The sequence below is a fragment of the Enterococcus sp. HMSC078F03 genome (genome assembly GCF_001811595.1).
Classification (GTDB): Bacteria; Bacillota; Bacilli; order Lactobacillales; family Enterococcaceae; genus Enterococcus; species Enterococcus faecalis.
The window spans coordinates 1-115,343 of record NZ_KV805554.1; the positions used below are offsets into that span (position 1 = coordinate 1).

100 protein-coding genes, 3 tRNA genes and 1 riboswitch (1 of these 104 running past the window's edge) are annotated in these 115,343 nt (G+C 37.5%); of the genes, 20 read left to right on the forward strand and 83 right to left on the reverse strand.

The window, feature by feature from the left end; genetic code table 11:
* Positions 1-71: 71 nt before the first annotated feature.
* The 30 genes from uvrC to HMPREF2810_RS05030 all read right to left on the reverse strand — a co-directional run bounded on the left by uvrC (position 72) and on the right by HMPREF2810_RS05030 (position 34,108).
* On the reverse strand, positions 72-1,868 hold the full coding sequence (uvrC, locus tag HMPREF2810_RS04880; RefSeq protein ID WP_002371199.1) for an excinuclease ABC subunit UvrC: 1,797 nt from the start codon (positions 1,866-1,868) through the stop codon (positions 72-74).
* A gap of 164 nt (positions 1,869-2,032) precedes the next feature.
* Positions 2,033-2,347 (reverse strand): thioredoxin, encoded by a 315-nt coding sequence (gene trxA / locus HMPREF2810_RS04885; protein WP_002419758.1) that lies wholly within the window; start codon positions 2,345-2,347, stop codon positions 2,033-2,035.
* Between the two features lie 97 nt (positions 2,348-2,444).
* Entirely contained in the window at positions 2,445-4,811 is a 2,367-nt protein-coding gene (locus tag HMPREF2810_RS04890) for an endonuclease MutS2 (protein ID WP_010715166.1), read from the reverse strand.
* A gap of 110 nt (positions 4,812-4,921) precedes the next feature.
* Positions 4,922-5,470, reverse strand: coding sequence for a CvpA family protein (locus HMPREF2810_RS04895; protein ID WP_002357705.1), 549 nt, complete (start codon positions 5,468-5,470; stop codon positions 4,922-4,924).
* A gap of 19 nt (positions 5,471-5,489) precedes the next feature.
* Positions 5,490-5,933, reverse strand: a complete 444-nt coding sequence (gene zapA / locus HMPREF2810_RS04900) for a cell division protein ZapA (protein WP_002357706.1) — start codon at positions 5,931-5,933, stop codon at positions 5,490-5,492.
* Positions 5,934-6,201: 268 nt separating this feature from the next.
* Positions 6,202-8,304: a heavy metal translocating P-type ATPase gene (locus tag HMPREF2810_RS04910; protein ID WP_010715165.1), complete on the reverse strand. Its 2,103-nt coding sequence runs from the start codon at positions 8,302-8,304 to the stop codon at positions 6,202-6,204.
* 121 nt (positions 8,305-8,425) lie between these two features.
* Positions 8,426-9,430, reverse strand: a complete 1,005-nt coding sequence (locus HMPREF2810_RS04915; RefSeq protein ID WP_002419761.1) for an ATP-binding cassette domain-containing protein — start codon at positions 9,428-9,430, stop codon at positions 8,426-8,428.
* On the reverse strand, positions 9,427-10,098 hold the full coding sequence (gene modB / locus HMPREF2810_RS04920) for a molybdate ABC transporter permease subunit (RefSeq protein WP_002357709.1): 672 nt from the start codon (positions 10,096-10,098) through the stop codon (positions 9,427-9,429). The genes HMPREF2810_RS04915 and modB overlap by 4 nt, the downstream gene beginning before the upstream one ends.
* An 8-nt stretch (positions 10,099-10,106) precedes the next feature.
* Entirely contained in the window at positions 10,107-10,907 is an 801-nt protein-coding gene (gene modA, locus HMPREF2810_RS04925) for a molybdate ABC transporter substrate-binding protein (protein ID WP_002360416.1), read from the reverse strand.
* An 18-nt stretch (positions 10,908-10,925) separates the two neighbouring features.
* A complete protein-coding gene (locus tag HMPREF2810_RS04930; protein WP_002419762.1) occupies positions 10,926-11,897 on the reverse strand; it encodes a molybdopterin-binding protein in 972 nt (323 codons plus the stop codon).
* Between the two features lie 3 nt (positions 11,898-11,900).
* Positions 11,901-12,383 (reverse strand): MogA/MoaB family molybdenum cofactor biosynthesis protein, encoded by a 483-nt coding sequence (locus HMPREF2810_RS04935; protein WP_002410705.1) that lies wholly within the window; start codon positions 12,381-12,383, stop codon positions 11,901-11,903.
* On the reverse strand, positions 12,376-12,810 hold the full coding sequence (locus tag HMPREF2810_RS04940) for an MOSC domain-containing protein (RefSeq protein ID WP_002357714.1): 435 nt from the start codon (positions 12,808-12,810) through the stop codon (positions 12,376-12,378). The genes HMPREF2810_RS04935 and HMPREF2810_RS04940 overlap by 8 nt, the downstream gene beginning before the upstream one ends.
* A gap of 2 nt (positions 12,811-12,812) precedes the next feature.
* A complete protein-coding gene (gene moaA / locus HMPREF2810_RS04945) occupies positions 12,813-13,787 on the reverse strand; it encodes a GTP 3',8-cyclase MoaA (protein ID WP_080114283.1) in 975 nt (324 codons plus the stop codon).
* Complete coding sequence (moaC, locus tag HMPREF2810_RS04950) at positions 13,784-14,293, reverse strand: cyclic pyranopterin monophosphate synthase MoaC (protein ID WP_010715163.1); 510 nt, start codon at positions 14,291-14,293, stop codon at positions 13,784-13,786. The genes moaA and moaC overlap by 4 nt, the downstream gene beginning before the upstream one ends.
* Before the next feature lie 407 nt (positions 14,294-14,700).
* Positions 14,701-15,903, reverse strand: coding sequence for a molybdopterin molybdotransferase MoeA (locus HMPREF2810_RS04955; RefSeq protein WP_010715162.1), 1,203 nt, complete (start codon positions 15,901-15,903; stop codon positions 14,701-14,703).
* A gap of 17 nt (positions 15,904-15,920) precedes the next feature.
* Positions 15,921-18,641 carry a formate dehydrogenase subunit alpha gene (fdhF, locus tag HMPREF2810_RS04960; protein ID WP_070635589.1) on the reverse strand — a complete coding sequence of 907 codons (2,721 nt, stop codon included), beginning with the start codon at positions 18,639-18,641 and terminating at the stop codon, positions 15,921-15,923.
* 2 nt (positions 18,642-18,643) lie between these two features.
* Complete coding sequence (locus tag HMPREF2810_RS04965) at positions 18,644-19,942, reverse strand: complex I 51 kDa subunit family protein (RefSeq protein WP_010715160.1); 1,299 nt, start codon at positions 19,940-19,942, stop codon at positions 18,644-18,646.
* Positions 19,943-19,953: 11 nt separating this feature from the next.
* Positions 19,954-20,442, reverse strand: a complete 489-nt coding sequence (locus HMPREF2810_RS04970; RefSeq protein WP_002357722.1) for an NADH-quinone oxidoreductase subunit NuoE family protein — start codon at positions 20,440-20,442, stop codon at positions 19,954-19,956.
* Complete coding sequence (locus HMPREF2810_RS04975) at positions 20,430-21,011, reverse strand: hypothetical protein (RefSeq protein ID WP_002363879.1); 582 nt, start codon at positions 21,009-21,011, stop codon at positions 20,430-20,432. The genes HMPREF2810_RS04970 and HMPREF2810_RS04975 overlap by 13 nt, the downstream gene beginning before the upstream one ends.
* Entirely contained in the window at positions 21,001-21,825 is an 825-nt protein-coding gene (locus tag HMPREF2810_RS04980) for a formate/nitrite transporter family protein (RefSeq protein WP_010715159.1), read from the reverse strand. The genes HMPREF2810_RS04975 and HMPREF2810_RS04980 overlap by 11 nt, the downstream gene beginning before the upstream one ends.
* Before the next feature lie 15 nt (positions 21,826-21,840).
* Positions 21,841-22,416, reverse strand: a complete 576-nt coding sequence (locus HMPREF2810_RS04985; protein WP_070635590.1) for a molybdenum cofactor guanylyltransferase — start codon at positions 22,414-22,416, stop codon at positions 21,841-21,843.
* 140 nt (positions 22,417-22,556) lie between these two features.
* A complete protein-coding gene (locus tag HMPREF2810_RS04990) occupies positions 22,557-23,585 on the reverse strand; it encodes a lysylphosphatidylglycerol synthase transmembrane domain-containing protein (protein WP_002360426.1) in 1,029 nt (342 codons plus the stop codon).
* A 19-nt stretch (positions 23,586-23,604) separates the two neighbouring features.
* Positions 23,605-23,871: a DUF1294 domain-containing protein gene (locus HMPREF2810_RS04995; protein ID WP_002384578.1), complete on the reverse strand. Its 267-nt coding sequence runs from the start codon at positions 23,869-23,871 to the stop codon at positions 23,605-23,607.
* A gap of 145 nt (positions 23,872-24,016) precedes the next feature.
* Positions 24,017-25,246 (reverse strand): peptidase T, encoded by a 1,230-nt coding sequence (gene pepT / locus HMPREF2810_RS05000; RefSeq protein WP_002419768.1) that lies wholly within the window; start codon positions 25,244-25,246, stop codon positions 24,017-24,019.
* 28 nt (positions 25,247-25,274) lie between these two features.
* Positions 25,275-26,393 (reverse strand): Nif3-like dinuclear metal center hexameric protein, encoded by a 1,119-nt coding sequence (locus tag HMPREF2810_RS05005; RefSeq protein WP_010715158.1) that lies wholly within the window; start codon positions 26,391-26,393, stop codon positions 25,275-25,277.
* Positions 26,377-27,093 (reverse strand): tRNA (adenine(22)-N(1))-methyltransferase, encoded by a 717-nt coding sequence (locus tag HMPREF2810_RS05010; RefSeq protein WP_010715157.1) that lies wholly within the window; start codon positions 27,091-27,093, stop codon positions 26,377-26,379. The genes HMPREF2810_RS05005 and HMPREF2810_RS05010 overlap by 17 nt, the downstream gene beginning before the upstream one ends.
* 202 nt (positions 27,094-27,295) lie before the next feature.
* Positions 27,296-29,938, reverse strand: a complete 2,643-nt coding sequence (alaS, locus tag HMPREF2810_RS05015) for an alanine--tRNA ligase (protein WP_002366615.1) — start codon at positions 29,936-29,938, stop codon at positions 27,296-27,298.
* A 347-nt stretch (positions 29,939-30,285) separates the two neighbouring features.
* On the reverse strand, positions 30,286-30,966 hold the full coding sequence (locus tag HMPREF2810_RS05020; protein ID WP_002389199.1) for a helix-turn-helix domain-containing protein: 681 nt from the start codon (positions 30,964-30,966) through the stop codon (positions 30,286-30,288).
* Positions 30,967-31,514: 548 nt separating this feature from the next.
* Positions 31,515-32,873: a DEAD/DEAH box helicase gene (locus HMPREF2810_RS05025; RefSeq protein WP_002419772.1), complete on the reverse strand. Its 1,359-nt coding sequence runs from the start codon at positions 32,871-32,873 to the stop codon at positions 31,515-31,517.
* Between the two features lie 53 nt (positions 32,874-32,926).
* Entirely contained in the window at positions 32,927-34,108 is a 1,182-nt protein-coding gene (locus HMPREF2810_RS05030) for a VanZ family protein (protein WP_010715155.1), read from the reverse strand.
* A gap of 55 nt (positions 34,109-34,163) precedes the next feature.
* On the opposite strand from HMPREF2810_RS05030, the gene HMPREF2810_RS05035 reads away from it, so the two are divergent.
* The gene (locus HMPREF2810_RS05035) at positions 34,164-34,562 is read left to right on the forward strand and encodes a hypothetical protein (RefSeq protein WP_025192216.1); all 399 of its coding nucleotides are present in this window, start codon (positions 34,164-34,166) and stop codon (positions 34,560-34,562) included.
* A 60-nt stretch (positions 34,563-34,622) separates the two neighbouring features.
* On the opposite strand, the gene HMPREF2810_RS05040 is transcribed toward HMPREF2810_RS05035, so the two are convergent.
* From HMPREF2810_RS05040 to HMPREF2810_RS05060, 5 genes are all read right to left on the reverse strand, one after another.
* A complete protein-coding gene (locus tag HMPREF2810_RS05040; RefSeq protein ID WP_002357741.1) occupies positions 34,623-34,961 on the reverse strand; it encodes a zinc ribbon domain-containing protein YjdM in 339 nt (112 codons plus the stop codon).
* A gap of 113 nt (positions 34,962-35,074) precedes the next feature.
* Positions 35,075-36,028: a DHH family phosphoesterase gene (locus tag HMPREF2810_RS05045; protein ID WP_002357742.1), complete on the reverse strand. Its 954-nt coding sequence runs from the start codon at positions 36,026-36,028 to the stop codon at positions 35,075-35,077.
* A 13-nt stretch (positions 36,029-36,041) separates the two neighbouring features.
* Positions 36,042-37,361, reverse strand: coding sequence for a DRTGG domain-containing protein (locus HMPREF2810_RS05050; protein WP_002357743.1), 1,320 nt, complete (start codon positions 37,359-37,361; stop codon positions 36,042-36,044).
* 9 nt (positions 37,362-37,370) lie between these two features.
* The gene (locus HMPREF2810_RS05055; protein WP_010715154.1) at positions 37,371-38,045 is read right to left on the reverse strand and encodes a metal-dependent hydrolase; all 675 of its coding nucleotides are present in this window, start codon (positions 38,043-38,045) and stop codon (positions 37,371-37,373) included.
* A 204-nt stretch (positions 38,046-38,249) separates the two neighbouring features.
* Positions 38,250-39,683, reverse strand: coding sequence for an MFS transporter (locus HMPREF2810_RS05060; RefSeq protein ID WP_010715153.1), 1,434 nt, complete (start codon positions 39,681-39,683; stop codon positions 38,250-38,252).
* Positions 39,684-39,874: 191 nt separating this feature from the next.
* On the opposite strand from HMPREF2810_RS05060, the gene HMPREF2810_RS05065 reads away from it, so the two are divergent.
* From HMPREF2810_RS05065 to HMPREF2810_RS05085, 5 genes are all read left to right on the forward strand, one after another.
* On the forward strand, positions 39,875-40,225 hold the full coding sequence (locus HMPREF2810_RS05065) for a helix-turn-helix domain-containing protein (protein WP_010715152.1): 351 nt from the start codon (positions 39,875-39,877) through the stop codon (positions 40,223-40,225).
* Positions 40,226-40,560: 335 nt separating this feature from the next.
* A complete protein-coding gene (locus HMPREF2810_RS05070) occupies positions 40,561-41,682 on the forward strand; it encodes a baeRF6 domain-containing protein (RefSeq protein ID WP_002357749.1) in 1,122 nt (373 codons plus the stop codon).
* Positions 41,683-41,979: 297 nt separating this feature from the next.
* The gene (locus tag HMPREF2810_RS05075) at positions 41,980-42,180 is read left to right on the forward strand and encodes a cold-shock protein (protein WP_002357750.1); all 201 of its coding nucleotides are present in this window, start codon (positions 41,980-41,982) and stop codon (positions 42,178-42,180) included.
* Between the two features lie 155 nt (positions 42,181-42,335).
* Positions 42,336-43,541: a YdcF family protein gene (locus HMPREF2810_RS05080; protein ID WP_002382277.1), complete on the forward strand. Its 1,206-nt coding sequence runs from the start codon at positions 42,336-42,338 to the stop codon at positions 43,539-43,541.
* A gap of 16 nt (positions 43,542-43,557) precedes the next feature.
* Positions 43,558-44,610 carry an AI-2E family transporter gene (locus HMPREF2810_RS05085; RefSeq protein WP_002357754.1) on the forward strand — a complete coding sequence of 351 codons (1,053 nt, stop codon included), beginning with the start codon at positions 43,558-43,560 and terminating at the stop codon, positions 44,608-44,610.
* A 19-nt stretch (positions 44,611-44,629) separates the two neighbouring features.
* Here the strand turns inward: HMPREF2810_RS05085 and HMPREF2810_RS15280 are convergent, their stop codons facing one another.
* A complete protein-coding gene (locus tag HMPREF2810_RS15280) occupies positions 44,630-47,041 on the reverse strand; it encodes a hydroxymethylglutaryl-CoA reductase, degradative (RefSeq protein WP_010715151.1) in 2,412 nt (803 codons plus the stop codon).
* 185 nt (positions 47,042-47,226) lie between these two features.
* On the opposite strand from HMPREF2810_RS15280, the gene HMPREF2810_RS05100 reads away from it, so the two are divergent.
* Positions 47,227-48,378 carry a hydroxymethylglutaryl-CoA synthase gene (locus tag HMPREF2810_RS05100; RefSeq protein WP_002357756.1) on the forward strand — a complete coding sequence of 384 codons (1,152 nt, stop codon included), beginning with the start codon at positions 47,227-47,229 and terminating at the stop codon, positions 48,376-48,378.
* Positions 48,379-48,450: 72 nt separating this feature from the next.
* Here the strand turns inward: HMPREF2810_RS05100 and HMPREF2810_RS05105 are convergent, their stop codons facing one another.
* The 5 genes from HMPREF2810_RS05105 to HMPREF2810_RS05125 all read right to left on the reverse strand — a co-directional run bounded on the left by HMPREF2810_RS05105 (position 48,451) and on the right by HMPREF2810_RS05125 (position 52,506).
* Positions 48,451-49,233 (reverse strand): peptidylprolyl isomerase PrsA family protein, encoded by a 783-nt coding sequence (locus tag HMPREF2810_RS05105; RefSeq protein ID WP_025192215.1) that lies wholly within the window; start codon positions 49,231-49,233, stop codon positions 48,451-48,453.
* Positions 49,234-49,356: 123 nt separating this feature from the next.
* Positions 49,357-49,959, reverse strand: a complete 603-nt coding sequence (gene dhaL, locus HMPREF2810_RS05110; protein ID WP_010715149.1) for a dihydroxyacetone kinase subunit DhaL — start codon at positions 49,957-49,959, stop codon at positions 49,357-49,359.
* A gap of 12 nt (positions 49,960-49,971) precedes the next feature.
* Entirely contained in the window at positions 49,972-50,955 is a 984-nt protein-coding gene (gene dhaK / locus HMPREF2810_RS05115; RefSeq protein ID WP_002366604.1) for a dihydroxyacetone kinase subunit DhaK, read from the reverse strand.
* Positions 50,956-51,354, reverse strand: coding sequence for a dihydroxyacetone kinase phosphoryl donor subunit DhaM (gene dhaM, locus HMPREF2810_RS05120; protein WP_002357762.1), 399 nt, complete (start codon positions 51,352-51,354; stop codon positions 50,956-50,958).
* 12 nt (positions 51,355-51,366) lie between these two features.
* On the reverse strand, positions 51,367-52,506 hold the full coding sequence (locus tag HMPREF2810_RS05125; RefSeq protein WP_070635591.1) for a glycerol dehydrogenase: 1,140 nt from the start codon (positions 52,504-52,506) through the stop codon (positions 51,367-51,369).
* Positions 52,507-52,666: 160 nt separating this feature from the next.
* Between HMPREF2810_RS05125 and HMPREF2810_RS05130 the strand changes: the two genes are divergently transcribed.
* A complete protein-coding gene (locus HMPREF2810_RS05130) occupies positions 52,667-53,653 on the forward strand; it encodes a PocR ligand-binding domain-containing protein (RefSeq protein WP_010715147.1) in 987 nt (328 codons plus the stop codon).
* Positions 53,654-53,765: 112 nt separating this feature from the next.
* Here the strand turns inward: HMPREF2810_RS05130 and lpdA are convergent, their stop codons facing one another.
* From lpdA to HMPREF2810_RS05175, 9 genes are all read right to left on the reverse strand, one after another.
* A complete protein-coding gene (lpdA, locus tag HMPREF2810_RS05135) occupies positions 53,766-55,172 on the reverse strand; it encodes a dihydrolipoyl dehydrogenase (protein WP_010715146.1) in 1,407 nt (468 codons plus the stop codon).
* 7 nt (positions 55,173-55,179) lie between these two features.
* The gene (locus HMPREF2810_RS05140) at positions 55,180-56,799 is read right to left on the reverse strand and encodes a dihydrolipoyllysine-residue acetyltransferase (RefSeq protein WP_002357766.1); all 1,620 of its coding nucleotides are present in this window, start codon (positions 56,797-56,799) and stop codon (positions 55,180-55,182) included.
* A 142-nt stretch (positions 56,800-56,941) separates the two neighbouring features.
* The gene (locus HMPREF2810_RS05145) at positions 56,942-57,919 is read right to left on the reverse strand and encodes an alpha-ketoacid dehydrogenase subunit beta (protein ID WP_002357767.1); all 978 of its coding nucleotides are present in this window, start codon (positions 57,917-57,919) and stop codon (positions 56,942-56,944) included.
* A 2-nt stretch (positions 57,920-57,921) separates the two neighbouring features.
* Positions 57,922-59,037, reverse strand: a complete 1,116-nt coding sequence (pdhA, locus tag HMPREF2810_RS05150) for a pyruvate dehydrogenase (acetyl-transferring) E1 component subunit alpha (protein WP_002357768.1) — start codon at positions 59,035-59,037, stop codon at positions 57,922-57,924.
* A gap of 598 nt (positions 59,038-59,635) precedes the next feature.
* Complete coding sequence (gene mgtA, locus HMPREF2810_RS05155) at positions 59,636-62,248, reverse strand: magnesium-translocating P-type ATPase (protein ID WP_002388982.1); 2,613 nt, start codon at positions 62,246-62,248, stop codon at positions 59,636-59,638.
* 223 nt (positions 62,249-62,471) lie between these two features.
* Positions 62,472-62,639: riboswitch (M-box (ykoK) riboswitch) on the reverse strand.
* Positions 62,640-62,720: 81 nt separating this feature from the next.
* Entirely contained in the window at positions 62,721-63,302 is a 582-nt protein-coding gene (locus HMPREF2810_RS05160) for a TMEM175 family protein (RefSeq protein ID WP_010715145.1), read from the reverse strand.
* Positions 63,303-63,470: 168 nt separating this feature from the next.
* On the reverse strand, positions 63,471-65,084 hold the full coding sequence (locus HMPREF2810_RS05165; RefSeq protein ID WP_010715144.1) for a glycoside hydrolase family 13 protein: 1,614 nt from the start codon (positions 65,082-65,084) through the stop codon (positions 63,471-63,473).
* Position 65,085: 1 nt separating this feature from the next.
* The gene (locus HMPREF2810_RS05170; protein ID WP_010715143.1) at positions 65,086-66,711 is read right to left on the reverse strand and encodes a glycoside hydrolase family 13 protein; all 1,626 of its coding nucleotides are present in this window, start codon (positions 66,709-66,711) and stop codon (positions 65,086-65,088) included.
* A 27-nt stretch (positions 66,712-66,738) separates the two neighbouring features.
* Positions 66,739-68,505, reverse strand: coding sequence for a glycoside hydrolase family 13 protein (locus tag HMPREF2810_RS05175; RefSeq protein WP_010715142.1), 1,767 nt, complete (start codon positions 68,503-68,505; stop codon positions 66,739-66,741).
* Positions 68,506-68,765: 260 nt separating this feature from the next.
* On the opposite strand from HMPREF2810_RS05175, the gene HMPREF2810_RS05180 reads away from it, so the two are divergent.
* From HMPREF2810_RS05180 to HMPREF2810_RS05190, 3 genes are all read left to right on the forward strand, one after another.
* Positions 68,766-70,016 (forward strand): extracellular solute-binding protein, encoded by a 1,251-nt coding sequence (locus tag HMPREF2810_RS05180; RefSeq protein ID WP_048942462.1) that lies wholly within the window; start codon positions 68,766-68,768, stop codon positions 70,014-70,016.
* Between the two features lie 85 nt (positions 70,017-70,101).
* Positions 70,102-71,445 (forward strand): carbohydrate ABC transporter permease, encoded by a 1,344-nt coding sequence (locus HMPREF2810_RS05185; protein ID WP_010715141.1) that lies wholly within the window; start codon positions 70,102-70,104, stop codon positions 71,443-71,445.
* Between the two features lie 3 nt (positions 71,446-71,448).
* The gene (locus HMPREF2810_RS05190; protein ID WP_002360454.1) at positions 71,449-72,312 is read left to right on the forward strand and encodes a sugar ABC transporter permease; all 864 of its coding nucleotides are present in this window, start codon (positions 71,449-71,451) and stop codon (positions 72,310-72,312) included.
* 37 nt (positions 72,313-72,349) lie between these two features.
* Here the strand turns inward: HMPREF2810_RS05190 and HMPREF2810_RS05195 are convergent, their stop codons facing one another.
* Positions 72,350-72,859 carry a MarR family winged helix-turn-helix transcriptional regulator gene (locus tag HMPREF2810_RS05195; protein WP_002365578.1) on the reverse strand — a complete coding sequence of 170 codons (510 nt, stop codon included), beginning with the start codon at positions 72,857-72,859 and terminating at the stop codon, positions 72,350-72,352.
* Between the two features lie 124 nt (positions 72,860-72,983).
* On the opposite strand from HMPREF2810_RS05195, the gene HMPREF2810_RS05200 reads away from it, so the two are divergent.
* From HMPREF2810_RS05200 to HMPREF2810_RS05210, 3 genes are all read left to right on the forward strand, one after another.
* Positions 72,984-75,323, forward strand: coding sequence for an ABC transporter ATP-binding protein/permease (locus HMPREF2810_RS05200; RefSeq protein WP_010715140.1), 2,340 nt, complete (start codon positions 72,984-72,986; stop codon positions 75,321-75,323).
* 163 nt (positions 75,324-75,486) lie between these two features.
* Positions 75,487-75,942, forward strand: a complete 456-nt coding sequence (camE, locus tag HMPREF2810_RS05205) for a plasmid sex pheromone cAM373 precursor (protein ID WP_080114282.1) — start codon at positions 75,487-75,489, stop codon at positions 75,940-75,942.
* A 196-nt stretch (positions 75,943-76,138) separates the two neighbouring features.
* Positions 76,139-76,600: a hypothetical protein gene (locus tag HMPREF2810_RS05210; RefSeq protein WP_010715138.1), complete on the forward strand. Its 462-nt coding sequence runs from the start codon at positions 76,139-76,141 to the stop codon at positions 76,598-76,600.
* Positions 76,601-76,641: 41 nt separating this feature from the next.
* Here the strand turns inward: HMPREF2810_RS05210 and trxB are convergent, their stop codons facing one another.
* Entirely contained in the window at positions 76,642-77,556 is a 915-nt protein-coding gene (gene trxB / locus HMPREF2810_RS05215; protein WP_002357780.1) for a thioredoxin-disulfide reductase, read from the reverse strand.
* A gap of 168 nt (positions 77,557-77,724) precedes the next feature.
* A complete protein-coding gene (locus HMPREF2810_RS05220; RefSeq protein WP_010715137.1) occupies positions 77,725-78,156 on the reverse strand; it encodes a cupin domain-containing protein in 432 nt (143 codons plus the stop codon).
* 484 nt (positions 78,157-78,640) lie between these two features.
* On the opposite strand from HMPREF2810_RS05220, the gene HMPREF2810_RS05225 reads away from it, so the two are divergent.
* Complete coding sequence (locus HMPREF2810_RS05225; protein WP_002399975.1) at positions 78,641-79,345, forward strand: LytR/AlgR family response regulator transcription factor; 705 nt, start codon at positions 78,641-78,643, stop codon at positions 79,343-79,345.
* Between the two features lie 278 nt (positions 79,346-79,623).
* Entirely contained in the window at positions 79,624-80,655 is a 1,032-nt protein-coding gene (locus HMPREF2810_RS05230) for a sensor histidine kinase (RefSeq protein WP_224785632.1), read from the forward strand.
* A gap of 21 nt (positions 80,656-80,676) precedes the next feature.
* Here HMPREF2810_RS05230 and HMPREF2810_RS16210 read toward each other — a convergent pair whose 3' ends face one another.
* From HMPREF2810_RS16210 to HMPREF2810_RS05270, 8 genes are all read right to left on the reverse strand, one after another.
* The gene (locus tag HMPREF2810_RS16210; protein WP_002419795.1) at positions 80,677-81,411 is read right to left on the reverse strand and encodes a hypothetical protein; all 735 of its coding nucleotides are present in this window, start codon (positions 81,409-81,411) and stop codon (positions 80,677-80,679) included.
* On the reverse strand, positions 81,383-82,096 hold the full coding sequence (locus HMPREF2810_RS05240; protein ID WP_002378341.1) for an ATP-binding cassette domain-containing protein: 714 nt from the start codon (positions 82,094-82,096) through the stop codon (positions 81,383-81,385). The genes HMPREF2810_RS16210 and HMPREF2810_RS05240 overlap by 29 nt, the downstream gene beginning before the upstream one ends.
* Before the next feature lie 8 nt (positions 82,097-82,104).
* Positions 82,105-82,863 (reverse strand): ABC transporter permease, encoded by a 759-nt coding sequence (locus HMPREF2810_RS05245; RefSeq protein WP_002419796.1) that lies wholly within the window; start codon positions 82,861-82,863, stop codon positions 82,105-82,107.
* Positions 82,841-83,785 carry an ABC transporter ATP-binding protein gene (locus HMPREF2810_RS05250; protein WP_002419797.1) on the reverse strand — a complete coding sequence of 315 codons (945 nt, stop codon included), beginning with the start codon at positions 83,783-83,785 and terminating at the stop codon, positions 82,841-82,843. Before HMPREF2810_RS05250 ends, HMPREF2810_RS05245 begins: the two co-directional genes overlap by 23 nt.
* A gap of 22 nt (positions 83,786-83,807) precedes the next feature.
* Positions 83,808-84,680, reverse strand: coding sequence for a hypothetical protein (locus HMPREF2810_RS05255; RefSeq protein ID WP_002363835.1), 873 nt, complete (start codon positions 84,678-84,680; stop codon positions 83,808-83,810).
* Positions 84,644-85,777 (reverse strand): ThiF family adenylyltransferase, encoded by a 1,134-nt coding sequence (locus HMPREF2810_RS05260; protein WP_010715135.1) that lies wholly within the window; start codon positions 85,775-85,777, stop codon positions 84,644-84,646. Before HMPREF2810_RS05260 ends, HMPREF2810_RS05255 begins: the two co-directional genes overlap by 37 nt.
* Positions 85,778-86,438: 661 nt before the next feature.
* On the reverse strand, positions 86,439-87,146 hold the full coding sequence (locus tag HMPREF2810_RS05265; protein ID WP_002357800.1) for a GntR family transcriptional regulator: 708 nt from the start codon (positions 87,144-87,146) through the stop codon (positions 86,439-86,441).
* 206 nt (positions 87,147-87,352) lie between these two features.
* A complete protein-coding gene (locus HMPREF2810_RS05270) occupies positions 87,353-91,600 on the reverse strand; it encodes a 2-hydroxyacyl-CoA dehydratase (RefSeq protein ID WP_010715134.1) in 4,248 nt (1,415 codons plus the stop codon).
* 175 nt (positions 91,601-91,775) lie between these two features.
* On the opposite strand from HMPREF2810_RS05270, the gene HMPREF2810_RS05275 reads away from it, so the two are divergent.
* Positions 91,776-92,387, forward strand: coding sequence for a TetR/AcrR family transcriptional regulator (locus HMPREF2810_RS05275; RefSeq protein ID WP_002357803.1), 612 nt, complete (start codon positions 91,776-91,778; stop codon positions 92,385-92,387).
* Between the two features lie 55 nt (positions 92,388-92,442).
* Here HMPREF2810_RS05275 and HMPREF2810_RS05280 read toward each other — a convergent pair whose 3' ends face one another.
* From HMPREF2810_RS05280 to HMPREF2810_RS05315, 8 genes are all read right to left on the reverse strand, one after another.
* Positions 92,443-92,622, reverse strand: a complete 180-nt coding sequence (locus tag HMPREF2810_RS05280; RefSeq protein ID WP_002357804.1) for a hypothetical protein — start codon at positions 92,620-92,622, stop codon at positions 92,443-92,445.
* 154 nt (positions 92,623-92,776) lie between these two features.
* Positions 92,777-92,848, reverse strand: a tRNA-Gln gene (locus tag HMPREF2810_RS05285).
* A gap of 9 nt (positions 92,849-92,857) precedes the next feature.
* Positions 92,858-92,938 (reverse strand) — tRNA-Tyr (locus HMPREF2810_RS05290).
* Between the two features lie 96 nt (positions 92,939-93,034).
* On the reverse strand, positions 93,035-93,268 hold the full coding sequence (locus HMPREF2810_RS05295; RefSeq protein ID WP_002357806.1) for a DUF2969 domain-containing protein: 234 nt from the start codon (positions 93,266-93,268) through the stop codon (positions 93,035-93,037).
* Positions 93,269-93,414: 146 nt separating this feature from the next.
* The gene (locus HMPREF2810_RS05300) at positions 93,415-94,884 is read right to left on the reverse strand and encodes a flotillin family protein (RefSeq protein ID WP_002365565.1); all 1,470 of its coding nucleotides are present in this window, start codon (positions 94,882-94,884) and stop codon (positions 93,415-93,417) included.
* A 16-nt stretch (positions 94,885-94,900) separates the two neighbouring features.
* Positions 94,901-95,434, reverse strand: coding sequence for an NfeD family membrane protein (locus HMPREF2810_RS05305; RefSeq protein WP_002369505.1), 534 nt, complete (start codon positions 95,432-95,434; stop codon positions 94,901-94,903).
* 182 nt (positions 95,435-95,616) lie between these two features.
* Entirely contained in the window at positions 95,617-98,253 is a 2,637-nt protein-coding gene (locus HMPREF2810_RS05310; RefSeq protein WP_010715133.1) for an FtsX-like permease family protein, read from the reverse strand.
* Positions 98,254-98,262: 9 nt separating this feature from the next.
* On the reverse strand, positions 98,263-98,964 hold the full coding sequence (locus HMPREF2810_RS05315) for an ABC transporter ATP-binding protein (RefSeq protein WP_002363831.1): 702 nt from the start codon (positions 98,962-98,964) through the stop codon (positions 98,263-98,265).
* 160 nt (positions 98,965-99,124) lie between these two features.
* Here HMPREF2810_RS05315 and HMPREF2810_RS05320 point away from each other — a divergent pair, with 160 nt between their 5' ends.
* Both HMPREF2810_RS05320 and HMPREF2810_RS05325 read left to right on the forward strand, forming a co-directional pair.
* Entirely contained in the window at positions 99,125-99,784 is a 660-nt protein-coding gene (locus HMPREF2810_RS05320) for a DNA/RNA non-specific endonuclease (protein ID WP_002363828.1), read from the forward strand.
* A 13-nt stretch (positions 99,785-99,797) separates the two neighbouring features.
* Positions 99,798-100,184 (forward strand): hypothetical protein, encoded by a 387-nt coding sequence (locus HMPREF2810_RS05325; protein WP_002419803.1) that lies wholly within the window; start codon positions 99,798-99,800, stop codon positions 100,182-100,184.
* A 42-nt stretch (positions 100,185-100,226) separates the two neighbouring features.
* Here HMPREF2810_RS05325 and nagA read toward each other — a convergent pair whose 3' ends face one another.
* On the reverse strand, positions 100,227-101,375 hold the full coding sequence (gene nagA / locus HMPREF2810_RS05330) for an N-acetylglucosamine-6-phosphate deacetylase (RefSeq protein ID WP_002357814.1): 1,149 nt from the start codon (positions 101,373-101,375) through the stop codon (positions 100,227-100,229).
* Positions 101,376-101,475: 100 nt separating this feature from the next.
* A complete protein-coding gene (locus HMPREF2810_RS05335) occupies positions 101,476-102,303 on the reverse strand; it encodes a helix-turn-helix domain-containing protein (protein WP_002381942.1) in 828 nt (275 codons plus the stop codon).
* 177 nt (positions 102,304-102,480) lie between these two features.
* Here HMPREF2810_RS05335 and HMPREF2810_RS05340 point away from each other — a divergent pair, with 177 nt between their 5' ends.
* The gene (locus HMPREF2810_RS05340; RefSeq protein WP_048942124.1) at positions 102,481-102,657 is read left to right on the forward strand and encodes a hypothetical protein; all 177 of its coding nucleotides are present in this window, start codon (positions 102,481-102,483) and stop codon (positions 102,655-102,657) included.
* Positions 102,658-102,722: 65 nt separating this feature from the next.
* Here the strand turns inward: HMPREF2810_RS05340 and HMPREF2810_RS05345 are convergent, their stop codons facing one another.
* The 12 genes from HMPREF2810_RS05345 to mgtA (HMPREF2810_RS05400) form a co-directional block, all read right to left on the reverse strand.
* Positions 102,723-103,940, reverse strand: a complete 1,218-nt coding sequence (locus HMPREF2810_RS05345) for a pyridoxal phosphate-dependent aminotransferase (protein WP_002357817.1) — start codon at positions 103,938-103,940, stop codon at positions 102,723-102,725.
* 246 nt (positions 103,941-104,186) lie between these two features.
* A tRNA-Leu gene (locus tag HMPREF2810_RS05350) sits at positions 104,187-104,270 on the reverse strand.
* A gap of 68 nt (positions 104,271-104,338) precedes the next feature.
* The gene (locus HMPREF2810_RS05355) at positions 104,339-104,800 is read right to left on the reverse strand and encodes a SprT family protein (protein ID WP_033600782.1); all 462 of its coding nucleotides are present in this window, start codon (positions 104,798-104,800) and stop codon (positions 104,339-104,341) included.
* A 26-nt stretch (positions 104,801-104,826) separates the two neighbouring features.
* Positions 104,827-107,019 carry a Tex family protein gene (locus tag HMPREF2810_RS05360; RefSeq protein WP_002381943.1) on the reverse strand — a complete coding sequence of 731 codons (2,193 nt, stop codon included), beginning with the start codon at positions 107,017-107,019 and terminating at the stop codon, positions 104,827-104,829.
* A gap of 97 nt (positions 107,020-107,116) precedes the next feature.
* Positions 107,117-107,851 carry a metallophosphoesterase family protein gene (locus HMPREF2810_RS05365; RefSeq protein WP_002377683.1) on the reverse strand — a complete coding sequence of 245 codons (735 nt, stop codon included), beginning with the start codon at positions 107,849-107,851 and terminating at the stop codon, positions 107,117-107,119.
* Between the two features lie 238 nt (positions 107,852-108,089).
* Positions 108,090-109,259: a molecular chaperone DnaJ gene (gene dnaJ / locus HMPREF2810_RS05370; protein ID WP_002357822.1), complete on the reverse strand. Its 1,170-nt coding sequence runs from the start codon at positions 109,257-109,259 to the stop codon at positions 108,090-108,092.
* Positions 109,260-109,313: 54 nt separating this feature from the next.
* Positions 109,314-109,436 (reverse strand): hypothetical protein, encoded by a 123-nt coding sequence (locus tag HMPREF2810_RS16010; protein ID WP_002357824.1) that lies wholly within the window; start codon positions 109,434-109,436, stop codon positions 109,314-109,316.
* Positions 109,437-109,550: 114 nt separating this feature from the next.
* Positions 109,551-111,380: a molecular chaperone DnaK gene (gene dnaK / locus HMPREF2810_RS05380; protein WP_002357825.1), complete on the reverse strand. Its 1,830-nt coding sequence runs from the start codon at positions 111,378-111,380 to the stop codon at positions 109,551-109,553.
* A 59-nt stretch (positions 111,381-111,439) separates the two neighbouring features.
* Complete coding sequence (grpE, locus tag HMPREF2810_RS05385; protein ID WP_002357827.1) at positions 111,440-111,979, reverse strand: nucleotide exchange factor GrpE; 540 nt, start codon at positions 111,977-111,979, stop codon at positions 111,440-111,442.
* Between the two features lie 54 nt (positions 111,980-112,033).
* Complete coding sequence (gene hrcA / locus HMPREF2810_RS05390) at positions 112,034-113,077, reverse strand: heat-inducible transcriptional repressor HrcA (RefSeq protein WP_070635592.1); 1,044 nt, start codon at positions 113,075-113,077, stop codon at positions 112,034-112,036.
* A 225-nt stretch (positions 113,078-113,302) separates the two neighbouring features.
* Positions 113,303-114,451: a radical SAM family heme chaperone HemW gene (hemW, locus tag HMPREF2810_RS05395; protein ID WP_002360468.1), complete on the reverse strand. Its 1,149-nt coding sequence runs from the start codon at positions 114,449-114,451 to the stop codon at positions 113,303-113,305.
* Positions 114,452-114,694: 243 nt separating this feature from the next.
* Positions 114,695-115,343, reverse strand: partial view of a magnesium-translocating P-type ATPase gene (mgtA, locus tag HMPREF2810_RS05400; protein WP_010715132.1) — the final stretch only. The gene runs 2,012 nt beyond the window's last position; only the last 649 of its 2,661 coding nucleotides appear in the window; the start codon falls outside the window, past its right edge; it ends in the stop codon at positions 114,695-114,697.

Below are 115,343 nucleotides of genomic sequence, written 5' to 3' on the forward strand. Positions count from 1 at the left end.
TAGATGTTGAACAGTACCTACTTGGTTCTCGGAGCTAAACGTTTCTGTCCCGACCTCTGGCTTGTTTTCATTTATTTTTCTATCTCAGAGGTTGTTTCTTGGTGCAAATGACGATACACATTCTTTGCGACAGTTTCAGGTAACCCAGCTTTTCTTAATTCTTCAACACTGGCTGCCGTAATATTTTTAAGCGATTTAAATTCTTTTAAAAGATTTTTTTTGCGTTTCGGTCCCAAGCCTTCAATGTTATCTAATTTGGAAGCAAAACTATTTTTACTACGTAATTGACGATGAAATGTGATTGCAAAACGATGGACTTCATCTTGGATTCGTTGCAACAAGAAAAATTCTTGTGAGTTTCTTTCCAATGGTACAACTTCTAAGTCTGGACCAAATAAAAGTTCACTCGTTTTGTGCTTGTCGTTCTTGGCTAATCCAGCTACAGGAATATCGACTCCTAGTTGATTGGCTAACACATCTTTGGCAACATCGACTTGACCTTTACCACCATCGATTAAAATTAAATCAGGAAAAGGCAAGCCTTCTTTTAAAACTCGTGAATATCTGCGATAAATGACTTCTCTCATAGAAGCGTAATCATCAGGACCTTGGACGGTTTTTATTTTATATTTTCGATACTCATTTTTAGCTGGCCGTCCGTCAATAAACACAACCATCGCAGAAACAGGGTTTGTTCCCATAATATTTGAATTATCAAATGCTTCAATTCGAATGGGCGCAGGTATGTTCATCGCATTGCCTAATTTTTCAACTGCGCCAATTGTTCGTTCTTGTTTCCGTACAATCAAATCGAATTTTTCATTTAAAGCAACTGCAGCATTTTTACTGGCTAATTTAACCAGTTTTTTCTTTTCTCCCCGTTGCGGCTGCAAGACTTTCGTAGCTAATAACGCTTCAACGCTTTCTTTATCAATGTCATCAGGAATCAAGACTTCTTTTGGCACAAAATGCTCATTCTCTTGATAAAATTGTCCAATAAAAGTTAAAAATGCTTCACTGGCATCATCATAAAATGGAAAAATCGATACATCACGTTCGATTAATTTTCCTTGTCTGACAAAGAATACTTGGACACACATCCAGCCTTTATCAACAGCATAACCAAACACATCACGATCAATTAAATCCACATTCGTCATTTTTTGGCGGGTCATAACTGTTTCAATCGCTTTAATTTGATCGCGAAATTCTGCAGCTTTTTCAAATTCCATATGTGCAGCTGCATAAGCCATTTTTTCTTGTAAGCGGTCCTGAATTTCTGTATGTCCACCAGAGAGAAACCCTTTAATCTCTTCCACCATATCTTTGTAGACTTGCGGATCCACATCAAAAGCATAGGGACACAGACATTGTCCTAAATGATAATACAAACAAGGTGTTTTTTGCGACGGATTACATTTTCGCAAAGGAAAAAGCCGATCTAACAGTTTCTTTGTTTCATTCGCTGCATTTACATCTGGATATGGGCCAAAATATAACGCTTTGTCTTTTAAAACCTTTCGAGTAATCATTAAACGAGGATATTTTTCGTTTGTGATTTTGATAAAAGGATAGGTTTTATCGTCTTTTAACATGATGTTATATTTGGGATTATTTTTATGGATTAAATTAATTTCTAATAAAAGTGCTTCAATATTCGATTCTGTCACAATATATTCAAAATCATCGATTTCACTGACTAATCGTTCTGTCTTAGTATCATGGCTACCACGAAAATAAGACCGGACACGGTTTTTCAAAATTTTGGCTTTCCCAACATAGATAATCGTGCCGTTTTTATCTTTCATTAAATAACAACCAGGTTGATCAGGAAGCAGTGCTAATTTATTTTTTATTCGTTCGTTCATACGATACTTCCTTTCTAACAAAATACTTCATCTATTATACACCTCTTTTTGTAATTAAACAAAAAAAGCCGCTACTTTATGTACGAAAGAAACAGCCTGAAAAGACAATCGCTAATGATTTCTCTTCAGACTGAATCAGACTATTCGTAATGACTAATCAACGTTTATAAGTGTTTGGCAATCATTGCTTGCAATTGGTCTTTTGTATGAACACCGACTGCTTTTTCAACAACTTCGCCATCTTTTTTCAATAGCAATGTTGGGATGCTCATGATTCCAAAACTTGCTGGTGTTGTAGGATTTTCATCCACATCCATTTTGACGATTTTTACTTCGTCTTCATCATATTCTTCAGATAATTGTTCTAAGATGGGTGCTTGCATACGACAAGGGCCACACCAAGTTGCCCAAAAGTCGATTAAGACTAATCCTTCATCTGTTTCTGTTGCAAAATCTTTATCGGTAATTGCTTGTGTCATTTCACAAACCTCCTACTCTTTACTCTTACTACATGCTTAGTATAACACGTCATCTCTAAGATAGCGAGTGTTCTGCTTACTTATTGTAAGTCCTTGTTTATTGGAATTTCACGACAGTCGCACCATTACCACCTTGGTTTTGTGGCGCAAATTCATAGCTTTTCACACTGCGGTGATTTTTTAAAAATTCCGTTATTCCGGTTCTTAATGCACCTGTTCCTTTACCGTGAACAATGGTTACTTGTGGATAGCCTGCTAGAATCGCAGCATCAATATATTGGTCAACTTCTGCCAATGCTTCTTCGTAGCGTTTGCCACGTAAGTCTAGTTGTGTGCCAACATGACTGCTTTCTGCAGAACGAACCGTTGTAACTCTTGGTTTTGCTTCCTTTTGTGGAGCGACAGGCGTCATATCCTCTTCAGAGACGTTCATTTTTAAAATGCCTAATTGGACTTGCCATTGTCCTTTGCCGTTGTCTTTTAATAAGGTCCCTCGTTGGCCGTAAGTATTGACAATTACTTCATCGCCAGCTTTTAATTTTTTCTGTTCTTTCGCCTTCTTTAGCACTTTGTTTTTAGCAAGCTTGGTTTCTTCATGGTGTAATTGAGAAAGTTGTGTTTTCGCATCAATTAACTGATGTTCTTTGACACCACCTTGTTGGCCACTTTCCAATTGCATTTTGCGAATATCAGAAATAATGGTTTCTGCGTTTTCTTCCGCTTCTGCAATAATTTTATTTGCTTCTTTCCGTGCTTTTTGTAATTCTTTTTCTCGTTCTTCAAAAAATACTTGATAGGCTTCTTTCAGTTCCTTATGCAAAGCGGCCGATTCATCGACATAGTGGCGAGCTTCTAAATATTCAGTTTCGGCCATTTTGCGACGGTTTTCCAAGTCTTCAATCATTTCGTTTAAATCTTGACTTTCACCGTCCATTATTTGTTTTGCAGCCTCAATAATACTGTTGTCTAATCCAAGACGTTTCGAAATTTCAAAAGCGTTACTTCGGCCAGGCACGCCAATTAATAAACGATAGGTTGGACTCAAAGTGTCTACATCAAATTCCATACTGGCATTGATTGTTCCAGCTCGATTATAGCCATACACTTTTAATTCAGGATAATGGGTTGTTGCCATCACATAGGCTCCTTTAGCACCCAATGAATCTAAAATGGCAATCGCTAAAGCGGCCCCTTCTTGCGGATCTGTCCCAGCACCTAATTCATCAAATAGTACTAAACTTTGATGATCGACTTTCTTTAAGACAGACACGATATTCGTCATATGTGAAGAGAAAGTACTTAAACTTTGTTCAATCGATTGTTCATCCCCGATATCCGCAAATACTTCTGTAAAAATCCCCATTTTACTCTCTTCTTCAACTGGAATAGGTAGTCCAGCTTGGCCCATTAATTGTAAAAGACCTAACGTTTTCAGAGTAATGGTTTTCCCGCCGGTATTAGGCCCTGTAATCACAATTGCTTGATATTCTTCTCCAATCAAAATGTCATTGGCTACAGCTTTTTCTGGATCCAATAGCGGGTGCCGGGCTTGTTTAAAAACTACATGATTTGCTTGACTAATTTCTGGAACAACTGCTTTTAGTTCTTTTCCTAGTCGCGCCTTAGCATTAATAAAATCAAGTTTACCGATTACATAAGCATTATGCGTAATTTCACGGCGATAAGGGACCAACTCGGCCGACAGTTCTGCCAAGATGCGAGTAATCTCATTTCTTTCGGCAATTTGTTGTTGTCGCAAGCGATTATTCATTTCTAAAATTTGTTTAGGTTCAATAAATAAGGTTTGACCTGAAGCACTTTGATCGTGAACCACGCCACCAAAAATATTTTTATATTCTTGTTTGACTGGAATCACGTAGCGTTCATTTCGCATAGTAACAAGGGCATCACTCAGATAACGTGCGTTTTTCCCACGAATAATACTATCTAGTTCTTCTCGAATGGTCTGCTCACTACGACGAATATTTTGCCGAATTGCCTTTAAGGCTGGCGAAGCTTCATCTGTGACGTAGCCATCATCATCAATGGCTTGTTTGAGTTGGCGATTTAATTCAGGTAAAACTTCTAGTTGCTCTCGCCACATATATAAACGTTCAAAATCCACTTCATTTTCACTTAGCTCATCAAAAAAACGAGTCAGTTCTGAAGTAGTCGACAAGACACGGCCTACTTGTGCTAATTCTACACCATTTAAATCCGCACCAATTTCAATCCGTTTCATGTGTGGTTGGATATTTTCTAATTTAGGAATAGGGATTCCACCACGTAATCGTTGAACTTTTAAACCATCCTGTGTTTCATTTAGCCATGCTTGAATTTTATTTTCATCAGCAATCGGTAATAATTCCGAAACTTCGTTTGTCCCCTGAGCTGTCACAATAAATTGCAACAACTGTTGTTTTACTTTATCAAACCCTAATGTTGATAGAATGCGCTGATTCATTTTTCCACCTACTTTTCTAACTTTTTCATTTGTTGAAAAGACTGAGACATAACATAAGAAGTTTCGCTTTGCTCACTTACTTCTTATCTCTATCTCAGTCCCATTCAGCTTTATTTCGTAATTGGTTCAACCCATAATTCATATGCTTGTTTTGTTAGAATTGGGGTGTTTTTTACAATGCCTCGTGCCAAGCCACTTGATCGAAACTGATTTTGGACAATATCTGACGGAATCATTGACGCCGTAGCTAACACTAGAAAAAGACCCACGTATAATACAAGAACACTTAATACGCCACCTAATAGTCCATTTACCTGTTTCAAAACTGGAATAAATGTTAATCCATGTAAAAAGATAGCTAAAAAACGAACGACTAACCAGCCTGCAAACAGCAATAATAGAAACGCAACCGCTGAATAAAAGGCTTTGTCTAAGTCTAAAGAAATCTCTTGATTAAAAAAGACAAGCTTTGACGTTGGCGTAACCGATGGATATGGAATATACAATTCTAAATGAGAGGCGACCTCTTTGTAATAGGTTCGAGCAACAAAATATGAAATTAAGTAACCTACCGAATAGAGCACTTGTAAAATCAAGCCTCGTTTAGCTCCTGTATAAAATCCAAAGGCTAAAAGTAATAAAATAAGTATTGTTAACATCTTGTCATCCTTTCAGGAACTACTCCGAAACACCTTTATTTTGAATCTGCTGTTTTCGATTTTCATTCAAAATTTGTTGGGCTTCCACATGATTATGAATTTCTACATCTTCTTGTCCATTCTTTTTCAAAACATCCCGTGCTTCTTCTTCGATAATTTCCATTCGGCGCACACGATTCTCTAATTCAGCCAAACGAATGGTTTTCTGTTTTAAATCTGCTACTTGTTTTTCCAATTTTAAAGCATATTCTTGTTTTTTTAGTTGATCTGAAATTGCATTAATTGCTAATAAAACAGAAGCTTGTTCCGTATCAGTTTGCGGAGAAAGATGTTTAATTTCCGCCAGTTGTTCGTTGACAATTTTTGTGACTAAATCCATATGTTGTTTTGACTCTTGGCCAATAATTGTATACGTATGGTCTGCAATGATTGCTTTATATCGTGTTTTTTCATTTGATGCCATGTTGAGGTTCCCTCCTGTAAATCAATCCATTCTTGCTTATTGTACCATGAAAAAAAAGCGAAGCGCAATTTTCGTACAAATTCTCTCTTATTATATGCCACAAAGCGAAAAATTTAAAGATTTCTTTACAAGAACTCTGGCAATTTAAGAACGAATAGAAATTGTGTAGGAGAAAAAGCGTGGAACAAAAAGTCAAAGTGATTTTTGTCCCACGCTCAAAGCCTGATAATCAGCTAAAAATGTTTGTTTCAGCTGTACTTTTTAAGGCTTAGTTATTATCTTTCATCTTTTCTACACGTAAACAACGCATAGCATTTAAAACAGCGATAATAGTTACACCAACATCAGCAAAGACTGCTGCTTGCATTGAAGCCAAGCCTAATGCACCTAGTACCAAAACAATGATTTTAACAGCAATCGCAAAGATAATGTTTTGTTTAACAATTCTCAATGTTTTTCTTGATAATTTAATCGCAGAGGCGATACGACTTGGTTCATCATTCATAATCACCACATCAGCAGCTTCAATTGCCGCGTCACTTCCTAAACCACCCATGGCAATCCCAACATCAGCCCGGGCTAAAACAGGTGCATCATTCATACCATCACCAACAAAGGCAACTTTGTTTTTAGGTGAAGATGCTTTTAACAACTCTTCTAAACGATCCACTTTGCCATCTGGTAAAAGTTCTGCATAAACTTTGTCAACACCAACTTCTTTTGCAATAGCTTCTGCAACTTGTTGATTGTCTCCAGTCAGCATAACAGTTTGTTTGACCCCTTCAGCTTTTAATTCTTTTATTGCTGAAATGGCATCTGGTTTCAATTGATCCGCAATCACTAAGTAGCCTGCAAATTGATTATCAATAGCGACAAAAATTAAAGTTCCCGCTTCCTTCACTTCTGGTGCTTCGATACCAAATTGTTTCATTAACTTCGCATTACCGACTAAAACTGTTTTGCCTTCAATTGTGGCTTTGATACCGTGTCCGGCAACCTCTTCAATTGCTGTTGCTGGAACAGTTTCTTTGCCATAGCTTTCTTTAATAGAAATAGCAATAGGATGAGTGGATAATTGTTCTGCTGTTGCTGTTAAACGTAACAACTCTTCTTCAGGTAAAACAACACTAGTTATGTTTTGAACCACAAAATTTCCTTTTGTTAGCGTACCAGTTTTATCAAAAACAATCGTTTCCGTATTCGCTAAAATTTCTAAATAGTTGCTTCCTTTAATTAAAACACCTAGTTTGCTGGCTCCGCCAATTCCACCGAAGAAACTTAAAGGAACAGAAATGACTAAGGCACATGGACAAGAAATAACCAAGAACGTTAATGCCCGATAAACCCATTCATTAATAGAAGTATCAGGGAAAATAAATGGTGGAATCACTGCCAATAAGACAGCTAAAACAACGACAACTGGTGTATAGTAACGAGCAAATTTAGAAATAAAGTTTTCTGCAGGGGCTTTTTTACTGCTAGCATTTTCAACTAAATCTAAAATTTTGCTAACTGTTGAATCCCCAAATTTTTTCGTAACATTAATGGTCAAGGCCCCATTTTTATTGATAAAACCACCTAAGATTTCATCGCCGACTTTGACCGTTCTCGGAACGGATTCACCAGTCAACGCAGAGGTATCTACCATACTTGATCCATCAATAATTTGACCATCTAATGGAACTTTTTCACCTGGTTTCACTAATATTTGTTGCCCAATTTCAATTGTATCTGGAGCGACCGCTTTTATTTGTCCATTTACTAAAAGATTTGCTGAATCCGGACGAATATCCATTAATTTGGCAATTGATTTTCTGGATTGATCAACCGCAGCACTTTGGAACCATTCGCCGACTTGGTAGAACAACATTACTGCCACAGCTTCGGGATATTCCCCAATAAAGAATGCCCCGATCGTTGCCACAGACATTAAAAAATTTTCATCAAACACTTCCCCACGAAAAATATTCGTTACCGCTCGTTTGACAATGTCGCCACCAATTAAGACATAAACGACTAAATAAGATGCCAAAGCAACCCAATTATTACTTGGTTTAATGATAATAAGTGCTAAAAATAAAACAAATGCAATAATGATACGAATTAAGCGATTATTATTTGGATTACGTCCTTCTTCTTCTTTGACATCTTTTAAAGAAATAACTTTGACATCTGGTTCTAACTTACCAATCACTGCACGCGCTTCATTTTCGACTTCTAAATCATGTCCTGATTCAACTTCCAGTGTCATTTTTTCAGCCATGAAGTCCACACGCGCTTTTTCTACTCCGTGAATTTTTTGGACAGATTTTTCAATTTTGTCAGCACAACTTGCACAATCAAGTCCTTCTAGTTTATAACTCTTTTGCATTTAAACACCTTCACTCCCTATATAATAGCGATTATTCCGTTTACATGAATAACCTTTCATGAATATATTATAAATGAAGGTGCAATCATATGTCAACCGCTTCACGTAATCTTTTTCTATTTTATAGACATAATGGCATAATTGCTGTAGGTGGAATGGATAACTGAGTAATAACTTTCGGATTGAGTCTATTGCTGCCTTTCCACCAAATTTTGGTTTGTTGGTGTTGAAACCAAGCACTTTGTTCAAAAGGTGCTGACAATGTTTGTAAGTGATGCACTTCGATTTGATTGGTTGCCTGCGGTTCTGTTGTGAAATCATGGGCCCGAATACCAATAGAATGACAAGAAATAGGAACTTCTTGTGTAACCATTAGTGTTTGTTGCCAACCAATCACTTGGACTCTGTGCGCATCTATGCGTTTAACAGGCCAAATATTTTTACAACCAGTGAGTTTAGCTGCTTCAATCGTTTGAGGTTGGTTAAATAATTGATTTGTTGCACCAAAAAGTGTTTTGCTTTTTGTGATTATCACTAAACTCTGACATAACTTATACAGTTCATCTAAACTATGACTCACAATTAAGGCATGTTGATTTAAATTACTTAATCGCTGTTGAAGTTCAATTTGCAGCTCTTCCTTTAAGGGTGCATCTAATGCGGAAAATGGCTCATCTAATAACAGGTAAGCCGGCTGAGCCGCTAGCATTCGCGCAAAAGCCACTCGTTGTCTTTGTCCTCCAGAAAGTTGACTAGGATATTGTTGTTGGACTTTAGTTAAGTGAAAAGACGCAAGCAATTGAGTGACCAATTGTAAATCTTTTGTCACGCACGTGAGATTTTCTACTACCGACAAATGAGGGAACAACGCATACTGCTGAAACAAAAGACCAATTTTTCGTTGTTGCGGCGACAAATTGATCTTTTTTTCAGCATCGAATAAGACTTGATCATTTAAAACAATCTGACCTTTATCCGCAGTCTCAACACCCGCAATACATTTTAATAACATACTCTTGCCACAACCAGAAGCACCTAAAATTCCTGTTGTTTGAGTCTTTGTTTCAAACTGAATTTGCAAAGTATGACTTTTCAATTCTTTTTGAATATCAACAATTAATCTCATTCCGATCTTCTCCAAGCGCGCTGACTAAAAAATTCCGTAAAAAATAAAATAATCAGGCAAAGTAATAACATAATCACAACATATTGATTGGCTAAACGCCAATCCCCACTTGCTACAGCAGAGTAGATAGCTAAAGGAAGCGTTCTTGTTTTGCCAGCAATATTCCCTGCTAACATTGTCGTCGCTCCAAATTCGCCTAACCCACGGGCAAAGGCTAACACGCCACCGGCCAAGAGACCGTTCATCGACAAAGGTAGCGCAATTTTTCTAAAATATCGACTTTCCGAAAACCCAAGTGTCTGGGCTACCGCCAACAATTCACTATCCATTTGTTCAAACGCCGTTAAGGCTGAACGATACATTAAAGGAAATGAAACAGCAACGGCAGCAATAACCGTAGCTGGCCACGAAAAAACAACTTGAATGGCAAAAAAATCAAGTAAAAACTGGCCCACTGGTTGCTGAACACCAAAAATAGTTAAGAGAAAAAAACCAAAAACAGTCGGCGGTAAAACTAATGGCAACGTAAATAAACTATTCAAAAGAATTTTTAATTTACGATTTTTCAAACGAAAAACAATATACGCAACGCCTGTTCCTAAAACAAAAGTAAATAAAATGGCGATTATTGCTGTCTGAAAAGATAAAAGAATTGGTCGAACATCCATTTTCCCACCTACTTTGTTAACTTAAAGCCAATATTTTCAAAATATTTTCTGCATTGTTGACTCTGTAAAAAATTTAAAAAAGCATCCGCTGATTTTTGTTTCTTAGAGGCGGCAACTTTACCAACTGGATAGATGATTGGCTTTTTCAAAGCAGCTTCAGGCATGGCCGCAACAATCGCTACTTTTGAATTGGTTGCTGCATCTGTCGCATAAACTAAGCCAGCTTCTGCACTTGCATTAGCTACCCATTCAAGGACTTCTGTTACATTCGTGCCAAAGCTTGCGTGTTTTTCTACATAGGACCAAGCACCTAAAGCTTTTAAGCCTTCTTCGGCATATTGACCAGCTGGAACACTCGCAGGATCACCAATTGCTATCATTTGGGCCTTTTTTAAATCAGAAAAATCATGCCACTTTGCTTGATCTTGATTAGGTACGATTAGAACGAGCTGGTTTTCCAATAAAGGAACGACACTTTTCTTATTAATTAGTTTTTCTGCAACCAATGCATTCATTTGTTTTGTCGAAGCCGAGAAAAATACATCGGCTTTTAGGCCTTTTTCAATTTGCATCTGTAATTTTCCAGAACTATCATAGGTTCCAGTTACCTGAATATCTGGATGCTCTTTTTCAAAGGCAGGAATAATTTTCTTCTCCATGACTGATTCTAAGCTAGCAGCTGCCGCAAGGGTTATTTCTTCTTTTTTTGTTGAAACTGTTTCTTTTTGCGGCTGATTTGTACATGCAGCAATTAGGGCAACTAAACTGAATAAACTAAGCAGGAACACAGCCTTTTTTTGTTTAGACATTTGAACGCCTCTTTTCTTTTATAAATACCCGCCATAACTCAAGTCAATAATTTCAGATTTTTTTATCACTTCTTTGGCCATTAATCTTGGTAACAACAAATCAAAAACCGTTTTTTCTGAAAATAAAACACCGCCTGGTAAGCCAATGATCGTTTGCTCTCCTTTATAAGCTAGCAAAAACATTGAACCTGGTAAGACTGGTGTCCCATGGGTTACGATTTCAGCACCTGTCTGCTTAATTGCTAACGGTGTCAAATCATCAGGATCTACACTCATACCACCTGTACAAACAATCAGATCAAACCCTTGTGCTAACATCTTTTTGATCGCAACAGTAATTTTTTGCGGCTGATCATCGACAATTTCTTGCTTGACAATCGTAACTAAAGGATACGCGGAGAACTTGGCTTTTAACACAGGGTAAAAAGCATCCTCAACCAATCCTGTGTAAACTTCACTGCCAGTAGTTACAATCCCGACCCGTATTTTTTTGAAAGGTTTCACAGAGATTAGTGGCTCAGACGTGCTGAGCTGGCGTGCCTTTTCTAATTGGCTTTTAGAAATTGTTAGTGGAATCACTCGAAAGGCTGCAACTTTTTCATCTTTCTGAACTTCTATATTGGTAACTTTAGTTGACAAGGCGAGACCTTCAATTTCATTTAAAGCAATTAATTTTTCTCGATTGACTTTTAAAAGACCTCTCGTGCTAGCTTTAGCAACAATTTTTCCTTCATGGACTTCACTCGGCTGACATGAGTCATCTGTTAACAGGTTATACAAAAATGTCGCTGCCTCTTCTTCATGTATTTCTGCTGGATCCAAGGAAACAAACAGATGTTTTTTCCCTAATGATAAAAGAATTGGAATATCTTCTTGAACAACTATATGTCCTTTTTTAAAACACACTTCCTTGGTCTTTCCATAGTCAATTCGCGTAATATCATGACTCAACGGAAGGCCAACTGCCTGTTCTGTTCGAATTGTTTTCATGGTTTATTCCTCATCATGTATGATTTTTTTATTTGTGATTAAATCCAAAGCGTGGGGCAAAACAGGCAACAAAAAATGCAAATGTTCTGTTACACTTTTCGGGCTACCAGGCAAATTAACAATGAGCGTGCGTCCTCTTTGAACAGAAACGCCTCGACTTAACATAGCAAATGGTGTTTTTTCCAAGCTAAGTTGACGCAAGCCCTCACTGATCCCAGGAATGATTCGCTCTGCTACACGTAAGGTAGCTTCTGGGGTCCGATCCCGTTCACTCAACCCTGTGCCGCCTGTCGTTAAAATCAAATCACAGGTCTTAGACCACTCTAGCAATAGCTCTACTAATTGATTTTCTTCATCTGGTAAAATGGTTTGTTTGGTTACCTGGTAGAGCACAGGTAACTGTTCACGAATCAAGGGACCCGATTGGTCGACAGCAAGTCCTTGAAAGCAACGATCACTTAATGTTACAATGCCCACTTTAAACAACGTCTAACTGGTCTCCTTTTTTAATATGACCTTCTGTCACAACAACTGCAAAGATTCCTTCTCTAGGCATGATGCAATCGCCCACTCGCGCATAAATCTGACAGTGTTTATGGCACTCTTTCCCAATTTGAGTAACCACCAATTCGGAATCGCCTATTTTCATTTTCGTTCCAACAGGTAATTGACGTAAATCAATCCCTGAGACGATTATGTTTTCCCCGAAAGCACCATTGCCAACCCGAGCTCCTTTTTCATTGAAAGCCGTTATTTCTTCAAAAGATAACAAACTGACTTGTCGATGCCAATTACCGCCGTGCGCATCATTTTCTAATCCAAAGCCTTTAATTAAGTTGACTTCAGGAATTTCCTTTTTCTGTGTGCCTCTTCGCGGGCTAATATTTATTGCAATAATTTCTCCTGTTTTCATACTTATCCTCCTATTTGTGACATAAATCGTTGTTCTCCTTGTTGTTCCAAGAAAAGATGTTTTTCAGGCTTACAGGCAATGCCACTCTTAATAATCCCTAACAATTCTGCTGTTTGTTCCTTAGCTAAAGCTTCCTTTAACGAGTAGCCGTCTGCAGAATGCAGGCACGTTTTTAAATGGCCGTCTGCAGTAATTCGGATTCGATTGCACGTCTCGCAAAAACAATGCCCTAATGCACTAATAAAACCTATTTTCCCTTTAAAATCTTTTAAGGCGTAATAACTAGCAGGGCCATTGCCCAATGGTTTTTGGTATGGTTGCAACATTCCATAATGTTTGGTTAAAATGGCTTCTACTTCTTCTTGCTGCTTACCCGGATGCTCCTTTCCTAATCCAATTGGCATCATTTCAATGAAACGAAGATGGACAGTCTCTTTCTTAGCGATTTCAGCCAGTTCTACAATTGTTGCTTCACTTAGCTCTTTCCTAGCTACAGTATTAATTTTGATATTAGGTAGTCCCGCATCAATCACTTGTTCTAAGCCCGCCAGAACATTCCTTAACTGACCAACTCTTGTTATTTCTCGAAATTCTTCTGGATCCAAAGTGTCTAAGCTAATATTAATGCCGTCCAAGCCCGCCTCTTTTAACCCTTGAGCCTCACGAGCTAACTTCATACCATTAGTTGTTAGGGTTACTTTTTCGATGCCTGAGATTTGCTTTATCCTTTTAATTAAAGAGAGTAAATTCGGTCTAACAAGCGGTTCACCACCTGTTAATTTAACTTTTTTGATGCCTTCTTTCGCTAATATCCTCAGTAAAAAAATAATCTCATCATCTGTTAGAAGCTGCTCTTTTTTTAAAAAGCAAAGACCTGTTGCTGGCATGCAATACGTGCAACGTAAGTCACAACGATCTGTTAAAGACAAACGAACATAATCAATTTCACGGTTAAATGCATCTTTCATGCTGTTCACTCATCACTTTCCTTTGATTTAATTGAAGAACGAATGAAATGACCACTGCGTCCACCATTTTTCTCTAATAAACCAATGTTTGTCATTGTCATTCCTCGATCAATTGCTTTACACATGTCATAAATTGTTAAGAGTGATGCCTGCACACCTGTTAGCGCTTCCATTTCAACGCCAGTTGAACCCACTGTTTTTGTAAAGCAACGTACTTCTAAACAAGTTTGATTGCGCCAATCAAACTGAATTTCACACTTTGTCAAAGCAACCAAATGACACAAAGGAATCCATTCAAACGTTCGTTTTGCGGCGGTAATCCCAGCTACTCTTGCTACCTGTAATACTTCACCTTTTTTAATCATTTGGGTCTGGATCGCTTCTGCTGTCGCTTCTAACATGTGAATTTCTCCATAAGCGAGGGCTGTTCTTTCAGTGTCATTTTTTTCCGAAATATCAACCATATGCACTTCTCCTTGTGTATTCAAGTGCGTAAATTCCTTACTTTGAACCATTTCTCCACCTCACATTTGACATTTGTTAACGTTTACACAATACTTCTTTTTCAAGTGTATCACTCTTGCATCAAAAAAACAATCTGGCATCCATAATTTTTTTTAGCGAGAAATCGAAGTTAAAAAAGTTAAGCGACAAAAATTACGTGCTTTGCTTAGCCTGACCAGACTTTTGTCTAAGTCTTAAAACTTGATAAGCAATAAGAGGTCGGGACAGAAGTGCTTAACTCCGAGAAATAAGAAGGAATTTCCGAAAATTGTTCTATAATTTTTGGAGAATTTCGGCTTATTTCCGAAGGAGTTGCTTCTGTTCCCGCCGTTTATCAATTTTTAAGCCTGGAACAAAAATCCAAAATGATTTTTGTTCCAGGCTCTTACTTTCATACTAATCTTAGGTCAGGTTGTCATCAAGTTTGCCAATAATAGACTTTTACAAGCGCGCCTTTTTTGAGTAGTACACCAGCTGGTTGTTCTAGCAAGCAATTTGTTTCTAAAGTATTTGATAAATTGGATGAAAGATGACTTTTTGTCACTAAATTTACTTTGCCATCTATTTCTTTCGCTCGGTAAAATCGACGTAGTCTACTGGGGGCTAATTCATGCGCTAAAATTACTGTTCGTTCCTTGAGATTTAACTCGACACAATTAAAAAAAGTAGCTAATAATTTCCAGTAAAAAAGATGTAAATTAACCATTGCCGCAAACGGATTGCCTGAAACGCTTAAAATGAGTGTCTCTTGAAATTTACTTCCCATAACTGGGGTTCCAGGTTTCATATTTACAAAATGAAACAACTCTGTTCCTCCGATACGTTTAATCGCTAAAGGTAAATTGTCCTTTTCACCTACCGAAACACCACCACAAGTAATTAATAAATCAAGTTTTGGTGAAATCTCAATCAGCCTATTCGCTAATTCTTCAGGGTCATCTGAACAATGGTCTAGGTGGATTACTTCATTACCACTCGCTTTGACAAAAGCTGCTAACATGTAGAGATTACTATTATAAATTTTCCCAACTGACAGCGGTTCTTCCAAAGAAACTAACTCACTACCGGTCGCTAAAATCCCCACTTTCATGCGCTTCAAAACAACAACTTTATCAATCCCTTGCATTGCCAACAGACCAATCATGCGACTATTAATCTGTTGATGTTTTGTTAAAATTTTTTGCTGAAAAGCAATATCTTCTCCAATTTCCGCATAGTTTTGGCCCGCAGTGACAGAGCGAAAAATTTTAACATGGTCCTGCCCAAAATCCGTCCATTCTTGTGGCACTACAGCATCAAAATCGGTTGGAATAAAAGCACCTGTCGTTATTTTAATCGCACAGTTATTCGTCTGATTACAATAAAACATGGAATCCCCTGCCACTAAAGAACCAACGACTTTTAAACAACTTGGGCTTTCAGCAGTCGCACCTCGTGTTTCTACTGCACGAACGGCATACCCATCCATCCCGGCACGAGGAAAATGAGGAATCGCTGTCTCTGCAAAAATGGTTTCTCCGCTAATCCGCCCCAAGGAATCAAGCAGCGCCACTTCTTCTGTTTCACATTGACTCTTCATATGTTGGGTCATTTTCTCTCGTGCTTCTTCCAACTCGATCATGTTTTAACCATCCTTTTTTATTTATTCACTGGTTTAATCGCAACGGCACAAACTTTATATTCAGGAATTGTGGCGATATCATCAAATACAGCATTGGTAATTTCGTTAACATTCCCATCTGGAAAGTGGAATGTCATAAAGACTTCTTGCGGAAATACTCGATTTCCGACAGCCGCATAAGTTTCAATTTTGCCACGGCGAGAATGTACTTCCACTTTGTCACCTTCTTGGATTCCCAGAGCTTGTGCATCGACGGCATTTATCTCAATATAAGAGTGATTCGCTATTTGGTTAATCCCTTCCGTTCGTCCTGTCATTGCTCGGGTATTGTAATGGTAAAGCATTCGGCCTGTCGACATTAAATACGGGTACTCTTCATCTGGTAATTCTTGTGCTTGCTTATACGGAATTGCTTTAAATAAACCTTTCCCACGAGCAAAACTGCCCACATGCATAATCGGCGTGCCTGGATCTGTCAAGCTACGACAAGGCCATTGTAAGCTCTCCTTCTCTAAACGTTCATAATTAATTCCACCAAACGAAGGCGTCACAGCTGAAATTTCTTCCATAATTTCTTTTGCAGATTCATACGCACAAGGATAGCCCATCCGTGTCATGACTTCACAAAAAATTTCATAGTCTTCTCGCGCTTGTCCCCTTGGTTCAACAGCTTTGCGGACTCTTTGCACGCGCCGTTCTGTATTTGTAAATGTCCCATCTTTTTCTGCATAACTGATGCCAGGTAAAACAACATCTGCATAAGCAGCCGTTTCGGTCATAAATAATTCTTGAACGACTAAAAAGTCTAAACTTTCTAAAGCTTGACGAACATGTCCTGTGTCTGGATCCGTAACAATTGGATCTTCTCCAAAAATATAAAGGCCTTTGACGTTTCCTGCCGTTGCTGCTGGCAAGACTTTAGTAGAAGTTAAACCGGTGTTTCGATTTAGCGGCACATGCCAAGCTTTTTCAAATTTGTCGATTACTTCTGGATTATTGACTTTTTGATAGCCTGGGAAATCATAAGGCATACAGCCCATATCACAGGCACCTTGAACATTATTTTGACCTCGCAAAGGATTGACACCACAGCCAGGTTTTCCAACTTTACCAACCAACATTGCCAAATTAGACATACTCATAACACCCTCAGTTCCTGTCGAATGTTCCGTTACGCCTAAACAATAAATGATTGGTGCTTTTTCTGCTTTTGCATACATGCGTGCCGCTTGAATTAGATCTTCTGGATGAATATGACAAATTTCTGCAACTTTTTCCGGCGTATAATCAGCCACCATTTTTTCTAAATCTGAAAATCCTTCTGTCCGTTCTTCAATAAAGTAGCGATCTGCTAAACCTTCTTTCAAAATCACATGCATCATGCCATTAGCAAATGCGACATTCGTTCCCGCCTGAACTTGTAAATGCAGTGCACTATCCTTCACTAAGTTAATTTTCCGCGGATCAACAACAACAACTTGTGTTCCTCTTTGGATGGCTTGGCGAATTTGCGCACCAATAACTGGATGAGCTTCTTCTGGATTGGACCCTACTAATAAAATCATATCGACATCTTCAGTGATATCAGCAATAGGATTGGTCATCGCACCAGAGCCTAAGGTTTGGGCTAAACCATGGACCGAAGCCGAATGACAAACACGGGCACAGTTATCAACATTATTGGTACCAAAAGCAGCACGCACCATTTTTTGAAAGACATAATTATCTTCATTTGTTGCTCTAGAGCACGAAAAACCAGCAAGAGCATCCGCGCCGTTTTCTGCTTTAATTTCGTTAAATTTTGACGAAACAAGCGCTAAGGCTTCTTCCCAAGAAGCAGGTTCAAAAATCCCATTCCGTTTAATTAATGGCTCCGTTAAGCGATCTCCTGACCCAACAAATTTATATGAAGCAAATTTTCCTTTCACACAAAGTAAATTTTTATTAGCTGGTCCATCCAGGGGTTCAACACCCACCAAACGATTATTTTTAACGAGTAAATTCATCTGACAGCCTGTCCCACAATGCGGACAAGTTGTAGGGATTTTCTGGGTTTCCCATTTGCGGTACTCTTTCGTATCTTTTGCTGTTAACGCACCTGTAGGACAGGAAGAGACACAATTGCCACATGATTCACAGATAGATTGATCAAACGGCTGCCCATAACTTGGCATCATTTTTGTTTCAAAGCCACGATTAGCAATACTAAGTACATCTCTTCCCTGCCGCAATTGACAGACACGGGCACAACGACGACACATGATACACTTTTCTGGATCATAAGAGAAAAATGGATTACTGGTATCTTCTTGGTGGCAAGGCATTCTTTTCCCCTCGGTAAAGCTAGTGGCATCAATCCCATAATCTAGCGCATACTGTTGTAATTGACAATCCCCGTTTTTTCCACAAGAAAAACATTCTAATTTATGATTACTCAATAATAAATCAAGAATAAAACGTCTGGAATCAGCAACTTTTTCAGAATGCGTTGACACAACCATGTCCTCTTGACAATGTGCCGTACAAGCAGTTGTTAAGCCACCACGTCGGCCGCCTTCCACCTCAACCACGCACATCCGACAAGAACCATCAGGCGCTAATTCTTTTAAATGACAGAGCGTTGGGATTTCAACACCTAGCCCTTTCGCTGCTTCGAGAATGGTAGTCCCTTTAGGCACAGTTACTTCTTGGTTATCAATAGACAACGTAACTGTTTGCGTATGCAACTTTGTTTTCATTTTTACCAACCTCCTTTGCTGGTGGCATAGATTTCTGTTTCAGCAGTCGTTTCAAATTCTTCTGGAAACAAAGCCAATGCACTCTTCATTGGATTTGCGACGGATTGGCCCAAACCACAAGCTGATAATCGCGTGACATGCGTGAGCATCTTTTCCAATCGTGGCAAATCACTAGCTGTTGCCTCTTTCCGATTGAATTTACTCAATAATTCCAAAATCCTAGTTGTTCCCAATCGACAAGGGGTGCATTTACCACAGGACTCATGAGCAAAAAAGGCCGCCACGTGTACTAAATAGTCCACAACATTGACTGAATCATCCATTACTACAATTGCACCAGAGCCGACAGATAAGTCATGGGCCCATAAATCTTCGTAGGAATACAAACAATCCCTTAACGTTGCGACAGCACCAATTGGACCGGATTGTCCACCGAAGTGAATAAATTTCAATGCTCGACCAGTTGCAGAGCCTCCGCCGTATTGCTCGCCATAAATTATTTCTTCTAATGGTGTTCCAAGGTTGACCTCGTATAAGCCCCGATTTTTAATATGTCCAGACAAACAAATTAGCTTTGTTCCGCCGCCATCGGCAGTACCCATCTCTAAAAAGGCTTGTCCACCTTCTCGTAAAATTACAGGAACACTTGCAAATGATTCAACATTATTCACTAATGTTGGTTGCAAATATAAGCCAACATCTGCTAAGTGTGGTGGTTTGACACGCGGCCGCCCCGTTTTTCCTTCAATCGAATTTAAAAGTGCTGAATTTTCCCCACAAATATAGGCGCCAGCACCAGAAATAATCGTAATATCATAATTAAATCCTTCAATTCCTAAAATGTTTTCCCCTAAAAAGCCAGCTTGTCGTGCATTATCGAGTGCTTCTTGAAATGTTTTTTGGATTCTGCGATATTCTCCTCGCATATAAATATAACCTGCTTTTGCTGAAAATAAATAGCCAGCAATGATCATTCCTTCAATCACACTCAATGGATCTTCAGATAAAAGTACTTTATCCTTAAAGGTCCCTGGTTCGCCTTCATCAGCATTACAAACAATGTACTTTGTGGTTCCTTTTGCATGATAAAGATGGCGCCATTTTTTTCCTAAAGGATAGGCTGCTCCACCGCGACCTCTTAAGTGAGCAACATCCAGTTCGTTTAAAATTTCTTCATCTGATAGTGAAATTGCTCTTTTTAAACCATCAAATCCATCGTATTTACAATATTCAGCAACATCGGTCGCAGATTGCATTTTCCCCATTCTCTCTAATAACATTGGTTGGTTTCTCTTAAGCATTGACTCACCTCCTACAATCCTTCATAGCAATCATTTTGCAAATGTTGAATTAATTGATAAATTTTCTCTTCTGTTAGTTGACTAAAAACGGTGTCCTTAATTTTAATTACTGGACCTAAATCACAAGCCCCGATACAAGGAATACTGTGATACATAAATAAGCCATCTGGGGTCGGCTGATTCTCTGGCACTTCTAAAATGGTTTCTAAAACCTCTGCAACCATCGCTCCACCAGTATAATGACACGGCGTACTGTTACAAATCTTCAAGACATACTTCGCTTGCGGTTCCGTCTTTAAAATGGCATAGAAACTGACGATTTCATAGACTCGCGCTTCCGTTAAATGTAGATGCTCTGCAACTAATTGAGCTGTTTCCTGATCGATATACCCTTCCTCTGAAGCAAATTGTAATTCAATTAAAATATTTAAAATTCGTTGTGGATCAGCATCGTTTTCTAGAATAATCGCTTCTTTTTCAATTAAGCTTAATGCACACATTCCTTTTTATTCCCCCTTTTTAGTGAAACTTGAAGTTGTTCTCCTTGATAATAGATACGCAATTCTTTTGGTATTTCAGCAGATAGTAAACAAAAATCGGCTTTATCTATGACTTTTTTTGCTGATTCTTTTTGGCGATTCTGGTTATTCATCATAAGAAATAGTCCTGGCTGCACAACATTACGTAATGAATTTGATTCACAAATGATTAATGCTTGGGCCGGCACAGCTTTCAGAAATTGCTGAATGGCTTCCGCCAAATTTTCTTGAAAAACTTTCAATAGAAAAACTTTTTGACAACCTGCAGCTAATAATTTCATGGTATCTTTATTGCCAATCGTCTCTTGCTCTTCTACTAATTCATAACCAGCTGTAATACTGGTACAAATTCCGCATCCTTTTGTGCCTCGTTGACACACCCCTCGTTGACCACTAATCGTAATAATCTTCAAGCCATAAATTGGATAGACTTCTTGGTACTGTTTAATAAGGGCTTCGGCTAATGTCGTTTTGCCACTATTCCGACCGGTAGATCCAATTTGAATCATGTTTGGTACCTCAATTGCCATAGAGCTCCTCCGTCTGAATCGTTTTCTCAACTCTTGGTTTGACAGTTGCTGGTTTTGTCATAAAGATCAATGGTACGGCCATAAAAAGACTGCCCCCTACCGCATTGCCTAAAAATACCCATAGTGTATTTTGCAAATAATCCCACCAACTGATTGCGGTGCTTTGTGAAAAAATTGCCGCTGGAATAATAAATGCATTGGCGACCACGTGTTGAAACCCACAAACAACGAAAACCATGACAGGAAACCATAAGCCAAACATTTTACCTAAATATGATTTTGCCAACGCTCCGAGATAAACCGCTAAACAAACAAAAATATTACAGCCAATCCCTGAAACAAAAGCAACTAGCGGTGGATCAGCAATTTTCGCCTGAGCAACTGCGACTGTTTTATCCAGAAACGCACCTTCAGTTAACCCAACAATATGGCCAAATAAATACGCCACAAGAAATCCGCCTAGACAATTGGTCAATAAAACAACTATCCAGTTATAACAAAGAGCGCCCACTCGAACCTTTTTTTGTAATACGCCTAATGTCATTACCATCATATTGCCTGTTGCTAACTCACCACCAACAAAAGTAAGCGCTATCAATCCGACTGGAAATAAAGCTCCACCCAGAAAATTGTTAAAACTTCCCCATTCTGTGGGGGCGGTTCCAGTGATACGAATAAACGCCAAGTAACCCAGTGCAATACAAAAACCAGCCATGATGCCTAAAATACAGAGTCGAACAAACGATAATTTCCCTTTCATTTCTGCCTTATCACCTAAGCTTGCAACTATTTCTTCACTACTGAAAAAATCCATTACGATTCCTCCTTTTTATCGATACCACTGAGACAATTCTTCTTTTCGATTGACATTTTTAAGTTGATTCTCTTTTGATAGTTGCACCGTTTTTACAGATAGATGCTCAAATTCTTGCCGAATCTGATAGTTATTTTGCGCAAGCTGTTTTTGAAATGTTGGTAAACAAGAACATCGATGAAAGCCAAATAATGGTTCTTGACGACCTTCAAAATCAAAGATTGTTACTTGATTTTGTCCACGCTTAGAGGCTAACTGATACACAAGTTTAGGAGAAAAAGTTGGTATATCACAGGCAATTACAAACACTTCAGCTTTCTGAGTATAGTTCATTGCTGTCACAATCCCACCTAATGGCCCCTTTCCAAGATACATATCTTGAATGATTGTGCATTTTCTAAACGCCTTAGGAAATTTTTGACTATCATTCGTTACTAAAATAACCTCTTCGAACAGTTCCATTAACTTTTCAGCTGTTTGCAAGATCACGTATTGGCCTTGAATTTTCAATAATGCTTTATCAAATCCCATCCGTGAACTTTTCCCGCCGCATAACAGCACTGCTGTACAATCAGCAATAATTTTCGCCACCCCTTTACCATAATTTTTATTAGTTCAAAAAAATATTTTTTAGTCATGTATTAAGTCTATTATAAGACATCCCTCGTACAAGTCAATTCCTTTTAAAAAAAAAGAACGAGAAAAAGAGTCGCTCTTTTTCTCGTTCTACCTTATTCATCGGTTTGACGTTTTATTTCTTCAATCTCAATGCGTAATGATTTTCGTTTCTCAATGGCGACATAAACCAAGCCAATCAAAAAGGGTAACACAAAGCTACCAAATCGATACAGTAAAACAGATGCTACAGCATCAACATTGCCGACCAATGGTTTAAACAACAATAAGTAAACAAATTCAAATGGACCAATGCCAGCAGGTGTCGGAATAACTCCTGAAAGAATAACAGCAAAACTGGTAAAGGACATCACTAATAATAAATCAATATTCGGGTGATTTTCTACTAAAACAATGTAAGGAATAATGTACCAAAATAATAATTTAAATACATTCCATGAAAAGATTCGAAGCAACGCTGAGCGATCTTGTGTAATTGTTTGGACAGCCGCCCGCAAGGAATAGATTTGTAAATTACAATTATCCACCCAATCTCTTAGTTTTGGTCGTTTAAACCAACGATTGGCAAACTTAACCAATAAAACTTGCAACTTTAAGCTACTAGATAAAATAAGTAATGCTGCAATTATTACTAATGTTAAAATAACACCTGCTAAAATGAATGGAATCATCTTAGGCGCATTTTCATAAAACAGGGAAAATTGAATAATCAAACCAATAATTGCTAAAAAAATCACGGCTGCTTTGTACATAATCATATGTAATGCCGTTATCCCCACACTTTTAGAAACAGGAATTCCCTTTTTCTTATAAAAATAAATTTCTGAAAGCAAGGTTCCCGTGCCAAATGAAATAATCCGATAAAATGCTACATAACAAGAAGTAAAAAAACCATCCACTGTCGTAAAGTCTTTGTTAAAATAACGAGCTATTTCCTTGATTGAGCGCCCTTCTGCAAATTGATAAACTACACCAAAAAAAATAACAGCAATCAGCACCAGCCAACTTGTTTCCATCAGTTGAGCAAAAATATCACTTAATGAATTATCCATGACATAAAAGATTACGCCTAAAACGATAATCATTAACAACATATTTAAGCCAATTTTTACTTTTCCTTTCATCGCTTCTCCTTTTTTGTTCTTACTTAAACGTTAGATAGATGCAACTAATCATCGCGATTACGCCAATTGAATAACACAATGCAAAAACTGGTTTTTGGGTTTTATGATGAAATTTCTTTTGTCCCATTAGCCCACCTAGACCGCCACCGACAAGTCCTATCGTCAATAAGCGGCGTTCTGGAATACGCCAGTTCCCACGTTTTGCTTGTTTTTTATCATAACCCATCATACTAAACAATACTAAATTAATGACGAGGAGATAAATGATTACTATCCACTGAAGCATTCTTTCTGGCCTCCTAACTAGTTACTGTACTAGGATACCTTGTTCTGATTCTAATTGCAAAAAAATTTTCAATGACTCATGAAACTACAACAGGAAAGTAAGCTCTCGGTTGCCCGTTTTCTTACTTTCCTATTGAGTGCCTCATTTATTTTGCATTTAATTCAGCAATTTTAATAATCACATTGGTCGCTTTTTCCATGGCTTGTAATGAAACAAATTCAAAACGGCCATGCATATTTTCGCCACCAGCAAAGATATTTGGTGTTGGAATCCCTAAATAAGAAATTTTTGAGCCATCCGTTCCACCGCGAACAGGTTCAATAATTGGTTGAATTGACAATTCTTCCATTGCTTGTTTAGCAATTTCGATAATGGACATATCTTTTTCAATCACTTCTCGCATATTATAGTATTGATCAAATAAATCAACTTTAATTCGTTCTTCATCAAATGGTGCATTCAATGTTTGCTGAATTTCTTTAATTTTAGCTTTACGTGCTTCAAAAATCTCGCGATTGTGATCGCGAATAATATATGTCATTGTAGCTTCTTCTGGCGTTCCAGCAAACGCTGCTAAATGATAAAAGCCTTCTTCACCTTCTGTTTTTTCTGGAACTTCGTCAGCAGGTAAGGCATTATGGAAATCAATTCCTAATTGTAACGCATTAATCATTGTATTTTTTGCTGTTCCTGGATGAACGTTTTTCCCTTGAATTGTAATTTCTGCTTGCGCCGCATTAAACGTTTCAAATTGTAATTCACCTACTGGTCCGCCATCCATTGTATAAGCAAAATCCACGTTAAATTGAGCGACATCAAATTTGTCGGCACCTACACCAATTTCTTCGTCAGGACCGAAAGCCACACGAATGGTGCCATGTTTAATTTCTGGGTGATTAATTAAATATTCCATGGCTGTCATTATTTCCGCAATACCTGATTTATCATCAGCCCCTAATAAAGTGGTACCATCGGTTGTGATAAGTGTTTCACCACGATAATTTTTTAAGTTAGGAAAGTCTTTCGTATTTAAAGTGAATTTGCCTTCTTTATCTAAAGGAATCGTTGATTCTCCGTCATAGTTCTCAACAATTTGCGGAGAAACATTCACTGCATTAAAATCAGCGGTATCCATATGGGCAATAAAGCCGATTGAACGAACGTCTTTCTCCACGTTACTAGGTAACGTAGCAATTACAAAACCATTTGTTTCGTTATAAATAACATCGCTCATTCCTAATTCTTCTAATTCTTTTTTTAAGGTTTGTGCAAAGGCTACTTGTGTTTGTGTTGATGGTGTCGTTGTGCTTGTTGCATCTGAGCGTGTTTCTGTTTTCACATAGCGTAAAAAACGAGGTAATAAATTTTCATACATAAAAGAACACTCCTTTAATCTTCATTTTTTATTTAAAACGAAATGGGTTGGTATTCGCTTCTGATTCAAAAATGGATACAGCCCACTCATTTTCTTGTTTCCATTGATTCATTAATTCCACAAGTTTTGGCTTACAAAGCGCTTCAATGTAATGACCAGGATCGATGACTGGTAAATCTTCAGCAATCATGTCATGTGCCGTATGATAATACACATCACCAGTAATATAGACATCGGCTTGTTTACGTAATGCATCATGATAGAATTTTTCACCACTTCCACCACAAATGGCTACCCGTTGAATCATTTTAGTATCATCTTTTGCAATGACCCGCAAGCCGTCCAATTGGAAAGCTTCCTTGACTTGCTGTACAAAATCAGAGAATCTCACAGGCTTGTCTAATACTCCAACCCGACCTAAACCAAATTCTTTTGATTGATTTTCAATGGTATAAACATCATACGCCGGTTCTTCATAAGGATGCGCTTGTAACATAGCTGCAAGAACTTGTTCCTGCTTAGTTTCAGGGAAAATCACTTCGATTTTTGCTTCTTGGACGACACTTTCTTGACCAATTTCGCCAATCGTGGGATTTGCTCCTTGTGTTGGTGTAAAACGTCCTGTTCCAATTAAAGAGTAACTTGTTTTAGAATAATCACCTTGAGCTCCAGCGCCAGCTAGACCTAAAGCTTCTCTCATTTGCGGAGCTTCATCAATTGGCACAAAAACGGCTAATTTTTTATAAGGAACAGTATGTGTTTTAGTTAAAAAGGTGGTCTGTTTAATTCCCAATAATTCACAAAACCAATCGTTTAAGCCATTGTCAATAATATCCATATTAGTATGCGCTGCGTAAACAGCAATATCGTGTTTTAATAAATCAGCGTACATTTTTTCTTGAAAATTATCTGTGGTTAATCGCTTAACTGGGCGGAAAATAGGTGGGTGTTTCGCAATAATTAAATCAACCTGCTTCTCAATTGCTTCTTCAACGACCTCAGGACGAACATCTAAGGTAACCATCACATTTTCAATTGGTTTATCTAACGTACCAATGTGCAAGCCCACAGGATCTCCCGTTTCAGCTAACCACTCGGGACAATAGTCATTGAAGCGTCGAATCAATGTCTTACCGTTCACAGCCATTGGTCAGTACCTCCTCAATTAATTGTTGGTCTTGCTGTAGTTTCGCTTGTTTTTCAATATGTTCTCCACTTGCTTTTGCTAGTTGTGCAAGAACAGTTTTGCGCTGTTTTAATTCTCGTTGCCATTTTTTAGTAAAAACCGGTCCTTGTTTTTTAATTAAAACTGGCCCAAATAGTAATTCTTGGTCCGTATAAGAAACGGATTGCTCTGTTTTTTCGGCTACGATAATTTCATACAATTTACGGTTTTCTTCCACGATTGTTTCATCAATAATACTGTAGTCGTTTACCATTAACCAGCGGCGTAAAGTTGGTTCACCAATATTCGGTTGTAAAACAAGGCGTTTCTTCCCTGTTAAACGATTTTTTTTGCGTCCAGCTTCTAAAATATCTCGGATTAATGTGCCGCCCATTCCACAAATACTAATGACGTCTATTTGATCTTCAGGTTCAATTGCATCTAGCCCGTTCGCTAAACGTACGATAATTTTATCCGTCAAATTGGATTTACTGACTTGGGTTTTGGCAGATTGATAAGGGCCTTCTACCACTTCCCCAGCCACAGCAAAAGACAGTTTATTTTCTAACATTAAAGCAACTGGTAAATAAGCATGGTCTGAACCAATGTCTGCTAAGCGACTTCCTCTAGGGATTAAATCACCAACCGTTGCGAGACGTTTTGATAATTGATTTTCATTCATATTTTTGATTCCTCCGTTGCTTATTATACCATTGTCAATTGAAGATGAAAACTTACACATTCGTGCAATCTGCTGTTTTCTCTCCGTAATCACTTATAAAAAAGAACCCCCTTCAAAATCAATTTCATAACTTTGAAGAGGGCTGTCATTATTGCTATAAAGAGCATTCTCCTTATATTAATAATAGGGAAAACATTTTAAATTAGGCATTTGCCAACCAGTTTTCAACTTCTGCTAAGGCATCCGCAATCCCTGCTGGATTTTTCCCACCAGCTTGAGCCATATCAGGACGACCACCGCCGCCACCGCCAACTTTTGGCGCAATTGCTTTGATTAAGTCACCGGCTTTTAGGCCTTTTCCGTTCATGTCTTTTGTCATAGCCGCTAACAAGCTTACTTTTTCATCTTGTGCAGTTGCTAGAACTAGTACATCAGACAATTCTTTTTGTTTCCATTGGTCGGCCAATTGGCGTAATTGATTCATGTCTTTAACATTGACTTGAGCGGCAATATAACGAACACCGTTGACGTCTTTGACATCTTTAAAAATGTCACCAGCTTGTTGGTTCGCTAATTTACCAGCCAATTGTTCGTTTTCTTTTTGTAGATCACGTAATTGTTGTTGCAATTGCTCTGTTTTCGTAACCACTTCTTTTAATTGAGGTGATTTAACTAATGTAGCAATCTCTTTCAATTGACGTTCTTCTTCTTGTAAAAGTTGATACGCTTCTTTACTCGTCACTGCTTCAATACGGCGTACTCCTGCACCAATCCCAGATTCAGAAACAATTTTGAAAATCCCGATATCTTCTGTATTAGCAACGTGTGTTCCACCACATAATTCGATAGAGTAATCCCCAATATTAACTACACGGACTTCTTTGCCATATTTTTCGCCAAATAACGCCATTGCGCCCATGTTTTTCGCTGTATCAATATCTGTTTCAATTGTGACAACAGGAATAGCTTCCCAGATTTTTTCGTTAACGATGGCTTCCATCCGCGCTAGTTCTTCTGATGTAACTTGCCCAAAATGAGTAAAGTCAAAACGTAGATGTCCTGGTGCAACTAATGAGCCTGCTTGGTTGGCATGCTCCCCTAACACATCTTTTAACGCACGATGCAATAAATGGGTTGCCGTATGATTTTTCAAAATACGTGTCCGCATCCGTTCGTCCACTTGCAATTGATAAATTTGACCTTCTGCTAATGGCGCCAAAACTTCTACTTTGTGTAAAAATTGACCGTTTGGTGCTTTTTTCACATCTACCACGTTGGCAACGACTTCCCCTGCGGTATTTTTTACATAGCCGCGGTCAGCAATTTGTCCACCCATTTCAGCATAAAATGGTGTTTCAGCAAAAATTAATTCGGCTGTTCCTGCAGATGCTTCATTTACTAGTGCGTCACCTTGAATAATAACAAATAATTCACTATCATGTGTTAATTCTGTATAGCCAACAAATTTACTTTCTACTTTAATATCTGTTAATAAAGCAGATTGAACACCCATTGAAGTTTCTTTACTGCGGGCAGAACGAGCACGTTCACGCTGTGCTTCCATTTCTGTCTCAAACCCAGCATGATCGACTTTCAAGCCTTCATCTTCTGCAACTTCTTCCGTTAATTCTACCGGGAAGCCAAAAGTATCATAAAGTTTGAAGATAATTTTTCCATCTAATGTATCGCCTTTTGCATCTTTAACTTCTTTAATAACCTCATTTAACATGCTCAAACCTTCATTGATGGTTTCATGGAAACGTTCTTCCTCTGTCCGAACCACTTTTTCGATGAAGTCTTTTTGTTGTAATACTTCTGGATAGTAACTTACCATGATTTCGCCAACAACAGGCACTAATTTGTATAAAAAGGCTTCATTAATGCCTAATTTTTTCCCGTGCATTACCGCACGACGTAATAAACGACGTAACACATAGCCACGACCTTCATTTGAAGGAAGCGCACCATCACCAATTGCAAAGGATAAGGCACGAATATGGTCAGCAATCACTTTAAAGGAAACATCCGTTTGTGGTGCATCTCCATATTTTACATTGGTTCCTAAAGCTTCTACCGCATGAATGATTGGCATAAATAAATCAGTTTCAAAATTTGTTGGTGCATCTTGAATAATAGATACAACACGTTCCAAGCCCATGCCCGTATCAATGTTTTTATGTGGTAATGGTTCATACGTATCTTCTGGTGTATGGTTAAATTCAGAGAACACTAAGTTCCAAATTTCTAAATAGCGTTCATTTTCGCCACCAGGATAATTTTCTGGATCATCTTCTGGAATATCTAAAAATTCTTCGCCGCGATCATAAAAGATTTCCGTATCCGGCCCACTTGGACCAGCACCGATATCCCAGAAGTTATCTTCTACATCAATAATATGGTCTTCAGATAAACCAACTTCATCACGCCAAATGCGTTTTGCTTCTGTATCTTTCGGATAAACAGTCACATATAATTTTTCAGGGTCAAAAGCAAGCCATTCAGCACCAGTTAAGAATTCCCAAGCCCAGTGAATCGCTTCATTTTTAAAATAATCTCCAATTGAGAAGTTCCCTAACATTTCAAACATTGTATGATGACGAGCCGTTTTCCCAACATTCTCAATATCATTTGTACGAATAGATTTTTGAGCATTCGTAATTCTTGGATTTTCTGGCACAACAGAGCCATCAAAATATTTTTTCAAGGTTGCAACACCAGAGTTAATCCATAATAATGTTGGATCGTTTACTGGTACTAAAGAAGCGCTTGGTTCTACTGAATGTCCTTTAGACTTAAAGAAGTCTAAATACATTTGGCGAACTTGACTACTTGTTAATTCTTTCATTGATTTTCCTACTTTCTATTAATAATTAACTATTTATGTTTTGTACCCTCTTAAGTGGCAGATTGTGAACAAAAAAACACCATTGCAGTCAAGGACGATTGCTCGCGGTACCACCTTGATTGCAATGATGTTGGATCATTACCTCTTAAGCTCTATAACGCAGAGTCGCGTTGATATTTCTATCAAGTCCATCTAAAGGGAGCAAGTAAATTTATCTGATGCCCTTCTCTCAGCAATGAACGGCTTTCTGTGATCCAAATAAGATTCCTCATATCCTTTAGCTTATAGTCAAAAGTATAAGAAAAATCTACCGAAAAGTCAATTGTTTTCGTAGGAATCTTTCCTTACTAAGCTGTTTCAAACAACGTTTGCTCTAAATAAGGCAAAATTTTTTCATTTATTTGATACCCTTTTCCCCAAGAGGTCGTAATAATCTCTTCATTCATACCTGCATCACTAAATTTTTGTTTCACTCGTTTACATACAAAAGACAGCTGCGATTTTGTAGAAGCATCTGGTTCTTTCTGCCAAAGCAAGCGACAAATTTGATCACGATCCAACCCTTCGTGGGCATGCTGATACAAGATTTTTAAAAAGCGTTGCTCGTTTTTTGTAAAGCGAATCTTTTTTACTTGGTCATCAAGTAGCTCGGCTGTTGCTTCGGCAAAACTTTGATCCACCGTGTCAATTTTTTCACGAATCTCTTCCAATGAATCTTTGAGGCCCAACCACCGGATAATGCCTCTTTCCTGCCAAATCTCCGCTTCACGTTTGTTACACATCGATTGTGAACGTCGATAAATCGGCTTCTCTAATGATGAAAGACTTCCTAATAATCTCAAGCAATCGTTCTGAGAAAGTGTTTCGCTTAACACAATTGCATCAAAATAATTAAAAAAAGTTAACTCGTGTTCTACAGTTTCTTCAAAGCAGTTTGTACAAAAGACTTCATAATTTAAATATTGTAATTGCTGCTGAAATGTTTGCTCAACTAAAATGTTCTTTGTTAATACCAAAATCCTTCTCATTTTTTCTTTCCTCCTAGAACTTCTTTCTGTTACCCATAACTAAACGCACCGATCAAAATACGTTACCAAATCGCGTGTTTCCTCCAGCGATTGATTAATAAATACCTTTTTATCTTCATCTCTCTTCGCTCCTTTATTCTTTATTTTAGTGGTTATTTATATTATATTAGAAAATGCATTTTTTTGTGTGTGAAATTTTTTTATCCTCCGTAAAAAAAAATGAATTTCCTTTAATATCAACTAATAAAGCCGATTTTTTTACAAAAAAAAGGCCGAAACTTCCTACTTTTTGCTAAAACATGCCAAAAAATCTGTAATTTTATCATTTTTTTCTTGAGAAAACATCAAAATGTTGGTTCTAAACACTAACATTTTGATGTTTTTAACAAAAATCTTTACAATTAATCGGTAAATTTCTCTACTTTTAGCAATAGTCACTTTAAAAAAAGAGTTATTTTAAAAGTGACTTAAATATTTATCATATAAAAAAGTAAGGGACGAGAATCTTAAAGATTCTCGTCCCTTACTTTAAATAATCCACAACGTTTTTAGTTAGAAGAATTCTTTTTTGCTTTTCTAGCAGAACGATCTTTCTGACGACGTTCAATTTTACGTTTTTTCTTATTGCTGTCTTCAATTGCCCAATTAATTTTTTTCTTGTATCCTGGTTTAATTTTTTTCTTTTTCTTTTTCACTAAACCAATTAACGTTGGGTCTAATTCTTCTCGAGATTTTTCTCGTTTTGTTCGACGATTGCGATCATACGTCTCTACAATCTCACCATTTTTAATTTCTTTTGGTTTGAAAGAAACACCTAACTGCTCAATCTGAGTAATCGCTTCATCATCTGCTGGTGAATATAATGTTATGGCAGTCCCATTCAATCCATTACGCCCTGTGCGACCAACCCGATGGATAAAGAAATCCAATTCATGTGGAACTTCTGCATTGATGACATGTGAAACCCCTTCAATATCAATCCCACGTGCGGCTAAATCAGTAGCTACCACATATTGGTAGTCAAGATTTTGAACTTGACGCATCACACGTTTTCTTTCGCGTGGTGTAATGTCTCCATGAATTTTGGCAACTTTTAGGCCTTGATCTTTTAAGTAATCGGTGATTTCATCAACTCTTTGTTTAGTATTTGCAAAAACAATCGCTAAATAAGGATGCCCGATAGTCAATAATTGATAAATTATTTGATTGCTGTTTTTTCCTTTGGTGGAAATCAACCAATTGTCAATTGTTTCTGAAATAACTGCTTTTGGTTTGATGTGTTCAATCACTGGATTTTCTAAATATTTTTTTAAAAATGGTCGTAATTTTTCTGGAATCGTTGCAGAAAAAACGAGCATTTGTAATTTTTCTGGCAAACGACCTGCAATTTGATCGACTTCTGCTAAAAAGCCCATATCTAATGTCATGTCTGCTTCATCGACAACAAAGGCAAAAGCTGTATGCACTTTCAAAGCTTGTTCATTCATCATATCTAAAATCCGCCCTGGTGTACCAATCACCACATGAGGTTGCTGATGCTTTAATTTAGTTAATTGACGTTGTTTATCTGTTCCGCCAACAAAATTTGACACGCGAATTTCTGGTTGACTGAAACGAGCCAGTTGCTGCGCTTCTTGATAAATTTGATTGGCTAATTCACGACTAGGCGCAGTAATCACAATCTGCACTTCGTCGATAGTTGGCTTAACTTTATCCATTAATGGAAGTAAAAAAGTATGCGTCTTTCCACTTCCTGTTTGCGATTGTCCAATGACACTTTTCCCTTTCTTAATGATTGGGATTAATTTTTCTTGGACTTCTGTTGGTTCTTCAAACCCTTTTTCTGCGAGTGCTTCGTTGATAAAAGGTTGAAATTGAAATTGTTTAAATGAAGGCACTTGCCTCACCTCTTCTCGTTAAATTCTTTATGCACTTTGGCATTATAACACAAAAACAACTTTTACTCACCTGCTGATTCCTTTGTTTTCGCAACTTCTAATGTACTGACTGTATAAGTATGGCTGGCTTTTTCATAAAACAAACGCCGTTTTTTACGAATCAAGGTTAACAAAACGTTGATCAAAAATAGTAAATATAAAATTAAACAGAACAAATACAGAAGCAATGACACCATTTGCAACATCCGATTAGAAGAATTCAATAAATCAGCGGCATTAGCTAGATAAATACTAATTAAGCCATATACAAAATACAAATAACCGTAGCGAACAAACAAAGCTTTTAAACGAATTTTTTCATGTCCTGTTTCAACCACCCGAATGCGCACAACTTTTTTCCCTAACGTTTGACCATTTGTCAGTTTCATCATGACGATAAAGACCGCAAACACCATGATAAAGAACCACATCCGATCTGAAAAAAACGGATAATTGGTTGCCAAATTTTTATAAGCTGGAATGAAATTTAGTCCAAAAACGAGCAGGCCTTGCACAAAGCCAATCACCAACCAATCAATCCCCCATGCAAAGAAACGTCTTAACAGGCTAACTGTCTGCCCTTTTTCATAAGAGGTGGCATCAATTTCTTCTCTTGTTGGCAATAAAAAGGTAAAGAGTGGCGTCAACCAATAACCGACCATGCCTCCGACGGTATTATTAATTAAATCATTGACATCCGCCAGGCGATACGAACGTGGATAAATAAAATAAAGGCCAGATAACTGTGTTAATTCAAAAAATAATGACAATAAAAAACTTGCAAGAACTGTTTTTAAAAATGAACATTTGAAATAATACCGTAAATACACACCAAAAGGTAAAACTAATAAAACATTAAACAGTGGTTCTAAAACGGCATGCTGTTTTAATGCTGGCAAATACGTACTAGGATCTTTGAGCGAAAAAACAGTTTCGTTTAAAATCCCTGAAATAAAATGAAAAGGCCGCAGTTCCATTGTTGGTCCTGTGTATTGAGCCACTTCTGCCCGAGATGGCAACGGTAAAATCACCAAGAAATAGGCACATAATAAATAAAAAACAAATGAATACAAAATCATTGCTCGTGTCCAAACAAAGGAACCATATTTGCGGTATTCATAGATTAATAATGCCCCAGAAATAAAAAATGCTAGAAACGGGAAAATAATGATTGCCCATTTAATTGGTTCGCTATATACTGCCATAAAAATTCCTCCAAGATAAACAATTTCAAGTATGAATGCCTCAATAACACTATACTTGTTTCTAGAAAAATGTACCAACAATAAATTTTATTTTGCAAATCCTCTTCTTTGCAGTATCATTAAGAAAAAGGAGGACGTTCTCATGTTACAGCCATATTTTGCGTTTGGAGTGCCGCTATTTTTACTTGTGCTCTACTTACTCTTTGCACTGATTCACCGTCAAACAACGATTCATTATTTACGGTTTATTTTGTTACTTATTTCAACATTTCTCATGATTTTTAGTTTCCAAGTATTGCAAGAATCATGGACCATCAACCCTGAAACGTTAAAAGATGCCGCTTATTCTCCGCAATGGTTATGGATTCCTTTAGGTATCGGGTTAATCCTCACACTTTACAACGCTTGGCACGGCCTTCGTACAATGATAAAATACAAGACCGATAAACATTAGTAAGAGTCTAGGACGATGGTTGTGTCCTAGACTCTTACTGTCTCATCATTCAAATGAAATTTAATTTTTCTTAACAAACTCTGATTTTAACTTCATTGGACCAAAACCATCTACCTTACAGTCGATGTTATGATCGCCTTCCACTAAACGAATGTTTTTCACTTTTGTGCCTTGTTTAATTGCGCCACTGGCACCTTTAACTTTCAAATCTTTGATTACAGTAACACTGTCACCATCCGCTAAAAGATTGCCATTTGAGTCCTTGACTACTAAGCCTTCTTCTGCAACTTCTTCTGTTGGTGACCATTCATGACCGCATTCTGGACAAATAAATAATCCGCGATCTTCATAGGCATATGCCGACCCACATTCAGGGCAGTTTGGTAATTGCTCTGTCATTAACGTTCTCCTTTGTAAAAAATAATTCTTTTTCATTTTACCTTATTTTCTAGTGAATGAAAAGTAGTCCTAATGATTTATCAACAACCGATAACTACTTTCTAATTACTTATTTATTTTTGAGCCCACTCTTGGCAAGCTGCCTGAATTTCTTGGTAAATCACTTCAATTTCAGCTGCATCACGGGCATTAGCGCCACTTGCCAAAGGATGGCCGCCGCCATGATGTTTTTTAGCAATTGTATTAATGATTGGGCCTTTGGAACGTAACCGAACGCGATAATAACCTTCCGGCTGTTCAACAAAGATTGCCCATGAGAGAACATCTTCAATTTTTCCTGGCATTGAAACAATGGCTGCCGTTTCAGAATCGACAATATCATAACTGTTTAAAATACTTTGTGGTAAAACGACACGAGCAGCGCCATTTGCGTCGATTTCTAAATTTTGATAAATATAACCCGCTAATTTAGCAACCTTTAAAGGCATTTGGTCTAACTCACGATTTAAGTCTGCGGCATTAAAGTTAAACGTACGCAATTGCGCAGCGACAGCGAGTGTATGCGCCGAAGTGGAAGGATAAAGAAAACGCCCTGTATCCCCCACAATCCCAGCATACAATAAACGAGCTGCATTATCTGTCATCGTTAATTCTGCTAAATGCTGTTGCCAAAAATCAACAATAATTTCACTACAACTACTTGCATTTGTATTCACCCAAACTAAATCTCCATAAGGTTCATCATTCGGATGATGATCGATTTTAATTAATTGATCGCCTAAAGAAAAACGCGCATCACTAATTCGTGGAGCATTTGCAGTATCTGTTACAATGACTAATGCACCTCGATAGACATCGTCAGTAATAACATCCATTTCAGCTAAAAACTCTAAACCTTCCACTGGTCCGCCTACCTGATAAATATTTTTTTCAGGAAAGCTCGCTCTTAAGAGTTCTGCTAACCCAACCTGTGAGCCAATCGCATCTGGGTCGGGCCTTTGATGTCTATGAATAATAATTGTTTCATATTGTTTAATTGCTGCCATAATTTCTTTTACTACGTCCATTCTTTGTAGCCTCCTACGTTCTCTCCATCACTTGGCAAACAACAATTGCTTTTGCCACAATGACATTTTCTAAATAAACTTCAATATCTAATTTTGCAGAGCGACGACCAATTTCTAAAATCCGTGGACGAATGTCCAATTCACTTTCCAACTGGATTAGCCGCAAATAATGTAGATTCACTTGTTCAATTAGTACATTTCTTTTTTGATTCATCAACATTGTTCGTTGTGTCACATTAGAAATAATTTCACTTAGGACACCGAACGAGATGGTACCAACACTGTTAACCATTTGGGGCGCAACCGAAAAACGAAAACGGGTTGTTTCTTTGCCATTTTCTTCAACAGGCATCACTTCCCCGGAAATTTGATCTGAAATTGTATCTGCAATTTGTGGTTGTCGTTGCACCAATTGCATGGCTTTCATCACATCTTGGCGAGAAACAATTCCAACAAGCGCTAAATCATCTTCCACCACCGGCATGACTTCTAGACCATCCCAAATCATTTGATGACTGACACTCGCTACACTCATCATCTTTTTCACAACATTGGGATCCTTGGTCATGACTTTATCCACGGTTAAATGTTCACTTTTACCAATGACATCTTTGGCTGTGACAATCCCCACTAAACGTAATTTCTTATTTACTACTGGGAAACGAGAATGATGGGTACTTTCAGATAATGCCTGATAATCTGCAATCGTTTGAGTTGTCAACAAATAATTGGTTTTTTCAAGCGCTGTATAAATATCACTGACGAGTAAAATGTCTTTTTTAATCAGCTGATCACTTAAAGCACGGTTAATCATAGTAGCCACAGTAAATGTATCATATGTGGTTCTCAAGACAGGCATACCCAGACGATCTGCTAACTGCGCAATCTCTTCAGATGTTTCAAATCCACCTGTAATTAAAACGGCTGCCCCATTTTCTAAAGCAAGCTTTTGCACGCCTTGGCGGTTACCAACAATCATTAAGGATCCGGGAGTAATATATCGCGTCATCGCGGTTTCTGTCATCGCACCAATTACAAATTTATTAAGGACTTTGTCTAGACCAGAGCTACCGCCTAACACATCCCCTTCAATAATCCGGACCACTTCACCAAATGTTAATTTTTCAATATGTTTTTTTAACTTCCGCTCAATTCGTATCGTACCAACACGTTGAATGGTGGAAACAAGCCCAATATTTTCTGCATCTTTGATGGCCCGATACGCTGTTCCTTCACTAACACTTAAACTTTTGGCAATGCTTCGAACAGAGATTCGATCGCCAATCGGTAATTCTTCAATATGTTTTAAAATTTGATCATGTTTCGTCGCCATAATTTCCTCCTAAACTAGGATCGTCTCTCCTGGGTTTAATACTTTCCCGCCAACTACTTGCTCTACGAATATTGCTGGATTTTGTTGGATAACAGGAAAGGTATTGTAATGAATTGGAATGGTTATTTCGGGATTTAAGTAAGAGACTGCTTCTAGCGCATCCTCTGGCCCCATCGTATAATTATCGCCAATTGGTAAGAACGCTACATCAATGGATTTGTCTTTTGCAAAAAGGCGCATATCTGAAAACAACGCCGTATCACCCGCGTGATAAATTTTTTTATCTTCTGCTTCTAAAATAACCCCACTTGCTTCGCCCATGTAGGTCATTACGCCGTCTATTTCATAACCGGAACTATGCAAAGCTGGCACAAATTTAACCGAACCAAAAGGAAAGACATAACGCCCACCTAGATTCATTCCATGCGCTTTTACCCCTTGCGACTGCGCATACGTAGCCACTTCAGCTATCGCAATAATTGTTGCCTTGTTGGCTTGAGCAATTGCTAGCATATCGCCAATATGATCGCTGTGTCCGTGAGTGATTAAGATGTAATCAGGGTGTAAGTCTGCAAGTGAAACGTCCGTTAAAGGGTTTCCATTAATAAAAGGATCAAATAAAAGGTTCGTGCCGTCGTTTAGACGAATTTCAATACATGAATGTCCATGTCCTATCAGTTCCATTTGTATTCCTCCTAAGGTATTTTCTACACAATCTTATGATAATTAATCGTCAAATTCATTCTTAAAAGTAGTACAGTTTAGTACAGTTTACTTTCTTTATTGTAACAGAGAATTAGAAATATACAATCGCATTTGCTTATTTTCTTAGCTAGTAAAGAAACAGACGAGAAAAATCATGAATCTTTCTCGTCTGTTTCTTTTTACTTATTTGGTTGTTTTCCGAAAACGTAAAATCGTTAATATAAAGGCCGCCACACATAATAGAAAGGCGACAAAAAAGGTTTCACGCATTCCCACAATAAATATATCTGGGCGATTAGCCAGATACGTGGTTACTCGTTCACCATAGGCTTCGCTCATGCCACGATATAAAATGGTCGTTGACAACGCAATCCCAATGACCATTCCTAAGTTTCTAGCAAAAGAATTCATACTTCCTGCTACACCTAAATCTTGCTTTTCAACACTGCTCATAACCATTGTATTGTTTGGAGACTGGAAAAGTGCATTTCCCAAGCCCATAATGGCTGTTGCAATCACATAATACCAGATGGGGGAATTCATATCTAAAAACATATACATTAACGACGTACAGCACAAAAGCAACAATCCGCCAAACGTTAAAATACCTGGGCCAATCTTATCCGTCAAATAGCCACTCAGAGGAGCCCCAACCACCATCAATAACGGAAATACCATCATTAATAGACCAGCATAACTAGCACTTAGTTTGCGTGCATCCTGCAAATAAAATGGAATGACAACATTTACAAAAAAGTTTGAGGCAAAAATTAAAACGGCAGACAATAAACTTAAAGTAAAAATTTTGTTTTTAAAAATTGCGAACTTAATAAGTGGGCTTTTTCTTTTTCGTTCAACCATTATAAATAATCCTAATGCGATTACTGCAATAATGAACAATAAATAGGATTGTAACGAGCCAAACCCGCTCTCTTGTCCGAGGAAAATCCCGCCGAAGAACGTCATAATCGCAATGGCAATACAAGCAAATCCTGGAAAATCGATTTTTTCTTTTGTTTTTGTAATATCTTTTGGTAGAAACTTTTCGCCAATTAAAATTGTAATTAGCCCCACGGGAACATTAATCCAAAAAATATACGACCAAGAAAAGTTTGATAAGATCAATCCACCAATCCCAGGACCAGCAATCGCGCCTAAAGATACAAAGGCACCTACTGCACCAAGCGCCCGCCCTCTTTCATTTAAAGGGAATACTTCCGTAATAATTCCTGAATTGGTCGCCATGGTCATGCTAGCACCAATACTTTGAACGACTCGCGCAAATAATAGAAAGCTCAGCGATTGATTAAAGCCACAAAGTAACGAACCAATCGTAAAAATAACCGTGCCAATTCGATAAACTTTTATTTTTCCAAAACTGTCGCCAATTTTTCCAAATAATAATAAACAAGCACAGACAACCATTAAATAAATAGATACGACCCATTCCGCTTGATTCATGGGTACGGACATTTCTTTTGAAATAGTCGGTAAAGCAATATTTACAATGCTGGAATCTAATGTAGACATGAAGGTAAACATAGCCACAGAAACTAAGATCCACCAACGATTTTTCTGCACTTCAGAATCCTCTTGGTAACTTTTAATTTTCTCCATTGATTCATCCCCTCTCGCTCCAAAACAGTTTACTTACTAATAATAACTCTATTTCTTCTTTTTTTCATCGGAAATTTTCTAAAAAATCACTCATGAGATGTTCACCTTCTTATTACACGCTCGCAATTGACAACCATTCGCTTTTACGCTAATTTAAAATTAGCAAACGGAAAACGCAAGGAGGACTTGAAATGACCTTAATTTCTCGCATTAAACAACTAGCTCAGTCAAAGCAATTAACCCTCGCCCAATTAGAAAGAAACGTCGGCATTTCCAATGGACAAATTCGTCGTTGGGATACCTCTTCGCCTAAAGTAGAGAATCTTTTAAAAATAGCAGACTATTTTTCTGTTTCCTTGGACTATTTAATGGGCCGCACCCAACAAACAGAGATTAATCATCAGGTACCTATGACAAGCACACAAAAAGAGTTACATATTCACATTACTACGGAAGAGTTAACAGAAGAAGAAATTACTCAGTTAGAGGAAGAAGCAAATCGTTTCTTGCGGTTCCGTAAATTTGAAATGACAAATTCTTAAAGAACGTTCACTTCTCCTAGTCAATTGATAGCAAAAACTAGAACCTAAACAAAAAAACCACCACGACCGTCGTCTGTGGTGGAAATGAAGGTTGTTATTTACTCTTGGTAGGAGTAAGTATGAAAAAACCAATTCGGGATAATTGGCATAACGTAAGTATAGTGGTTTGTGCCTTTTTTATCATGAGTTTCAGCTATATTTTTTATAAAACTTTTATTAGAGCACCATTAACAGTCCTTTATTTAGATTCTTTAAAGCGTTTTCTTTTATTGAACATATTGTTTTAAACATTCGATTTCCTGTGCTACACTTATTTTTAGAAGGGGGATTTTATTATGGCAAATCAAAAAAAAGATAGCTTATCAACATTATTTTCTGAAGAAGTTCATGGACCGTTTGTTACCTTCTTGTTTAACACCCATGTCGCTCATCAAAACGTAGAAAAAGATTCGCTTGTTTTGAAAAATTTTGCAAAAGCGGCAAAAACACGCTTTGAAAAAAAATTTCCTGAGGAAAAATGGGCTGTTTTTCAAGAAAAAATTGACGCACTTCTAGCTGATGCTTCCTTCTGGCGCAACGGCACAGCAAGTGTTTCAATCATCTTATCTCCAGAGAACACCTTTGTTCAACGATTAGATGTGCCCGTTGACGATCAATATTACGTGGACACGATTCCTTATTTACTTGGACTAGTCAAAGACAAACAATTTAACTACCATTATTACCTACTTGCTCTAAATCGCGATTCAATGAAACTTTACAAGGTCGATCATACGACTGTGACTCCTGTTGAATTGCCTAAAGATGCACCAACAGACGTGGTCACAGCTTTAGGTGATGAATTAACGGGGGGTAATTTAAACTTTTCAACTCAAGGTAGTTCTAACGGTTCTAAAGAAGGTGTCGCTTATCATAGCATCAATACTAAAGATAAAGAAGTTGAAATTGATTGGGTGAACTACTATCAAGCAGTCGATACTTTCTTAAAAGATCAACTGGATAATCCTGAAAAATTACCGCTTTATCTTTATGCTTTACCAGAAAACCAAACACTCTTTAAAAAGATTGCTAAAAACCCTTATTATGATTGCTCAATTTCAGTTGCTGCTTCACCTGCACAAGCAACCATTCAAGATATCCGCAGCGCTAGTGAAAAAATAGCTGCAGAGTTAACAGAAAAAGAAACAGCTTCTTATAACAAATTACTAGATCGTAAATTCTTAGATCAATTTACAGATATTTCGCCAGCGGCAGCTGACGGCAAAATTTCCCATCTTTTTATTGCAACGTCACTCTTTGTTACTGAAAACAATGAAATGTCATCTGAAGAGTATGATCGTCGCAAACTTTTAAACACCATTGCTTACCAAGTCATTCAAAACGGCGGTCAAGTTTTTGTTTTAGACCAAAAAGCTGCACCAGATGAAAAATCTTTAGCGGCTATCCTCCGTTATTAAAAACAGGCAAAAAGCCCATTGTAAGAAAGCGCCTTACAATGGGCTTTTTTTCTGAGTCTTATTGAAACAGCACTATAACAGCCTTATCTTCACTTTCTAGTTTTTAAAAAACATCCGATAAAAAAGAAAATAAGGTTATCGCTATACAAAAACCAGTTAGTATGCTATAGTAATAGATGTAGTTTTTGTTCGGTAATATGGGTAGCTGTTTCAAATAAACATCTTCCACATTTTTCACCTTTCAAGTAATTGCAAAATATGAATGTGTTATAACACACATCTAGGAGGATATTTATTATGGAAACAGGTACAGTAAAATGGTTTAACTCAGACAAAGGCTTTGGCTTCATCACTGCAGAAAACGGAAACGATGTATTCGTACATTTCTCAGCTATCCAAGGTGACGGCTTCAAAACTTTAGAAGAAGGTCAAGCAGTAACTTTCGAAATCGAAGAAGGTCAACGTGGCCCTCAAGCAACTAACGTTACTAAAGCTTAATTAAACAATACTGACTCAAAAACCTGACGTTAATCGTCAGGTTTTTTTTATAAAAAAAAGAACAAGAAAACTTTCTGAAACTAAGTGCTTCCTCTATTTTTTTTGAAGAGTTTTCGTTATACTGAAGAGGAAAAATGTTTTAAAGGAGTTTATTTATGCAATTTTATGGTGATTTAACCTTTTTAGGTGTTTATTTATTGGGTCTCTTTTTCATTCCCTCGTGGCGGAAAAAGAAAAAAGAACACGATTGGTTGCCGTGGATGTTTGGCTGGACCGTCTTTATGTTCTTCTCATATGTTTTATATTTAGAAATCATTCGTGGCACAGCCTTCTTTTTAATTCCCATTGCTTTTTTTGGCTTGTTTGCGCTCTTCTACTTCAAAGAAAAAAGGCGTTTACTGAATGGAACATTATTTAATATTTTTCTTGTGGTTCTAGCGACTTATTTAGGGATTACTGCGATTCGTACAAACAACTACTTTCTAATCACCTTAGCAATTATTGCCCTGCTGGCAATTTTTATCGCTTTGGCTTTAGGACTCTATGCCTTAATTATTTTCCTCTATTGGAATGCGGTCGTTGTTATGAGAAAAGAAGGTCGGTCTCTAGGGAACTTGTTAACGTTGTTGCTGGCAATTGGCTTAACATTACTATTAATTTATAATTTCTTTTTTCAATCGTTGTTACCAACGTGGCTCTCCTTACCATTAACTATTGCGCCATTTATTTTGACTTATTTCGCATTTGTTTTTTATAATTTTTTAACTGTTTCTACGTTGTATCAATTTAATCAGCCAAAATATACACAGGATTATATTGTTGTGTTAGGTTCGGGGTTAATCAATGGTGAGATTGTGCCGCCATTATTGCAAGCCCGCATCAACAAAGCCATTCAATTTTACAAGGCTCAAAATCGCGCAACGTTAAATCCGCCAAAAATCGTCATGTCTGGTGGCCAAGGTCCCGATGAATTACTTCCTGAAAGTGTCGCGATGAAAATGTATGCTTTAACACAAGGTATTCCTGATGATGATATTTTAGTAGAAGCTCATTCAAAAAACACACTAGAAAATATGCGTTTTTCCAAAGAAACAATGATTGAGGATTTTGGAAATGCTAATTTCCAAGCCATTTTTACTACAAACAATTATCACCTTTTCCGAGCGGGTCTTTTCGCTCGAATGGCTGGCTTAAAAGCTGATGGCATTGGTGCAAAAACCGCTTTTTATTTTTTACCTAATGCGTTTATTCGAGAGTTCATCGCCATTGTAGTGATGTACAAACGCCGCCATATTATTGTTTGCGGCCTAGCTGCCATCGGTATGGTTATGTTATTCTTAACAGGATTGATTATTCAGTAAAGAAGGAGTTTCCCCTATGAGTTTGTATCAAAAATTTATTCAAAATGAACGTTTGCGACGTTTTTGCGTCCTTGCTTTGATTATTTTTGTGCTTTATTTATCCAGAAGTATGATTACAACAATTCTTTTAACATTTATCTTTACCTATTTAGCTGTTCGTTTGGTCCATTTTGTTCAACGCTATATGAAAATCCCGACGATTGTCATCGTTCTCTTAACCTATGCATTGGTTGTTTTTCTAATCTATTTAGCGATTACTAAATATGTTCCCGTTCTAGTTAACCAAACGACTCAAATGATTAATTCTGTAGTTGATTTTTATCAAAGTCCACATACAGATACAAATCAAGTATTGCAATTTATTGATCAATACTTGGAAAAATCTAACTTACTCTCTCAACTCCAGAATGGCGCTTCAATGATTTTACGCTACATTCAAGATATTGGCGCTGTCGGCTTATCATTTGTCATGTCCTTTATTTTAAGTTTCTTCTTTATGATTGAGAAGAAGCAAATGGCTGATTTTTCTAAGTTATTTTTAAAAAGTGATTTTGATTGGTTTTTTCAGGATATCTATTATTTTGCCAACAAGTTCGTCAACACATTTGGTGTCGTAATGGAAGCTCAGTTTTTCATTGCTGTGGTGAATACAGTCATTACTACCTTGGCCTTGGCGATAATCGGCTTTACTCAGTTACCTAGTTTAGCCATTATGATCTTCATTTTGAGCTTAGTCCCAGTTGCTGGTGTGATTATTTCCTGCATTCCGCTAAGTTTCATCGCTTATTCCCAAGGTGGCTTGAACGATGTGATTTATATCTTAGCTTTAATTACAATCGTCCATTTATTTGAATCTTACGTGCTAAATCCTAAATTCATGTCTAGTAAAACAGAGTTACCAATCTTTTATACGTTTGTCATTTTATTAGTTAGTGAGCGTCTCTTTGGTGTATGGGGACTTATTGTAGGAATCCCTGTGTTCACTTTCTTCTTAGATGTCTTAAAAGTAAAACCAATTCGTGGCCTGAAACGGCTACCTAATGTGAAAAAAAATAGTTCAGCAGAATAATTTCTGCTGAACTATTTTTTTATTGTTTTCTTAAATCATTTAAAATAGCCAAGGCTCGGTCTTGGTTCATCGTTTTTTGACGTTTTAATTGTTGAGCGACTGCCTCAACTTCTTTACCAGTAGCTCCGACCGTCATCGCTAAAGAACGTGCTTGTAGAGCCATGTGTCCTTTTTGAATTCCTTCAGAGACTAAGGCCCGTAACGCCGCTAAATTTTGTGCCAAACCAACAGCCGCTACTACTCGACTTAGTTCTTTTGCATCCGTCACTGCTAACAAATCAGCGGCTGCTTGAGATTTAGGTAAGACTTTTGTGGCACCGCCAACCGTGGCTAAAGCAAGCGGAACTGAAATTTCACCAATTAGTTGTTCGCCATCCAGCGTCCAACTAGTCAAGCCTTGGTAGCGACCTTCCTTCACCGCAAAAGCATGACAAGAAGCGCTAACAGCGCGTGTATCATTTCCTGTAGCTAAAACTACAGCTTCAATGCCATTCATGATTCCTTTGTTATGCGTGACTGCCCGATAAGGATCTAATGAAGCATAGCGTGAAGCTAAAACAATTTTTTCAGCAATTTCCCGGCCATTGCTCCCCTTACTTAAACGTGAAACTGGAATAGCCGTTTTCATCGTAACAACCGACTCCGTGGCATAATTACTTAAAATACTGAATAAAATCTTTTGCTCCGCAAACCATTCACGGAACAACTCGGCCACACCTTCCAACATAGCGTTAACGATATTTGCCCCCATTGCATCCTTAACATCTACTAAAAAGTCGACAGATACAAACGATTCATCAAAAGCACGATATTGCAAATCTCTTAAGCCGCCGCCGCGTTTAACGATAGATGGATAACTTAACTCTGCTTGTTGAAAAATTTCCGCTTCTCTTACTTGTAGTTTATCAATCAACGACTCGGGGTCTGCAACATCGTAAAAAACGATTTGTCCACGCATTAAGCGTTGTTGACTCACTGTTTTAAATCCTTGTGCTATTTTTGCACCATTACTCAAAGCCGCAATCACTGAGGGCTCTTCTGTCGCCATTGGTACCAAATAATCAGTTTCGTCCACTGTTAAATGTAAGCCAACGCCCATCGGCACTTCTGTTTCACTGATTTGATTTTCAATCATATGATTGGCAATCTGCGAAGATAAAGCCGTATTTTCAAATTCTTTTTTTGTATCAGCAGAAATCCGGCCTTCATTAAGAAGAGAAGCTAGGCGTTCCTCAGGACTCATTTGATAAAATCGGCTGTTTTTTTTTTGCTGAGGTCTCTCTAGTAGCATAGCGAGTCCTAAGCCACCGCCGATACATAAAGAAGCCACGCCATATTTCTTTTCTTTTTGATTTAATTGATAACTTAAACTCGTTAATAAACGAGCACCTGTGGCACCAATCGCATGACCTAATGAAATACCACCACCATAAATGTTAACCTTTTCCTCTGGTAAAGCCAGTTCTCTTTGGACCACGATTGAAGTTGCTGCAAATGCTTCGTTGATTTCATACAGATCAATTTCTTCCGTAGTAAGTTGATTCCGTACTAACAGTTTTTGAATGGCTTTAATCGGCGAAATTCCCATATAGGCTGGATCAATACCGACTTCCACACTGTCTCGAATAATAGCTAAATAAGGAAGACCGTTTGCTTCGGCATATTCTTGTGAAGCAATAATCAAAGCAGAAGCCCCATCATTAATGGTTGATGCATTCCCTGCTGTCACAGTACCGTCTTCTTTAAAAACAGTTTTAAGCGTTCCTAGCTTCTCAACGCTCGAATTAGGGCGAATCCCTTCATCTTTCTCCACAAGCGTTCCTGACACTTCTAAGGGGGCTATTTCGTCAGCGAATATCCCTTCTGCTTGTGCTTGAGCTGCTTTTAATTGTGAATGTACAGAAAATTGATCTTGCTCTTCTCTGGTTACATGATACTTTTCGGCCACATTTTCAGCAGTTAAACCCATTGCTTGACCACTAAAGGCATCCGTTAACCCATCGTACATCATACTAGAAAAAGGCGCATCGTAGCTTTCTGTTTCGTAATTAAATCGTTGTAATTTAGGTGCTTGGGACATATTCTCAATCCCGCCAGCAATTAAAACTTCCGCTTCCCCTAATTGAATCAATTGTTTCGCCAAAATAACGGCCTTCATTCCTGATCCGCAGACCTCATTAACCGTCATTGCGGGAATTTCATGAGACAAACCGCTGTTTATTGCTATTTGTCGTGCGGGATTTTGCCCATTTCCAGCTTGTAAAACATTTCCAAAGATTACTTGATCAATTTCTTCAGAAATAGTGGAATGTCTTTTTAAAAGTTGTGTTGTAACATGTGTTCCTAAGTCTACGGCACTTACTTGACTTAAGCTGCCTTTATATTTTCCAATTGGTGTTCGTAATGCATCAATAATAACTACTGTTTTCAACTAAATGCACCTCCATCTTGAAATATATCATAAAATCCCAGAATCACAAGTGCCAATTACTGAATGTTAACAGACTTATAAGATATTTTTTAATAATCTATGAAGTTAATACAAAAATTCCCCATTTTGGTTCATTTCGTGCTATTTTATATAATGAATCTATTTATCGTAAAGGAGTTAAAGAAATGACAATTGGGATTGATAAAATTAGTTTTTTTGTGCCCCCTTATTATATTGATATGACGGCACTGGCTGAAGCCAGAAATGTAGACCCTGGGAAATTTCATATTGGTATTGGGCAAGACCAAATGGCGGTGAACCCAATCAGCCAAGATATTGTGACATTTGCAGCCAATGCCGCAGAAGCCATCTTGACCAAAGAAGATAAAGAGGCCATTGATATGGTGATTGTCGGGACTGAGTCCAGTATCGATGAGTCAAAAGCGGCCGCAGTTGTCTTACATCGTTTAATGGGGATTCAACCTTTCGCTCGCTCTTTCGAAATCAAGGAAGCTTGTTACGGAGCAACAGCAGGCTTACAGTTAGCTAAGAATCACGTCGCCTTACATCCAGATAAAAAAGTCTTGGTTGTCGCGGCAGATATTGCAAAATATGGCTTAAATTCTGGCGGTGAGCCTACACAAGGAGCTGGGGCGGTTGCAATGTTAGTTGCTAGTGAACCGCGCATCTTGGCTTTAAAAGAGGATAATGTGATGCTGACGCAAGATATCTATGACTTTTGGCGTCCAACAGGCCATCCGTATCCTATGGTCGATGGTCCTTTGTCAAACGAAACCTACATCCAATCTTTTGCCCAAGTCTGGGATGAACATAAAAAACGGACCGGTCTTGATTTTGCAGATTATGATGCTTTAGCGTTCCATATTCCTTACACAAAAATGGGCAAAAAAGCCTTATTAGCAAAAATCTCTGACCAAACTGAAGCAGAACAGGAACGAATTTTAGCTCGTTATGAAGAAAGTATCATCTATAGTCGTCGCGTAGGAAACTTGTATACGGGTTCACTTTATCTGGGACTCATTTCCCTTTTAGAAAATGCAACGACTTTAACCGCAGGCAATCAAATTGGGTTATTCAGTTATGGTTCTGGTGCTGTCGCTGAATTTTTCACTGGTGAATTAGTAGCTGGTTATCAAAATCATTTACAAAAAGAAACTCATTTAGCACTGCTGGATAATCGGACAGAACTTTCTATCGCTGAATATGAAGCCATGTTTGCAGAAACTTTAGACACAGACATTGATCAAACGTTAGAAGATGAATTAAAATATAGTATTTCTGCTATTAATAATACCGTTCGTTCTTATCGAAACTAAGTATTTAAATCCCCCGATTCAATCAACAAAAGAGCTAGACATTCAAGCAAAAACTTGAATGTCTAGCTCTTTTTATGAAAGCCAAACTTCTTTGACCCCGTCTGTCACGGCGATACCATCTGTCAAAGCTAAACGTTGTGAATAAGAAACGTAGCCATAATAAACATCAACACCGCCGCCATTGTTCCAAGTAACAGTGATTTTAACATTTGGAGTAATCGATTTTGTAGCTGGTTGGATCGTCGGGCGATAATTAGTCGTATCATAACTTAAAATAGTGCCCGAAGCTCCACTTATTTCGGCTTTTCCTGTGTAAATTTCGCCATTCGTATTCGTCTGCGTGACCGCTCCATTCGCTTCAATGATTAAACCCGCTTGCTTTTGATCTCCTCGTGGATAATAAAAAAGATACGTGGTTGCCCATTTAGCAAATTCATCTGGAATTGGTTTAAGTGATTCCGTTGGTGCCGGACTCGACTTCGTTTGCTTTTCAACCGCGACTTCTTCTTGTCTTTTTAAGCCTTCATTATTTTGATTATTTAGTTTCTCAACCGTTTCTTTAACGATTGAATAATGAGGTTTCCCTAAATCGCTAACAGGAATCGTAGCTAATTTTTCTTCTGATTCTTTATATTGCCCCTCTGCCGTTAACTTTTTAGCTTCTGTAATAATGGCATCATACTTGGTTTGGTCTACGGAAGAGGATGTGCTTTGTCCCGTAGCTTCGACTTGTTTTGTGACACTGGTTTTTTCCGTGGTCACGTCTGACGAACTTCCACAAGCACTTACAAACATTGAGCTAACGATTAATAAACATCCCACAATCACATGCTTTTTCATCTTTAAATCCCCCATTTGTTTATCTTTGTTATTTTTTGTTACTTAAATTATCCCATAGATGAACAAAAGAAACCATTATTTATAAAAAAATTTAGCAAGCGCTTCAAGAGAGGCACTTGCTAAACTTTTTTCTCACTGTTATTGATTGATTACTTTGACTAGTTCTTCAAATAATAATGCACTAGATGCTGCGCCTGGATCAATATGACCAATTGCTCGTTCCCCTAAATAAGAGGCACGTCCTTTTTTCGCCACCCAATCTTTTGTTGCTTCAGCAAATTGTTCAATTTTTTCTTCATTAAATTGTTCTGTTCCAATTACTTCAGCAACAGGTGTCCAGACATCAACCATCGTTTTATCTCCTGGTTCAGCTTTGCCACGCATCTGAATCCCAGCTAGACCTTGCTGAACAATTTCTTTTAATTGCTCTGGCGAACTGATGATTTCCAAATCTTTTGTCGCTTTAGTCATATTCATAAACGCAGTACCATATAAAGGACCAGAAGCTCCGCCAACTTTTGAAATCAAAGCCATGGATAGGACTTTAAATGTCTCCGTGATTGTGGTTGGTACTTTTTTGTCAAACGCAATTTTGTATTCAGCCATACCACGAGCCATGTTGTTACCGTGATCCCCATCACCAATCGGCGTGTCTAATTCACTTAAATAGTCTTTTTTTTCTTCAATAACTTTTGAATAGTTGTCTAACCATGTTTGAATGTCTTTTACTGTTAATTCCATCTTTTATCACCCTTACCAAGAAATTGTTGTTACATTGCTTTCTAGCGCTGTTTGCCAGTCTTTTGTCGCCAAGTCAATCATCGTTAAAGATAATCCTTGCATGTCAATAGACGTCATATAGTTACCCACTTTATGGAAGGTCACTTGAACACCTTTATCTTCTAATAATGTTAGCACGTCGTTCATAAATACAAATTGTTCCATTAATGGCGTGCCGCCCATGCCATTGACAAGTATACCAACTGTTTGTGGTTGTTGTTCATAGCTACTTAATGTTTTTTCAACTAATTCTTTCGCTAACTCTTTCGATGGTTGGATTTTTTCACGACGATAGCCTGGTTCTCCGTGAATCCCTACGCCAAATTCAATTTCATCTTCTGGTAAAGTAAAACCTGGTTTGCCAACTTCAGGCACAGTGGCTGCTTTTAAAGCCACTCCAATTGTTTTCGTGGCTGCTACAATCTTTTCTCCTAAAGAAACGAGCTCTTCTAAAGAAGCACCTTGGCGGGCATGATGTCCTAAAATCTTATGGACAAGAACAGTCCCGGCAACGCCTCGTTTTCCAGCGGTATAGGTGCTATCTTCGACTGCAATATCGTCATCGACAACGACCATTTCTACATGAATGTCTTCCATATCAGCCATATCTTTGGCCATTTCAAAGTTCAAAATATCGCCTGTATAATTTTTTACGATTAACAGAACACCGGCCCCTTGGTCTGCCGCTTGGATTCCTGTTAAAATTTGATCTGGTGTTGGTGAAGTAAAGACATCACCTAAAACTGCGGCATTTAACATTCCATCACCAACAAACCCAGCATGTGCAGGCTCATGACCACTTCCGCCACCAGATACTAACCCAACTTGTTTGTTTGAGTCGTTGCGAGCAATCACGCGAGAATCTTCGACTTGATGAACAAGGTTTCCATAGCTTTTCACAATTCCTTGGAGCATTTCTTCGACAATTTTACCAGGTTCATTAATAATTTTTTTCATTTAGTTCCACCCTTTCTTACCAGCATTTTGAGCTTCTGCTAAAATTTGCGTCAAATCATCTGAGACACCTGCAGTAATTGCTGCCGCAAAGGCACCTTCAACCAATGGTGCATCGACTAAATGATAATGTTTCTGTTGGTCTTCTTCTAGCATATCAAAAGCTAATTCTGAACTTAAAACGGCACTGCCTAAATCGGCAAAAATTAAAAATTCTCGGTCAGAGTCCGCTTCGTTAATCGTGTCAATGATTTTCATTGGATCTGAACCTAATGAACCATCTGATGTGCCACCAAGTGAATGAATCGTAATTTCTTCACTGGCATTCATCTGTTCAATCATCTCTTTAATACCATCTGTAATCATTTTGCTATGTGAAACGAGTAAAATATCTGCTTTCATGTGGACACTTCCTTAATCTAATTTATGTTTTGTTTTATATTCTTGTCCGACTTTATCTGCAACAATGATTGCATTCGCTACTTCTTCAACGACAATTGGGAATGGCATTGAATGAATTGATTCTTCTGGAATGCAAGCAATTTTGGCTACTTCCAACGCTTCTTCATAAGTGATTTCATCGACACCAATGTCTGAAAGCGTTAATGGTAAACCTACAGAAGCGCTAAAGTCTAAAACAGCTTCTAATTCGTCTTTTGCTGCATCTTCTAATACAAGTTGTGCAATCGTTGCAAAGGCTACTTTTTCACCATGTAAATAACTGTGCGCACCAGGTAAGACTGTCATACCGTTATGAATCGCATGCGCTGCAGCTAAACCGCCACTTTCAAAACCTAAGCCTGAAAGTAAGATATTTGTTTCAATGATCTTATTCAATGATTCAGTAACCACATTTGCATCACAAGCTAATTTCGCTTTTAACCCATCTTCCTGTAGGTTTTCCCAGCAAAGTTTTGCCATAGCCAAAGCTGCATATGTGCCGCTAGCAGCAGGCGTTAAGCCTTCTCTTGAACCCATTGGCAAACTAGCATTAACCCGAGAATATGAATTGTGTGTTGCGCGTGCTTCAAAATATGTGGATAAGGCATCCCCCATTCCAGCAACTAAAAATCTAGTTGGCGCTTTGGCAACCACTTTTGTATCAACCATCACGACGCTTGGACTTTGTTTAAAGTAAACATAATCATCAAATGAGCCATCTTCATGATATAGTACAGCTGAATGCGAAGTTGGTGCATCTTGAGCCGCAATCGTTGGTACAATAATTAAGTTTTCACCTTCTGCTACGACTTTTGAAGCATCGATTGCTTTACCGCCACCTAAACCAATGATACAGTCTGCTTGTTCTTTTTGTCCAACGTTTTGCAAGCGCTTTGTTTCTTCACGCGTTACTTCTCCACTAAAGCCACCCTCTACGAAGGTAATGTCAAACTTTTTCGCTGTTTCTTCCAATTGTGGGCGTACACGATCAACGTCAGCAGGATTTGCAATTAGTAACGCTTTTTTTCCAAAAGTTGAAACGAAGTAACCTAAGTTTAGTAATTCATCTTCCCCTTGAACATATTTCGTTGGTAAAATCAATGCTTTTCTCATGTTGATAGCCTCCTATATTTTGTTTACATACATAGTATAAAACGCTTTCATCCAAAAAGCATTGAACTTTTGGTATCGTTTTCTTGCAAAAAATGATAGAATTATTTTGTGAAATAATAAAATATTATGATTTTTAAACTTTAGATTGAAGGATTGCCTTATGACTGTAGAATTAAAAAATATTTTAGATTTAGAAAAGTGGGAAAAATTGCAAGAATCATTGGCCTTAAGCACTCGCTTAGCCATTATTTTAGTCGATTATAAAGGTCGACCTGTGACGAAACATAGTCAAGTTCAACCCTTTTGCCAACTGGTACGCCACTCCCCTGAGCTCTCGAAACTTTGTGAAAAATGTGATGCTCGTGGTGGCTTGGAAGCTGTTCGCACTGGTCAGCCTTTTATCTACCGTTGTCACTTTAACATCGTTGATATGGCCATCCCCATTATTGTTGATAACCAGTATGTAGGAGCCATTATGGCTGGTGAAGTTTTGCTCGAAGATCACCAAGAAGAGTTAGAACAGGTTTTAACCATGAATGATGCCTTCATTCAAGAATTTTTAGTAACACACCAAGAGCTGTATCAACAATACCCTGTTTTAGAACTAGCAGACTTAGAAAAGAGCGCGACATTAATCGCTGATCTAAGCCAATATATTATTTCTGAAGCCATCAAAAAAGATTATTTAATCAATACGTACAAACAATCCTTACAGATTAGTTCGCGAAAAGAAGAGCTGGAGCCATTGAATATGATCCAAAAAGATATTCAACAAACTTTATTAACTGCTCAATTAACTCCTTCAAGTGCCTATCAAACTAAAAATAAGCAATTACAACCGGTTTTAGATGCCCTTTGGGAAAACCAATCGCTGCGTTTAAATTTACAAGAACTGGCAGATCTTGTTCATTTGACACCGACGTATTTAAGTCGTTTATTAAAAGAGGAGTTTGGTATTCCCTTTAGTCAATTTTATCGACAATTAAAAATCACATGGGCTAAACAACTTCTTTTGGAGACAGATAAAACAATTGCCCAAATCAGTGAAGATTTAGGGTTTGTTGAAGATAGCTATTTTGTCCGTATCTTTAAACAAGAAACGGGTGAAACACCCCTTAAATACCGTAAAAGAAAGAACAGAGCATAAAAAAACAACGACTTTTAGGAGTCGTTGTTTTTTTACACCTTTTGCTCTTGATGTGGCTAATGCAACAAGTGCAAAAGACGCATTATATCTGTCGTGCGACAAAGTGATACTATTAAATATGAATTGGTAAACCTAAAGCCAATTCAGCTGTATCCATAGTAATTTCGCCCAATGATGGGTGTGGGTGGATTGTTAAAGCAATGTCTTCTGCATTCATGCCAGACTCAATAGCTAAAGCTAATTCAGAAATCATGTCACTTGCACCGACACCGGCAATTTGTGCACCGATGATGACATTGTCTTCTACAGTTGTAACTAAACGCATAAATCCTTCAGTTTTATCTAAAGAGATTGCACGGCCGTTACCAGCAAATGGGAATTTGTAACCTTTTGCTTCGATTCCCGCTTCTTTTGCTTCTGCAACAGTCATACCAACGCTTGCCAATTCTGGATCAGTAAAGGCAACAGCTGGCATTGCTTTGTAATCAACTGCAACTTTCTTACCAGCAATTGCTTCAGCAGCAATTTTTGCTTCGTAGCTTGCTTTATGCGCTAACGCAGCACCTGGTACGATGTCGCCGATTGCGAAGATGTTTTTCACGTTAGTACGTCCTTGGTTATCAACTGGGATTAAACCACGTTCGCCAATTTCAACGCCCGCTTGTTCTAAGCCTAAGTCGTCTGTGTTTGGACGACGTCCAACAGTAACCATTACGTAATCTGCTTCAACACTTTCTTCTTTTCCGTTAACTTCATATTTAACAGTGACGCTATCGCCATTGTCAACAGCTTCTTTAGCCATTGCAGAAGTCACGATTGTTACGTTTTTCTTCTTGAAGTCGTCTGTGACAACTTTAACCATATCTTTTTCATAAGTTGGTAAAATTGATGGGCTACCTTCTAAAATTGTTACTTCTGAACCTAAGTTAGCATAAGCGCCACCTAATTCAGCACCGATGACACCGCCACCGATAATAACGAATTTTTTAGGAACTTCTTTTAAATTTAAACCGCCTGTAGAATCTAACACGCGTCCGCCAAATTTGAATCCTGGGATTTCAATTGGACGAGAACCTGTTGCTACAATAGCATTATTGAATGAGTAAGTTTGTGCTGAGTCTGGGTGAATAACACGCAATGTATTTTCGTCAACGAAGAATGCTTCGCCTTCAATAATTTCTACTTTGTGTTTTTTCAATAACATGCCAACGCCGCCTGTTAATGATTTAACAACTGTGTTATCTTTCCAGTCTTGTGTTTTTGCAAAGTCTAATTCGACTCCTTTAGCTGTTACACCAAAAGTTGAAGAATCTTGTGCTTCTTGGTAATGATGTCCAGCAGCAATTAAAGCTTTTGAAGGAATACATCCAACGTTTAAACAAACGCCTCCGATGTATTCACGTTCGATAATCGCAACTTTTTGACCCATTTCTGCGGCACGAATTGCAGCAACGTATCCTCCAGGTCCAGCTCCGATTACGACTGTATCTAGTTCAATGGCGAAATCTCCTACTACCATTTGTTAATCATCCTTCCATTAATAGTAATTCTGGATCAGCTAATAAGCGTTTAATGTTGTTCATTGCTTTTTGAGCAGTTGCGCCGTCAACGATACGGTGGTCAAAGCTTAATGATAATTTCATCATGCGTCCCACAACGATTTCGCCGTCTGCATTAACAACTGGTTCTTGTGCAATTGTACCAACGCCTAAAATAGCAACTTCAGGGTAGTTGATTACTGGTGTAAACCAGCCGCCACCGACTGAACCAATGTTACTAATTGTGATTGTACCATCACGCATATCTTGTGCAGTTAATTTACCTTCGATAGCCAATGCTGCTTTTTCGTTGATTTCATCAGCGATAGCAAACATGCTCTTCGTATTAGCATTTTTAACATTTGGTACATATAAGCCATGATCTGTATCAGTAGCGATACCAATGTTAAAGTAATTTTTGTAAACAATTTCTTGTGCTGCGTCATCAATTGATGCATTCAAGATTGGGAATTTTTGAACAGTTGAAGTCAATGCTTTTACAACGTATGGTAAGAATGTTAATTTTGTACCATTTGCAGCAGCAACATCTTTAAATTTCTTACGGTGATCCCATAATTTAGAAACTTCTACTTCATCATGTAATGTTACGTGAGGAGCAGTGTGTTTGCTGTTAACCATTGCTTTAGCAATTGCTTTACGTGTTGGTGTCATTTTTTCACGTGTTTCCATTTCGCCTAAATCAGAAGTAAAGGCTTTTGGCGCTGCTTTAGGTGCAGCGGCTTCCGCTTTAGGTGCTGCTTCTGTTGCAGCAGCTTCAGTAGCTGGTGCTGCTTGAGAACCACCAGAGACAAAGGCATCAATATCCGCTTTAATGACACGGCCACCTTTACCAGTTGCAGTTACTTGTGTAATATCAACGTCTTTTTCACGCGCATACTGACGAACAGATGGCATTGCTAAAACGCGTTTGTTTGGATCAGCGGCTGCAACTACGCCTGTTGAAGCGGCTGGAGCTGATGCTTCCGCTTTAGGAGCGTCAGTAGCTGGTGCTGCGGCTGCCGGTGCTGCTGAATTATGACCAGGTGCGTCAATTTCAACTAACACGTCACCCACATTGGCAACTGTTCCTTCTGGTACAACGATATTTTTTACAGTACCTGTTACTGGTGATGGAATTTCTTCTACTGATTTGTCATTTTGTACTTCTAATAATGAATCATCTTCATTAATTGTGTCGCCAGCTTTAACGAACCATTTAACGATTTCGCCTTCGGCAATTCCTTCACCGATATCTGGTAATTTGAATTGGAAAAATCCGCCAGCTGCTTCGGTTGTTGGTACAGCAGCAGGTTGTGCTGGTGTTTGTTCTTGTGCAGGGGCTGCTGGTGCTGCATCGTTATCTTCGTGACCAGGTGCGTCGATTTCGATTAACACGTCACCAACGTTTGCAACTGTTCCTTCTGGTACAACGATATTTTTTACAGTACCTGTTACTGGTGATGGAATTTCTTCCACTGATTTGTCATTTTGTACTTCTAATAACGTATCGTCTTCGTTGATTGTATCGCCAGGTTTTACAAACCATTTAACGATTTCGCCTTCGGCAATCCCTTCACCGATATCCGGTAATTTAAACTGATAAGCCATTTTTTAAGTCTTCCCTTCTTCGTTGGATCTGTCTATTTTCTTAGGAGCAAAACGCGGGGAAACGACTATAGTAGCTGAACATTTCATGCCTATAGCCGTATTCCACCTGTTTAATTCTTCGTTTATCTACTTCGAATAACTATTAAAATTCGACGATTTCTCTAGCTTTTGCTTCGATATCTTTCGCATTTGGTAACCAGATATTTTCTGCTTGTCCGAATGGGAAGATTGTATCTGGAGCAGATACACGTCCGATTGGTGCTTCTAATGATAATACGGCACGTTCAGAAATTTCAGAAACAACCATAGCGCCAACGCCAGCTTGTTTTTGTGCTTCTTGAACGACAACCACACGGCCAGTTTTTTCAACAGAGTTAATAATTGTTTCCACATCTAAAGGAGCCACTGTACGTAAGTCAATGATTTCTGCTGAAATATTGTCTTTCGCTAAGCTATCAGCTGCTTTAATCGCTTCACGAACCATAGCGCCGTAAGTGATGATTGATACGTCTGTTCCTTCACGAGTTACAGCCGCTTTATCTAAAGGCACTTCATAAGCTTCGTCTGGCACTTCCTCACGGAATGAACGGTATAATTTCATGTGCTCTAAGTAGACAACTGGATCGTTGCTGCGAATAGATGAAATTAATAGTCCTTTTGCATCGTAAGGGTTTGATGGAATAACAACACGAACACCTGGTGATTGTGCGATTAATCCTTCTAAGTTATCTGAGTGAAGTTCTGGTGTATGAACACCACCACCAAATGGGGCACGAACAGTAATTGGCATATTACGAGTTCCACCCATACGGTAACGCGTACGAGCCATTTGACCAACGATTTCGTCAAATACTTCAAAAACGAAACCAAAGAATTGGATTTCAGGAACCGGACGGTAACCTTGCAAGGCAAGACCGAAAGCCAATCCACCGATACCAGATTCAGCTAAAGGTGTATCGAAGACGCGGTCTTCACCAAATTTTTCTTGTAAACCTTCAGTTGCACGGAAAACCCCACCGTTGTTACCAACGTCTTCACCGAAGATTAAGACATTTTCGTCTTTCTCTAATTCAAGAGCTAAGGCATCTGTAATTGCTTGGATCATAGTTTTTTGTGCCATTTTTATTTCGACTCCTTCGCTTCATAAAATGCAATTTGTTCTTTAATTGTTTGAGGTTGAACTTCAAACATATTTTTCAAGAAATCAGAAACTTTTTGTTTTGGCGCTTTATCCGCTTCTGCAATCGCTACTTTGATTTCTTCTTTTGTTTTTTCAATAATTTCTTCTTCTTTTGCTTCAGACCATAAGCCTTTATCTGTTAGATATTTACGGAAACGAGTCAATGGATCTTTTTGTACCCATTCGTCATCCATTTCTTTTGAACGGTAACGTGTTGGATCGTCTCCAGATAAAGTATGTGGACCATAACGATAGGTTAATGTTTCAATTAAAACTGGACCGTTTCCTGCAGCTGACCAATCGCGTGCTTCTTTTGCAATTGCGTAAACTGCTAATGGATCCATACCATCAACTTGAATACCAGGAATTCCTGCTGCAACAGCTTTTTGAGCTAAAGTTTTAGCCGCTGTTTGTTTTTCACGAGGTGTAGAAATCGCAAAACCATTGTTTTGGATAATGAAGACACCGTTTGCTTGGTAAGCACCAGCAAAGTTAATTGCTTCATAGAAGTCCCCTTGTGAAGAACCGCCGTCACCAGTATAAGTGAAGACAACATTTTCTTTTCCACGTTTTTTCAATCCTAAAGCAACACCAGCTGCTTGGATGTATTGAGCACCAATGATAATTTGTGGTGGTAATGCATTTAAATCTTCCGCGTAGTAGTTCCCTGCTACGTGACCACGAGACCATAAGAAAGCTTCTCTTAATGGTAAACCATGTTGTACTAATTGAGGTACATCACGGTAACCTGGTAATAAGTAGTCTTCTTTTTCCATTGCAAATTGACTTGCCAATTGGCTTGCTTCTTGTCCAGCTGTTGGCGCGAAGAATCCTAAGCGTCCTTGACGGTTTAATGCAGTAGAACGTTGGTCTAACACACGAGACCAAACCATGCGTGTCATTAATTCAACTAATTCCTCATCCGATAAATCAGGTACTAAATCTTCATTCACAATTTTTCCATCTTGATCCAAGATTTGGAAAGTTGGGAAATCAGCGTCGACTTTAGCCATTAGCTCTTTAAAGTCAATAGGTTTTTGTTTCTTAGCCTTTGCCATTTTGTCACACAATCCTCTCTATTACGTTTCTTTAATTTCGACAAAAGTAAAACAGAGTGCGAAACTGTATTACTTTTTATCGACTACACTTAACAAATTATCACTAAATTCGAAAAAGCGCAAGAAAAAAACTCTAATTTCTTCATTTTTTCACAAAAGAGCAAAACCGCATGTTTTTGCGGTTTAGTGATAATTTTCACAAACAAGAAAACGGTTTCTGTTCCACACTTCTTCTGTACTATTTTCCCCCTAACTGTTATATTCTATTTTGAAAATATTATATAACAGTTCTATTAATTCGACCCCCCCCATCCCCGAGCTGGCTAGTAATCTGATTTCCGAACTTTGCTTTTTCATGAAAATTATCTTGAAAAAACCAAAAAATAAAAACCGTCAGCCGAGTAACCTACTCAGCATGCGGTTTTTTATTTTTTAGAGAACAAAGTTTTTTTCGTTAATTTTTATTTTTTTTGGCTCGTTTTTTTGCCAAATACTTTACCTTAGGTTTTATCACGAACATTCATTGCTTAAAATCACCAAATTTTCGCAAAACGAGTAATACAGCTTAGCAAATTCTTTTCTCTTTCAGTAGATTTTACTAAATCCATTCCTTGGTAATTTTAATATATAAACGTTTAGCTACTTCAACAGTTAACATGTACGCAATGATGATTCCAAAGAACCATGGCCAGTAGTTAGCCGGAAGTTTCACAAAGTCAAAAACCTCTCTTATGGGCGTTGCTACAATCAAGAAACCGAGTAAGATTGCACCTAAACTACTTAGCATCACAGGCATTGACGCACGACTTTGAATAAATGGTATTTTCCGCGTCCGGACCATATGAACAACTAACGTTTGACTAACAAGTCCCACCATAAACCAACCTGTTTGGAATAAATGTTGAGTGGCCAAACTATTGGCGCTAAACACAAACCACATGACAAGATACGTTAGAATATCGAAAATACTACTTACCGGGCCAATACATACCGTAAATTTCGCTAGTCCGTTCGTTTCCCACCGAACAGGGCTTAATAACTCTTCTTCATCAACATTATCCCAAGGAATTGTCAACTGAGCCACATCATAAATCAAATTTTGAATCAAGAGTTGTAAGGAAAGCATTGGTAGAAATGGTAAAAAGGCACTGGCTACTAAAATTGAAAAGACATTCCCAAAATTAGAACTGATAGTAATTTTAATATATTTCATCATATTGCTAAATACTTTTCGTCCTTCAATCACACCAGATTCCAGTACATTTAAGCTTTTTTCCAGTAAAATAATCGAACTAGCATCTTTAGTAATATCAGCTGCAGTATCTACTGAAATGCCCACATCAGCTTTTCGTAATGCTGGTGCATCGTTAATCCCATCCCCCATAAAACCAACCGTATGACCTTTTGCTTGTAGCAATTCAATAATTTTAGATTTTTGCATTGGATTTAATTTGGCAAATAAATTAGTTTCTTCTACTTGCGCCCGCAACTCTTCATCTGTCATTGCTTCAATTTGAGAACCTAATAACACATGGGAAACTTCAATGCCTACATCTTTACAGACTTTTTTGGCGACAATGTCATTATCGCCCGTTAGCACTTTCACGTTGACACCATGTTCATGTAAGGAGCGGATAGCGCTGACAGCTGACTCTTTTGCTGGATCAAGAAAACCCATAAACCCAATCAATGTCATCTCTTTTTCATCTTCAACTGAATAAACTGCTTCTTTATGGACATCTTTTTTTACAGCTACCGCTAACACACGCATCCCTTGTTTGTTCATTTGAACATTCACTCGGCGTAGTTCTTCTCGTACAGCAGTGCTTAATGGTACAATTTCGCCATTAATTTGCGCATGCGTACACACTTCTTCCATTTCTTCCACGGCGCCTTTCGTAATCATCAGTTGATGATCATCTGCATTCACGACAACCGTTAAGCGGCGTCTGGAAAAATCAAAAGGAATTTCATCAATTTTAGTGACATTTTTAAACGGCGTTTTCCATTGATGCTCTTCATAAAAATTAATAACGGCAATATCCATTAAATTTTTCCAACCTGTTTGATAAGAAGAATTTAAGTAGGCTAAATTTAGAACCTCGTCACTCAAATCACCTAATGGATTCAAATGTTGAACCAAAACTACACGATCTTCGGTAATCGTTCCAGTCTTATCTGTACAGAGCACATCCATACCACCCAAATTTTGGATAGCCGCTAATTCTTTAACAATGACTTTATGTTTCGATAAGGATAATGCACCCTTGGCTAAGTTACTCGTAACAATCATTGGCAACATTTCTGGTGTCAAACCAACTGCAACGGCAATCGCGAAGAAAAATGCTTCGCCCCAAGCACCTTTAGTTAAACCATTAATCAAGAAAACGATTGGAAACAAAATCATTACCATTCGTAATAAAAACTTACTGACTTTTGCTAAGCCCAAGTCAAAACTAGTTTTTCCTCGTTGCGTCGTAGCATTTTTAGCAATATCACCAAAAAATGTATGTTGCCCAGTTTTTAAAATAATCGCTTTTCCTTGTCCACTCAAGACATCTGTGCCCATAAACACTAGGTCTTGCATATCTAATGCAGAAACCTCTGTTTGTTGACGATCCACACCTGCATCCACAAATTTTTCGACAGGCATGGATTCGCCTGTTAGCGACGATTGATTAACGAATAAATCTTTGGTCCAAATCAACACGGCATCTGCAGGAATCATGTCTCCTGTAGCTAAAGTTACAATGTCTCCTGGAACAATTTCATCCATTGGAATTTCTTTCGTAATCCCTTCCCGTGTCACTGCAGCGGTGTTTTCAATTAATTCTTTTAAATCCAAACTCGCTTTTTGCGAACGATATTCTTGTATAAAAGCAATCAAGACACTGGCTAAAATCATCACGCCCATCACGATAGCGGCTTCGAAATCTTTCGTTAAAGTTGAAACGACCATCAATAAGGCTAAGACATAGACAAATGGATCTTTGAATGCACTTAAAAATAAAATAATTGCTGGGGTTGGCTTTTGTGCAGAAACTTCGTTTGGTCCAAATTCCTCTAATCTTTTTTCGGCATCTTCATTCGAGAGTCCTTTTTCAGATGTCCGTAATTCCATCATTAATTCCCGTTCAGAAAGCAACGCCAATTTACGTAATTCTTGATCTTTGGTTGCTTTTCTCATATCCATTGTTTTTTTGTTCATCATTTTCTTTTCCTCCAAGGTTGTGGTCACCTGCCGAAAAGAGTACTAAAATCTTCTCCTTTCGTTGGTGACTGTATTTTGTTTCTCTGTTCACTTCCAGGGTCTTCCATGACAGTCATCCTTTCTTTTTCTTATTTATACTTCCAGTGAATAATTGCTTTTTTGCCAAACACACAAAAAAGGACCTACTCAACAATAGAGTACGTCCCAAAATACCATCTTTAAATAAGATTCTCTATCGTTGAGCTTTAGCACTATAGGGCGTAGATAACATGTATCAGCTACATTATGAATAACCTTCACGATTATTCCTGTTCAACCAACTAAGGGTCTCTCGATCCTTTCGCGGCAGCAGCATTTGTCCAAATAGGAGCCTCACCTAACAATTATTCAGTTTTTATCCACTTCTTATAATAGAGGAGTTTGACATTCTTGTCAAAAGATTTATGACTTTTTTGTTATAAATAAAAAATAACTACTTTAAAGTTTCCTTTATTTCTGCTTTTCGCTCAGGAATAAACCACATGACTAAAACAATCGTATCAATAATCAGGACAGCGATTGGCGCTACCATTTTACCCACAATCAACGCAATAATATTCAACACAATCGAAAGCGTTAATTTTGGATAGTGGCCAAACAAACGTTGTACTTCGGATTTGGGCCCATTTGCCTGAATCAATGCCCGCACCACTAGATAATAAGCAACATCAGCTCCTAATACTACTAAGCCATACAAAGCTTGTGGCGGCCAAGAAAACGGATGTTCACCTACCCAACCAGTAACAAACGGGAAAAACGTCAACGTCAAAATTAAAAAATTATTCATCCAAAGGACACGTCCATCAATTTTACGGACGCTTTGAAATAAATGATGATGATTGTTCCAATAAATCAATAAAGTAACAAAACTAATTAAATAAATAATGATTTTGTGTCCAGATTGGGTCAGAGCAGACCAATCTGCTTTTTCAGGAATTTTTAATTCTAAAATTAATAACGTTAAAATAATCGCAATGACTGCATCTGTAAATGCTTCTACACGTGTTTTCGGCATCATTTCTCCTACTTTCATAAAATTAAATAACTTACCCAAAGTAAGTATAACGCATTTCTGTAAAAATTCAATTATTTATGAAGTCTCTCGGTTGTTGAAGTTCCTAAAAACGAGTGCAAGAGTCCTACTTAAAAGTAAGCCTCTTACACTCGTTATAGAACAAATCAGTTATTGGAAGATTCCTGCCTGATAAGGTGCTAACTGCATTCGTTTCTCCACTGTAAAATCTTGATTCCCTAACAATTGTTGCCACTTTCTGCCTAGTAATTTATTTGGCAAGTCAAATTGGCATTTTTCTCCACTTAAATTGACAATCACTAACGCTGTTGCCTCAGTTGTTTTTCTTAAAAAAGCAAAAACAGACGGATGATTGGGCGCTAATAGTTCAAACTGTCCATCTGTAAAGACTGAATTTTCTTTCCGCAGCGCAATTAACTTTTTATAATAATTCAACACGGATTGTGCATCCGTTTCTTGGTCAGCCACATTTATTTCTTTGAAATTGGGATGAATTGCTAACCACGGATGCCCCGAGGTGAATGAACTTGCCTCTTGACTCGTCCACTGCATAGGCGTACGCGAATGGTCCCGCGTCCAATGCGCCACTTCTTTTAATGCTTGTTTCGCATCGTAGCCACTTTCTATAAGCAAACGATAATGGTTATGAGAATCTTTAGCATCTAACTCGTCAATCTGTTGAAACGGATAATTAACCATGCCGATTTCCTGTCCTTGATAAATAAACGGCGTTCCTCGCAAGAGCAAGGCGATTGTTCCAATCGCCTTAGCAGAATGAGAGGTTTCATTGCCTAAAATTGAATTGATTCTGGGATTATCATGATTTTCTACATATAATGCATTCCAGCCTTCTGTCCCTAAATGCTTTTGCCAGCGAGCCATTACTTTTTTATAGCCTAAAATGTTTAACCGTTCTTCTCCTGGCTTTCCTTCTCGAACATTGTGCTCTAATTCAAAAATCATATTCAGATAGCCCGCATCATTGGTCCATTCCACCGCTTTTTTACTTGAAACGCCACTAGCTTCCCCCACTGTCATGATGTCATACTCAGCAAAAATAGCTTTCAAATCCAGCATATAGTCTTCAATGCCTTTTACATTCATAAATGGAGCCCATGGATTCGTGGTAATTTTAAAATCCCAAGGTTCTTTTTGGATATGACTAATCGCATCCAATCGGAAACCATCAATTCCCAAATCTAACCACCAGCGAATCATCGCATAAATCTCTTCACGAACTTTAGGATTTTTCCAGTTCAAATCAGGTTGCTCTTTTGCAAACACATGAAAATATGCTTGCTTTGTACCCTCGTCATACGTCCAAGTCGAGCCACCAAAAAAACTTTGCCATTCATTCGGCATACGATCTGGTGTCGCATCGGCCCATAAATAATACTCACGATACGGATTATCTAAACTTTTTTTCGCTTCAACAAACCACGGATGTTGATCACTTGTATGATTGACTACCAGATCAAGAATAATCTTCAAATCTAATTGATGCGCTTGATCCAAAAGTTCTTGAAAATCTTCCATCGTACCAAATTCTGGATGAATCCCTTGATAATCCGCAATATCATAACCATTGTCAACGTTTGGCGAAGTGTAAATCGGATTTAACCATAAAAAATCGACCCCTAGTTCTTTTAAATACGGTAATTGCTCAGTAATTCCCCGCAAATCACCAATGCCATCCCCGTTGCTATCTTTAAAACTCCGAGGATAAATTTGATAACCGACAGCATTTTTCCACCATTGTTCCATCTTATTGACTCACTTTCACAACAAATGCTTGCCAAGGCGCTAACGAATAGTCTGCTAAAGCAGTGACATCTGTCGGCATATTTTCAATCATTACTTGTTCTACATGAACGTCTGCAGAAAATGGCTGAACTTTGTCAGAAAAGTTCGTTACAACAAGCCAGCGTTCCTCACCATAGGTACGATAAAAACTGATCACTTCCTCCACTGTTTCTAGCAATTCAAAGTTGCCCCAAACAATTAAAGGATGTTCTTTTCTCAAACGAATCATTTCTTGGTACGTATAGAATAGTGAATTTTTATCTGCCAAAGCAGCAGCGACGTTAATCGTTTGATAATTAGAATTAACATCAATCCAAGGTGTACCAGTCGTAAAGCCCGCATTTTTTTCAGCGGTCCACTGCATAGGCCGGCGTGCATTGTCGCGACCTTTAGTATTAATTTTCAGCAAAATTTCTTCTTTAGAATATCCTTTTTCCAAATACTCATGGTACATGTTAATTGTTTCGATATCCCGTGCTTCACGAATATCTGTAATCGGCGTATTGGTCATACCAATTTCTTCCCCTTGATAAATATAAGGTGTGCCTTTCATCATGTGCAGTAAAATAGCGAATAACTTACTACTTTCCAACCAATGTTCCTGATCATTTCCCCAACGTGAAATCATTCTCGGTAAATCATGGTTATTCCAAAATAAAGAATTCCAGCCATCATTTCCTAATTCTGTTTGCCATTTTGCAAAAACCTGTTTCAACTTGGCAACTTCCATTGGCTGAAGGTCCCATTTTTCTTTACCTGGTTGTTGATCCAAGCTCATATGTTCAAACTGAAAAATCATAGATAATTCATGACGCTCTGGACTAGAGTACATTTTTGCAATTTCAGGTGTGGCCCCCCATGTTTCACCTACAGTTAACAGCTCTTTGCCTCCAAATGTCGCGGCGTTCATTTCTTGTAAATAACGATGTAAATGAGGCCCATTCGCGGTGATCTCTTCTCCTGGAATTTTACCCACTAAGTCAATTACATCTAAACGGAAACCCCCAATTCCTTTATCAATCCAAAAATTCATCATCTCGTAAACCGACTGACGCATTTGTTGGTTTTCCCAATTTAAATCTGGTTGTTTTTTACTAAACAAATGCAAATAGTATTGCCCACTCGCTTCATCAAACGTCCACGCCGAACCCGAAAAGGCAGATTTCAATCGGTTAGGCACACCGCCATCTGAAGCAGGATCAGCCCATACATAATAGTCTCGGTAGGGGTTCTCCTTGCTTTTTTTCGCTTCAATAAACCAACGATGTTCATCTGACGTATGGTTAACAACTAAATCCATAATAATTTCAATCTTTCGCTTTTTCGCTTCCTCAATTAGACGATCCATATCCGCCATCGTCCCAAACTCTGTCATAATCGCTTCATAATCAGAAATGTCATAACCATTGTCATCATTGGGTGATTGATAAACTGGTGATAACCAAATAGCCCCAATGCCTAACGTTTCCAAATAATCCAATTTTTCAATAATTCCTGGTAAATCTCCAATGCCATCTCCATTGCTATCCTTAAAACTGCGAGGATAAATCTGATAAACCACGACTTCTTGCCACCAATGTTTTTCCATTCTTCTTCACATTCCTTTGCTTAATTATTATGCTTGATATAAAAGAAAACCTTTTGGTAAAACCATTATCTGTTCTGAAGCAATTTCGATAGAAGAACTTAGCAAAACTTCTCGATCAGTTCTATCAACAAATTGTGTCTCTTGGCCAGTATTAAAAATCCCATAGATCGTTTGTTCCTCCAAACGACAAGCGAGTCTAATCAACCCCGTTTCAAAAGAAGTTCCTGCCCAATCGATTGTTCCACCAGAAAAAACAGCCGCATACTTTTTGCGAAGGGCAATCAATGATTTTACAAATTCCTTCAAATCCAAATCTTGCTGATTTTCCTCCCAAACCATACAACGACGACAATCAGGATCCATATCACCTGTCATACCAATTTCATCACCATAGTAAAGACAAGGGACACCTGGTTGAATATACGTAAACGCTAATACTTGGCGCATCAACTCTTTATCCTCTTTCGTTTCATGCAATAAGCGTGGTGTATCGTGGGAATCTAAAACATTAAACTGCATTTGATTCGTTTGTTGGCGATAGAGCATTAACTGGTTGTTCATTTCAGAAAGCATCTTTTCCAAGGACAGTTCTTGCTTGACAAAGTAGCCCATAATCGCATCTGTGTATGCATAATTCATCACTGCATGAAATTCGTCTCCTTGGAGCCAGCTTTGCGACGAGTGCCAAATTTCTCCTAAAATATAAAAATCTTCTTTTGCGTCATCACATGTTTGCCGGAATTTTTTCCAGAACGCATGATCCACTTCGTTTGCCACATCTAAACGCCAGGCGTCAATATCATATTCCTCAATCCAATAACGAGCAATTTCTAAAAGATAGGCTTGCACTTCTGGATTTGCTGTATTTAATTTAGGCATATGCGGAGTGAATGCAAAAGTATCATAGGTAATGTTGCTTGCTTCTTCAAAATCAGCACTTTCTTCATAGCTAGCTGGAAACTCATTTACGTGGAACCAATCGGCATAAATTGAGTCCTGGCCATTTTTTAACACATCTTGCCATTGAGGCGAAGTGTCCCCCATATGGTTAAAAACGGCGTCCAACATAATCTTGATGCCCCGTCGATGACACTCTTCGACTAAACGCTTAAAGGTAGCGCCATCACCAAAAGCTGGGTCAATTTTTAAATAATCAATCGTATCATATTTGTGATTAGAAAACGCTTCAAAAATCGGGCAAAAATATAAGCCATTAACACCTAAATCTTCAATGTAATCAAGATGATCTAGCACCCCTTGCAAATCCCCACCAAAAAAATCTTGTCGATCTGGTCTTTTAGATCCCCACGGCAACGTCCCTTCAGGATCATTGGCGGGATCACCATTTGCAAAACGCTCTGGAAATATTTGATACCAAACCGTTTCTTTTACCCATTCAGGTGCTTTAAAACGATCGATTTCATGAAAATACGGCATCCGAAAATAATTATTCGCCATCGCTAAATACTTTTCTTCTAAAGGATAAATGCCGTGTTCGCCATAAAACGCCGTCAAGCCATCCGTCCCTACTAAAGTAAAAGCATATGAAAGGCGTTTAAATTTTGCACTTAATGCAATAAACCAGTAATCATATAACTCCGTAGATACTAACTTCTCCATGGTTAACGACTGTTGGTACCACTTTTCTTTTCCTAAAAGATAAGGATCTCCTTGCATTAATTGGACAGAGGCAATGTCGCCTTTTGCCGTACGCAAACGAATATGCATGGTTTCTTCTGTATAAAGATAAGCAAATTCACTTTCTGGACGATGGTAGATTGCAGCAGTGTTCATTTAATTCTCTCCTTTAATTGTCGCTTTTCGTGTATTTTCTAATACTCGAACACATTTTAGCGCAAACGATTGCATTTGTATACCCTTTTTTATTTTTTTATTTAAAATGCTTAATTAGTGGTATACACCACTTTAAATAAACAGCATGTTATTTATAACAAAAAAAACTTTTTTAACTTTCTCGATGAAAAACACTTGATTATTTCCGCAATCGGTTGCATAATAAGACTTGTAAAAAATAATTTTTGGAGGGTTCAAAAATGAAAGCGAATTGGAAAAAGATTTTAATGGGCGGTATCCTTTTAAGTGCTTCCGCGGTTTTACTTACTGCCTGTGGTGGTGCAGAAAAAACGAAAGCTGAAAATGAAAGCGGTTCAGCAAATAAAGCAGCTGGTGACGTAAAATTATGGGTTGATACTGAATATATGGGCGTCTTTAAAAAAGTTGTCGCCGATTTTGAAAAAGAAAACCCCGATATTAAAGTTAACTTAACTGCTGGAAATTCGGCAGATGCTAAAAAAGACATTGCAAAAGATCCTAAAGCTGCCGCAGATGTTTTCATGATGCCACATGATCAAATTGGTCAAATGGCAAAAGCTGGTCTGATTTACCCTAACACAAAATATGAAAAAGAAGTCAAAGAAAACAATATCGACTCAGCAGTTGCAGGGGTCACTTGGAAAGACAAAGTCTATGCCTACCCTTATGCCGTAGAGTCACAAGTTCTTTATTATAACAAAGATACGTATTCTCCAGAGGAAGTCAAAACTTGGAAGTCTTTAACTGAAAAAGGCAAAATCGGTACCAATTTTGGCGAAGATGGCGCAAATTATATCTTCGGTCCTCTATTTATGAGTAACGGCGATTACTTATATGGTGAAAATGGCGAAGATCCAAAAGGTACCAACTTTAATAACCAACAAGGTATAGAAGTATTACAATGGATTGCCGATCAAAAAAATAATCCTGGTGTGATCCAATCAAATACAGAAGCATTGTCTAATCTAGGTTCTGGCAAAACGGATGCCTTCCTTTCTGGTCCTTGGTCTAAAAACGATGTAGAAAAAGCTCTTGGCGACAAAATGGGGGCTGCTGCCTATCCAACCATTGATTTTGGCAATGGAGAAAAACAAATGAAAGCTTTCTTGGGCGTTCGTAGTTTTGCTGTCAACCAACAAACACAAGCACCATTGGCCGCAATGACATTAGCAAACTATTTAACAAGTGAAAAATCACAAATGACTTACTTCAAAGAAATCGGTTTTGTCCCTTCAAACAAAAAATTACAAACAAACGAAGAAATCACACAAGATACTGTTGCAAAAGCTATCTTAGAAATGGCGCAACCAACTCACTCTGTGGTAATGCCAAAAATCCCAGAAATCGTTTCATTCTGGCCTGCGATGGATGCAGTGATCAATGATACGTACAAAGGCAATATCAAACCTGCGGATTATCAAGCAAAATTAGATAAATTAGTCCAAGACACATCAAAAGAAGCAAAAGAATAAAAAGAGTAAAGAAATGGGACGAGCTTCAATCTGCTGTCCCATTTCCTCTATCTTTTTTATTTAAGTAGAAAGTGAGTGAACGAAGATGTTCAAGAAAAAGAAAGCCCAGGCGTCATTTCGAGAGGTCTTTAAAAAAGGCGACTTCGCTACAAAACTATCTTTTTTAGTTATGGGTGCTGCAAACTTCGCCAACAAGCAGTGGTTAAAGGGAATCATCTTTTTAACAGCTGAAATTGGCTTTATCTATTGGTTAATCCGTAATGGTTTCCACGCATTAATGATGCTAGGAACACTAGGGACCCAACAGCAAGGATTAGTATATGATGATTCTTTAGGGATTGAAGTTCTAAAAGAAGGCGATAATTCAATGCTCTTATTATTATTCGGAATTGCAGCAATTTTAGTCTGTTTATCGCTAATCATTTTATATGTAATCAATTTAAAAAGCGCCCGTCACCTATATGAATTAAAGACAGCCGGCAAAAAAATTCCAACAACTATGGATGATTTACGTAGCTTGTTAAACGAACGTTTCCATGCAACTTTAATGACGATTCCCTTACTAGGCGTTCTTTTCTTTACCATCTTGCCGTTGTTATATATGATTTCCATTGCCTTTACCAACTACGACCATAACCATTTGCCACCGAAAAACCTTTTTACTTGGGTTGGATTGGCAAATTTAGGTAATGTAATCACAGGCGATATGGCTTCAACGTTCTTTCCAGTACTTGGCTGGACCTTGATTTGGGCTGTTTTTGCAACCGCAACTTGTTTCTTTTTTGGAATCATTTTAGCCTTGCTTATCAATACAAAAGGCTTAAAATATAAAGCGTTTTGGCGGACTATTTTTGTCATCACGATGGCCGTACCTCCGTTTGTTTCACTTTTAATTATGCGAAACCTCTTAAATGGTTCCGGACCTATCAACGCTCTGTTGTTAAACTGGGGCTTAATCGATTCTTCTATCCCCTTCTTAACAGATCCGAATTGGGCAAAATTAACCATTATTGTTGTCAATATGTGGATTGGTATTCCTGCTACGATGTTAATCTCTACAGGGATTATCCAAAATCTCCCTGAAGATCAAATCGAAGCTGCTAGAATTGACGGCGCCAATAAATGGCAAATTTTTAAAAGTATTACGTTTCCACAAATTCTATTTGTGATGACCCCGGCGCTGATTCAACAGTTTATTGGCAACATCAATAACTTCAATGTCATTTATCTATTAACAGGTGGTGGGCCAGCCAATTCTAACTTCTACGGTGCAGGCTCAACTGACCTTTTAGTTACCTGGTTATACAAATTGACTGTCGATACAATGGATTACAATTTAGCCTCTGTGATTGGTATTTTAATCTTCATTCTCTCCGCAGTCTTCAGTTTAATTGCCTATACACGGACGAATTCATTTAAGGAGGCGTAACTTATGGCTAAAGCAAAAAGTTACCAGAAAAAACAACGTACTGCACTTACCAGCGTTTACATCATTTTAACCATTTTAGCAGTTTTTTGGATGTTCCCTATTGTGTGGATTATCTTAACAAGTTTTCGTGGCGAAGGCGGTGCATTTGTTCCCTATATCATTCCCAAAACATTCACTTTAGAAAACTATAAAGTATTATTAACAAATCAGACTGGCAACTTCCCCTTTGTCCGTTGGTTTTTGAACACCTTGTTCGTTTCCATCGCAAGCTGTCTGTTATCAACTTTTATTACAATCGCAATGGCTTATGCGCTGTCACGGTTGCGTTTCCGCTTAAGAAAACCATTTTTAAAAGTGGCGCTCGTTTTAAATATGTTCCCTGGTTTTATGAGTATGATTGCCGTTTACTATATTTTAAAAGCCTTAAATTTAACTGAAAGTTTATTCGCTTTAATTCTGGTTTACTCTGCAGGCTCGGCGCTAGGTTTTTACATCGCCAAAGGGTTCTTCGATACCATTCCGATGGCTTTAGACGAATCGGCTATGATTGACGGTGCCAACAAGTGGCAAATTTTCACAAAAATTACGTTGCCATTATCGAAACCAATTATTGTCTATACTTCTTTAACCGCCTTCATGGGTCCTTGGATGGATTTTATTTTCGCAAAAGTTATTATGGGTGATAAAGTTGAAAATTACACCGTTGCGATTGGTCTCTTTTCGATGATGACCAAATCAACAGCTAATTCACTATTCATGGCTTTTACAGCTGGATGTGTGCTAATTGCCATTCCAATTACTATTTTATTTATATTAATGCAACGTTTCTATGTAGAAGGCGTGACTTCTGGCTCTGTCAAAGGCTAGAAAAAACATCGTTTGGTTTATAGCCAAACGATGTTTTTTATTTTTTGGCGTTGTTTTCCTTACACGTTTTTCTTCGTAGCGCTTGATAATTGGACAAAATTTTCATGACCGCCAAAAAGTGTTGATTGACTTCTTGATAATCCTCTAACGAAAGAACACTAAGTGTTTCAGATAGTTGCTGTTTTACTTGATTTTCTTTTTGCTTAAAGAGCTTCTCGCCTTCTTTTGTCGTATAAACATTAACCACGCGGCGATTTTCCTGATTATGGCGACGTTGAACAATCGCTCGTTCTTCTAACCCCGCAATAGAGCGACTCACTTGAACTTTCGACGTTCCTACTTGGTTGGCTAACTCCGTCATACTAATTCCTTCATTCGTTGCCACAATTAATAAAATTAACATGTCTAACTTGGTTAATTTTAGATCCTCCAAGTCTAGGTCTTTAAAAAGCAATTGGCTCATATATGAAAAAATTTCAGTAAAGACACTAATATCTAAATTTGATGAATGCTTCTCTTTATCCATATGTTCTCCCTCGTTTCCCACCTAGTGTATACTAAATTCACTTGATTATCAAATGGTAATGATTGATTTTTGTTAACTATTATGTTACGTTATACACTAACTTAAGGTTGTGTTGTTGATAAATTGGAAGAAGGATGCGAAAAATATGCTAGAACTCAAAGAGATAAAAAAATATTATACTGTCGGCGGAACGACCACTAAAGCTTTAGATGGCGTCTCTGTCGCTTTTCGAAAACAAGAATTTGTAGCCATTCTGGGTCCCAGCGGCTCTGGTAAAACGACGATGTTGAATGTAATTGGCGGATTGGACAATTACGATTCTGGTGACTTAATCATTAACGGCAAATCAACAAAAAATTTTAAAGAAGCCGACTGGGATGCTTATCGGAATAACTCAATTGGTTTTATTTTTCAAAGTTACAACTTAATTAGTCATCAAGGGATTTTGGATAATGTCGAGCTTGGTATGACACTAAGTGGTATTTCAAAAGCAGAAAGACGCCAAAAAGCCGAAGATGCACTCATCCGTGTCGGTTTGAAGGACCATATCCATAAAAAACCTTCCCAATTATCTGGCGGTCAAATGCAACGGGTTGCCATTGCTCGCGCTTTAGCTAATGATCCCGATATTTTACTTTGTGATGAACCAACTGGTGCATTGGATTCAGAAACCAGTCTGCAAATTATGGCACTTATCCAAGAACTTTCGAAAGAAAAATTAGTCATTATGGTGACCCACAATCCTGAATTAGCTCATGAATACGCTGATCGAATTATTGAATTTTCAGATGGCCAAATTCGGCATGACTCGCGTCCTCATATTGAACATGAAAAAAAAGAACCTTTCGAATTAAAACGCACCAAAATGAAATTCACGACTGCGCTGCGTTTATCTTTTAATAATATCCGCACTAAAAAAGGGCGAACTTTTTTAACCGCCTTTGCTTCAAGTATCGGAATTATCAGTATCGCGATTGTCCTTTCTCTTTCAACAGGATTCCAAAAACAAATTGATAAAACTCAGTCGGAAACGTTAGCGCAATTTCCGATTACCATTTCTAAAATAGCGACCGATCAAGATCCAGAAAGTTTCAATAATCAGGACAAAAAAGGCACCTTCCCGAAAGAAAAAGAAGTGACTGCTAAAATTAGCGATGCGGACCGTGCGCAACACACGAATTTAATTGATCAAAAGTTTATTGACTATGTCAATCACATTGATCCTGAATTAAGTAATAATATCGGCTATACTCGTCTAGTCAATATGAACTTATTAAGAGAAATCAACGGGAAAGCACAAACTGTCAAATTTTCAAACGATGCACCCGACGGCCAATCAAACGCGATGGCTTCTATGATGGCTGCCCAAACTGGCGTCGGCGTTTCTGCTTTTCCTAAACAACTAGAAAATGGAAAAAACAATTTCTTAAAAGACAATTACTCGTTGCTTGAGGGAAATTATCCAGAAAAAGAAACCGATGTCGTTTTAATCGTCGATAGTAACAATACCACCAATATTAATGCTTTAAAAAATCTTGGCTTTGACGTGAAAGATAATCAAAAGATTGCCTTTTCAGACATTGTTGGCACAAAAATGAAATTAGCCAATAATAATGCATTTTACACCAAATTACCGACAGGCAACTTCATTCCTAACCAAGATTTGCAAGCTGTTTACGATAACCCAGAAAATACTGAATTAACAATTTCAGGGATTTTGCGAATTAAAGATTCTTCAACAATGAATCTATTAGCACCTGGAATTGCTTATAGCGATGCACTTTCAACTAATATGATTGCCAAAAACAAAACCTCTGACATTGTTAAAGCGCAAGAAGCCAGCAATACTAACGTTATGACTAACGAAACATTAGATGCTTCCGCGAAAGAAAACCTGTTGTCTTATTTAGGAGCGAATGAAATTCCTTCAAGTATTATGATTTATCCAAACGATTTCAAATCAAAAGATAAAATTCTTGATTATTTAGATGCTTATAACAAAGGAAAAGATAAAAAAGACCAAATCATCTATTCTGATTTAGCTGGAACAATGACCCGCTTAACAGGTGGTTTAATGGATGCCATCACCTATGTGCTGATTGCATTTGCTGGGATTTCCCTTGTTACAAGTATGATTATGATTGGAATCATCACCTATACTTCTGTCATTGAGCGAACCAAAGAAATCGGTATCCTGAAAGCGTTAGGAGCTCGTAAAAAAGATATTACCCGGGTGTTTGATGCCGAAACTGCTATTTTAGGTGTTGCCTCTGGCATTCTTGGTGTTGTGATTGCTTTTCTCGCAACATTTCCGATTAACGCAGTACTCTATAACCTGACTGATTTAGAAAATGTTGCCACCTTAAATCCAATTCACGGTATTATTTTGATTGTAATTAGCACAATCTTAACCATGATTGGTGGCCATATTCCTGCCCGAATGGCAGCGAAAAAAGATGCGGCAGTTGCTTTACGTGCAGAATAAATAACAAAAAAACAATCCTTTAATTTCTCTTAAAGGATTGTTTTTTATTTGTATTTCTTATAAAACCTCCGTATACTAAGTGATTGTGAATACTTAATAAAAGGAAACGAGGTAATTTCATGTTAAAAAAACATTTTTACTATTTTTTTCACTTTTAGGAGCTATTTTTATTTTAGCTAGTTGTGGCATAGGAAAAGATGCTGTCACAGATGCTAAGTACAAAGTTAGTTTGCAGCAAGCTGCTGAAATCTACGAAAAAGAAGCTGGCAACAGCAAACCATTAGTAAATGTCCAATTTGATACAAAACCAGAAAGTGACTACAGCTATATCTTTACCAACGATACAGAAACACTTTACGTGAATCCTGAAACAGGAAAAGTCACCAAAAATACTGAAGCAAATCAACTTGGCGAAAACGAGACAGCCTTTTCAGCTGCTGAAGTCAAAGAATTAGGCGCTGTTAACGACGTCTTAGCCAAAGCAAAAAAAGAAGTTGGAGGACTTTCTCCACGTATTTTGACTTGGAAGTTAACCAAAAATAACAACAAACTTGTTTATACAGTAGATGTTAAAACGACTACGGCAGATGAAAAAGTTACCTTAGATGCCAATAAATAAGTACAAGCGTATAACTTATCACTAAATAACCAAATCTTAAAATACTCTTCGGGACAGAACCTACGCTTTCGGAAAGCTTAACATTTTCTAAAGCCGATCGTTCTGTCCTAATTTCATTCTTTTAAGCAATAATAATTGTTCGTTACCCCTGCTACCGTTATACTTAGTTTAAAAGAAAAGATGGGAGTATCAATTCATGGTTTATACAGTTGATTTTAAAGAAGTAGCCACTCTTGGTTTAGAAAGTTCACCAGTGGCACCTGCTCTTGCTGGACTAAGAGCGAATGAAGCTCGCTATTTTTGGAATAAATACAAACATCGCTTTACGACCGTCCCTGCCTCTGAAGCTCCAGAAACATTGGCCTGGATTGAAAAAATTTTATTAGAACGAGAATTACATTTCCCTTACAAGCCACTTGAAAATTCTTCTTTCACTTTAGATGGCATAAAAATGGCCTATGTATTTTATGAAAACGGCTTAGCAGTTAACGTGATGTACACATTAGCTGATAAAGGCAAACGCGCCGTTGGGTTTAAACTTTCAGACGGTATGGCAATTCCTGCAGAATTTGAAGGAAAATTCAAATTTGCTCGTCAAAAATCAAAATTAGCTGGAACCATTCGCGGCTCTTATTTTGGCATTAAAGGAACCTATTAAAAAATGCTTTTGCCTTTAATAATAAAGGCAAAAGCATTTTTTTATTTTAATTCTTCAATGTAGTTAAATACTTGTTGTCCAGCAATACCGCCTTCACCGACCGCTGTCGTGATTTGACGCAATGTTTTTTCACGGACATCACCAATGGCATAAACACCAGGAATTTTTGTTCTCATTTCTTGGTCTGTTTCAATCCAACCAGCCTCATTCGTAATACCAGCTTTCTTAAATGGTTCTGTTAATGGATCTAGCCCCACGTAAATGAATACGCCGTTTGCTTCAATTTCAGAAACTTCATCTGTTTTAACATTCCGGGCTTTCACACCTGTCACAACCATTTCATTGCCAACAATTTCTTCGACAACTGTATCCCAAACAAAGGAAATCTTTTCATTTGCAAAGGCACGATCTTGAATGATTTTTTGCGCACGCAATTCATCACGACGGTGAACAATCACTACTTCAGAAGCAAATTGCGTTAAATAGATTGCTTCTTCAACTGCAGAATCGCCGCCGCCAACGACTACTAAGCGTTTATTTTTAAAGAAAGCACCGTCACAAACGGCACAATAAGAAACACCACGGCCAGCAAATTCTTCTTCGCCTTTTACACCCAATTTTCGGTGTTCACAGCCTGTTGCAATAATTACCGCTTTAGCTTCATAAGATTTGTCATCACAAATCACTTCTTTATAAGATCCGTGGTCTTCAATGCCCATCACAATGCCATACGCATTTTCCGTACCAAATTTCTCTACATTTTCATACATTTTATAGGCCAATTCTGGACCCATAATAGAATCAAAGCCTGGGTAATTCTCTACCTCAGCAGTGTTGTTCATTTGCCCACCAGGCGCACCGCGTTCAATCATCAATACAGAAAGATTGGACCGTGATGCATAAAGTGCTGCCGTCATCCCAGCAGGACCGGCACCAATGATAATTACATCATACATTTTATTTCCCCCAAAATTTTAAGTAAGTTTACTTTACTCCTTAAACAATTTCTTGTCTACTTTTCTGCCCTTTTTTGACATTCGGAGTAGGTGTGTCTATTACGTAAGTTATTGTACCACGGTTTTGTGTTTTCTAGGAGGGGGAAAAGAAAAGTTTAAAAATAACGATCACAACGAATCATTTATTTTTAGAAGCCGTTGTACTGCCGCATCAGAGAATTCTTCTTTATCATTTTTTATGCATTCTTGTTGATTTTGCCCTTGCGGAACAAAACGAAATACTGTAAATGATGCAGATAACGTATCAGGATTACTAATCCGATGAAAACTATTATGCATCCGAATAAGTTCTCCTCCTGCACAAATTCTTGAAATAATTTGCTGATTTTCTAGCTCTTCTATTTTCACTTTTCCCGACTGCACAAGTAAAACTTCTTCGATTTTGTGATGCCTATGCCAACCTTGCACAGTTTTTCCTGGCAAGCTATTTATATGTATTTCAAACTCTGGAAATAGAAAATAATTTACTTCTGTTCCATCTGGCTTTTTACGAAAGATGGCCTCGTCTCTTGTTAAAATTTCTATATATTTCTGTAACATGGCAGGCTCCTTTTAACTTTTTTTATAGCCGAAAGCTATTCTTTCAAACTAAATTTGAAGCTACTTTCTGAAAATTCAAGTTCCTTTAAATATACTTTTGTTACCGTTTGAAAATCACTTTTTTAAACAATTGACTGTTCAGTATCAATATCCACTAATCCATCTGTTCATCAGAAACACTTCTACTCTTCTCAAGTACCGCTATGGTATACATTAACCTTACTACTAGCATTATAGCATCAAGTTTTAATCATATGTAGATTTAAAAAAATTGATAGCACTCTAACTGATGCTTTCGCTGTTCATTTAATTTACATGATTATTTTTTAGATGCTAATTAAATGTTTGTCAGTAAGCTGAATTTTTGATATCTTTATCCAGATTACTTATGTCGGTTTATCAGTTGTGCTAACAAAAAAATGATTGTTTTTAAAGATAATTTAATTCATAATATATATAGAATGAAAAAAAGGAGGTTTTATTGTTGAAAGTTGCTATTTGTGATGACAATCCAACGTTAACCGAAAAAATAAACACGATGCTATTTAATTATAACCCAAATATATTTGAAACCTATACCTACTACAATCCTCTCAAGTTAGTCAATCAACTTGACCAAGAAAATTTTGACTTTTTTATTTTAGATATAGAAATGAGTGAAATGAGCGGAATAGACTTGGCAAAAAAAATCCGAGAACGTGATATTTTATCACCTATCGTTTTTTTGACGAGTTACAAAGAATACATGGAAGAAGTCTTCCAAGTACAAACTTTTGATTATTTATTGAAACCGCCTACGGAAGATCGGTTGCACCAAGTTTTGGAAAAACTGAGACAACAGCTAGAAAAAAAAAGAAATTACTTTGTATTTTCTAGTAACAAAGTTACTTATAAAATACCAACCAAAGATATCATTTATTTCGAAAAAGATAAAAGACAAGTATTGATTCATACAGTTGGAGAAATCTACAAACCCTATATGTCAACGAATCAGATAAACGAACAACTTGATACGAATTTTGTGCAAGTCCACTCTTCTTTCATAATAAATTGCGCTTATATAAAAGAGTTAGGAAAAAATTTCCTATTAATGGATTCTAAAGAAAAATGTATTGAAATACCAATAAGTAGGCGCTTCAAAGCCGCCGCTCATAAAAGTATAGTTATGTCCATGAGAGGAAAGATATAATGCTTGATATAACATTACGAAGCCTAAGTTTGTTAGTTTATTTATTTCTTATCTCTTATTTTTTTTCTAATTGGTCAACAGCTATTAAAAATCATAGAGAATTTTATAATGTCATCTGGATTGTTATAATCATATCAGCCATGGTTACGATTATATTATCCAATGCTTACATACCGAACATTTATTTACCGTATCTTAACTTATTACTAAGTTTCATTTTAACTTACACTATTGCTATGCTACACTCAGTCCCTTATCTCGACTCGGCCGTATGGACAATGACACTTATATCAATAAATTTAATCTGTGAAGTATTGTCGTTACACTTTACGAAAATAATTTTAAATGCAGAATTAACATCCTATGGTAGCCCTACTTTTTTCATAACTTCAATAACAATTACAACTTTGATTGGGGTAGCCTGGATAGTCATACTTAAATTTTCAATAGTTAAAGAAGCAAAGTCTGAATTATCGACAAACTTATCATTTATTGTGATTTTATTACCTATTCCCATACTATCAATAATCATTTTATTTGGGCTTTTAATAGGAAACAACAATGACAAAATTTCTGAGATTACTATTACGATTAGTGTCATATTTTTAAACATCTGTGTAATTTTTCTTTATAAAATTACTATAGAATATCAAAAAAATCAATATGATCTTACTTTGAGAAAAAAAAATATCGAAGTGGAGTATAGAATTTTAAATGAAATAAAGAGAAACAGAACTAACGTTTTAAAATTAAAACATGATTTGAAGAATCAATACTTAACAATCCTCGGACTTATCGAAAATGAAGAAGTTAATGAAGCTATCGATTATATTAAGAGTAGTTTTGATATTTTAGAACCACCAACAAAAACTTATGCTGCCGATGGAGTATTAAACTACCTATTGAATGAAAAGCTTGCTGAAGCAAGAAAGAATCAAATTAATGTTGATCATCAGATATTTGTCTCTAAAAATATAAAAATTAATAATGACGTTCTAACTATTGTAATTGGAAATATAATTGATAACGCCATACAAGCATCGAAGAGAATCAAGCCGATTGACAGATATGTCAATATAATTATCAAGCAAGTCAATAATGATTTATTTATTGAAGTATCTAATAACTATAATTCTGAAGAAATTTTTACAAGAAAACATAGAAAAGATAAAGGTTTAGGAATGAAAAACATTGGTGATCTCTTACAACAATTAGGTGGTATTCAACGTCACTGGACGAAAGAACGTAGATATTTTGTAACTATAGTTATATTTAATGTATACAAAGGAAACAAATGCGGTGATAACTAATCAAGTAAATCACCGCATTTGTTAGTATACTTCCATGTCGCATAATTTATCAGAAAATTTCAAAAATAACCAAACAAGCATCAATCCCATAATCGTTGAAAATAGGAACGTTATAGTTGGAAAATTCATAAGACCCATAGCAGAAAAATTCGAATATATTAGCATTAGTACCACTGACGTTATTATTGAAGCAATTTCCGATTGTTTCCAAATTGAAATTATTTCTGACAATATCAAAATTACGAATAGTAGACTACAACTTGTAACTATGGTAATAAAACCAAGGTAAATTTCAAAAAATAAATTTGAACTATGAAACTTCAAAATTAAGTTAAGCAAAACCTCAGTCACAAATGAAATAAGAAGCGCACTTCCAAAGCTAGATAAGATTATCACGTAAAAAGAACTTGTTTTTTTTACGAGAAGCTCTTTTCGATCAATCGGAAAAAGAAACGTTCTATTCCGGTGATTGCCAACATAAAATCGTACAAGCTCTTTCCTTAGTAATACAGCTCCATAAATTGATATGCCGCACATAGAAACAGTGTTCGATAATGCTATAATTCCTTGAAATGACGAGATCGTATCAGCACTTTCATCAAATACTCCCACAAATGAGAAAAACATAAAAAATAACATTTGGATTACCAGTGTAATTAAGAAAACTTTAAACCAAACATTTTTAATTTTATCTAATTCATATCTATAAACATTCAATTTTGAGTCACTAATCATGTTTTCTCTTTTGTTCATCATAATACTCTTTCAACCCCTCTCTATACTCTTCTCGAATCTCAACCATTGATTTTGGTTCTTGTACATTGCCTTTCTCTATAAATATAACGTCATCAAGAAATGTTTCCATATCTCTCAATATATGACTACTAATTATCAACACTCTATTTTCGGACAAGGTCTTAACATTCTCAATAAATAACTCTACACCATCAGGATCTAAACCGTTAAATGGCTCATCTAATAATACTAATGAAGGGTTGTGAGCTGTAGCAAGACCTAGCAAAAACCTTTGTTTCATTCCTAAAGACATCGTATTAAACTTTCTTTTTTTATTTACATTTAGACCAACATCCATTAATAGAGTCTCTATCATTAACAAATTTTTTAACTTGTAATAAAAAGCATGGTCATTGTATATATCTTCAAGCATAAATCCATTTAAACTATCTGAGTTAACAAAGTTAGTACCCACTTGCAATAATATTTTAGGGTCTGCTATTTCTACTTGCCGATTGTCTATTTTAAGTATTCCACTATCAGGTCTAAGCAAACTACATAGACATTTCATCAAAGTTGTTTTACCTGCACCATTCGGACCAACTAATCCATAAATTTTCCCTACTTCTAAATCTAATTGATCAACCTTTAAATTGAATGTATCACTTACTTTTTTATATAAATTATTTATATTTATTGTTTGCATTTTGCAATTCAGTCCCTTCTTGACAATGAAATAAGTGAAAGTAATGTAGTTAACACGAACCAAAAACAAACTACAATAATATTAGAAATATTAACAGTATTCTGTTCATAAAACAGTGATCTTATCAAATTACTCGATGGAACAAATGGTAAAAATTCAAAAAAGTTCACTAAAGCAGAAGGCAATCTATCTGTTGGATAAGTAATAGGCGAGAATAAAAGTCCACCTATCATAATTATCTGAGTTGCTAATCCTACTACATTAGGTGTTAACCAATATGCCAAAGCAAAACCTATAGAGATCATACATAATTGAATTAGACTAAGAATAGCTAGGGCCTTCATTGAGAATCTAATTTGGACATCGAATCTTAAATATGCCGCTAAAAATGACATAAACACCCCAGGTAGTGAGGCCATTCCCCAAATTATAAAGTCGGAAATTAATATGTTCAACCGAGAAACTGGCAATGTCCTTTGATAGTCCACAATGCCCTCCTGTTTTGCTGTACTTACTATTTGAGCAGCAAGAACGCACCCTACCGCAATAATCCCAAGAGTAGTTGCTCCAGATGACAGATAGATAGCTGTCTGATTATTCACATCTGGTATTAGAAGTGCTAACCCGTAGACAATTGCTAATGATAGAAATACTTGAGTTAATGTAAAAACAGGCAATAAGTATTTATGTCTTAATAAACTCCACCCTACTAAAGCAAATAATTCCTTAATCATTGATTTTCTTCTATAATTTTTTATCATTTTCATCTATTAACTCTCCATAGGTTTCATTTAAGGATTTTGGGGAAACTTTATAATTTTGAACTTTTCTTTCTATTACTAATTTCATGACCCAGTCAACTGCTTCTAACACTTGACTGTTCTCTAATTCCATTTCTATCATTAATTCCTCATCGTTTATGTTAGTCTGAATTGCACTCGGTACTATTACACTCTTCAAATCACTTAGATTAAGAAAGTTAACAGTCATATAATTTCGATCGTTTATTTTTATAGACTGTTTTTTTAAGTTCTTATCCTCAAGAACCTTTCCATGATTCATTAGAATATATCTATCAGCATATTTTTCAACTTCTAAAATATTGTGTGTGACCACGATGATTATATGCCCCTTATTAGATAATTCTTTCAGATATCTCCATATTTTTTGCCGTCTAATAGGATCCACATCATTAGTAGGTTCGTCAAGGACTATTATTGGAGAAGGATATACAACGGCCATTGCAAATGAAGTGAGCCTTCTAAGTCCGCCTGAAAGTTTCTGTCCTGGTATATCTTTCCATCCATCTATTTTTAATTCTTTTAAAATTTTAATACACTCTTCTTCAGCTATTTTCTGACTGCCTCCTCTTATTCTTATTATTGACTCGACAGATTGAGCCATCGTTATACCTGCCAAGGGAGCATGTAGTTGAGGCATCATAGAGACATATTCTCTTGCAATTTTACTATCTCTCGCAAATGATAGACCATTAAATGTTATAGAGCCCTTTGTTGATTTCGTTATACCTATAATCTGATTCAACATTGTTGTTTTACCAGCGCCATTATGTCCAGCTATGGCAGTTATTTCACCTTTATTAAAGCGCAAATTTATATTATCATTTGCATAGCTCTCTGATTTCTTGTACTTTTTACTTAGCGAATGTAATTCTAACTGTTGATTCAAAGCAAACCTCCTATATTTAGACTTAATTAAATTGATTGATAACAGGTTGGAACCATAACCAAATTATCATTGCTAGCACACTTATGCTTATTACTTTAATAATGATTAATTTCATAATTGCGACCTCTTCAAAGTAGAAAGGATTATCAACCACAAAAGAAATCAAAATGTTAATATCTGTTTTTTGTATAATGATAAATTGCCACAATATCCTTGTTATAAGTATTGATGCCGCAATAGAATTAACTCCAACACTTTTATTATTCATAATCAAAAAAACTAACAAGAATATTGCATCCGACGACATTCCAGAGGTGATCGCCGTGATTCTACCAAACCTACTCCACGTCCATACATGAGTCATAGGTATCGTAGCAACGGCTTTAACTATGTTTAAATTGATTTTCCTTGAATTCCTTGAAAATATAATGTGCATAAATTCATGAAAAGTTGTAGATACGATTGAGACAAGAATAGCAATTAGAAGAAATTTTAAAGGATTTGTAAACAAAACATTTACTGCACTTCCAAAAGGAGACCCCTTGATTACGAATAAAAATATGCTAATCGTAAACGCAACAATACCGTTAACATCAATCAGGAAAGAGGAGCTTTTAAATAAGATATTCTTAGGCTCGACAAATAGCGGCTTATAATCATCTCTCTGATCGGCTTTTTTTATCATAATTTTATTTTCAACTAATTCATTAAGTACCTCTTCTTCGATTAGTTCGGATGAATTAATTTGTCTCGCCACTTCATCACTCAACACTAATAGTTGATTTTCTTCTGATACATAAACCCAATCGCCATTGTTTAGCTTACGTTTTAACGTACGAGCTTCGGTATAGTCTCGGCCTATTTCTTCTCTTGATAATATTGAAATATTTCCCATTGGGAGACATCTCCTTTACCACAAGTTGGACATTCACTCTCAAACCTTGGCCAAGTTTTATGTGTGAACGAGTTTCCGTCCTCATAGTTAATTTCATATTGCGTTCCCAAACTTTTTGGCTCAGCATATCTTGTTACCACTCTTATTAACTCATCTACAATTGATGCTGTTAATTGAAAGATACCAGGACCATAAGCTATGGATGGGGGAGCAAATTGAATATTTCTAAAACCTACAAATTGTTCAACAAATTTAGGGTCATTTTTACTGAAGTTCAAATTCATGCAATCAAAGCATCCTGTTTTCTGGGGTATTACAGTGTATACTCTTCCTCGGCTAACCTGTGAGGCACCAAACACGCACGGCAAACCAACTTTTACAATAGCTTCATTCACAATTCTATGTATAAGGAAAGGGGGTTCATCAATAGCGCAAACAATGATATCTATTCCTTCTGTCAATTCAACAACATCATTCACATCTATTATTTTTTTATCTACAGTTTCAACGTTAATATTTGAGTTCATTTCATTAATGGCTCTTTTAGCAACTACAGTTTTCTTCTCACCAATATCTGCTTCTCTATATAGTAATTGACGACCTAAATTACTTGTTTCAACTCGGTCATAGTCCACCATTCTGATCATCTTGGGGCCAAGACCCGCTAGTAACGTTAGAATATTTGATCCTCCTCCACCAAGACCTAATAATAGTATTTTCAAGTTATTTATCTTTTCCTGTATTTCAAATGTATCATCATCAGCTTTACAGTACCTACTAAAGTAATTCACATTAGCTAAGTATCTATCTTCAATCATTCTACCAGGAAACGTCTCCTCGATTAGACCTTCATCATTTAAAAAATCTATCCCTTCTTCGATATCTTTTACTGTTAATTCCGGATATTTCCTCTTCATTTCTGTGACAACTTCATCAAATGATCTAACTCCATCGAGTAAATTAGATAATGTCCAAAATTGACCTTCATCATCATCAAATTCAATAGTGATTCCTAATTGGGCCCCAACTCTAAATCTCTCTTTATTTAATTGATACAATGGATAGATTGGTTTTATTCTGGGATATTTATACTTCATTTTTTTCACTCCTTATTAAAAAATGACGAGATATTTCTATCTCGTCTAACCGTTATTTGGTTATCAAATTAGATAATAATCCACCATGCTGTTGCATCAACTGTATCGGCTTTACGTACGTTAATTTTTTTCATTCCGCATCACTCCTTCCGCTAAACTTTTTATTGAAAAAGAAAATAAATTTCTCTTTCAGTATATCTATATAATAACTTTGACAATCATAAGTATTATTGATTGGTAATAATTAACAATTTCAATGTAACAATTTGCAAAACAACTGATAATTTTGCAACTTTTTGATTAAAGCGTTGAACGGGTATATCTTATATTAGGTTACAGTTTAAAAAAGAAATATAAAAAATGGACAAGAACGAACTACAGCCAAAAAAAGAACAGAAGCAAATAAACTAGCAGCTATTATAAGTTTATTTTTAACAATATTTATAGCGGGACAAACCATCTCACTTTTCTGGTATTCAGACTTGCTACTCTATTCAATATTTATTTGAATTGAGATGCTTTCACTAATTTTAATTTGAATTCTACCTTATAAGTTCATAAAAATAACCTCCAAAAATTGTATTTTTCAGATACAACTTTTGGGGGTTAAAATATCTTACCTCAGCCTATTCCTCGGCATTTTTCCATACTTATCATTTCTCTACTTCTCTAAATAAAACTCAAATCGACTTCCTGCATACTGCGTACGAACATATTCAAAAGGTAGTCCGTTTTCAAAATAGGATACTTGGCGCACACGCAGAATCGCATCGCCTCGTTTAATCTCTAAGTATTCTGCGATCTGTTCCGATGCTTGAACAGCAGAGATTGTTTGGTTAGAATGGCCAATTTTGTGGCCAGATTTGGCTTCAAGTGTTTTATAAAAAGAGTTCGTGATTTCAGATTTGCCATATTGCGAGACCAATGAATAAGGAATGCTCGCCACCTCAAAACAAATCGGAATGTCATCCGCAAAACGAATTCTTTCCATTCGTAAAATTGAATCTTCTGGACCTAGTTGTAATTTTTCCATCTCACTAGAACTAGGTTTCGCTACAAAATAAGACACCGTCCGACTAGAAGGAACGCGATTTTGAGACAAGGTAATTTCTGTAAAACTAGTGGTACCTGTCATTGTTTCTTGAACTTTCTTACGTGCTACATACGTTCCTGAACCAATTTTTCGTTCTAAAATCCCTTCGTCTGCTAAAGTCTGAATGGCTTGGCGTAAGGTCATTCGACTAACATCAAATTTCAAGGCTAATTCTCGCTCAGAGGGCAAACGATCCCCGATACTCCAGACACCTTTTTCAATATCTTCTTTGATTTTATCGTGAATTTGAATATAAATTGGTATATTTTGAACCATTTACGCTTCCTCCTCTTCGTTCATCTCCTCTTCTATTATAACTGGTATAGACCGTATAAACAACCAAAAAATGATAAATAAAAGAGGAATTGGAATTTTTATCAAAGTTGGTCTAGTTGCATGCTTTCTTTTTATAACAAAAACATTTGGCTTAGTCAGTAAAAAGTGACCAAGTCAAATGTTTTTAAACGAATTTCTATTAGTTATTATCTTTTTACATTTTCTTCTTTCAACAACTTGTTCGCTGTGGCCATCATCAAACGGATTCGGTTCAACTGATTGACCAAAGATACCCCTGGATCATAATCCACCGCCGCAATGTTTGCTTGCGGATATTGACGTCGTAGCTCTTTCACGACCCCTTTTCCAACAATATGGTTCGGTAAACATCCAAACGGCTGCATACAAACGATGTTATTCACCTCATGTTTTAAGAGCTCAATCATTTCAGCTGTTAAAAACCAACCTTCACCCGTATGATTGCCAATTGATAAAATTTTACTTGCGTCTGCTGCCATATCATAAATGGAATGAATGCCATCAAAACGGACCGACTTTCTCAATGCCTTATCCATTGGTTTTTCTACCAATTCAATGATTTTTATCGCAAATTCTGCTAAACGTTTGCTTTGTTTTGACATGCCCATATTTTCGTATTTCCAAATTTGATTGTACAAAGAATAGTTCATAAAGCCAACAATATCTGGCACAACTGCTTCAGCACCTTCTTCTTCTAGCAAACGCACAATATCATTATTCGCTGTCGGCGAATATTTCACTAAAATTTCCCCGACCACACCGACTTTTGGTTTTTTTATCTCCTGTAAAGGAATTTCATCAAACGTCCGAATAATTTTTTTCATGAAGTGATTAAATTGTGTCAGCGAACCATTCCGGACATTGGCTTCCACTCTTTTTAGCCAATCTTGGTGTAGTTGATCCACCATTCCTTTTTCTGTTTCATAAGGTCTTGTTCGATAAACTACTCGTTCGAATAAGTCACCATATAAAAAGGCAACTACTAAGCGTTTGATCATTGGCAACGTAAATTTAAATCCTGGATTGGATTCGACCCCTTTATTACCCATCGAAACTGAAACTACAGGAACTTGAGAAAAACCGGCATCATTTAAGGCTTTTCGTAATAAGGGAATGTAATTCGTTGCGCGACAACCGCCCCCTGTTTGCGTCATTAAGACACTGACATTATCCAAATCATATTGACCACTTTCCAAAGCTTCAACTAGTTGTCCGATAGAAATAATTGCTGGGTAACACGCATCATTATTGACATATTTTAACCCGACATTCACGGCTTCTTTATCCTGCGCAGGCAAACAGACGACATGATAGCCAGAAGCTTGTAATGCTACATCGACTAATCCAGATTGATGAATCGGGCTAAGCATTGGTAACAGTAAAGTATGTGTTTTTTTCATTTGTTTTGTAAACACTATTTTCTCTGGCTCTTCCATTTGCATATGCGGAACAAACTGTTGCTTCTCCCGCTCATTGACAGCCGCTTTCAAGGAGCGCAACCGAATACGAATTGCGCCCAAATTCGCGCCTTCATCGATTTTGAGGACTGTATAAATTTTGCCAGACCGATCCATGATTTCTTCTACTTGATCGGTTGTCACAGCATCTAAGCCGCAACCAAAGGAATTCAGTTGGACAAGTTCTAAATTTTTCGTCTTAGCCACTACTTTAGCCGCCGCATATAAGCGAGAATGATAGACCCATTGATTCACCACACGTAAATTCTGCACGTCTCCAAGATGCGAGATACTGTCTTCTGTCAAGACATGGAATCCTTCCTGTGTAATGACTTCGGCAATGCCGTGATTAATTTCTGGATCCAAGTGATACGGTCGTCCCGATAAGACAATTCCTCTCTGGCCTTTTTCGGTTAACATGGCTAACGTTTCTTCGCCTTTTTCTTGAATTTCTTTTTTAAAAGCTGCTAATTCTTGATAACCATGATGCAGCGCTGTTTGAATTTCTTCTAGGGAAATCCCTAAATCAGCAAAATTTTCAGCTAAAACTTTGGCAACTGCAGCTTCATTCGCTAAATTAAGATAGGGATTTCGATAATCCACTTGGCCCTCTCTGATGGCATCCACATTATTTCGAATAACATCTGGGTAGCTTTGCACAATTGGACAATTAAAATGATTATCCGCTTCCACTGTTTCTTGCTGTTCAAAAACAACACCAGGATAAAAGATAATTGGCACTTGCGCATCAATTAATGCTTGAATATGTCCATGCGCCATTTTCGCTGGGTAACAAACCGTATCACTGGGAATCGTTTCAAGGCCTTGTTCATAGATTTGCTTATTAGAACGTGGCGATAATTCGACCCGAAAGCCCAAGTCAGTAAAAAATGTATGCCACAAAGGATAATTTTCATACATGTTTAGGACTCTAGGGATACCCAAACGCCCACGAACCGCTTTATTTTCCCGCAAAGGTCGGTACTTAAATAACTTGCGGTACTTATAATCAACCAAATTCACTTTGCGTTCTTCTCGTTTAATTTTAATTCGCGCACCACGTTCACAGCGATTTCCCGTAATAAATTGGCGCCCATCTGAAAACACTGTGACCGTTAATTGACAATTGTTTTCACACAAGCCGCAATGAGTAAATTCCTTTTCAGAGGTAAATGCCGCTAACTCTTCTAAAGAAAGAAGCGTGGTTTCTTCCCCAATTTCATAAGCGTCCAAAGCAATCAGCGCTGCCCCATAGGCCCCCATCAAACCAGCAATAGAAGGACGAACCACTTCACGACCGCTAATTTTTTCAAAAGCTCTCAAGACCGCTTCATTGTAAAATGTTCCTCCCTGGCAGACAATCTTTTCTCCCAACTCTTCAGGTCGGCGAACCTTAATAACTTTATAAATGGCATTTTTGATGACTGAATAAGATAGTCCAGCAGAAATATCGCCGACAGAGGCCCCTTCTTTTTGAACCTGTTTCACTTTTGAGTTCATAAAAACAGTACACCGAGAACCTAAATCAACCGGCGCTTGCGATTCTAAAGCCGCCAAAGCAAAATCCTTCACGTTATAGTTTAAGGATTGCGCAAAGGTTTCAATAAAAGAACCGCACCCAGAAGAACAAGCCTCATTTAATTGAATGGAGGAAAGCACGCCATTTTTAATGGTCATCGCTTTCATATCTTGTCCTCCGATATCCAAAATAAAATCCACACCTGGCTGAAAATGGTTGGCTGCTTTGTAATGGGCCATCGTTTCAACTTCACCAATATCGACTTTTAACGCATTTTTTATTAGCTGTTCTCCATATCCTGTAACAGCCGCTTTTCCGATAAAAACTTCTTCAGGCAGTTGTTGATAAAGTGATTTCAGTACTGTCATGGTGGTTTCTAAAGGTTGCCCTTGGTTATTACCATAAAAAGAAAACAACAAATGACCATCTTCATCAATCAATGTGACTTTTGTCGTTGTGGAGCCTGCATCAATCCCTAAAAAGGTCACGCCAGTATGTTGAGATAAAGGTTTCTCCGTTGCTTGGGCTTGCGCGTGTCTTTCTCGAAAATCTGCTAAATCTTCTGCGCTGTTAAATAACGGTGGTAACGTGTCGCTCGGCTGTAAATCAGTAGCCTGGCTGTTCACTAAGCGCTGAATTAATTCTTCCAATGTACATTCGCCTGCATCTTCTGAATAAAGTGCTGCTCCCATTGCTACAAACAGTTGCGGTTGTTCTGGAAAAATAACATCTTCTGGCTGAATTGCTAAGGTTTCAACAAACCGTTTTCTCAATTCTGACATGAAAAATAAAGGTCCCCCTAAAAACGCTACTTTACCTTTAATTTTGCGACCAGCAGCTAACCCAGCGATTGTTTGATTAACTACCGCTTGAAAAATACTCGCCGCGATATCTTCTTTCGCTGCTCCTTCATTGATTAAAGGTTGAACATCTGTTTTGGCAAAAACCCCACAGCGGGAAGCAATCGGATAAATAGTTTGATAATTCTTCGCCAATTCATTCACTCCATTGGCATCCGTTTTAAGTAAAACAGCCATTTGATCGATGAAGGCGCCTGTCCCACCTGCACAACTACCATTCATTCGTTGCTCTAAAGCACCATCAAAAAAAGTGATTTTCGCATCTTCTCCGCCAAGTTCAATAGCAACATCCGTTTCTGGGATTATTGTTTCAACAGTTCGTGTACACGCGATAACCTCTTGAACAAAGGGAATCCCTAATACCTCAGCCAGCCCCATACCACCAGAGCCAGTTATGCTCATTGTCACAGGTTGGTCTGCACCGATCCTTGCTAGCCCTTCTTTTAAAATGCGTTCCGTTGCTGCTTTGACATCTGAAAAATGGCGTTCATATTTTGTAAAAATAGGCTGATTTTGCTTATTTAAAAATACTAATTTTACTGTCGTTGACCCAACATCAATCCCTGCTCTCATAACCATCAATTAAAATACCCCTTCATTTTTCAACAGTTTGTTGATTATTATACAAACTGTTTGTTATAATAGATATACCTATTTTAGAAAGGTTCTAAATGATTTGCAACAAGCAATTTACCCTATTTTGTGAGATAAACAACAAAGTTTCCGCGAATGTTGACTATCTCGAAAGGAATTTATGATGGCAAAGAAAACAGACCTTAGAGTACAACGAACCAGAAAAATGATTATTGAAGCTTTTTTTAAACTTGTAGAAACGAAAGGCTACGAAGCGGTGACGATTCAAGATATTGCTGATGAAGCTATGATTAATCGTGCGACTTTTTATGCTCATTTTAAAGACAAACAGCATTTATATGATGCAATCTTCACCTTTACGCTTAGTGCTTTCACCGCTATTCTTGATTCGCAACAACTGGTTAATGGCAACCGTGTCCGCGTGAAGCACATTGAAGAACTTCTGACGCAGCTCTACATTAACATTCAAGAGAACAAATCTTTCTTCTTAACTATCATGGACAATAATTTCAACGAACACTTTCGAAAACGCTTAGCTGAAATTATCGAAGAAAAATATGCGACGATTTTTTCGCAGTTGCGTATTACCGAAAATGATATTGACGTACCGATAGATTTTGTTATTGAATACATGACCTCTATCTTCATCGGTACCCTTCATTGGTGGATTACTAGCGAGACGGATATGACACCCAACCACTTAGCCCAATTAGTTATCAAATTAGTCGGTAATGGGCATTTAACTGTCTTAGGCATCGAATTAGAAAAATAAAAACACCGGAGTAGACAATAATTTTGTCTGCTCCGGTGTTTCTGTTAAAGACGAATTAGTTTTTTGAACGCCATTTGATATTGTGGGCTGTATTTCTTGAAGAAGTGACTTTAACACCACTTTTGATGTTGCCTTTTTTACGAGGAATTAAGTCAACTTTGACATCATACTTACCATCGCGTGCTAAATCGTAAACATTTTCAACCATTTCTGTAATTTTTTCTTTAAAGTTCATTCTTATCAACTCCAGACTATTCTTTCTTAATACTTTAGCATATTCTTATATAAATGAAAACTTTTCTAGCCTGTACATGAGGAAAATCTTACCTCATTTTTGTTATATAATTATACAAAAAAAGAACATCTCTCTACCAGAAATGTTCTGAAAACTGGGGTAGCTGGATTCGAACCAACGCATGACGGAGTCAAAGTCCGTTGCCTTACCGCTTGGCTATACCCCAAAAAGAAAATGGAGGAAAGTGGATTCGAACCACTGAACCCTAAGGAACGGATTTACAGTCCGTCGCGTTTAGCCACTTCGCTATTCCTCCAAAAAGTCATTGTCGCTGTAACGACCTGACTTAGTTATAATACAATCTTTTCCAGAAAAAAGCAACCCTTTTTTTAAAAAAATTGTTATTTATTTTTTATTCACTTAAATTCCATTGACGAATAATTGTTTCAAAGGCTTCGTCCAGATTTTTTGCTGTACCTTCTTGCTTGCCATCAATTTCAATGATGAATTTTTTATCATTTTGCGGAATGACACGACCGATTTCTTTTTTACCAATAAATAATTTGTTCATTAAAACATTCGCTCCATTGTATTGGGCTTTTTCTTCTTCGACACGTACTTCAATATCTTTATTCTTTTTTGACATCTCTATCCCTCCAAGAACTCTATGTTATCAGAATCTTTGAAACAAAACAAGCACTCGCTATTTCTCTGTCAGATTGTTCGTTTATCGTTTCAATGCAGCATTAAGGAGTAACGAAATGCGATTCGCTACTCCTTAAAGGCTGATTTCTATTCTTTTTCTGAACCTTCTGCTGCATGATAGTTCACGCTATTTGAGGTACCTTTTTTAGAAAAGTTTTCAATTAGCTCTTTCACGTCAAGGCCCGTTGTTTCTTTTAGTGTTTCTTGTGTACCAGCCAACAAGTTTGTTGCATAATTGGTAATACGGTTGGCGCCAGAATTTTCGCCACCTGCGCCTGTATCTACCACTGAAATCTTGTCGATGTTGCCCAATGGTTGTGCTGCTTCTTTCATTAATTGTGGCAACATTTCCATCACCATACTTAACACAGCTGCTTCACCATATTCTTTGAAGGCATCAGCAATCTTTTGTTTGGCTTCGGCTTCCGCTGCACCACGAGCTAAAATAGCTTCGGCTTGCGCTTGACCTGTTAAACGCGTTTTGTTGGCTTCCGCTTCGGCTAATGCTTCAACTTTGAAGCGTTCTGCTTCGGCTTCTGCCACTTCACGTGCTTTTTGAGCAAGAGCTTCTTGTTCACGTGCATAACGATCTGCATCGGCTTTTTTCTTCACTTCTGAGTCGTATTGTTTTTCACGACGCGTAATTTCTTTTTCTTCTAACTCAATTTGTTTTTGACGTTCAACGACTTTGACTTCCATTTCTTGTTCCACCACGTGTTGTTGTGCACGCGCGCTTTCCAAGTTATAGGCTTGGTCTGCTTTGGCTTTGGCAATGTCTTGTTCTTGTTTGTATAACGCTAATTTCAATTCTTTTTCTTTTGAAGCTTCTGCAATTTCTGTTTGACGTTGCAATTCCGCTTGTTGTGATTCTTTTTCAGCTTCCGCTTTTTTGATACGAGTTTCTTTCAAGGCTTCTGCTTCAGCAATATCTGCATCACGTTTAACTTGAGCGATTCTTGGTTTCCCTAATGAATCCAAGTATCCATTTTTATCACGAACTTCTTTAATTGTGAACGACACAATAACTAAGCCCATTTTAGCTAAGTCAACACTGGCAACTTCTTGTACACTTTGGCTAAATTTATCACGATTTTGGTAAATTTCTTCCACTGTCATTGAACCTAAAATCGAACGTAAATGTCCTTCTAATACTTCACGTGCTTCATTTTCTAATTCTTCCGTTGTTTTTCCTAAAAATTGTTCCGCTGCTGTCGCAATTTCTTCAACTGACGAACCAATTTTAATGATTGATGTCCCATCACACATCACAGGAACCCCTTGTTCTGTGTACACTTCTGGTGTAGAAACATCTAATTTACTTGAAAGCAAACTAATTCGATTTGAACGTTGGAACACTGGTAAGACAAACGCACCACCGCCACGAACGATTTTAATTTTGTTGCCACCTTCGTCTACATGAACATTTTTAGAGCCTAGATAGCTCCCGCTGATAATTAACGCTTCATCAGGTTTGGCTGTCTGATATTTAGAAACAAACACAATTAATAACATTAATAATACTAAAACTGCAATAATAATCGGTAACAAAATCCCCATTTTCTTCTCTCCTACTCTATATTTTTAGACTGCCTTCGTAAGGAATGACATAACAAACCCGTTCTTTCAATTCAATAATCAATACCTCACTACCTCTTGGCGCAGCCACTTCTTGTGGCACATAAAATGCTGCTGGTCGACTTAACGAACCTGTGACACTCTTCAATTGAATCTCGCCCATTCCTTGGACAGGAATTGGGGTAATCACAGTAGCAACACGACCCTCCATGTCTTTTTCCGAAATAGAAATTGTGGCCTCCGAATTTTTCAAAGGGACCAACACATAAAAATTTAGGAAGAAAACAATAATGGTTGAAAGAATACCACTGACAATTAAAATAAGCCAACTATTCACCGCTGTTAATTCTTCCCCAAGGTACCCAAACAGCGAGGTAAAAGCAATCCATGGAATAATCAGCATTGGGTCCACCGGTCCATCAAAATTAAAAACATCCCCAAAAATAATTAGTAAAAAAGCGAGGACCGCGCTCCCCACTAATGCATAAAAATAAACCGTTTCCAATGGTAGACCTTCTAACACTTTTCCCACACTCCTTTCTGTGCTATAACCTAGTAATAGTGTACCAATTTTTAAATAAAAAGAGTAGTAATTTCCAAATAAATCTCAAAAGATACATCTTAAGACCTATTTTTTCTTAATAAAAGAAGCAGCAATAAACGAGCAGTCCTAGAATTATCGAACTTCTACGGACTGCTCGTTTTTAAAATGTGCTATTCATTTGATTTTAACGCTTCAATCATATTGATTTTCTTCAATTTCCGATGCATAATGACCATCACAAACAACGTGAAACACATGGTGATGACTGCGGAATACAGATAACTTGGCCAATGAATAATTGGCGAAAACATAATTAAATCAACTTCAACGGTTGCTAAAATATATTGATGCAAAATTTTCCCAAAGAAGCAGCCAACAATAATACCAATGAACGTTAAAATAATGTTTTCACGGTAAACATAGGTGGTGACTTCACGATCGTAAAACCCTAAAACCTTAATCGTGGAAAGTTCTCGAATCCGTTCAGAAACATTAATGTTGGTTAAATTATATAACACAATTAACGCTAAAGAACCAGAAACAGCAATTAGTACCCAAATGACAATATCAAGGCTTTTCAGCATATCATCAAACGAACCTTTCATCGCAGTTAAAAACGTAATGTTCAACACTTTCGGCTGTTTTGTCAACGCCTCTCCGATTGAGGTTTCTTGTTTTGAGGATAACTTTTTGTCAAAAAGTAGGAATTCTGTATTATACTCCGGCTTCTGTGTCGTCATCGTCTGGTAGAGTTTCGGCGTCATATAGACAAAATGACCCGTGTAGTTCTCTGCAATCGCGGCAATTTTCACGTGATAGGTTTGATTATCACTATTTTCTAAATTTAATTGATCTCCGACTTTATAGCCGAATAATTTAGCTAATTTTTCATTAATGATTACACCGTCATCGTTGAGGGAATATTTTTCTCCAGTGACTCGATCATTAAATAATTGAAACTCAGCCATTTTCGAAGGATCTTGTGGCACATAAAGAGTAATATTTTGAGTTGGTGCACCTTGGCCCTTCGTTTTAAAGATTTCTGAATATAACGGAATTGTTTTATTCAAACCATCCAGTTTGCGCAACGTTTCTTGATACTTTTTTGTCTCTTCAGGTGTTGTTTGCTCTTTAAAAGTCACGACTGCTTGGTAATGCCAGATTTTATTAAATTGAATTGTAGCGACATCCACAATTGAATCGCGTAAACCAAAACCAACAATTAACAGCCCCATACAACCAGCTATTCCGATAACGGTCATCAGCATCCGTCGTTTATAGCGGAACAGATTTCTAGCGGTCACTTTTTGAATAAAGCTCATGCGTTGCCATAAAGGGCGGATTCGTTCTAGTAAAATCCGTTGGCCTGCTTTCGGCGCTTTGGGTCTTAGCAAGGTAGCTGGGGTACTTAATAAATCGATTCTTAATGTCACCAAGGCCGCTCCCACAGTACAAGCTAAGGCTACAACGATGCCCCATAGACTGTAATTTAAGTACCACGGTGTAACTAAATCAGGAATATTGTACATTTGACCGTAGGCATCAAAAATTATTTTAGGGAATAGATAATAGCCAACTGCCAATCCTAATAATGCACCTGTTAGGCTAGCAACCGTTGCATAGGTAATAAAAATCGAAGCAATTTCACGATTACGATAACCTAAAGCTTTCAAACTACCAATTTCCATTCTTTTTTCTTCCACCATACGTGTCATGGTAGTTAAGCTGACTAATGCCGCAATTAGGAAAAAGAACAACGGGAATAGCGTGGCTAAAGAAGAAATCCGATCAGCGTTATCTTGATATTCAGAAAATCCTGGATTGTCTTCCCTGGTAAAATAATAATACGTTGGGGCTTTCAAATTGGCTAGCTCTGTTTCTTTTTCAGCCAACAGTTGTTCCTGTTTAGCCAATTCGTCTTTTTGCTTTTCAAGCATCTCAGCTGGAATTCCTAGTTGTTGCTCCAACTGCGCAAGCGCTTGTTTTCCCGTTTCCAGCGCTTGTCGACCTTGGTTAATGTCCGGCTGAGCCGAATCACGTAGGGCGGCAACCTGTTCTTCTGGCCGATTTTTCAGTGCCTCTTTTACCTGATCCAAGGCCTGCTCTCTTTTCTTTTCATAATCAGAGGAATACGTATTTTGATGTTTTAATGAACGAAATGAGATTAGCAATTCTGGATACCGTTGACTGTCAAAGGCTTTTTCCGAAACCACGCCAAAAAAGTTTAACGTTCCAGAACCGACCGTTGTGGTTCCCCTGGATGTATTATCAATATATTCTGGTGAATTGATAAATCCAACAACAGTAAAATGAGTTTGTGTCAGCCCTTTTTCTTTAATCGCTGCATCGTTTAAAGTGATTTTATCACCCATTTTATAGTCATATCTAGTTTTCGCTAATGTATCTAATGCAATTTCATTTGTTTGTTTAGGTAACCGACCGTCAACTACTTGATAGTTAACCGATCCTGCTTGATTTTTTCGATAGCCAAACAATTTTACTGCATTATTTTGCGGCCCAATCGTGGCATCTATTGTATACCGCGGCACAACTGTTTCGACATCTTTTAAAGACTGTAGTGTTGTTAAATCTTTCTTTTCCAGTCCCATTGTAGAAATTATTCGCGCATCTGGAAGCTGCTCTTTCTGGTAATAATTATTCGCGGTTTTAATCATATCTGGGCCAGTAGCTTTCAAACCAACAAAGACCATTACACCAAGGAAAATAATCCCCATAATCGATAAAAACCGTGTAGTAGATTGTCTAATTTCACGTAAGCTTGTTTTAATTAGCGCTGTTTTCTTCATTTTAGGCACCTACCATTCAATTTCAGCAACCAATTTAGGCTGATCATTCACAGTCATTTCACGAACTTTCGCATCATTAATTCGAATTACCCGATCGGCCATTTCTGCAATGGCTGAATTATGGGTAATAATTAAGACGGTCGTTCCTGTTTCACGAGCAGTGTTTTGCAAAATGGTTAAAATTTGTTTCCCTGTTTCATAATCCAGCGCTCCTGTCGGTTCATCACATAAAAGTAACTTGGGCTTTTTAGCAATCGCACGGGCGATGGTTACTCGTTGTTGTTCACCACCAGAAAGTTGCGCTGGAAAATTATCTAAACGTTCCCCTAAACCCACCGATTGTAAAACATTGGTCGAATCCAACGCATCCGCAACGATTTGCGAAGCCAATTCGACATTTTCTTTTGCTGTTAAATTTGGGACTAAATTGTAAAATTGGAAAACAAACCCGACATCATTGCGGCGATAAGTGGTTAATTGTTTCTCTGAAAACTGAGCGATATCTGTACCATCAATAATAATTTCCCCTTCATCACAGCTGTCCATTCCACCAAGAATATTTAAAACAGTTGATTTTCCAGCACCGCTGGGGCCTAAAATAACCGCTACTTCTCCTTTTTCCACTTCAAAAGAAATGCCGTCATTCGCAGTAATAGTTGTCTCTCCCATTTGGTAACGCTTGTATTCATTTTTGACTTCAATATAGGCCATCCACTATCCCTTCCCTTCTACATTAAAATAGTAACATATCTGAGAAAACAAGTCTTTCAAAGAAAAGCCTTTTTTGATTTTTTAGCAAATTTACGTATAATAGAAAAGATGGTCCACTTAAATTTGGACTATTGCAAGTATAAAATTAGAGGAGCACGTTATGGCAAACAGAAAGAAGAAACCACCATTTAATTCAACCATCATGCTGATTGGCGCATTAATCATTTTAATTTTAGGCGCGGTTGGCGTTAAAGTTCCTGATGCTTTACAAGATTTATTTAATGTTCAACCACAAACAACCACCCCCTCAAGCACACCAGCACCAAAAGGAGATAATCCTGGACCCATTGAAAATGGTAAAGCCACATTTTCAGCAGAGGAATTAAAGGATAGCTCAAACGGCTGGATTACTTATCATTCACTAGATCGTCTAAAACGAGCGACAGGCGCTGATGCGCTATTAAAACCCGCAATGGTCAATACAGGAACTTCCGCTAATAAAGATATTCGACCAGCTGGTTTCATTTCAGGAAAAGCTAATCATTCGCGTGGCCACCTAATCGGCCGTCAAATGGGAGGCAGTGGTGATGATCCACGTAACTTAACCACCTTGTATCAGAATCCTGTCAACACTCCTTATATGACGAAATATGAAAATCAGATTCGGGCAGCTCTTGATCGCGGCGAAACCGTTCGCTATCGCGTGACACCTGTATATAACGGAAACGATTTGTTGGCTGAAAAAATCATCTTAGAAGCCAAAAGCCTTAAAACAAATTCACCCATTGATTTTTCAGTAACTATTTTAAACAAACAATAAGGAGGAACTTTCATTGGATTTTGAACAGCTAAAAGAAACATTACCCGATGCAAAACCACAAACATTTTTGCAAGCAATCCTCTCTCAACCTCAAGAAGAGGATGCTGAATTAACTTTCAGTGAAGAAATTGATGAACAGTTTGTCGAAAATTGTAAATTTTTAGCCTCTCCGGAAACCATTTCTGAAACAGATGTGGAACATTGGCGCGAACAAGACTTTTTAGTTGTCGCCCAAAGTTTAGATGGCGATTATCTAGCAGGCACTCTGGAGCAAACCTTTGTGATTCCTAGCTCCCTTTACAAAGAGGATATTGAGCAATTTGACAAGCAATTAATCGATTTTTTTATTGCCTACGAGAACAAAGAAATCACTTCTGCGATTTTACCAAAAGAATTATAAAAAAAGCTTGCGGATAAATTTCCGCAAGCTTTTTCTTGTGTCTTATGCTCGATAACGTTCAACGCCATCTAAATAAGTAGCTGCTAATTCCATGGTTGGTTCTAATACGATAAAGTCAGCATCACGACCATTTGCAATCATGCCGCATTGATCATCAATTTTACAGCTGATCGCAGGAACTAATGAAGCCATCATAATTGCTTGTGCAGGTGTTGCAATACCCCAATCAACTACATTTTTAATTGCTTCTTTTAGTTTTAAAATACTTCCTGCTAAGTTCCCAGTATCCAAACGAGCCGTTCCTTCTGCTACCACAACAGGAAATTCACCTAAATTGTAGTTGCCATCTGGCATACCGCCAGCCATCATGCAGTCTGTAATTAACGCAACGTGATCATGGCCCGCTTTTTCCATCAATACTTCAGCCGCTTGCGGATGTACATGGTGTCCATCACAAATTAATTCAGAGAAAACGTGTTGTAACGTTAACAATGCACCAACCATCCCTGGTTCACGGTGATTTAAGCCACGCATCCCATTATATGCATGAACAAAAACGCTAGCGCCTGCTTCAACTGCCACATCAGCTTCTTCTAAGGTCGCATTACTATGGCCTAAAGCAACAACGACACCTTCATCTGTAACGGTTTCAACAAATTCTTTCACACCATTACGTTCTGGTGCCAACGCAATTTTCTTAATAATTCCGCCTGAAGCTTCTTGCCATTCGTGGAATGTATCAAGGTCTGGATCTCCAAAATAACTTGGATTTTGTGCGCCTTTATGTTCTTCAGTAAAGAAAGGTCCTTCAAAGTAAATCCCTTGAATTTTTGCACCAGGTACTTCTTGGTAGACTTGACCAATCGTACGTGCAACGTCTGTTAAACGTTCTTTACTTGAAGTTAACGTTGTTGGTAAAAATGAAGTTACACCACAAGATAATAAGCCTTCAGACATCACTTTAATGCCTTCTGCATCGTTATCCATTACGTCATGATTCATGTAACCATGAATATGAGTATCCACTAAACCTGGGGCAATCCATTTGCCTTCCTCACGAATAATTTTTACGTCCCCTTGCGGTTCATCTTTTGTATAATTACCAAAGATACCATCCGTAATTTCTAAATAACCAGGTCCTTTAACATCGCTTTTTAAAAAGAACTTGTCTGCAAAGATAAATGTTTTCATCTTCATCCTTCTTTCTTTATTTTACTTACTTCAAAAGTACTCTTAATCAGTACAAAAGTCAAGAAATGGTGTAGACCTTTTAAGCAATTCTGAGGATTTTTTAAAGATTGCCACTTTCCACATTTTTCATTTGTTGTGCTAAGTTTAGATAACGTTCTGCTTCTTCGTGTTTATTCTTTCTCATTAAAACTAAATATTTTAGATTTAATAATTCACTTAAATAATAATAACTATTTTTTTTGCGGGCCCAAGTAATTCCTTGATCCACATAAATTTCGGCATCTTTTTCTGTATAATTTTTGAATAAGAAATCAGCATAATTAAAAAATATTTTCGTTAACTCTGCATTACTGCGTTCATTTGGCAATTGATTAAAATAATGAATACTCAAACTTAAAAATCGTTCTGCTTCTACTCGATTGCCCATGTAACCATAAGTGGCACCTAGACAACTAATTAATTGAATCTCTAAATCAGAAACATTTAATTTATCGGCTTTATAGGTGAAAGATAACCCTTTACGCAAGCTAGCAATAGCTTTTTCATAATCATTTAGAACAAACAATTCACAACTACCTAAATAATAATAATATTTTTGCCAGTCCGTATCTAAATACAATTGTTCTTCAATACGATTTTCCTTTAAATAATTTAATAATAATTGATATTTTTTATGGCGAAAATATTCAGCCATTTTTTCAAATGAATACGTAACAACGTGCACATCACCAGATTTATAACGCATAATCTGGTCAACAGTCACACCTAAACGATCACAAAGTTGTTGCATTACGAGAACGTTTGGCAACTCTTCATTGTTTTCAATGCGACTTAAAACACTTTGCGAACAGATGTCTTCTGATAACATTTTCTGTGTCAATTTTCTATTTTTTCTAATTTCTTTAATAACTGCACCTAAAGAATTCATCACAATAGCTCCTATTTATATCGGCCATTTTCCTTGCAAAATGGGGATTTTGTCAAAATATGCGAATTCGCATTATGCTTTTATTGTACTTTATTGCATAATATACTGCAAGAACATTATCTAAGGTTTTCTTAGAAAATAAATAGGTTCATTTTTATTAAAAAGGAGTGTTATTGTATGGCCGAAGAGAAAAAGGTTCACTTCATTTGGGAAAAAACAAATTATTCAGGCTTTGTGGAGAAGGAGTATGAAAATTCTTATCTCATCGTAGTAGCAAATCCTAGTCCTGATATGGAAGAAAAATATACCAACCGAATAATTATTAGTAAAAAAGCATGTGAAACCGCAGAATAGTATTGTTGATAAAACAAGAACTACCAAAAAATAGCTTCGTTAGAGGCTATTTTTTGGTAGTTCTTTTATTTTTGTTTGTAGGTACTTAAAAATTCACGCATTTTATCTGCTGTAGTTTTTAAGTCTTCCATCTTCGGTAAATAAACAATACGGAAGTGATCGGGTTGTTGCCAGTTGAACCCACCACCATGGACTAATAAAATATGATGTTTGTGTAAGAAATCTAAAACAAATTTTTCATCATCATAAATGTCAAATTTGGCCGTATCAATTTTCGGGAAAATATAGAAAGCTGCTTTAGGCTTCACGGCTGATAAACCAGGAATATCATTTATCGCATTGTAAATAAATTCTCGTTGTTCGTAAATTCTGCCACCTGGCAAAAGTAAATCATCGACACTTTGATAGCCACCTAATGCGGTTTGAATGATTTGTTGTGACAACACATTTGAGCATAACCGCATGGAAGCAAGCATATTTAGCCCTTCGATATACCCTTTTACTCGTGATTTATCTCCACTTAACACCATCCAACCGCATCGGAAGCCTGCCACTCGATGTGATTTTGACAAACCATTCAATGTTACGACAAATAAATCAGGTGCTAATGTAGCAATCGGTACATGAACCAAACCGTCCATGACCAAACGATCATAAATTTCATCGGAGTAAATAATTAAATCATTTTGACGTGCCACTTCGACAATTTCTAGTAATAACTCTTTCGGATATAAAGCACCAGTCGGATTATTTGGATTTATAATAACGATTGCTTTTGTATTCGAAGTTATTTTTGATTTTATATCATCAATGTCTGGATACCATTCTGCTTGCTCATCACAAATATAATGAACAGGTGTACCGCCCGCCAAAGAAACAGAAGCAGTCCATAAAGGATAGTCTGGCATTGGCACAAGTACTTCATCGCCGTTATTTAACAAGCCTTGCATACACATGGTAATTAATTCACTCACGCCATTACCAGTGTAAATATCATTAATCGTTACATTAGGAAATTTTTTTAATTGGCAATATTGTTCAATCGCTTTTCTTGCAGAAAAAATACCTTTTGAATCGGAATAACCTTCTGAATCGCGAACATTCACAATCATGTCGCGCACAATTTCATTTGGGGCATCAAAACCAAATGGCGCTGGATTCCCTGTATTTAATTTCAAAATACGTATGCCCTCTTCTTGCATGCGTTCTGCTTCTTCTAAAACAGGACCACGGACATCGTAACTTACGTTATTTAATTTATCGGATTTTTTAAAATTTCTCACACGGACTCCCTCGCTTCACAAATTTATACTCTAAAGTTACGCCAACTATAATGAAAAAGCAATAATAAATATCAGAATTTAATAAAAAATTGATGGTTTTTCCGTAATAAACAAGAGCGTGGGACAAAAATCACTTTGGATTTTTGCTCCACGCTCAAAAACTGATAAACGGCGGGAACAGAAGCAACTCCTTCTTATTTCTCGGAGTTAAACACTTCTGTCCCGACCTTTTGTTATACTAGTTGATGCAGATGATGGGACTCGAACCCACACGGACATCTGTCCACATGACCCTCAATCATGCTTGTCTGCCAATTCCAACACATCTGCATTTTAAGAGCACTTATTTATCCTAAAATAATTACTGGTCTTTGTCAAGATAACAAAGACCAGAATCGTTAGATTTGTTCTTTTTTCACTTGCCAGGACAAACGCCCATGACATTTTCCGCAGACATATCGTGTCGTATCAATTCGTCGTTTTCTGAGGATGACTTCTCCACAAGACTGACATTGGTACTGATGGAAAACTGCTTTTTTCCGTTCTACTAGAGGCGGTGCATAACGGGCACCGCCAGTCTTAGCCAATAACTCTTTAAAGTCCTTATCTTTATGCTGATAGCCTTTGCCAGCTAAATGTAAATGATAGTGACATAACTCATGCTTAATGACTTTTTCCAGTTCCTCTTGTCCATACTTTAAAAAGACAGTTGGATTAAAATCCAGGTGATGCGAAGCTAAATGATAGCGACCGCCCGTAGTTTTTAACCGCCGATTAAATGTAGCTTGATGCAGAAAAGGTTTCTGAAAAAATACGATTGAAATTTTTTCCACTAGCGTTTGAAGCGCTTGATCTGTCATCAAGACTGGTTGAGACTCTTTCATTGTTACTCTTTTCTATCAGCCCGAGGCAACATGGTTAAACTAATACGCCCCTTTTTCAAGTCAACATCTTCTACCCAAACTGTGACTACATCACCCACCGCAACAACATCCGTTGGGTGCTTAACAAATTTAGGACTTAACTTAGAAATGTGGACTAAGCCATCTTGCTTCACACCAATATCGACAAACGCACCAAAGTCAATTACGTTTCGAACAGTCCCTTGCATTTCCATTCCTGGTTTCAAATCTTCCATCGTCAACACGTCTTTACGTAAAAGTGGCGCTGACATCTCATCGCGCATATCACGACCTGGCTGGATTAAACTAGCAATAATATCCGTGAGTGTTTCTGAACCCACTTCTAACTCAGTAGCTAATTGATTCACTGGTAACTGTTTCAATTTTTCGATAGCTTCTGCTGTCCCTAATTCTTTAGAAGCAATCTCTGCTTTTTCTAAAATTGCTTGTGCTACTGGATAACTTTCTGGGTGAATGCCAGTGTTATCTAACACATTTTTGCCATTAGGAATTCGTAAAAAGCCAATTGCTTGTTCAAATGCTTTTGGTCCTAAACGAGGTACTTTTTTGACTTGATTTCGTGCTGTAAAGACACCATTTTCATCACGATAAGTGACTAAGTTTTGCGCCGTTGTTTTATTTAAGCCAGAAATATGTTGTAAAAGTTGAGCACTCGCTGTATTCACATCAACACCAACTTGGTTTACCGCAGTTTCTACAACAAAATCCAATTGCTCGGCAAGACGTTTTTGCGATACGTCATGCTGATATTGACCAACCCCGACTGCTTTGGGATCAATTTTTACTAATTCTGCCAACGGATCTTGTAAACGACGTGCAATGCTGACCGCACTTCGTTCTTCGACTTGTAAATCAGGAAACTCTTTACGAGCTACTTCACTCGCAGAGTAAACGGAAGCCCCTGCTTCATTAACAATCACGTAAAAGACGTCACGCTTCACCGCTTTTAATTGCTCTGCCACAAACAATTCAGATTCACGACTTGCCGTTCCGTTTCCAATAGCTACCATGTCCACTTGATAGTCTTCAATGATCTTTTTAAAGGCTGGACCAGCGGCTTCACGTTTCGCAGCAGTCGCTGGTTTATGTGGATAAATCACTTGAATTGCTAAAACTTTACCCGTTTCATCGACAACTGCTAATTTACAGCCTGTCCGATAAGCCGGGTCAAATCCTAGAACAACTTTTCCTTTAAGTGGTGACTGTAATAATAAATTACGTAAATTTTCACCGAAAATTGCAATCGCTTGTTCATCAGCTTTTTCTGTTAATTCATTGCGAATCTCCCGTTCAATCGCTGGTCCAATAAATCGTTTATAGCTATCTAAATAAGCAGCCTCAATGTATGGAGCAGCAAAACTTGTTGCTTGTTTGCCGATTAGTTGACGTTGGAAATAATCATTAATTTTTGTTTCATCAGCGACAAGTGAAACCTTTAAAATGTCTTCTTTTTCACCACGATTCGTTGCTAAGACACGGTGCGGCACCATTTTGCTAACTGGTTCTGCAAAATCGTAATACATTTCATAGGTCCGCTTTTCGTCTTTTTCTTCATCCTTAACTACGCTAACGTATTGCGCATGTTTAACCATATAATCACGTAACCATGTTCGGTATTTTGGTTCATCGCTAATACGTTCTGCTAAAATTTCATGAGCACCTTGCAAGGCTATCTCGGCGGTTGCAACTTCTTTTTCTTCATTAATAAAAGTAGCCGCTTTGGCTAAGATATCCGCGTTTTCAGGTAAAGAGAGCAACCAATCTGCTAATGGTTCCAACCCTTTTTCTTTCGCGATAGTCGCTTTAGTCCGACGTTTTTGTTTATATGGTCGATACAAATCTTCCACTTGTTGCATTTTTACTGCTTTTTGAATATCTGTTTTGAGTTCTTTTGTTAGTTTTCCTTGCTCTTCAATTAAACGGAGAACTTCTTCTTTCCGCTTTTTCAAGTTTTGTAGATAATGATAACGTTCTTCTATTTCACGGATTTGGACTTCATCTAAACTTCCAGTCATTTCTTTCCGGTAACGGGCAATAAAAGGAACTGTATTTCCTTCATTTAATAAAGTTAAAACCGTTGTTATTTGTTTTGAACGATACGTTGTCAATTCTTTTTGAAGTAGCGCTACTACTTCTTCGTTATAAGCTTCTGCCATTAACTAGATACCTCTTTTCTTATGCATACTTATCTATTTTAGCATATTTTTGCTTCTAAATATAGAAGTGAGGTAACTGATTCGTGCGATTAAGGAATCAAAATTCTGGTTGCCACGCAGGGGTGCGTTTTTGATATTCGATATCTTGGACAATGCCTTTTTCATTAAAAATCACACCATGCACAGAGCCGCCAAAAATAGCACCACCATCTATCCCAATTTTTCCATCACTTTGCCAAAGGTCCGTGGTCTGCATATCACCATGTAACATCGGAGTAATGGTATGCCCAAAAACAATGGTCTTGCCTGTATTATTTTTCCCTTGATGAAAGGGTTCGCGAATCCACAAAAAATCCTTAGGTGCCGTTTGCCGCCAATCTTCCATCGTTAAATCAACCCCAGCATGCACAAATAAGTAATGCTGCCATTCAAAATAAAGTGGTCGTTTTGTTAAAAAATCAATTAACTCTGGATAGCGACTACGGATCATTAAGGCCATTTCTGTTGGTGAGTATTCTGCAGTAGCTCCTGGATGCAAGAGACTTTCAATTGTTTCCTTGCCACCATTGCGAACATATCCTGCAAACCAGTCCTCTGGATTTTGAAGAAACTGCAAAAAATATTCTTCATGATTGCCTCGTAAATAAACAGCGCCGTGTTGCTCGACAAGTTCTTTTCCTTTGAGAAAACAGGCTTTAGAATGCGGACCACGGTCGTTTAAATCACCAATTAAAACTAGCTGATGCTCGACTGGGTCATAGTCTGTGAGTAAGGCATCAAACAAATCTGCTTGTCCATGAATATCACTGATTACATAAACATATGGTTTCATAAATAAGCCCTCCTAACTTGCTTATATTAAGTATACGCTAAATTTTAAAATATTCTCGTAAAATGTTTGGAAATAAGAAACGAAAATAGGACATAAGTCAAAACGACTTATGTCCCACTCTCTAAATCTTAAAATAATCAGTTGAACAAAAGCAGTACCTGCAATTACTCGTTGCAATTTAGCCTTCGAGAGTGATGAACACTTGGAGCTAACTGCTTTTGTCTCTGACTCGTTTGGTTTATTTTTTCTTCTTACCGCCAAACGCATCTTTCATTTTATCAAAGAAGCCTTCTTCTTGTTGTTCAGTTACATTCTGTCCGCCAGCTTTTGCAAAAGCTCGTAGGGCATCCTTTTGTTCTTCATTAAGATTTTTTGGTGTTATTAATTTCACTTTCACGTGTTGATCACCATTGCCCCCACCACGTAAACGTGGCGCACCTTTGCCTCTTAAGCGGAAGTTTGTGCCAGTTTGTGTTCCAGCCGGAATTTTTAATTTCACGTCACCATGAACAGTTGGTACAGTTACTTCGTCCCCTAGAGCCGCTTGGACGAAACTTACTGGTAAATCATAGTAGATTTCTGCGCCATCTCGATCGAAAATATCACTATCTTCAACACGAAAGACTACATATAAATCACCATATGGTCCACCATTGGTACCCGCTTCTCCTTGGTTAGCTAAGCGCATTTGTTGGCCGTCTTCTACTCCAGCAGGCACATTTACTTTGACAGTATGCGCTTTTTTCTCATGACCTGTGCCATGACAAGTTGGACATGGTTCTTTAATTTCTTTCCCTGTGCCATGACACACATCACAAGTTTGACGACTCATCATACGACCTAATGGCGTTTGACGTTCAACATTGATTGTTCCAGAGCCATGACATTTATGACAAGTTTCTGGGTGTGTGCCTGGTTTGGCGCCATTACCGCCACAGGTTGCACAAGTATCTTCTCGATTGTACTTAATCTCTTTTTCGACACCGAAAATAGCTTCTTCAAATTTCAATTGAATTGTATATTGTAAATCGGCGCCTTGTCTTGGTGCATTTGGATCAACAGAACGGCCACCGCCGCCGCCAAAGAATGAATCGAAAATATCTTCGAATCCACCAAAACCACTACTGCTAAATCCGCCGCCACCGAAACCGCCAAAGCCACCAGCGCCGCCACCGTAATTAGGATCAGTTCCTGCATGGCCATATTGGTCATAGGCCGCTTTTTTCTGTGGATCACTTAATACTTCATACGCTTCAGAAACTTCTTTAAATTTTTCTTCCGCATCGGCTTCTTTGTTAATATCTGGATGGTACTTTTTGGAAAGTTTGCGGTATGCTTTTTTAATTTCATCATCTGAAGCACCTTTTGCTAATCCTAGCACTTCATAATAATCTCGTTTCGTCGCCATTGACTTCCCTCCAACTTTCTTCAAACTTTACAATGTGTTTAGAACCAGCCAAATTCATCGATTGCTTTCGGTCTCTCTGGTTGGATTATCTGTCACACCTTGAATCAGTGTTACTAGCTGTGAATAGGTATTTTCAGCTTGTTTAACATCGTTGTAATCATACCACAGTTCTTTCAAAACCTAAATAGTTTCTTGCTAACTTGATTGTGGTTGATTTTCTCACAAAAGACAAGGGACTGGGACATTAGTCATTGTACTAATGATCCAGTCCCTAAAATCAATTGTTATTGATTATTTGTCATCACCATTTACTTCTTCAAAATCAGCATCAACAACATCATCAGCGCCACCTTGGGCAGCTTCAGGATTTTCTTGTGCTTGTTGTTGCGCAGCTTGTTCGTAAAGTTTTACTGTTAAGTTTTGGACGATTTCATTTAATGAATCACGTTTTGCTTTCATTTGTTCGATATCGTTTGCTTCGATGGCTGCTTTTAATTCATCACGCGCATCTTCTGCTTTTTTCACTTCTTCAGCGTCTACTTTGCCTTCTAATTCTTTCAATGTTTTATCAACAGTGAATAATAAAGCATCTGCATCGTTACGTAAGTCAACTTCTTCTTTACGTTGTTTATCTGCTTCAGCGTTTGCTTCAGCATCTTTCACCATACGTTCGATTTCATCATCAGATAAACCTGAAGAAGATTTAATCGTGATTGTTTGTTCTTTTTGAGTGCCTAAGTCTTTCGCACGAACATTTACAATCCCGTTTTTATCAATGTCAAAGCTTACTTCAATTTGTGGCACACCACGAGGAGCCGCAGGAATATCTGTTAATTGGAAACGACCTAATGTTTTATTATCAGCGGCCATTGGACGTTCACCTTGTAAAACATGAATATCAACAGCTGGTTGATTGTCAGCAGCAGTTGAGAAGACTTGTGATTTACTTGTTGGAATCGTAGTGTTACGATCAATTAATTTTGTAAATACGCCACCCATTGTTTCAATCCCTAATGACAACGGTGTTACGTCTAATAAGACAACGTCTTTAACATCACCAGTGATTACGCCACCTTGGATTGCAGCACCCATTGCTACTACTTCGTCAGGGTTAACTGATTTGTTTGGTTCTTTGTTTGTTTCTTTGCGAACAGCTTCAACTACAGCTGGAATACGTGTCGAACCACCAACTAGGATAACTTCGTCGATTTCAGAAGGATTTAATCCAGCATCTTTTAAGGCTTGACGTACTGGTACTTTTGTACGTTCAACTAAATCACTTGTTAATTCATCAAATTTTGCACGAGTTAAGTTCATTTCTAAGTGCAATGGTCCTGCTTCGCCAGCAGTAATAAATGGCAAGCTGATTTGTGTGCTTGTTACACCTGATAAGTCTTTTTTCGCTTTTTCAGCAGCATCTTTCAAACGTTGTAACGCCATTTTATCGTTAGCTAAGTCAATGCCATTTTCTTTTTTAAATTCTGCAACCATGTAGTCAATGATCTTATTATCAAAGTCATCCCCACCTAGGTTGTTATCACCTGCTGTTGATAATACATCGAAAACGCCATCGCCTAATTCAAGGATTGACACGTCGAATGTACCACCACCAAGGTCAAAGACAAGAATTTTTTCATCTTTGTCTGTTTTATCTAAACCATAAGCTAAAGCTGCTGCTGTTGGTTCGTTAACGATCCGTTCTACTTCTAAACCAGCAATTTTACCAGCATCTTTTGTTGCTTGACGTTGTGCATCGTTGAAATATGCTGGAACTGTAATAACTGCTTTTTCAACTTTTTCACCTAAATAGTCTTCAGCAAAACCTTTTAAATATTGTAAGATCATTGCAGAAACTTCTTGTGGTGTATATGATTTTCCTTCAACATCAACTTTGTAGCCAGCTTCACCCATGTGACGTTTAATAGATGAAATCGTGTTAGGATTTGTAACAGCTTGACGTTTTGCTACTTCGCCCACTTGAATTTCACCGTTTTTGAATGAAACGACCGAAGGAGTTGTGCGGTTACCTTCTGGGTTTGCAATAATTTTTGCTTCGCCGCCTTCTAGCACTGCGACAGCTGAGTTTGTTGTTCCTAAGTCAATACCAATAATTTTACTCATAGTGAATATCTCCAATCTGTATTAGTTTTCTATAATAATATATTTTTAATTAACGTTTGTTATTGTGCAACAATGACCATTGATGGTCGTAACACACGATCTTGTAATTTGTACCCTTTTTGTAGAACTTCAACAATAGTATCTGCTGGGGTTTCTTCAGAAGCAGGGACTGTTTGAACGGCTTGATGTAAATTTGGATCAAAGGTTTCACCCATTGCTGGGATTTCTTCAATTCCTTCTTCTTTTAAAGCCACAGTAATACTTTCTAGCACCATCGAAATACCTTTTTTCAAGCTTTCGCCTTGTTCATCTGATACTTCAATGGCCATTGCTCGTTCTAAATTATCAATAGATGGTAAAATCTTTTTACCTAAATCTTGTGAGCGGTAACGAACTAATAATTCTCGTTCGTTTTTATTTCGATTGCTCATATTAGCAATTTCGGCTCTTGCCCGCAAGAACTTGTCTTCCATTTCGGAAAGCTCTGCTTTAAGATTTTCAATCTCTGTTGCTTCAACTTCTACTTCAGAAACGCCAGCAGCATCAACAGCTTCCATTTCTTCTTGTAATTCTTCTTGCTTCTCTTCTTTTTTACTCACTTCAGCAACTTCCTTTCTCTTTATGCATCTACTTCTTATCCTAACAAGGTTTGCTTAATTACCTAAAAAACGGTAATAGTCACCTAGTTGTGAAGCTAGCTCATGTCGAAACGTGTCTACCAAACCGAATATTTTTGAATACGGCATACTGGTTGGTCCTAGCAGGGCAATTGTTCCTTTGCCATGTCCTGATACTTCATACGTAGCAGTGATCATGCTCATATCTTCTAAGAGATTGTTGCCAATTTCTGAGCCGATACGAAAAACAATTGGATTTTCTGTTGTTGCAGAACCATTTAATAAATGCGTCAGCTCATCAGAATTTTGCATAAAGTAATAGACAGATTTCAATTGTTCAATATCTTGTTTGATGCCAAAATCTAACAAATTCATGCGACCACCGACAAAGACTTTTTCTTCAAAGGCATGTCCTAACATCTCATCGAATAAGTTCATCATTCCTTCTGGCGTTTGGAAATAGCGATGTAAAATCATCGGAATCTCCGTCCGCAAACGATGATAAACGGTCAACAAAGGTTGTCCAACCAACTTATCATTGATGATTTGTGTCATTTTTTCAAGATCTTGGCTAGAAACAGCGGCAGGAATGGCAAATACTTGGTTTTCAACATTGCCTTTATCTGTCACTATAATAGCAAGGACTTGCCGATCATTCAAAGGAACCATTCGAAAGCCGGTTAATTTCCGTTCTTTCACTTCAGGTCCTAATGAAAAAGCAGTATAACTTGTCAATTCTGATAGAATTTCAGCTGATTGTCGAATAATATCATTAATCTCATGAAATTCTTTTCCAAAAGATTGACGGATCCTTCTAAGTTCGTTCTCTTCTACTTGTGTTGGTTGTAAAAGATGATCCACGTAGTAACGATAACCAGCCATTGAGGGAATCCGCCCTGAAGAAGAATGGGTCTTAGCTAATAAGCCGTATTCTTCTAATGCTTTCATATCATTACGAATTGTGGCAGAACTAGAGGCAATGCCATCCTCCATCAATTTCTTAGAACCGACAGGTAAGCCCGTGTTCGTGTAATTTTGGATGATAAGTCTCAAGATATTTTGTTGTCTTTCTGTAATCATCGTTATTACCACCCTTCATTAGCACTCTTAACATCTAAGTGCTAACTACATATACTAATATAACAACTCCTTACCTTTTTGTCAAGGGAAATACGCAACTTTTTAGCACTCTTCACACAAGAGTGCTAATCGCTGCAAACCACCTTCAAAAACCATCAATACCAACTTTTGTAATAAAAAAATCATCGAAATGCTTTGTCACACTTCGATGATTTTTTTATTTTTTTACTCTTTTTCACTTAACAAAAATGCTTCAAAAACATTATTCCCCACAAATAGTCCTTTTTTCGTTAAACGTAAGATATCTGCTTCTTCAATTAATAATTCTTCTTTGATTAAGCGTTGAATGACCTCTCCATAAATCGCTTCAATTGGTTCCTGAAATTTTTGTTGGAATTTTTGTTTAGAAATACCTACTTTTTTACGTAAGCCTAAAAATAGCTCCTCTTCTATTTGATTTAGACGAGTTAATTCTTCAGTCTCCACAATTGGCAATTGATTTTCTCGCAAGGGTTTCAAATAATGTTGGATTGGACCGTGATTTTTGTAACGAGTTTGCCCAAGATAGCCGCTGGCACCTGCGCCAAATCCATAGTAGTGGTCATTATTCCAATAAGCCAGATTATGCTGGCTTTCTTTTCCTGTTAAAGCAAAATTACTGACTTCATATTGGTGCCGTCCTTTTTTCTCCATTGCTTCAATCGTTTCGTCAAACATCTGTGCTTCGATTTCTTCTTCAGGCAGCTGTAATCGTCCTTGACGAACCCAGTTCATGAACATTGTTTTATTTTCAAGAATTAATGAATAAAGCGAATAGTGTGGCAAGTCCAATGCTAAGGCTCTTGTCAAAGTATCGCGAAAACTTTCCAATGTTTGTCCAGGTAAAGCATAGATTAAGTCAATACTGACATTGGTAAAATTTTCTTTCTCTAAAAATTTCATTGTTTCATAAACATCTGCGGCGGTGTGCTTGCGGCCGATTTTTTTGAGCAAGCGATCATCAAATGTCTGAACGCCCATAGAAAGACGATTGACGCCATAGTTTTTCATGACTTGTAATTTTTCTTGGGTTAAATCACCAGGGTTTGCTTCCACCGTAAATTCATTTCGGTCATCAAATGTTAGCTGTTCGCGAACCCCTTTTAGTAGCACATCTAACTGTTTCGCTGATAATGAAGTTGGCGTGCCTCCGCCAATATAGATGGTTTTCATTTCTTGTTCTGGATACAATGCTTGCGTAAGTTGAATTTCTTTTAATAAACTCTGAATATATTCATCAACTGGTTGACCTTCTAAAAAGACCTTATTAAAATCGCAATAATAACAAATATGCTCACAAAATGGAATATGAATATAGGCCGACCGATCGAACATCGGCGTTGAAGTTGAAAGTTGGTTTGTTTTGGTCATTAGCTCGTTTTATCTCCTTATTACCAAAAAGCTCGTTCTTTTTGGAAAGTCTCTACTAGCCATACTAACTGTAAATGACAAATAAATCCATAAAAAAATTCGCACAGTCACTTAAAACAACCACGAGGAGCTGTCATAAAAACCCACACCTCCTCAACCTTGAAAGAAAAGTAAAAAAATTTTTCTATATATAATAGTACAAATCAGTTACAGTAATTGACCGTAACGTTTGACGTATAAAACTTTAATGAACGCAACCAGTGCCAAATAAGCAACAATTGTCGGGATTAAATACAAGAAATAGCTTGGTGATAAACCGACAAATCCTAGTTCTGCACCGAAAGCGGTAAAGGGTAAAACAGTTCCGAGAACAATCCCTGCTGTAGTGACTAACGTCATAATTCCAGAAGCACTACTTTGAAGGAAAGGCATCTTTTCTGTTCGTAGGAAATGCAAGACGAGCATTTGGGACCATAAGGACTCAATGAACCACCCTGCATGGAAAATACCAATAAAGAGCAATTGATCTGCTCCATTTAATTCAAAAAATGAGCCACCTAGGATAGCCGGACACACAATGAAATACATAAATAAATAGGTAACAATATCAAAAATAGAACTCGTTGGGCCAAACCAACGCATAAAATTACCAATTGATTTTGGTTCCCATTTTTTTGGTTTTTCTACGTATTCTTCATCTACTTTGTCCCAAGGAACTGACATGCACGAAGTATCGTAAATTAGATTTAATAATAGCGATTGAATCGGAGCAATCGGTAAAAATGGTAAAAAGATACTTGCTGGGATCACGGAAAAAACATTGCCAAAATTAGAACTTGCTGTTAATTTGACGTAC

What these genes read in the sequence shown, in the direction of transcription:
- HMPREF2810_RS05145 (WP_002357767.1), bottom strand. Translation starts at nt 57,919, where the DNA reads ATGGCACAAAAAACTATGATCCAAGCAATTACAGATGCCTTAGCTCTT.
- HMPREF2810_RS05065 (WP_010715152.1), top strand. Translation starts at nt 39,875, where the DNA reads ATGACCTTAATTTCTCGCATTAAACAACTAGCTCAGTCAAAGCAATTA.
- HMPREF2810_RS05080 (WP_002382277.1), top strand. Translation starts at nt 42,336, where the DNA reads ATGCAATTTTATGGTGATTTAACCTTTTTAGGTGTTTATTTATTGGGT.
- HMPREF2810_RS05360 (WP_002381943.1), bottom strand. Translation starts at nt 107,019, where the DNA reads ATGGCAGAAGCTTATAACGAAGAAGTAGTAGCGCTACTTCAAAAAGAA.
- HMPREF2810_RS05045 (WP_002357742.1), bottom strand. Translation starts at nt 36,028, where the DNA reads ATGGACGTAGTAAAAGAAATTATGGCAGCAATTAAACAATATGAAACA.
- HMPREF2810_RS05190 (WP_002360454.1), top strand. Translation starts at nt 71,449, where the DNA reads ATGGCTAAAGCAAAAAGTTACCAGAAAAAACAACGTACTGCACTTACC.
- HMPREF2810_RS05240 (WP_002378341.1), bottom strand. Translation starts at nt 82,096, where the DNA reads ATGCAAACAATAAATATAAATAATTTATATAAAAAAGTAAGTGATACA.
- HMPREF2810_RS05335 (WP_002381942.1), bottom strand. Translation starts at nt 102,303, where the DNA reads ATGAATTCTTTAGGTGCAGTTATTAAAGAAATTAGAAAAAATAGAAAA.
- HMPREF2810_RS05170 (WP_010715143.1), bottom strand. Translation starts at nt 66,711, where the DNA reads ATGGAAAAACATTGGTGGCAAGAAGTCGTGGTTTATCAGATTTATCCT.
- mgtA (WP_002388982.1), bottom strand. Translation starts at nt 62,248, where the DNA reads ATGATGAACAAAAAAACAATGGATATGAGAAAAGCAACCAAAGATCAA.
- HMPREF2810_RS05075 (WP_002357750.1), top strand. Translation starts at nt 41,980, where the DNA reads ATGGAAACAGGTACAGTAAAATGGTTTAACTCAGACAAAGGCTTTGGC.
- HMPREF2810_RS05140 (WP_002357766.1), bottom strand. Translation starts at nt 56,799, where the DNA reads ATGGCTTATCAGTTTAAATTACCGGATATCGGTGAAGGGATTGCCGAA.
- HMPREF2810_RS05130 (WP_010715147.1), top strand. Translation starts at nt 52,667, where the DNA reads ATGACTGTAGAATTAAAAAATATTTTAGATTTAGAAAAGTGGGAAAAA.
- HMPREF2810_RS05260 (WP_010715135.1), bottom strand. Translation starts at nt 85,777, where the DNA reads ATGAAGTATAAATATCCCAGAATAAAACCAATCTATCCATTGTATCAA.
- HMPREF2810_RS05005 (WP_010715158.1), bottom strand. Translation starts at nt 26,393, where the DNA reads ATGGCTGTGAACGGTAAGACATTGATTCGACGCTTCAATGACTATTGT.
- HMPREF2810_RS05175 (WP_010715142.1), bottom strand. Translation starts at nt 68,505, where the DNA reads ATGAACACTGCTGCAATCTACCATCGTCCAGAAAGTGAATTTGCTTAT.
- trxB (WP_002357780.1), bottom strand. Translation starts at nt 77,556, where the DNA reads ATGTATGATGTAATTATCATTGGTGCCGGTCCTGCTGGGATGACGGCA.
- HMPREF2810_RS05100 (WP_002357756.1), top strand. Translation starts at nt 47,227, where the DNA reads ATGACAATTGGGATTGATAAAATTAGTTTTTTTGTGCCCCCTTATTAT.
- HMPREF2810_RS05210 (WP_010715138.1), top strand. Translation starts at nt 76,139, where the DNA reads ATGGTTTATACAGTTGATTTTAAAGAAGTAGCCACTCTTGGTTTAGAA.
- HMPREF2810_RS16210 (WP_002419795.1), bottom strand. Translation starts at nt 81,411, where the DNA reads ATGATGAACAAAAGAGAAAACATGATTAGTGACTCAAAATTGAATGTT.
- HMPREF2810_RS04910 (WP_010715165.1), bottom strand. Translation starts at nt 8,304, where the DNA reads ATGCAAAAGAGTTATAAACTAGAAGGACTTGATTGTGCAAGTTGTGCT.
- HMPREF2810_RS05265 (WP_002357800.1), bottom strand. Translation starts at nt 87,146, where the DNA reads ATGGTTCAAAATATACCAATTTATATTCAAATTCACGATAAAATCAAA.
- trxA (WP_002419758.1), bottom strand. Translation starts at nt 2,347, where the DNA reads ATGACACAAGCAATTACCGATAAAGATTTTGCAACAGAAACAGATGAA.
- alaS (WP_002366615.1), bottom strand. Translation starts at nt 29,938, where the DNA reads ATGAAAGAATTAACAAGTAGTCAAGTTCGCCAAATGTATTTAGACTTC.
- HMPREF2810_RS05040 (WP_002357741.1), bottom strand. Translation starts at nt 34,961, where the DNA reads ATGACAGAGCAATTACCAAACTGCCCTGAATGTGGGTCGGCATATGCC.
- pdhA (WP_002357768.1), bottom strand. Translation starts at nt 59,037, where the DNA reads ATGGCAAAGGCTAAGAAACAAAAACCTATTGACTTTAAAGAGCTAATG.
- HMPREF2810_RS05125 (WP_070635591.1), bottom strand. Translation starts at nt 52,506, where the DNA reads ATGAGAAAAGCATTGATTTTACCAACGAAATATGTTCAAGGGGAAGAT.
- HMPREF2810_RS05280 (WP_002357804.1), bottom strand. Translation starts at nt 92,622, where the DNA reads ATGAACTTTAAAGAAAAAATTACAGAAATGGTTGAAAATGTTTACGAT.
- HMPREF2810_RS05050 (WP_002357743.1), bottom strand. Translation starts at nt 37,361, where the DNA reads ATGGCGACGAAACATGATCAAATTTTAAAACATATTGAAGAATTACCG.
- HMPREF2810_RS04915 (WP_002419761.1), bottom strand. Translation starts at nt 9,430, where the DNA reads ATGAGATTAATTGTTGATATTCAAAAAGAATTGAAAAGTCATACTTTG.
- HMPREF2810_RS04955 (WP_010715162.1), bottom strand. Translation starts at nt 15,903, where the DNA reads ATGATCGAGTTGGAAGAAGCACGAGAGAAAATGACCCAACATATGAAG.
- HMPREF2810_RS04895 (WP_002357705.1), bottom strand. Translation starts at nt 5,470, where the DNA reads ATGTTAACAATACTTATTTTATTACTTTTAGCCTTTGGATTTTATACA.
- HMPREF2810_RS04930 (WP_002419762.1), bottom strand. Translation starts at nt 11,897, where the DNA reads ATGAAAACAATTCGAACAGAACAGGCAGTTGGCCTTCCGTTGAGTCAT.
- HMPREF2810_RS05245 (WP_002419796.1), bottom strand. Translation starts at nt 82,863, where the DNA reads ATGAAAATGATAAAAAATTATAGAAGAAAATCAATGATTAAGGAATTA.
- HMPREF2810_RS05220 (WP_010715137.1), bottom strand. Translation starts at nt 78,156, where the DNA reads ATGTTACAGAAATATATAGAAATTTTAACAAGAGACGAGGCCATCTTT.
- HMPREF2810_RS04980 (WP_010715159.1), bottom strand. Translation starts at nt 21,825, where the DNA reads ATGGATTTTTTCAGTAGTGAAGAAATAGTTGCAAGCTTAGGTGATAAG.
- dnaK (WP_002357825.1), bottom strand. Translation starts at nt 111,380, where the DNA reads ATGAGTAAAATTATTGGTATTGACTTAGGAACAACAAACTCAGCTGTC.
- uvrC (WP_002371199.1), bottom strand. Translation starts at nt 1,868, where the DNA reads ATGAACGAACGAATAAAAAATAAATTAGCACTGCTTCCTGATCAACCT.
- HMPREF2810_RS05200 (WP_010715140.1), top strand. Translation starts at nt 72,984, where the DNA reads ATGCTAGAACTCAAAGAGATAAAAAAATATTATACTGTCGGCGGAACG.
- HMPREF2810_RS05070 (WP_002357749.1), top strand. Translation starts at nt 40,561, where the DNA reads ATGGCAAATCAAAAAAAAGATAGCTTATCAACATTATTTTCTGAAGAA.
- hrcA (WP_070635592.1), bottom strand. Translation starts at nt 113,077, where the DNA reads ATGATTACAGAAAGACAACAAAATATCTTGAGACTTATCATCCAAAAT.
- HMPREF2810_RS05355 (WP_033600782.1), bottom strand. Translation starts at nt 104,800, where the DNA reads ATGACAGATCAAGCGCTTCAAACGCTAGTGGAAAAAATTTCAATCGTA.
- lpdA (WP_010715146.1), bottom strand. Translation starts at nt 55,172, where the DNA reads ATGGTAGTAGGAGATTTCGCCATTGAACTAGATACAGTCGTAATCGGA.
- HMPREF2810_RS04940 (WP_002357714.1), bottom strand. Translation starts at nt 12,810, where the DNA reads ATGAAAACAGGAGAAATTATTGCAATAAATATTAGCCCGCGAAGAGGC.
- HMPREF2810_RS05010 (WP_010715157.1), bottom strand. Translation starts at nt 27,093, where the DNA reads ATGAATGAAAATCAATTATCAAAACGTCTCGCAACGGTTGGTGATTTA.
- moaC (WP_010715163.1), bottom strand. Translation starts at nt 14,293, where the DNA reads ATGGTTCAAAGTAAGGAATTTACGCACTTGAATACACAAGGAGAAGTG.
- modB (WP_002357709.1), bottom strand. Translation starts at nt 10,098, where the DNA reads ATGGATGTTCGACCAATTCTTTTATCTTTTCAGACAGCAATAATCGCC.
- dnaJ (WP_002357822.1), bottom strand. Translation starts at nt 109,259, where the DNA reads ATGGCGACGAAACGAGATTATTATGAAGTGCTAGGATTAGCAAAAGGT.
- dhaM (WP_002357762.1), bottom strand. Translation starts at nt 51,354, where the DNA reads ATGAAAGCAGATATTTTACTCGTTTCACATAGCAAAATGATTACAGAT.
- HMPREF2810_RS05315 (WP_002363831.1), bottom strand. Translation starts at nt 98,964, where the DNA reads ATGGCCTATATTGAAGTCAAAAATGAATACAAGCGTTACCAAATGGGA.
- HMPREF2810_RS05230 (WP_224785632.1), top strand. Translation starts at nt 79,624, where the DNA reads ATGACACTTATATCAATAAATTTAATCTGTGAAGTATTGTCGTTACAC.
- nagA (WP_002357814.1), bottom strand. Translation starts at nt 101,375, where the DNA reads ATGAAAACATTTATCTTTGCAGACAAGTTCTTTTTAAAAAGCGATGTT.
- HMPREF2810_RS05320 (WP_002363828.1), top strand. Translation starts at nt 99,125, where the DNA reads ATGGCAAACAGAAAGAAGAAACCACCATTTAATTCAACCATCATGCTG.
- HMPREF2810_RS05160 (WP_010715145.1), bottom strand. Translation starts at nt 63,302, where the DNA reads ATGCCGAAAACACGTGTAGAAGCATTTACAGATGCAGTCATTGCGATT.
- HMPREF2810_RS05030 (WP_010715155.1), bottom strand. Translation starts at nt 34,108, where the DNA reads ATGGCAGTATATAGCGAACCAATTAAATGGGCAATCATTATTTTCCCG.
- HMPREF2810_RS05055 (WP_010715154.1), bottom strand. Translation starts at nt 38,045, where the DNA reads ATGGAACTGATAGGACATGGACATTCATGTATTGAAATTCGTCTAAAC.
- HMPREF2810_RS04995 (WP_002384578.1), bottom strand. Translation starts at nt 23,871, where the DNA reads ATGCTTCAGTGGATAGTAATCATTTATCTCCTCGTCATTAATTTAGTA.
- HMPREF2810_RS05300 (WP_002365565.1), bottom strand. Translation starts at nt 94,884, where the DNA reads ATGGGGATTTTGTTACCGATTATTATTGCAGTTTTAGTATTATTAATG.
- hemW (WP_002360468.1), bottom strand. Translation starts at nt 114,451, where the DNA reads ATGTTCGATCGGTCGGCCTATATTCATATTCCATTTTGTGAGCATATT.
- dhaL (WP_010715149.1), bottom strand. Translation starts at nt 49,959, where the DNA reads ATGGAATTAACAGTAAAAGACATTCAAACATGGTTAGACAACTATTCA.
- HMPREF2810_RS05180 (WP_048942462.1), top strand. Translation starts at nt 68,766, where the DNA reads ATGAAAGCGAATTGGAAAAAGATTTTAATGGGCGGTATCCTTTTAAGT.
- HMPREF2810_RS05295 (WP_002357806.1), bottom strand. Translation starts at nt 93,268, where the DNA reads ATGTCAAAAAAGAATAAAGATATTGAAGTACGTGTCGAAGAAGAAAAA.
- pepT (WP_002419768.1), bottom strand. Translation starts at nt 25,246, where the DNA reads ATGTATGAAAATTTATTACCTCGTTTTTTACGCTATGTGAAAACAGAA.
- HMPREF2810_RS05365 (WP_002377683.1), bottom strand. Translation starts at nt 107,851, where the DNA reads ATGAAACCATATGTTTATGTAATCAGTGATATTCATGGACAAGCAGAT.
- HMPREF2810_RS04970 (WP_002357722.1), bottom strand. Translation starts at nt 20,442, where the DNA reads ATGTGTGCATTAAGCTTAATTGAAAAAGAAGCGATTATTCTAGAAAAC.
- HMPREF2810_RS05310 (WP_010715133.1), bottom strand. Translation starts at nt 98,253, where the DNA reads ATGAAGAAAACAGCGCTAATTAAAACAAGCTTACGTGAAATTAGACAA.
- HMPREF2810_RS04965 (WP_010715160.1), bottom strand. Translation starts at nt 19,942, where the DNA reads ATGCTTAAGAGAAACCAACCAATGTTATTAGAGAGAATGGGGAAAATG.
- HMPREF2810_RS04890 (WP_010715166.1), bottom strand. Translation starts at nt 4,811, where the DNA reads ATGAATCAGCGCATTCTATCAACATTAGGGTTTGATAAAGTAAAACAA.
- dhaK (WP_002366604.1), bottom strand. Translation starts at nt 50,955, where the DNA reads ATGAAAAAAATTATTAATGAACCTGGTAAAATTGTCGAAGAAATGCTC.
- HMPREF2810_RS05165 (WP_010715144.1), bottom strand. Translation starts at nt 65,084, where the DNA reads ATGGAACAATGGTGGAAAAATGCTGTCGGTTATCAAATTTATCCTCGG.
- HMPREF2810_RS05020 (WP_002389199.1), bottom strand. Translation starts at nt 30,966, where the DNA reads ATGAGAAGGATTTTGGTATTAACAAAGAACATTTTAGTTGAGCAAACA.
- HMPREF2810_RS04990 (WP_002360426.1), bottom strand. Translation starts at nt 23,585, where the DNA reads ATGAAAGGAAAAGTAAAAATTGGCTTAAATATGTTGTTAATGATTATC.
- HMPREF2810_RS05185 (WP_010715141.1), top strand. Translation starts at nt 70,102, where the DNA reads ATGTTCAAGAAAAAGAAAGCCCAGGCGTCATTTCGAGAGGTCTTTAAA.
- modA (WP_002360416.1), bottom strand. Translation starts at nt 10,907, where the DNA reads ATGTCTAAACAAAAAAAGGCTGTGTTCCTGCTTAGTTTATTCAGTTTA.
- HMPREF2810_RS05275 (WP_002357803.1), top strand. Translation starts at nt 91,776, where the DNA reads ATGATGGCAAAGAAAACAGACCTTAGAGTACAACGAACCAGAAAAATG.
- HMPREF2810_RS05270 (WP_010715134.1), bottom strand. Translation starts at nt 91,600, where the DNA reads ATGGTTATGAGAGCAGGGATTGATGTTGGGTCAACGACAGTAAAATTA.
- HMPREF2810_RS05085 (WP_002357754.1), top strand. Translation starts at nt 43,558, where the DNA reads ATGAGTTTGTATCAAAAATTTATTCAAAATGAACGTTTGCGACGTTTT.
- HMPREF2810_RS05060 (WP_010715153.1), bottom strand. Translation starts at nt 39,683, where the DNA reads ATGGAGAAAATTAAAAGTTACCAAGAGGATTCTGAAGTGCAGAAAAAT.
- HMPREF2810_RS04975 (WP_002363879.1), bottom strand. Translation starts at nt 21,011, where the DNA reads ATGGCAATTGAGGTACCAAACATGATTCAAATTGGATCTACCGGTCGG.
- zapA (WP_002357706.1), bottom strand. Translation starts at nt 5,933, where the DNA reads ATGGCATCAAATGAAAAAACACGATATAAAGCAATCATTGCAGACCAT.
- HMPREF2810_RS05255 (WP_002363835.1), bottom strand. Translation starts at nt 84,680, where the DNA reads ATGGGAAATATTTCAATATTATCAAGAGAAGAAATAGGCCGAGACTAT.
- HMPREF2810_RS05340 (WP_048942124.1), top strand. Translation starts at nt 102,481, where the DNA reads ATGGCCGAAGAGAAAAAGGTTCACTTCATTTGGGAAAAAACAAATTAT.
- fdhF (WP_070635589.1), bottom strand. Translation starts at nt 18,641, where the DNA reads ATGAAAACAAAGTTGCATACGCAAACAGTTACGTTGTCTATTGATAAC.
- HMPREF2810_RS05105 (WP_025192215.1), bottom strand. Translation starts at nt 49,233, where the DNA reads ATGGGGGATTTAAAGATGAAAAAGCATGTGATTGTGGGATGTTTATTA.